95 protein-coding genes and 8 pseudogenes (1 of these 103 cut by a window edge) are annotated in these 115343 nt (G+C 68.2%); 58 read left to right on the top strand and 45 right to left on the bottom strand.

Features of this window, described 5'->3' with window-relative positions:
- The 14 genes from ACQEXA_RS04640 to ACQEXA_RS04575 form a co-directional block, all read left to right on the top strand.
- A protein-coding gene (locus ACQEXA_RS04640; RefSeq protein ID WP_433128782.1) for a glycoside hydrolase family 27 protein crosses the window boundary here: on the top strand, positions 1 to 328 show its 3' portion. The gene continues 1784 nt to the left of window position 1, outside the view; 328 of the gene's 2112 nt are visible here — the last part of the coding sequence; the start codon falls outside the window, past its left edge; it ends in the stop codon at positions 326 to 328.
- A 259-nt stretch (positions 329 to 587) separates the two neighbouring features.
- Positions 588 to 1880, top strand: a complete 1293-nt coding sequence (locus ACQEXA_RS04635) for an ABC transporter substrate-binding protein (protein ID WP_433128780.1) — start codon at positions 588 to 590, stop codon at positions 1878 to 1880.
- Positions 1881 to 1882: 2 nt separating this feature from the next.
- On the top strand, positions 1883 to 2779 hold the full coding sequence (locus ACQEXA_RS04630) for a carbohydrate ABC transporter permease (protein WP_359393678.1): 897 nt from the start codon (positions 1883 to 1885) through the stop codon (positions 2777 to 2779).
- Positions 2779 to 3693, top strand: coding sequence for a carbohydrate ABC transporter permease (locus ACQEXA_RS04625; RefSeq protein WP_432936989.1), 915 nt, complete (start codon positions 2779 to 2781; stop codon positions 3691 to 3693). Before ACQEXA_RS04630 ends, ACQEXA_RS04625 begins: the two co-directional genes overlap by 1 nt.
- Positions 3690 to 5801, top strand: a complete 2112-nt coding sequence (locus tag ACQEXA_RS04620; protein WP_433128778.1) for an alpha-galactosidase — start codon at positions 3690 to 3692, stop codon at positions 5799 to 5801. Before ACQEXA_RS04625 ends, ACQEXA_RS04620 begins: the two co-directional genes overlap by 4 nt.
- Positions 5802 to 5857: 56 nt before the next feature.
- A complete protein-coding gene (locus tag ACQEXA_RS04615; protein WP_433128776.1) occupies positions 5858 to 6616 on the top strand; it encodes an SDR family NAD(P)-dependent oxidoreductase in 759 nt (252 codons plus the stop codon).
- Between the two features lie 49 nt (positions 6617 to 6665).
- Positions 6666 to 7427 (top strand): FadR/GntR family transcriptional regulator, encoded by a 762-nt coding sequence (locus ACQEXA_RS04610; RefSeq protein ID WP_432936997.1) that lies wholly within the window; start codon positions 6666 to 6668, stop codon positions 7425 to 7427.
- Positions 7424 to 8569, top strand: a complete 1146-nt coding sequence (gene dgoD, locus ACQEXA_RS04605; RefSeq protein ID WP_360998465.1) for a galactonate dehydratase — start codon at positions 7424 to 7426, stop codon at positions 8567 to 8569. The genes ACQEXA_RS04610 and dgoD overlap by 4 nt, the downstream gene beginning before the upstream one ends.
- Positions 8570 to 8574: 5 nt before the next feature.
- Positions 8575 to 9390 (top strand): hypothetical protein, encoded by an 816-nt coding sequence (locus tag ACQEXA_RS04600; RefSeq protein WP_432936999.1) that lies wholly within the window; start codon positions 8575 to 8577, stop codon positions 9388 to 9390.
- Positions 9387 to 10022 carry a bifunctional 4-hydroxy-2-oxoglutarate aldolase/2-dehydro-3-deoxy-phosphogluconate aldolase gene (locus ACQEXA_RS04595; protein WP_432937002.1) on the top strand — a complete coding sequence of 212 codons (636 nt, stop codon included), beginning with the start codon at positions 9387 to 9389 and terminating at the stop codon, positions 10020 to 10022. The genes ACQEXA_RS04600 and ACQEXA_RS04595 overlap by 4 nt, the downstream gene beginning before the upstream one ends.
- On the top strand, positions 10019 to 10924 hold the full coding sequence (locus ACQEXA_RS04590) for an SMP-30/gluconolactonase/LRE family protein (protein ID WP_432937004.1): 906 nt from the start codon (positions 10019 to 10021) through the stop codon (positions 10922 to 10924). The genes ACQEXA_RS04595 and ACQEXA_RS04590 overlap by 4 nt, the downstream gene beginning before the upstream one ends.
- 10 nt (positions 10925 to 10934) lie before the next feature.
- Entirely contained in the window at positions 10935 to 11912 is a 978-nt protein-coding gene (locus tag ACQEXA_RS04585; protein WP_433128774.1) for a sugar kinase, read from the top strand.
- Positions 11913 to 12332: 420 nt separating this feature from the next.
- Positions 12333 to 13688, top strand: a complete 1356-nt coding sequence (locus ACQEXA_RS04580; protein WP_432937010.1) for an NAD(P)/FAD-dependent oxidoreductase — start codon at positions 12333 to 12335, stop codon at positions 13686 to 13688.
- A gap of 262 nt (positions 13689 to 13950) precedes the next feature.
- On the top strand, positions 13951 to 14295 hold the full coding sequence (locus ACQEXA_RS04575; protein ID WP_432937012.1) for a hypothetical protein: 345 nt from the start codon (positions 13951 to 13953) through the stop codon (positions 14293 to 14295).
- A 143-nt stretch (positions 14296 to 14438) separates the two neighbouring features.
- Here ACQEXA_RS04575 and ACQEXA_RS04570 read toward each other — a convergent pair whose 3' ends face one another.
- The 4 genes from ACQEXA_RS04570 to ACQEXA_RS04555 form a co-directional block, all read right to left on the bottom strand.
- Complete coding sequence (locus ACQEXA_RS04570) at positions 14439 to 15032, bottom strand: hypothetical protein (protein WP_432937015.1); 594 nt, start codon at positions 15030 to 15032, stop codon at positions 14439 to 14441.
- 257 nt (positions 15033 to 15289) lie between these two features.
- Positions 15290 to 15544 (bottom strand): hypothetical protein, encoded by a 255-nt coding sequence (locus tag ACQEXA_RS04565; RefSeq protein ID WP_432937017.1) that lies wholly within the window; start codon positions 15542 to 15544, stop codon positions 15290 to 15292.
- A gap of 549 nt (positions 15545 to 16093) precedes the next feature.
- The gene (locus ACQEXA_RS04560; RefSeq protein ID WP_432939913.1) at positions 16094 to 17035 is read right to left on the bottom strand and encodes an RNA polymerase sigma-70 factor; all 942 of its coding nucleotides are present in this window, start codon (positions 17033 to 17035) and stop codon (positions 16094 to 16096) included.
- A gap of 552 nt (positions 17036 to 17587) precedes the next feature.
- A complete protein-coding gene (locus ACQEXA_RS04555; RefSeq protein WP_432937020.1) occupies positions 17588 to 18472 on the bottom strand; it encodes a sigma factor-like helix-turn-helix DNA-binding protein in 885 nt (294 codons plus the stop codon).
- A gap of 481 nt (positions 18473 to 18953) precedes the next feature.
- On the opposite strand from ACQEXA_RS04555, the gene ACQEXA_RS04550 reads away from it, so the two are divergent.
- The 5 genes from ACQEXA_RS04550 (at position 18954) to ACQEXA_RS04530 (ending at position 23206) form a co-directional block, all read left to right on the top strand.
- The gene (locus ACQEXA_RS04550) at positions 18954 to 19244 is read left to right on the top strand and encodes a WhiB family transcriptional regulator (RefSeq protein WP_432937023.1); all 291 of its coding nucleotides are present in this window, start codon (positions 18954 to 18956) and stop codon (positions 19242 to 19244) included.
- A 79-nt stretch (positions 19245 to 19323) separates the two neighbouring features.
- Positions 19324 to 19605 carry a hypothetical protein gene (locus tag ACQEXA_RS04545; protein ID WP_433128772.1) on the top strand — a complete coding sequence of 94 codons (282 nt, stop codon included), beginning with the start codon at positions 19324 to 19326 and terminating at the stop codon, positions 19603 to 19605.
- Between the two features lie 56 nt (positions 19606 to 19661).
- Positions 19662 to 21281: a cytochrome bc1 complex cytochrome b subunit gene (gene qcrB, locus ACQEXA_RS04540; protein ID WP_432937027.1), complete on the top strand. Its 1620-nt coding sequence runs from the start codon at positions 19662 to 19664 to the stop codon at positions 21279 to 21281.
- 241 nt (positions 21282 to 21522) lie between these two features.
- A complete protein-coding gene (locus ACQEXA_RS04535) occupies positions 21523 to 22473 on the top strand; it encodes an alpha/beta hydrolase (protein WP_432937029.1) in 951 nt (316 codons plus the stop codon).
- Positions 22474 to 22678: 205 nt separating this feature from the next.
- Positions 22679 to 23206, top strand: a complete 528-nt coding sequence (locus ACQEXA_RS04530; RefSeq protein WP_432937032.1) for a hypothetical protein — start codon at positions 22679 to 22681, stop codon at positions 23204 to 23206.
- 232 nt (positions 23207 to 23438) lie between these two features.
- Here the strand turns inward: ACQEXA_RS04530 and ACQEXA_RS04525 are convergent, their stop codons facing one another.
- The 4 genes from ACQEXA_RS04525 to ACQEXA_RS04510 form a co-directional block, all read right to left on the bottom strand.
- The gene (locus ACQEXA_RS04525) at positions 23439 to 23609 is read right to left on the bottom strand and encodes a hypothetical protein (RefSeq protein ID WP_432937034.1); all 171 of its coding nucleotides are present in this window, start codon (positions 23607 to 23609) and stop codon (positions 23439 to 23441) included.
- A gap of 95 nt (positions 23610 to 23704) precedes the next feature.
- Entirely contained in the window at positions 23705 to 24292 is a 588-nt protein-coding gene (locus ACQEXA_RS04520) for a YceI family protein (protein WP_432937036.1), read from the bottom strand.
- Between the two features lie 333 nt (positions 24293 to 24625).
- Positions 24626 to 26326 carry an L-aspartate oxidase gene (locus tag ACQEXA_RS04515; protein WP_432939916.1) on the bottom strand — a complete coding sequence of 567 codons (1701 nt, stop codon included), beginning with the start codon at positions 26324 to 26326 and terminating at the stop codon, positions 24626 to 24628.
- Between the two features lie 189 nt (positions 26327 to 26515).
- On the bottom strand, positions 26516 to 27739 hold the full coding sequence (locus ACQEXA_RS04510; RefSeq protein ID WP_432937039.1) for an NAD(P)/FAD-dependent oxidoreductase: 1224 nt from the start codon (positions 27737 to 27739) through the stop codon (positions 26516 to 26518).
- Positions 27740 to 28137: 398 nt separating this feature from the next.
- On the opposite strand from ACQEXA_RS04510, the pseudogene fdxA reads away from it, so the two are divergent.
- Positions 28138 to 28446 (top strand): annotated as a pseudogene (fdxA, locus tag ACQEXA_RS04505) (ferredoxin); the annotation flags it as partial.
- A 112-nt stretch (positions 28447 to 28558) separates the two neighbouring features.
- Here fdxA and ACQEXA_RS04500 read toward each other — a convergent pair.
- Both ACQEXA_RS04500 and ACQEXA_RS04495 read right to left on the bottom strand, forming a co-directional pair.
- Positions 28559 to 28981 (bottom strand): OsmC family protein, encoded by a 423-nt coding sequence (locus tag ACQEXA_RS04500; RefSeq protein WP_432937042.1) that lies wholly within the window; start codon positions 28979 to 28981, stop codon positions 28559 to 28561.
- Positions 28982 to 29578: 597 nt separating this feature from the next.
- Complete coding sequence (locus tag ACQEXA_RS04495) at positions 29579 to 30076, bottom strand: Ohr family peroxiredoxin (RefSeq protein ID WP_432937044.1); 498 nt, start codon at positions 30074 to 30076, stop codon at positions 29579 to 29581.
- A gap of 909 nt (positions 30077 to 30985) precedes the next feature.
- Here ACQEXA_RS04495 and ACQEXA_RS04490 point away from each other — a divergent pair.
- From ACQEXA_RS04490 to ACQEXA_RS04470, 5 genes and pseudogenes are all read left to right on the top strand, one after another.
- Positions 30986 to 31417 (top strand): annotated as a pseudogene (locus ACQEXA_RS04490) (sigma-70 family RNA polymerase sigma factor); the annotation flags it as partial.
- Between the two features lie 159 nt (positions 31418 to 31576).
- Positions 31577 to 32926, top strand: a complete 1350-nt coding sequence (locus tag ACQEXA_RS04485; protein WP_433128732.1) for an ISL3 family transposase — start codon at positions 31577 to 31579, stop codon at positions 32924 to 32926.
- Positions 32927 to 33471: 545 nt separating this feature from the next.
- Entirely contained in the window at positions 33472 to 33945 is a 474-nt protein-coding gene (locus ACQEXA_RS04480) for a carboxymuconolactone decarboxylase family protein (RefSeq protein WP_432937049.1), read from the top strand.
- A 634-nt stretch (positions 33946 to 34579) separates the two neighbouring features.
- On the top strand, positions 34580 to 34984 hold the full coding sequence (locus ACQEXA_RS04475; RefSeq protein ID WP_432937052.1) for a cupin domain-containing protein: 405 nt from the start codon (positions 34580 to 34582) through the stop codon (positions 34982 to 34984).
- Positions 34985 to 35080: 96 nt separating this feature from the next.
- A complete protein-coding gene (locus tag ACQEXA_RS04470; protein WP_432937054.1) occupies positions 35081 to 35677 on the top strand; it encodes a DUF5134 domain-containing protein in 597 nt (198 codons plus the stop codon).
- Between the two features lie 88 nt (positions 35678 to 35765).
- On the opposite strand, the pseudogene ACQEXA_RS04465 reads toward ACQEXA_RS04470, so the two are convergent.
- Together ACQEXA_RS04465 and ACQEXA_RS04460 are read right to left on the bottom strand one after the other, a co-directional pair.
- Positions 35766 to 36116 (bottom strand): annotated as a pseudogene (locus ACQEXA_RS04465) (3-oxoadipyl-CoA thiolase); the annotation flags it as partial.
- 1 nt (position 36117) lies between these two features.
- Positions 36118 to 36219 (bottom strand): annotated as a pseudogene (locus tag ACQEXA_RS04460) (succinyl-CoA--3-ketoacid-CoA transferase); the annotation flags it as partial.
- 467 nt (positions 36220 to 36686) lie between these two features.
- On the opposite strand from ACQEXA_RS04460, the gene ACQEXA_RS04455 reads away from it, so the two are divergent.
- The 5 genes from ACQEXA_RS04455 (at position 36687) to ACQEXA_RS04435 (ending at position 44716) form a co-directional block, all read left to right on the top strand.
- Positions 36687 to 37820 (top strand): maleylacetate reductase, encoded by a 1134-nt coding sequence (locus ACQEXA_RS04455; protein WP_432937057.1) that lies wholly within the window; start codon positions 36687 to 36689, stop codon positions 37818 to 37820.
- Complete coding sequence (locus tag ACQEXA_RS04450; protein ID WP_432937059.1) at positions 37813 to 38682, top strand: dioxygenase; 870 nt, start codon at positions 37813 to 37815, stop codon at positions 38680 to 38682. Before ACQEXA_RS04455 ends, ACQEXA_RS04450 begins: the two co-directional genes overlap by 8 nt.
- 137 nt (positions 38683 to 38819) lie before the next feature.
- Positions 38820 to 41744, top strand: a complete 2925-nt coding sequence (locus ACQEXA_RS04445; protein ID WP_432937061.1) for an AfsR/SARP family transcriptional regulator — start codon at positions 38820 to 38822, stop codon at positions 41742 to 41744.
- A 144-nt stretch (positions 41745 to 41888) separates the two neighbouring features.
- The gene (locus ACQEXA_RS04440) at positions 41889 to 42359 is read left to right on the top strand and encodes a flavin reductase family protein (protein ID WP_433128770.1); all 471 of its coding nucleotides are present in this window, start codon (positions 41889 to 41891) and stop codon (positions 42357 to 42359) included.
- A 137-nt stretch (positions 42360 to 42496) separates the two neighbouring features.
- Positions 42497 to 44716 (top strand): LuxR C-terminal-related transcriptional regulator, encoded by a 2220-nt coding sequence (locus ACQEXA_RS04435; RefSeq protein ID WP_433128768.1) that lies wholly within the window; start codon positions 42497 to 42499, stop codon positions 44714 to 44716.
- Between the two features lie 19 nt (positions 44717 to 44735).
- Here the strand turns inward: ACQEXA_RS04435 and ACQEXA_RS04430 are convergent, their stop codons facing one another.
- Positions 44736 to 46253 (bottom strand): 4-hydroxyphenylacetate 3-hydroxylase family protein, encoded by a 1518-nt coding sequence (locus tag ACQEXA_RS04430; RefSeq protein ID WP_360998492.1) that lies wholly within the window; start codon positions 46251 to 46253, stop codon positions 44736 to 44738.
- Between the two features lie 158 nt (positions 46254 to 46411).
- Here ACQEXA_RS04430 and ACQEXA_RS04425 point away from each other — a divergent pair, with 158 nt between their 5' ends.
- From ACQEXA_RS04425 to ACQEXA_RS04410, 4 genes are all read left to right on the top strand, one after another.
- Positions 46412 to 49264 (top strand): helix-turn-helix transcriptional regulator, encoded by a 2853-nt coding sequence (locus tag ACQEXA_RS04425; protein WP_432937066.1) that lies wholly within the window; start codon positions 46412 to 46414, stop codon positions 49262 to 49264.
- 164 nt (positions 49265 to 49428) lie between these two features.
- Positions 49429 to 49740 (top strand): hypothetical protein, encoded by a 312-nt coding sequence (locus ACQEXA_RS04420; RefSeq protein WP_432937068.1) that lies wholly within the window; start codon positions 49429 to 49431, stop codon positions 49738 to 49740.
- Entirely contained in the window at positions 49724 to 50200 is a 477-nt protein-coding gene (locus ACQEXA_RS04415) for a hypothetical protein (protein ID WP_432937070.1), read from the top strand. Before ACQEXA_RS04420 ends, ACQEXA_RS04415 begins: the two co-directional genes overlap by 17 nt.
- 33 nt (positions 50201 to 50233) lie before the next feature.
- Positions 50234 to 50824 carry a malonic semialdehyde reductase gene (locus ACQEXA_RS04410; RefSeq protein WP_359393482.1) on the top strand — a complete coding sequence of 197 codons (591 nt, stop codon included), beginning with the start codon at positions 50234 to 50236 and terminating at the stop codon, positions 50822 to 50824.
- A 285-nt stretch (positions 50825 to 51109) separates the two neighbouring features.
- On the opposite strand, the pseudogene ACQEXA_RS04405 reads toward ACQEXA_RS04410, so the two are convergent.
- From ACQEXA_RS04405 to ACQEXA_RS04395, 3 genes and pseudogenes are all read right to left on the bottom strand, one after another.
- Positions 51110 to 51454, bottom strand: a pseudogene (locus ACQEXA_RS04405) (TetR family transcriptional regulator); the annotation flags it as partial.
- A gap of 554 nt (positions 51455 to 52008) precedes the next feature.
- Positions 52009 to 52320, bottom strand: a complete 312-nt coding sequence (locus tag ACQEXA_RS04400) for a hypothetical protein (protein ID WP_432937076.1) — start codon at positions 52318 to 52320, stop codon at positions 52009 to 52011.
- A gap of 199 nt (positions 52321 to 52519) precedes the next feature.
- The gene (locus ACQEXA_RS04395) at positions 52520 to 53086 is read right to left on the bottom strand and encodes an AAA family ATPase (protein WP_432937078.1); all 567 of its coding nucleotides are present in this window, start codon (positions 53084 to 53086) and stop codon (positions 52520 to 52522) included.
- A 91-nt stretch (positions 53087 to 53177) separates the two neighbouring features.
- Between ACQEXA_RS04395 and ACQEXA_RS04390 the strand changes: the two are divergent.
- Positions 53178 to 53340, top strand: a pseudogene (locus ACQEXA_RS04390) (alpha-ketoglutarate-dependent dioxygenase AlkB); the annotation flags it as partial.
- Between the two features lie 66 nt (positions 53341 to 53406).
- On the opposite strand, the gene ACQEXA_RS04385 reads toward ACQEXA_RS04390, so the two are convergent.
- From ACQEXA_RS04385 to ACQEXA_RS04370, 4 genes are all read right to left on the bottom strand, one after another.
- Positions 53407 to 55284, bottom strand: coding sequence for a Kelch repeat-containing protein (locus tag ACQEXA_RS04385; RefSeq protein WP_433128766.1), 1878 nt, complete (start codon positions 55282 to 55284; stop codon positions 53407 to 53409).
- A 15-nt stretch (positions 55285 to 55299) separates the two neighbouring features.
- The gene (locus tag ACQEXA_RS04380; RefSeq protein WP_433128764.1) at positions 55300 to 56994 is read right to left on the bottom strand and encodes a carboxypeptidase regulatory-like domain-containing protein; all 1695 of its coding nucleotides are present in this window, start codon (positions 56992 to 56994) and stop codon (positions 55300 to 55302) included.
- Positions 56995 to 57066: 72 nt separating this feature from the next.
- A complete protein-coding gene (locus ACQEXA_RS04375; protein WP_432937085.1) occupies positions 57067 to 57561 on the bottom strand; it encodes a hypothetical protein in 495 nt (164 codons plus the stop codon).
- 367 nt (positions 57562 to 57928) lie between these two features.
- Positions 57929 to 58447 (bottom strand): adenylate kinase, encoded by a 519-nt coding sequence (locus ACQEXA_RS04370; protein WP_432937087.1) that lies wholly within the window; start codon positions 58445 to 58447, stop codon positions 57929 to 57931.
- A 323-nt stretch (positions 58448 to 58770) separates the two neighbouring features.
- On the opposite strand from ACQEXA_RS04370, the gene ACQEXA_RS04365 reads away from it, so the two are divergent.
- Complete coding sequence (locus tag ACQEXA_RS04365) at positions 58771 to 59142, top strand: hypothetical protein (protein WP_432937088.1); 372 nt, start codon at positions 58771 to 58773, stop codon at positions 59140 to 59142.
- Between the two features lie 219 nt (positions 59143 to 59361).
- On the opposite strand, the gene ACQEXA_RS04360 is transcribed toward ACQEXA_RS04365, so the two are convergent.
- The 3 genes from ACQEXA_RS04360 to ACQEXA_RS04350 all read right to left on the bottom strand — a co-directional run bounded on the left by ACQEXA_RS04360 (position 59362) and on the right by ACQEXA_RS04350 (position 62001).
- On the bottom strand, positions 59362 to 60363 hold the full coding sequence (locus ACQEXA_RS04360; protein WP_432937089.1) for an acyl-CoA desaturase: 1002 nt from the start codon (positions 60361 to 60363) through the stop codon (positions 59362 to 59364).
- A 335-nt stretch (positions 60364 to 60698) separates the two neighbouring features.
- On the bottom strand, positions 60699 to 61343 hold the full coding sequence (locus ACQEXA_RS04355) for a hypothetical protein (protein ID WP_433128762.1): 645 nt from the start codon (positions 61341 to 61343) through the stop codon (positions 60699 to 60701).
- 304 nt (positions 61344 to 61647) lie between these two features.
- Positions 61648 to 62001, bottom strand: a complete 354-nt coding sequence (locus ACQEXA_RS04350; RefSeq protein WP_432937093.1) for a carboxymuconolactone decarboxylase family protein — start codon at positions 61999 to 62001, stop codon at positions 61648 to 61650.
- 354 nt (positions 62002 to 62355) lie between these two features.
- On the opposite strand from ACQEXA_RS04350, the gene ACQEXA_RS04345 reads away from it, so the two are divergent.
- A complete protein-coding gene (locus ACQEXA_RS04345) occupies positions 62356 to 62757 on the top strand; it encodes a RidA family protein (RefSeq protein WP_433128760.1) in 402 nt (133 codons plus the stop codon).
- A 20-nt stretch (positions 62758 to 62777) separates the two neighbouring features.
- Here ACQEXA_RS04345 and ACQEXA_RS04340 read toward each other — a convergent pair whose 3' ends face one another.
- Positions 62778 to 63983, bottom strand: coding sequence for an ISAs1 family transposase (locus ACQEXA_RS04340; RefSeq protein ID WP_432920353.1), 1206 nt, complete (start codon positions 63981 to 63983; stop codon positions 62778 to 62780).
- A 379-nt stretch (positions 63984 to 64362) separates the two neighbouring features.
- On the opposite strand from ACQEXA_RS04340, the gene ACQEXA_RS04335 reads away from it, so the two are divergent.
- A complete protein-coding gene (locus ACQEXA_RS04335; RefSeq protein ID WP_432937097.1) occupies positions 64363 to 67104 on the top strand; it encodes an ATP-binding protein in 2742 nt (913 codons plus the stop codon).
- Between the two features lie 39 nt (positions 67105 to 67143).
- On the opposite strand, the gene ACQEXA_RS04330 is transcribed toward ACQEXA_RS04335, so the two are convergent.
- On the bottom strand, positions 67144 to 67665 hold the full coding sequence (locus ACQEXA_RS04330; protein WP_433128758.1) for a sigma factor-like helix-turn-helix DNA-binding protein: 522 nt from the start codon (positions 67663 to 67665) through the stop codon (positions 67144 to 67146).
- A 659-nt stretch (positions 67666 to 68324) separates the two neighbouring features.
- Here ACQEXA_RS04330 and ACQEXA_RS04325 point away from each other — a divergent pair.
- Positions 68325 to 69713, top strand: coding sequence for an IS1380 family transposase (locus tag ACQEXA_RS04325; RefSeq protein ID WP_433128756.1), 1389 nt, complete (start codon positions 68325 to 68327; stop codon positions 69711 to 69713).
- Between the two features lie 161 nt (positions 69714 to 69874).
- Here the strand turns inward: ACQEXA_RS04325 and ACQEXA_RS04320 are convergent, their stop codons facing one another.
- Together ACQEXA_RS04320 and ACQEXA_RS04315 are read right to left on the bottom strand one after the other, a co-directional pair.
- Positions 69875 to 72355 carry a SpoIIE family protein phosphatase gene (locus ACQEXA_RS04320; RefSeq protein WP_432937102.1) on the bottom strand — a complete coding sequence of 827 codons (2481 nt, stop codon included), beginning with the start codon at positions 72353 to 72355 and terminating at the stop codon, positions 69875 to 69877.
- Between the two features lie 708 nt (positions 72356 to 73063).
- The gene (locus tag ACQEXA_RS04315; protein ID WP_433128754.1) at positions 73064 to 73948 is read right to left on the bottom strand and encodes an alpha/beta hydrolase; all 885 of its coding nucleotides are present in this window, start codon (positions 73946 to 73948) and stop codon (positions 73064 to 73066) included.
- A 17-nt stretch (positions 73949 to 73965) separates the two neighbouring features.
- Here ACQEXA_RS04315 and ACQEXA_RS04310 point away from each other — a divergent pair, with 17 nt between their 5' ends.
- The 6 genes from ACQEXA_RS04310 (at position 73966) to ACQEXA_RS04285 (ending at position 81229) form a co-directional block, all read left to right on the top strand.
- Entirely contained in the window at positions 73966 to 75315 is a 1350-nt protein-coding gene (locus ACQEXA_RS04310; protein WP_433128752.1) for an IS701 family transposase, read from the top strand.
- A 200-nt stretch (positions 75316 to 75515) separates the two neighbouring features.
- A complete protein-coding gene (locus tag ACQEXA_RS04305) occupies positions 75516 to 76721 on the top strand; it encodes an IS256 family transposase (protein ID WP_433134448.1) in 1206 nt (401 codons plus the stop codon).
- A gap of 93 nt (positions 76722 to 76814) precedes the next feature.
- The gene (locus ACQEXA_RS04300) at positions 76815 to 78089 is read left to right on the top strand and encodes an IS701 family transposase (RefSeq protein ID WP_433128751.1); all 1275 of its coding nucleotides are present in this window, start codon (positions 76815 to 76817) and stop codon (positions 78087 to 78089) included.
- 392 nt (positions 78090 to 78481) lie between these two features.
- Positions 78482 to 79309, top strand: a complete 828-nt coding sequence (locus tag ACQEXA_RS04295; protein ID WP_433128749.1) for an HARBI1 family protein — start codon at positions 78482 to 78484, stop codon at positions 79307 to 79309.
- A 343-nt stretch (positions 79310 to 79652) separates the two neighbouring features.
- On the top strand, positions 79653 to 80984 hold the full coding sequence (locus tag ACQEXA_RS04290; protein WP_433128747.1) for a S8 family peptidase: 1332 nt from the start codon (positions 79653 to 79655) through the stop codon (positions 80982 to 80984).
- Positions 80981 to 81229: a hypothetical protein gene (locus ACQEXA_RS04285; protein ID WP_433128745.1), complete on the top strand. Its 249-nt coding sequence runs from the start codon at positions 80981 to 80983 to the stop codon at positions 81227 to 81229. The genes ACQEXA_RS04290 and ACQEXA_RS04285 overlap by 4 nt, the downstream gene beginning before the upstream one ends.
- Positions 81230 to 81267: 38 nt before the next feature.
- Here ACQEXA_RS04285 and ACQEXA_RS04280 read toward each other — a convergent pair whose 3' ends face one another.
- The 3 genes and pseudogenes from ACQEXA_RS04280 to ACQEXA_RS04270 all read right to left on the bottom strand — a co-directional run.
- Positions 81268 to 82095 carry an HARBI1 family protein gene (locus tag ACQEXA_RS04280; RefSeq protein WP_433128742.1) on the bottom strand — a complete coding sequence of 276 codons (828 nt, stop codon included), beginning with the start codon at positions 82093 to 82095 and terminating at the stop codon, positions 81268 to 81270.
- A 383-nt stretch (positions 82096 to 82478) separates the two neighbouring features.
- The gene (locus ACQEXA_RS04275) at positions 82479 to 83306 is read right to left on the bottom strand and encodes an HARBI1 family protein (protein WP_433128740.1); all 828 of its coding nucleotides are present in this window, start codon (positions 83304 to 83306) and stop codon (positions 82479 to 82481) included.
- 165 nt (positions 83307 to 83471) lie between these two features.
- Positions 83472 to 83700, bottom strand: a pseudogene (locus tag ACQEXA_RS04270) (IS5/IS1182 family transposase); the annotation flags it as partial.
- Between the two features lie 100 nt (positions 83701 to 83800).
- On the opposite strand from ACQEXA_RS04270, the gene ACQEXA_RS04265 reads away from it, so the two are divergent.
- Positions 83801 to 84340 carry a MarR family winged helix-turn-helix transcriptional regulator gene (locus ACQEXA_RS04265; RefSeq protein ID WP_433128738.1) on the top strand — a complete coding sequence of 180 codons (540 nt, stop codon included), beginning with the start codon at positions 83801 to 83803 and terminating at the stop codon, positions 84338 to 84340.
- A gap of 18 nt (positions 84341 to 84358) precedes the next feature.
- Here the strand turns inward: ACQEXA_RS04265 and ACQEXA_RS04260 are convergent, their stop codons facing one another.
- The 4 genes from ACQEXA_RS04260 to ACQEXA_RS04245 form a co-directional block, all read right to left on the bottom strand.
- Positions 84359 to 84712, bottom strand: a complete 354-nt coding sequence (locus ACQEXA_RS04260; protein WP_433128736.1) for a hypothetical protein — start codon at positions 84710 to 84712, stop codon at positions 84359 to 84361.
- Positions 84713 to 84751: 39 nt separating this feature from the next.
- The gene (gene ctaD, locus ACQEXA_RS04255) at positions 84752 to 86440 is read right to left on the bottom strand and encodes an aa3-type cytochrome oxidase subunit I (RefSeq protein ID WP_433134446.1); all 1689 of its coding nucleotides are present in this window, start codon (positions 86438 to 86440) and stop codon (positions 84752 to 84754) included.
- 669 nt (positions 86441 to 87109) lie between these two features.
- Positions 87110 to 87961, bottom strand: coding sequence for a trypsin-like peptidase domain-containing protein (locus ACQEXA_RS04250; RefSeq protein ID WP_433128734.1), 852 nt, complete (start codon positions 87959 to 87961; stop codon positions 87110 to 87112).
- Positions 87962 to 88099: 138 nt separating this feature from the next.
- Entirely contained in the window at positions 88100 to 89449 is a 1350-nt protein-coding gene (locus tag ACQEXA_RS04245) for an ISL3 family transposase (protein ID WP_433128732.1), read from the bottom strand.
- A gap of 437 nt (positions 89450 to 89886) precedes the next feature.
- Between ACQEXA_RS04245 and ACQEXA_RS04240 the strand changes: the two genes are divergently transcribed.
- Positions 89887 to 90327: a hypothetical protein gene (locus tag ACQEXA_RS04240; protein ID WP_432937112.1), complete on the top strand. Its 441-nt coding sequence runs from the start codon at positions 89887 to 89889 to the stop codon at positions 90325 to 90327.
- A gap of 517 nt (positions 90328 to 90844) precedes the next feature.
- Here the strand turns inward: ACQEXA_RS04240 and ACQEXA_RS04235 are convergent.
- On the bottom strand, positions 90845 to 92050 hold the full coding sequence (locus ACQEXA_RS04235) for an ISAs1 family transposase (RefSeq protein ID WP_432920353.1): 1206 nt from the start codon (positions 92048 to 92050) through the stop codon (positions 90845 to 90847).
- 329 nt (positions 92051 to 92379) lie between these two features.
- Here ACQEXA_RS04235 and ACQEXA_RS04230 point away from each other — a divergent pair.
- The 3 genes and pseudogenes from ACQEXA_RS04230 to ACQEXA_RS04220 form a co-directional block, all read left to right on the top strand.
- Positions 92380 to 92528, top strand: a pseudogene (locus tag ACQEXA_RS04230) (IS630 family transposase); the annotation flags it as partial.
- Positions 92529 to 92782: 254 nt separating this feature from the next.
- A complete protein-coding gene (locus ACQEXA_RS04225; RefSeq protein WP_433128730.1) occupies positions 92783 to 93142 on the top strand; it encodes a hypothetical protein in 360 nt (119 codons plus the stop codon).
- Positions 93139 to 96165: a S8 family serine peptidase gene (locus tag ACQEXA_RS04220; protein ID WP_433128729.1), complete on the top strand. Its 3027-nt coding sequence runs from the start codon at positions 93139 to 93141 to the stop codon at positions 96163 to 96165. Before ACQEXA_RS04225 ends, ACQEXA_RS04220 begins: the two co-directional genes overlap by 4 nt.
- Before the next feature lie 328 nt (positions 96166 to 96493).
- Here ACQEXA_RS04220 and ACQEXA_RS04215 read toward each other — a convergent pair whose 3' ends face one another.
- Positions 96494 to 97852 (bottom strand): DUF2254 domain-containing protein, encoded by a 1359-nt coding sequence (locus ACQEXA_RS04215; protein WP_433128727.1) that lies wholly within the window; start codon positions 97850 to 97852, stop codon positions 96494 to 96496.
- Positions 97853 to 98512: 660 nt separating this feature from the next.
- On the opposite strand from ACQEXA_RS04215, the gene ACQEXA_RS04210 reads away from it, so the two are divergent.
- The 3 genes from ACQEXA_RS04210 (at position 98513) to ACQEXA_RS04200 (ending at position 100093) form a co-directional block, all read left to right on the top strand.
- The gene (locus ACQEXA_RS04210) at positions 98513 to 98680 is read left to right on the top strand and encodes a hypothetical protein (protein ID WP_432937122.1); all 168 of its coding nucleotides are present in this window, start codon (positions 98513 to 98515) and stop codon (positions 98678 to 98680) included.
- The gene (locus ACQEXA_RS04205; RefSeq protein ID WP_432937124.1) at positions 98677 to 99114 is read left to right on the top strand and encodes an acyl-CoA thioesterase; all 438 of its coding nucleotides are present in this window, start codon (positions 98677 to 98679) and stop codon (positions 99112 to 99114) included. Before ACQEXA_RS04210 ends, ACQEXA_RS04205 begins: the two co-directional genes overlap by 4 nt.
- 178 nt (positions 99115 to 99292) lie before the next feature.
- Positions 99293 to 100093 (top strand): crotonase/enoyl-CoA hydratase family protein, encoded by an 801-nt coding sequence (locus ACQEXA_RS04200; protein WP_432937127.1) that lies wholly within the window; start codon positions 99293 to 99295, stop codon positions 100091 to 100093.
- Between the two features lie 162 nt (positions 100094 to 100255).
- Here ACQEXA_RS04200 and ACQEXA_RS04195 read toward each other — a convergent pair whose 3' ends face one another.
- Positions 100256 to 100519 carry a hypothetical protein gene (locus ACQEXA_RS04195; protein ID WP_432937129.1) on the bottom strand — a complete coding sequence of 88 codons (264 nt, stop codon included), beginning with the start codon at positions 100517 to 100519 and terminating at the stop codon, positions 100256 to 100258.
- Positions 100520 to 101102: 583 nt separating this feature from the next.
- On the opposite strand from ACQEXA_RS04195, the gene ACQEXA_RS04190 reads away from it, so the two are divergent.
- Both ACQEXA_RS04190 and ACQEXA_RS04185 read left to right on the top strand, forming a co-directional pair.
- Complete coding sequence (locus ACQEXA_RS04190; RefSeq protein WP_432937132.1) at positions 101103 to 102305, top strand: peptidase S8; 1203 nt, start codon at positions 101103 to 101105, stop codon at positions 102303 to 102305.
- A 71-nt stretch (positions 102306 to 102376) separates the two neighbouring features.
- The gene (locus ACQEXA_RS04185; RefSeq protein WP_432937135.1) at positions 102377 to 102952 is read left to right on the top strand and encodes a hypothetical protein; all 576 of its coding nucleotides are present in this window, start codon (positions 102377 to 102379) and stop codon (positions 102950 to 102952) included.
- 169 nt (positions 102953 to 103121) lie between these two features.
- Here ACQEXA_RS04185 and ACQEXA_RS04180 read toward each other — a convergent pair whose 3' ends face one another.
- From ACQEXA_RS04180 to ACQEXA_RS04170, 3 genes are all read right to left on the bottom strand, one after another.
- Positions 103122 to 103868: an SDR family oxidoreductase gene (locus ACQEXA_RS04180; RefSeq protein ID WP_432937138.1), complete on the bottom strand. Its 747-nt coding sequence runs from the start codon at positions 103866 to 103868 to the stop codon at positions 103122 to 103124.
- Between the two features lie 114 nt (positions 103869 to 103982).
- A complete protein-coding gene (gene aceE, locus ACQEXA_RS04175; RefSeq protein ID WP_432937140.1) occupies positions 103983 to 106634 on the bottom strand; it encodes a pyruvate dehydrogenase (acetyl-transferring), homodimeric type in 2652 nt (883 codons plus the stop codon).
- 120 nt (positions 106635 to 106754) lie between these two features.
- Entirely contained in the window at positions 106755 to 107495 is a 741-nt protein-coding gene (locus ACQEXA_RS04170) for an SDR family oxidoreductase (protein WP_433128725.1), read from the bottom strand.
- Between the two features lie 295 nt (positions 107496 to 107790).
- On the opposite strand from ACQEXA_RS04170, the gene ACQEXA_RS04165 reads away from it, so the two are divergent.
- Both ACQEXA_RS04165 and ACQEXA_RS04160 read left to right on the top strand, forming a co-directional pair.
- Positions 107791 to 108177, top strand: coding sequence for a cupin domain-containing protein (locus ACQEXA_RS04165; protein ID WP_432939919.1), 387 nt, complete (start codon positions 107791 to 107793; stop codon positions 108175 to 108177).
- Positions 108178 to 108856: 679 nt separating this feature from the next.
- Positions 108857 to 109786, top strand: coding sequence for a UTP--glucose-1-phosphate uridylyltransferase (locus ACQEXA_RS04160; RefSeq protein ID WP_432937145.1), 930 nt, complete (start codon positions 108857 to 108859; stop codon positions 109784 to 109786).
- A 144-nt stretch (positions 109787 to 109930) separates the two neighbouring features.
- On the opposite strand, the gene ACQEXA_RS04155 is transcribed toward ACQEXA_RS04160, so the two are convergent.
- Genes ACQEXA_RS04155 through ACQEXA_RS04140 form a run of 4 tightly spaced genes read right to left on the bottom strand, consistent with a single transcriptional unit; the run spans position 109931 to position 113312 of the window.
- A complete protein-coding gene (locus ACQEXA_RS04155; RefSeq protein WP_432937148.1) occupies positions 109931 to 110878 on the bottom strand; it encodes a hypothetical protein in 948 nt (315 codons plus the stop codon).
- Positions 110875 to 111363, bottom strand: coding sequence for a hypothetical protein (locus ACQEXA_RS04150; protein ID WP_432937151.1), 489 nt, complete (start codon positions 111361 to 111363; stop codon positions 110875 to 110877). The genes ACQEXA_RS04155 and ACQEXA_RS04150 overlap by 4 nt, the downstream gene beginning before the upstream one ends.
- A 3-nt stretch (positions 111364 to 111366) precedes the next feature.
- Entirely contained in the window at positions 111367 to 112587 is a 1221-nt protein-coding gene (locus ACQEXA_RS04145) for a macrolide family glycosyltransferase (RefSeq protein WP_432937153.1), read from the bottom strand.
- On the bottom strand, positions 112584 to 113312 hold the full coding sequence (locus tag ACQEXA_RS04140; RefSeq protein WP_433128723.1) for a patatin-like phospholipase family protein: 729 nt from the start codon (positions 113310 to 113312) through the stop codon (positions 112584 to 112586). The genes ACQEXA_RS04145 and ACQEXA_RS04140 overlap by 4 nt, the downstream gene beginning before the upstream one ends.
- A gap of 689 nt (positions 113313 to 114001) precedes the next feature.
- On the opposite strand from ACQEXA_RS04140, the gene ACQEXA_RS04135 reads away from it, so the two are divergent.
- Positions 114002 to 114322: a DUF5133 domain-containing protein gene (locus tag ACQEXA_RS04135; protein WP_432937157.1), complete on the top strand. Its 321-nt coding sequence runs from the start codon at positions 114002 to 114004 to the stop codon at positions 114320 to 114322.
- 92 nt (positions 114323 to 114414) lie between these two features.
- Here ACQEXA_RS04135 and ACQEXA_RS04130 read toward each other — a convergent pair whose 3' ends face one another.
- Positions 114415 to 115014 carry a hypothetical protein gene (locus ACQEXA_RS04130; protein ID WP_432937159.1) on the bottom strand — a complete coding sequence of 200 codons (600 nt, stop codon included), beginning with the start codon at positions 115012 to 115014 and terminating at the stop codon, positions 114415 to 114417.
- Positions 115015 to 115343 lie beyond the last annotated feature (329 nt).

Genomic DNA, 115343 nt, shown 5'->3' with positions numbered 1-115343 from the left:
CGTTCGCACCCCGGACGACTCGGTCTGGACGCGGACCCGCGACGCCTCCGGCGCCTGGTCCGACTGGACGGCTCTCGGCGGCACGATCAGTGGCAGCCCGACGCTGGTGGCGTCCGGCGACACGGTGCACCTGTATGCCCGTGCCGGTGACTACACGCTGTGGATGCGCAGCTGGACCGCGTCCGGCGACTGGGCCGGCTGGAGCAAGGACAACGACTTCGTCAGCGGTGCCTTCGACGGCGCGCTCGGGGCCGTGGCCGGGCCGGAAGGTGGCGTGCTGGCCGCCTTCCGCGGAGTGGACGGCCGCGTCCACCAGACCGAACTCTGAGCTTCGCGCGCCGACCCCGCTCCACCTGGTTCGACCCGCGTCGATCCGCACCACCGCACCACCGCGTCACCCGGCATCACCCAGCAGCAACAGGTGTGCCTCAGGGTCTTCCCGGCCCTGAGGCTCACCTCCGGAAAATAAATTACTAATTAATCTTGACGGCGCCCTGACCCCTGCGACAGGCTGTGCCTGCCGCGCCCGGAGCCGGGCCGTCAGGGGGCCTCAAGCTCCGTCCCGTGGGCACCTAGGGAGTAGACAGATGACCGACTTCACCGCCACCCGCCGCCGATTCCTCATAGGAACGGGCGCAGTCGGCGCCGGCGCGCTGCTCAGCAGCTGCGTCACCAACAGCTCGTCCTCCTCCGGAGGCAAGTCCGGCGGTCCCGTGACCCTGCAGTCCAACCTCTCCTCCCCGCAGGCCAAGACCGCGATGCAGCAGATCGTCGCCGCCTTCGACAAGCGCGGCGACACCAAGGCGCAGCTCAACACCGTCGCGTCGGAGACCTTCCGCACACAGCTGCCGACCTACCTCACGTCGGCCAACCCGCCGGACGTCTACACCTGGTACCCCGGTTCCGTCGCCGAGTCGTACGCCAAGAAGGACCTGCTCCTCAACCTCGACGACATCTGGACGAAGCCCGAGCTCTCCGGCTACTCCGACGCGTTGAAGAAGCTGTGCACCTCGGCCTCCAGCGGCAAGAAGGTCTTCGTGCCCACCAGCTACTACTGGTGGGGCATGTTCTACCGGAAGTCCAACTTCGCCAAGTGGGGCGTCCAGGAGCCCAAGACCTGGGACGAGTTCCTCGGCCTGTGCGACAAGCTCAAGAGCAAGGGCGTCGCCCCGATCGGCCTCGGCGCCGGCGGCGACACCCCGTGGGTCGCCTCGGCATGGTTCGACTACCTCAACATCCGCGTCAACGGTGCCACGTTCCACCGCGAACTCCTCGCGGGGAAGCACCGTTTCGACGGCCCCGAGGTCCGCAAGGTCTTCGACAAGTGGGACGAGGCCCGCCCGTACTTCGACCCCAACGGCACGGCGATCCCCTTCCAGGACGCCACCACCGCCCTCCTCCAAGGCCGCACCGGCATGATGCTCATCGGCACCTTCTTCGCCGACGCCGCGCCCAAGGACGCCCTGGGCGACCTGGACTTCTTCCAGTTCCCCTTCATCGACCCGAAGGTGCCGGTCGCCGAAGAGGCGCCCACCGACGGCTACTTCGCCAGCGCTCGCAGCAAGCGCGCCGACGGCGTCAAGGAGTTGCTGCGCTACCTGGCCACCGCTGAGTCGCAGGAGCTGTACATCAAGAGCTCCTCGGGCACCGTGCTGCCCACCCACCCCGACGCCAAGGACGCCGGCACCCCGCTGGTCGCCAAGGGCCGCAAGCTCGTCGAGAGCGCCGCGGAGATCACCCAGTTCTTCAACCGCGACTCCAGCGACGCCCTCCAGCCGACCGCCGACACGGCGCTGGTGCACTACCTGGCGAAGCCCAAGGAGATCGGCTCCATCCTCACCACGTGGCAGCGCAGCGCACAGAAGATCTGGAGCCAGTGACAATGGCGCTGATCGGCTCCACACGACGGTCCAGGGCCACTCGGGTGCCCCCGGTGGTCCTGGCCTTCGTCCTCATCCCGCTGCTCGCCGAGGCGTTCTGGGTCTTCTGGCCGGCCCTCCAGGGCTTCTACCTCTCCCTGACGTCCTGGGACGGCCTGGGGTCCGCGAAGTTCGTCGGCCTCGGCAACTACAGCGAGATGGTGCACGACTCGGTCTTCCGCACCGCCGCGATCAACACGGTGCTATGGCTGCTGCTCTTCGGCGGGCTCTCCGCCGCCCTCGGGCTCGGTGCCGCGATGCTGCTCCAGAAGGAGCGGCGCGGCATCGGGTTCTACCGGGCGGCGCTCTTCCTGCCAGTGGTCTTCTCGCTGGTGGCGACCGCGCTGGTGTGGCAGGCCATGTACCAGCCGGACGGCATGATCAACAACATGCTGGAGGCCATCGGTCTCGGCGGCTGGAAGCACGCCTGGCTCGCCGACCAGGACACCGCCTTCTACGCGGTGATCGTGCCCGCACTGTGGCGCCAGGTCGGCTATGTGATGGTGCTGTACCTGGCCGGCCTCAAGGGCATCGACCCCGTCCTCTACGAGGCGGCCAAGGTCGACGGCGCCACTCGCTGGCAGCAGTTCCGGTACGTCACACTGCCGCAGCTTCGCAGCGTCAACGCGGTGGTCCTGTCGGTCATCATCATCGACTCGCTGCGCTCGTTCGATGTGGTGTGGGCGCTCACCCGCGGCGGCCCCTACCACTCCTCCGAACTGCTGAGCACCTATATGTACTCCACCGCGTTCCAGTCCCTGCGCCTGGGATACGGCTCCGCGCTCGCCGTCGTCATCTTCGTGCTGGCCTTCGGCGTCATCGTGAGCTACCTCGTGCGCGCCTTCCGGGAGGCCGACTGATGACCGCCACCCACGCCACCAGGCACACCGAGGACATCGAGGGGCAGGCCGGCCCCGCCGAACTCGCGTCGCCCCGCCGCCCCGTCCTGGACGGCCGCAAGCTGCGCACCGCCGGCTTCCACCTCACCGCGAGCCTGCTGTCCGCGCTGTGGCTGCTGCCGATCGCCCTCGTACTGGTCACCAGCACCCGGACCTTCGACGACATCGCCGCGCATGGCGTCGGCAGCTGGCCGCACTCGTTCACCTTCGACAGCTTCCGCCAGGCGTGGGTGGACGGCGGCCAGCAGCGCGCCCTCATCAACAGCCTGGTGGTCACCATCCCCACCGTGCTGCTCTCGCTCGGCCTCGCCTCCATGGCCGCCTTCGCGCTCAGCCGCTACGAGCTGCCCTTCCGGCGCGGCCTGCTGCTGCTCATGCTCGGCGGCAACCTGCTGCCCCCGCAGATCCTGCTGATCCCGGTCGCCAAAGTCAGCGAAGCGCTCGGCATCTACGACCATTTGTACGCCCTGATCGGCGTGCAGGTCGGCTTCGGCGTCGGCTTCTACGTCTTCGTCCTGCACGGCTTCATGCGGGCGATCCCCAACGAGATCCAGCAGGCCGCCGTCATCGACGGGGCGGGCCCGTGGCAGATCTACTGGCGGATCATCCTGCCGCTGGCCCGCCCGGCACTGGCCGCGCTGACCGCGCTGTCGTTCACCTGGATCTTCAACGACCTGCTGTGGGCCATCACGGTGCTGCGCACCGACAGCCAGATGCCCATCACCGCCTCGCTGATCGGACTGCAGGGCCAGTACGTGTCCATGTGGAACGTGATCGCGGCCGGCTCGGTGATCGCCGCCGCCCCGACGGTGGCCGTCTTCCTCCGCTTCCAGCGCCACTTCGTGGCCGGACTGAACCTCGGAGCCGTGAAGTGACCGCGCACGACCGGTGGCTGCTGCGTACCGACACCACCACCTATGCCGTCACCCGCGGCGGCGACGGACGCTGGGCCGAGCTTGCCGCCTGGGGGCCGCACGGCGCCGAGGACGGGCCGTCGCCCTTGGACTGGTCGCGCCGCACCCACTTCATCACCCCCACAGACGCCGCCCCGGCGGAGTACATCCCGTACGGGCTGCGGCCGTTCACCGGCGCCGACCTTGTCGCCTCCCGCCCCGGCGGCGACCGCGGCAGCTGGTGGCGGTTCACCGGCGCCACCCAGGACGGCGAGCACGCGCTGCGCCTGGAGTTCGCCGACGACCTCCTCGGGCTGAGCACCGCGCTCTGCTACGAGACGGTGCCCGGCACCGACGTCGTCCTGCGCTGGACGGAGCTGACCTGCACGGGCGAGGACGAGGTGCGCCTGGAGCGCTTCGACTCCGCGGGCGTCAACGTGCCCGTCCAGGGCGGCGCGCGGCTCACGTACCTGGCCGGCCAGTGGTCGCAGGAGTTCCAGCTCAAGGACGTGGAACTGGAGCGCGGGCGCTTCGAGATGGAGAGCACCCAGGGCTCGGCGGGCCACGCCTACCACCCCTGGCTCGCCGTCCAGGACGCCGCCGCCCCTGCCGAGGGAGCCACCCCCACCTACGGCATCGCCCTGGAGTGGTCCGGCAACTGGCGGATCACCGCCGACGCCGAGCCCGGAGGCGCCGTACGGGTCCGCGCCGGGCGGGTACCGAACGAGGGCGCCGTCCGCCTCGCGCCCGGTACCACCCTCGTCACGCCTCGCCTGGCCTGCGCCTTCAGCCCGGACGGTCTCGACGGCCTGGCCCGCGTCTGGCACCGCTATGAGCGGCACCTGACCGGCGAGCGTATCGACCGGCCCCACAAGGTCCTCTACAACTCCTGGGAGGCCACCGGCTTCGACGTCGACGCCGCAGGCCAGCTGGAGCTCGCCAAGGTCGCCGCCGAGCTGGGCGCGGAACTCTTCGTCGTCGACGACGGCTGGTTCACCGGGCGTCCCGACGACACCGGTGGCCTCGGCGACTGGGACCCGGACCCGGCCGAATTCCCTGGCGGATTCGACCGGTTCATCGAGGACGTGCGCGCCCTCGGCATGGACTTCGGCCTGTGGGTCGAGCCCGAAGGCATCAGCCCGCGCTCGAAGCTCTACGCCGAACACCCCGAGTGGGTCTACCGGATCGACGGCCGCCCCGCCACGCTCGTGCGCAACCAGCTTCTGCTCGACCTCGGCCGCGAGGACGTCCAGGAGTTCGTCATCGGCACCCTCGACCGGCTGCTCGGCTCCCACGCCATCGGCTACCTCAAGTGGGACATGAACCGCCCGCCCACCGAGCGCGGCCGCCCCGGCCACCCGGCGGGCAGCGACCCGGAGCGGCAGGACCTCGATGCCGCGCACGTCGCCGGCTACCTCCGCGTCCTGGACCATCTGCGCACCGCCCACCCCCATGTCACGGTCGAGGGCTGTGCGGGCGGCGGCGCCCGCGTCGAGCACGCCACGATCGCCCGCACCGACGTGGTGTGGCCCAGCGACAACACCGCGCCCATGGACCGGCTGCGCATCCAGTACGGCTACCTCCACGCGCACGCTCCGCACACCATGAGCTCCTGGGTCACCGACGCCCCCGGCGTCTTCGACCCCCGGCCGCGCTCGCTCGCCTTCCGCTTCGTCAACGCCATGGCGGGCGTGCTCGGCATCGGCGCCGACATCCGTCACTGGACGCCGGAACAGCGGGCCGAGGCCGCGCAGTGGGTCGCCCGGTACAAGGAGATCCGGGAGGTCGTCCACCACGGCGAGGTCCATCTGCTGGGCAGCCCCGCCGACCCGACGTGCGGTGTCCAGTACGAGGAACCGGGCGGTGGCCGCGTGGTGGTGACGGCCTGGAACACCGGGCCGCTGGACGGCGCGCCCCTGGTGCCCGGACGGCCCGCCCGGCTGCGGCTGCGCGGCCTCGCGCCGGACGCCGTCTACACCGACAACGCCACCGGCACCCGGTACAGCGGCGTGTATCTGCTCCACTCGGGGCTGCCGTTCGCCTGGACCGCCGAACACGACGCGGAGTTGACCGTTCTGGCCCGTCAGTGACGACAGCGGAAGAATCTGCACCCCACCGGCCTTTCGAACAGGAGAAGATCCACCCCATGAACCCAGCCGCCCGCTTCACCAACCGCGTCGCGGTCGTCACGGGCGCCGCGTCGGGCATCGGCGCGGCCACCGCGGCACGCCTCGCAGGGGAGGGCGCGGCCGTCGTCCTCGTCGACATCGCCGCCGAACGCGGCGAGGAGGCGGCCGAGCGGCTGCGCAAGGACGGGGCCCGGGCCCTCTTCGTCGCCGCCGACGTCGCCAGCGAGGCCGACTGGCAGCGGGTGATCACTGCCGCCCATGGCTTCGGGCCCGTGGGCGTCCTGGTCAGCAACGCGTACACAGTGGCGGTGGCGCCGGCCCACGAGACCAGCCTCGCCTCCTGGGAGCGGCAGCTCTCGGTCAACCTCACCGGTGCCTTCCTCGGCGTCAAGGCCGCCCTGCCGGACCTGCGTGAGCACGGCGGGGCGGTGGTGCTCGTCTCCTCCGTCCACGCGTACCGGGGCATCCCGGGCCATCCGGCGTACGCGGCGAGCAAGGGCGCACTGCTGTCGCTGTGCGGACAGCTCGCCGTCGAGTACGGCCCGGACGTCCGGGTCAACGCGGTGCTGCCGGGGCCGATCCTGACCGCAGCCTGGGACCGGGTGGCGCAGGCCGACCGTGAGCTCAGCGTCGCGGAGACCACGGCCCGCCGCTTCGGCACCCCCGAGGAAGTCGCCGCCGCCGTCGCCTTCCTCGCTGCCGACGAAGCCTCCTACATCACCGGATCGAGCCTGCTCGTGGACGGCGGCTGGAGCGTCGCCAAGGCCTCCGCCTGACGGAACCGACCGCTACGGCCACCGACCGAACAGCAAGAAAGGCATAGACATGACGCCATACGCGCGCCGCGGAGTGCACGGCCAGACCGTGGAGACCCTCGCCCGCCGGGTACTCAGCGGCGAAATCCCCGAGGGTGCGACGCTCGACATGGCGGCCCTGCAGAGCGAGCTGGACGTCAGCCTGACCGCCCTGCGCGAGTCCTTGAAGGTGCTCGCGGCCAAGGGCATGGTCGACGCCCGGCAGAAGCGCGGGACCTTCGTCCGGCCCCGCTCGGACTGGAATCTGCTCGACGCCGATGTGCTGCGCTGGCAGTTCGCCGAGAGCAGCGGCACCGGTGCCGATCCCACACTGCTGCGCAACCTCGGCGAGGTCCGCGGCATCATCGAGCCCGCCGCCGTGCGCCTGGCCGCGGACCGGCGCACCGACTCCGACCTCGAGGCGCTGGAGGCGGCACTGACCGCCATGAGCCAGGAGGGCGGCGCGAGCGACGCCGTCGAGGCCGACCTCGCCTTCCACCGGGCGCTTCTCGCAGCCACTCACAACGAACTGCTGGAACGCATGGAGATGGTCATCGAGTCGGGCCTGGCCCAGCGGGACCAGCTCGTGCACAGCGCCCCGCACAGCGAGGACCCGGTGCCCAGCCACCGCGCCGTCCTCGACGCCGTGCGCGACCGGGACCCGGACGCCGCGGAACACGCCATGCGCGCCCTGCTCGACCAGGCGACGCGCGATCTGGACAAGGTCAGCGGTCCCTCCGCGCCCGAGGGCGCGGACGGTTCCACCGAGGAGAAGGACGGTCAGGGACAGTGAAGATCGCGCGCGTCGAGACCTTTCTCATCCCGCCCCGCTGGCTGTTCTGCCGGATCGAGACCGACGACGGGGTCGTCGGCTGGGGCGAGCCTGTGGTCGAGGGCAGGGCCGAGGTGGTCCGGTCGGCCGTCGAGGTGTTCTCGGAGTACCTGGTGGGCCAGGACCCGCTGCGTATCCAGGACCACTGGCAGGTGCTGACCAAGGGCGGCTTCTACCGGGGCGGCCCGGTCCTCTCCAGCGCCGTCGCCGGCATCGACCAGGCCCTGTGGGACATCGCGGGACGCGCCCTCGGAGTGCCGGTGCACACCCTGCTCGGCGGTCCGGTCCGCGACATGGTGCGGGTGTACGCCTGGGTCGGCGGTGACGAACCCGAACGACTCAAGGAGGAGGTCACCGCCCAGGTGGAAGCCGGCTTCACCGCCGTCAAGATGAACGCCGCCGGGCGCACCTCGCGGATCGGCAGCCCCGCCGAGACGGCTGCCGTCGTCGAGCGCGTCGCGGTCGCCCGCGAGGCCCTGGGCCCGCACCGCGATGTCGCCGTCGACTTCCACGGCCGCTTCAGCGCCGCCAACGCGCGGCGCGTGCTCCACGAGATAGCCCCGCTGCACCCGCTGTTCGTGGAGGAGCCGGTCCTGCCCGAGCAGGCGCACCTGCTCCCGGGACTGGTCGCCGCCTCGTCGGTGCCGCTCGCCACCGGTGAACGTCTCTACGGGCGGGCCGACTTCCTCCCCGCCCTGACCGCGGGCGTCGCAGTGGCGCAGCCGGACCTGTCGCACGCCGGCGGGATATCGGAGGTCACCCGGATCGCCTCCCTCGCCGAGACCTTCGGGGCCCACCTGGCGCCGCACTGCCCGCTCGGCCCCATCGCGCTGGCCGCCAGCCTCCAAGTCGCCTTCGCCACGCCCAACTTCCTGATCCAGGAGCAGAGCCGGGGCATCCACTACAACAAGGACGCCGACCTGCTGTCCTACCTGATCGACACCGAGCCCTTCCGCTTCGTCGACGGTCAGGCGCACCGCACAGGACTGCCTGGACTCGGCATCACCGTCGATGAGGACGCGGTGCGCGCCGCCGACCGGTCCGGCCACGCCTGGCGCAATCCGGTCTGGCGGCACGCCGACGGCTCCTTCGCGGAATGGTGAGCGTCATGCGGTTGCCCGTCCGCGTCGCCACCGACGCCGACCACGGCGGGCGCTGGACGTCGCTGACCGCGGGGGACCGCGAGTGGCTGTGGCACCGCGACGAACCCCGCCGCCGCGTGGTCCGGCCCGGTGACGCCTTCGCCGACGCCGGGGGGCTGGAGGAGTGCGTGCCCACCGTGCGCGGGCTGCCCGACCACGGGGACGCCTGGTCGCGGCCCTGGCTGAGGGCCGGGGAGGAGGACGTCGTGGAGTGCCCCGACTTCCGTCTGACCCGGCGCATCCGCGAGCGGGAGGACGCGGTCGTCGCCGACTACACGCTCGCCGCCGAACCCGGCTACCGCTTCGTGTGGGCCGCACACGCCCTGCTGGATCTCTCCGAGGCCGCCCGGATCGACATCGGCGGACCAACGGCGACCCGGCTCTACCCGGACGAGGGCGACCGCTGGACAGGCGGCGCCTGGCCCACCGTCGACGGAATACCGCTGGACCGGCTCGGCCCGGACGACGGCAGCGCCGTGGGAGCGGTCGTCCTCGCCTCCCAGGTGTCCGTACACGACGGCACCGACACCCTGCACCTGTCCGTCGAAGCCGACGGCCAGCCGGTCGCGGTCGCCCTCTGGCGCAACCTCGGCGGCTTCCCCCAAGAGGCGCCGTACCGTTCGATCGGCGTCGAGCCGATGCTCGGCCGCGTCTTCGACCGCGCCGCGGCGGACGACGGGGACACCGCCGTCGTACCGCCGACCGGCGAGGTCGCCTGGCGGCTCACTGTCACCGCGACCCGCCACCCCTCAACCCCCGTCACCAGAAGGGATGCCGGATGAACCTGCTCGCCGCGCTGCGCGACCACCGGCTGCTCGCCATCGTCCGCGGCAGTGATCCGGACGCCGCGCTGACCACCGTGCTCACCCTCGCAGAAGAGGGCGTCACCCTCATCGAGGTCTCTCTGTCCGGGCGCGACGCGCTCGATGTGATCGCGCGGGCCCGCGCCGAGCTCGGCCCCGGCGCGACGCTCGGCGCCGGAACCGTGCTCAGTTCCGACGACGCCCGTGCCGCCCAGAAAGCCGGCGCCGCGTTCCTTGTCACGCCGGCGGTCAGCGACGGCATCGCCACCGGGCGGGAGCTCGGACTCCCCGTACTCGCGGGCGTGATGACCCCCACCGACATCCTCCAGGCACGGCGGCTCGGCGCCGACGCCCTCAAACTCTTCCCGGCGGGCAGCGCCGGGGGCCCCGGCTATCTGAAGGACCTGCGCGCCCCCTTCCCGGACCTGCCCTTCGTACCGGTCGGGGGAGTGGACGCAGCCGCGGCCGCGGACTACCTGCGCGAGGGAGCCACGGCCGTCGGCGTCGGATCGCCCCTGGTCGGCGACGCCGCCGCCGGTGGCGACCTCACCGCCCTGCGCGAGCGAGCCCGCGCCTTCCTGGACGTCGTCCGCACGCAGGCCCGCCCGTGACCACTCCCGCGGTCCTCGGGATCGACCGCCTGGAACTGGGCGAGGGCATCCGCTGGACGGACGGCCGCGCCGTGCTGACCGACATCCTCACCGGGCGCCTGCTCGCCCTGCCCGAGGGGCCCGACGCGCCGCTCACCCCGATCATTCAACTGCCCTGCCCCTTGGGCGCCGTGGCACCGGTGGAGGGGTATCCCGGCCACTGGATCGCGGCGGCGGGCACCGGCATCTGCCGCATCGACCCCGAGGGTCGCGTCGACTGGATCGCCCGCCCCGAGGACGACGCACCCGTGGCGATGCGCATGAACGACGGCGTCGCCGATCCGCACGGCCGCTTCTGGGCCGGCAGCATGGCGTACGAGACCACCGAGGACGCGGGCTCCCTCTACCGCCTGGACCGCGACGGCCGCGTCACCCGTGTCCTACGGGACATCACGATCCCCAACGGCCCGGCCTTCAGCACCGACGGCACCGTCATGTACCTCGCCGACAGCGCCCGGGGCGTCATCCGCCGCTACCCCGTCGACCCGGTGAGCGGCGACCCGGGCACCCCCGAGCCCTTCGTCACCGTCGAGTCCGGCAGCCCCGACGGCATGACCACCGACGTCGAGGGCGGCCTGTGGACCGCCGTCTGGGGCACCGGGCAGGTCCACCGCTACCATCCCGACGGCAGCCTCGACCGGATCGTCGACCTGCCCGCCGGGCAGCCCGCGGGACTATGCCTCGGCGGCCCCGACGGCCGTACGCTCCTCGTCACCAGCGCGCACATCGGCCTTTCCGCCCCGGAACCCCTCGACGGTGCCGTTTTCGCGGTCCGGGTGGACGTCCCCGGCGTCCCGGCCGCCCCGTACCGCCCGGCGGCCCTCTCCGGCCCTGCCCCGGCGGACCGCGCCGACACACCCTAGGAATCACACCATGAGCACCCATCGGCCACTGCGTCACGGCCCCGTGGCCTGCGTCGGAGAGACCATGGTCGCCCTCGCCCCCGACCCCCTGGGGCCGCTGGACGGCGCCGACCTGCTGCACGTCGACATCGCGGGCGCCGAGTCGAACGTCGCCCTCTACCTTGCCGACCACGGCATCCCCGCCCGCTGGGTCTCCGCGGTCGGCGACGACCCCTTCGGCCGTCGCGTCCGCGCCCGGATCGCCGCGGGCGGCGTCGATGTGAGCGGTGTCCGCATCGACCAGGAACGCCTCACCGGCCTGCTGCTCAAGGACCCGGGCGCGCACGGCACCCGTGTCCACTACCACCGCACCGGATCCGCCGCCTCGGCCCTCACCCCCGACGTGCTCGACGACCCGGCGCTGGCGGGCGCCGCGCTCGTCCACCTCAGCGGTATCACCCCCGCCCTGTCGCCCGGCTGCCGCTCCCTCGTCGAACGCGCGCTGCGTCCCGACCGTCCCTGGCCCGTCAGCTTCGACGTCAACCACCGCCCCGCCCTGTGGGCCGGCCGGTCCGCCGCCGACGTGCTGCGTCCGCTCGCGGACCTGGCCGACATCGTCCTCGTCGGACTCGACGAGGCCCAGGCTCTGTGGGGGGACGGCATCACCGACGCCGAAGGAGTGCGTGACCTGCTGTCCGGTCCGCACATCCTCGTCGTGAAGGACGGGGACCGCGCCGCCACCGCCTTCGTCGGGGACGCCGTCCACAGTGTGCCCGCGCTGAAGGTGCGTGTCGCCGAACCCGTCGGCGCGGGCGACGCCTTCGCCGCAGGATTTCTCAGCGGCCTGCTGAGGCAACTCCCCGTGGACCGCGCCCTGCGCCTCGGCCACCTGACCGCGGCATCGGCCCTGAGGGTCGTCGCCGACCACGGACCGCTGCCGGACCCCGCGCTTGTGGCGGCGCTGCTGGACGCCGACGAGGGCACCTGGCGGGCCGCGGTGATCGACTGATCCCTCCGGAGGGACCTCGTCGCGGTGTCTCGTGCGCGCACGCCCGACGCCAGGGAACCCTGTCTGATCGTCGGCCACTACATCCGACAGCCGCGCTCGCCGACTCCCGGTTCGCCGAGGACTTCCGTGTGGACGGGAGTCCTCGGACTCCCGTCCACCGGGACCCCCTCTTGTAGTACGACGAGCCAGTCCTCGGCCGGGGTATGCCTCACCCCCGCCCGGCACGCGTCCAGTTCGCCCGTGTCGGGCGTTGTATCGGCCGCATGCTCGTGGTGCTGGGCGGTCGCATGGCCGGCGACCTGTCGTCCGGGTGTGCTCTGGACCTGCGGAGGAGGCGGTGAGACTCTTCACCGCCATGGCGTGTCACACCACCTTGCGCCGCTCTGTCTATGTGGTGTCGAACAACGAACAGAGGACAGCATGCGTGAGATTCTGATCGTCGGTGGTGGCTACGCGGGCTTCTACACTGCATGGCGCCTTGAGAAGAAGCTGCGTGCGGGTGAGGCGAGGGTCACGGTCGTCGATCCGCGTCCGTACATGACCTACCAGCCCTTCCTGCCTGAGGTGACGGCCGGTTCGGTCGAGGCACGTCATGCCGCCGTGTCGCTGCGCCGGCACCTGCGCAGAACCCGGCTGATCGCTGGGAGTGTGACCGAGATCCGTAACGCGGACCGGACGGTCACGGTCCGGCCCGTGAACGGCCCCGACCATCAACTGAGTTACGACACCATCGTGGTGACCGCCGGCGCCGTGACCCGCACTTTCCCCATTGCCGGAATTGTGGAGCAGGCGATAGGCCTGAAGCACGTGGAGGAGGCGGTGGCCATCCGGGACCGGTTGATGACCGCGTTCGACCAGGCCGCTTCACTGCCGCCTGGTGCCGAACGACAGAGACTGCTCACCGTCACGTTCGTGGGCGGCGGGTTCTCCGGCGTCGAAGGCTTCGGTGAACTGCTGGCGCTGGCGACCGCGATGCTCAAGTCCTATCCGGAGCTGAGCATGGCCGACCTCTCCTTCCATCTGGTGGAGGCCCGGGGCCGCATCCTGCCCGAGGTGGGCGACAAGCCCGGGGCCTGGGTGGTGCGCCACTTGGAAGGCCGCGGCGGCCACGTCCACCTGAACACACAGCTGGTCTCCGCCGTGGACGGGCATGTGGTGCTCTCCGACGGAACGGAGTTCGACTCGGCGCTCATCGTCTGGGCCGCCGGCAACGCCTCGAACCCCGTCGTCCACAACCACACGGATCTGCCGGTCGACGAGCGTGGCCTGATCGTGGTCCGGGCCGATCTTCGGGTGGGCACCGACAGCGATCCTGTGCCGAACGTGTGGGCGGCGGGAGACGATGCGGCCGTTCCCGACCTGGCTTCCCCTGTGCCGGGGGCGCACACGGTGCCGAACGCGCAGCACGCCGTGCGGCAGGGCAAGCGCCTTGCCAAGAACATCGTGGCAGACCTGCGCGGGGGAAGGGTCCGTGACTACCGCCACAACAGCCTGGGAGTGGTGGCGACCTTGGGCCTGGGGCGAGGCATCTTCCAGTACAAGGGCCTTGTCATCAAGGGATTTCCCGCCTGGCTGATGCACCGGGGCTACCACGTCCTGGCCGTGCCTTCCTGGGAGCGCAAGGTGCGCGTTCTCGCCGTCTGGCTCACCGCCGCCGCGTTCGGCCGGGATCTCGTCTCCCTCGCCTCTGTACAGCACCCGCGCGACGCGTTCGTCGCGAGTGGCAATCCGCCCCGCTTCGGCCAGGACCGCGAGGGTGACCACACCACCGCCTGAGCACGCGAGGGGGGGCTGTCGCTTCGGCTGACGGGCGGTTCAGACACGCGTGCCGTCAGGCCATGAGCGTGAGTCGTCCGGCCCGATGGCGACCAGCAGCTCGGAGAACACCCTTGCCTCTGTCCGGCGGGGCCGGTGACCTCGCCGGCCCCGCCGGACAGACGCCACACGGCCCGGACCGCCGGCGCTCGCCATCTGTTCTTCCACCTGTCCGAATCCGGCATCGCCGGGACCGAACTTTCCGTACCCCCTGGAGCACACCATGGACGCGAGTGAGGAGGCCGCGCGCGGCCTGAGCGACATCGAGAACTTCCTCTACAGAAAGGCCCATCTGGAGGCAGCACATCAGCGTGTGGCAGCTTTCACCGCACGGATGCCCGAACTGACCGAGGAGCAGACGTGGGACATCGAACGGTGGTACGTCGGAGAGCAGGTGTACATGGCCGAGATGGTGACCCAGCACATCGCCGACAGCATCAGCGCGACGGAGACGCGGTACCGCACCCGTCTGACGCGATGGCGTCGGGGAACACTGGCCGCGATGAGTTTGCTCAGCGCGGCCATGATGAGCCTGTGCATCGCTCTCATCTTGGGCAGGAGCGTTTGACCCGCGAGGTCGGCACCGGCGCGCCCTCCGAGCACAGGGGCGTGTTGTGACGATTACTGATGGTTACCCGATTGCCTTCAGGTACGTGTCGGAGGAGCGCCAATGCCGCCGCCGACAAAGGACTCCCGCACGGCGCTCGCGCGCTAGGAACGCTTGGCCCGGTAGAGGCCTCGGCCGGTCCGCTGAATACGGGATGTACCGACAAGGCGATCGAGGGTGCTGCGGACCGCGTTGATGGTTCCGCTGTCGGAATCACGACCCAGCGCCGCGGCGACATCACGAGCCCGCACGTCGGCGTCGCCGGCTGCGACGAAGTAGTCCATGATCTGCTCGGTGAGCTTGCCGTATTTCTTGTGACCGTCCGTGTCGGTGCCGACGGGAACAGTTCTCTCCTCGTCCTTGCCGCTCTTCGGCTTCTGTACCTGGAGCGCGGACTTCGCGGTGGCGTCCGGCGATCCGGGGGAGGCCACCTTCTTCTCCGGGGCGGCGGGCATCGCAGCCTGGCTCCCCTCGGTAACCCCAGCACCGGTCGTGCCCGCCGAGGTCACCGCGGCAGCCGGGTTGCCCATCACGGCCTGAAGGGCATGGAGGGCCCGTTGCACCGAGCTGAGATGCGCCACGACCGCAGCCAGTTCCCTCTCCAGCGCCTGCTTCTGGATCTGCAGGCGGGCCAGGTCCTCTTGAAGGCTCTCGGCGGTGATCTCGATGTCGTGTGCCGCGCGGGTTACGGAGACCATGTGTTCCTCTCGTCCTCTACCCGTCCTGCCGCGCCTCGGCTCGCCTGTTTGCGCCAGCCGGCCTGGACGCGAGAGTAGCTCCACTCGACATCATATGCAGTGGGCCACGGAGAACGGAGATGCGTCAGAGCGGCCCAACGGTCTCACAAGATGTTCACCCCGCCGCGCTGAGGATGGTTCGGTACGCCCTGAGAGATGTCGCAGCCACGATTGCCACTGTTCGCGGTTGATGTATCGGGTATGAAAACCCATGGTTGTCAGTCGACTGAGGGTTTTGCCCGTCCTGTCGCCGGATGGTCCGCAGTGTCCTCGCTGTCCGCTGCTCCGGCTGGGGTGGCGGACATGGTGTGCAACCGCCCCAGCGCGTCGCCGATTGCCTCGATACGGGCGTCGACGGTGTCGATCGCCTCTTGAATCATGCGCAGGCGGGCCTCGAGGAGAGCCGCCTCGGCTGCCAGAGACGCACTGGCCGCGGCAGGATCGGGGTGCTTGTCAGGTTCTGGTGCCATCATGTGTCTTTCTGCGGCTTCAGCCGGTTTTTGTACCAACCAGTGGGTGTGCGGGGCAGCAGAGCATCGGCAGGCCCGCCCGTACGGTGCCGCAGGCGTCTGCGGCCGGTGCCGCGAACAGGCCGGCACCACCGCATCAGCCCGGTCTGTATCGGGGGTGCCTGGACGTACGCCGGACGGGACACGCAGGTTGCGGTGTACGGACAGTGCGCGGCGACCGCCGGCGCCTGAAAGGACGGATGCCCTGATGCCGGCCCCCCCGCCGGCCGGGGAAAGCGGGGCCCTCCGTCGCGTGGACGCATAGGTGGTCCCTGGCTTCCGAGGCCATACGTGTCCCCTTCCTCGCTGTGAGGGCTTGCGCGAGTGGCCGCACAAGTCACATCCGCATTGACCGAGTAGCTGAGAGAGCTGTGACGGACGCGCGCGACGGACGTTGCCCGGCTTGCGGGCCGGCCGGTCGCGCCTGAGATCGCTGGCAGCCAGAGAGCCGGGGGTTGTGCGCCAGACGGCCGGCCGCTCGTCCCCGGCGGTGCCCCGCCCTGCCTGCTGCGGTCAGCCGCCGCTCTGCACGGCGCCGAGAGCGGCTGTGAAGCGGGAACGCGAATCGAGGAACGCAGCGATCTTGCTCGGGTTCCATACCCACATCACCTTGTGGACGCCTTCCTCCGAGACGGCCATCGTCAGGATGGTGCTCGGCACACCGTGGTGGTAGAGCATCACGCCGGCGCGGCCGTTGACCTCGACGTATCTGAGATCCGCGTTCCCCCAGAACCATGGAGCGGCGATCGACAGTCTGGCCACCCTTGCACGACCCAGAACCGGTTTGCGCGCGGCTCCCCGGATTCCGTTGCCGTCGGACAAACTGACGGCATCCGGGGTGAGAAGGGCTTCCAGCTCGGCCACATTCCCGGTTTGAGCCGCTGAGACGAAGGCATCCAGCAGGCGGCGATGCTCAGTCGCGTCCACGCTCTCCCGCTGCTCGGCCGTCAGATGCTTGCGCGCACGGCTCACTATCTTGCGCACGTTGACGAGGCTGAGCTTCAGGATCTCGGCGATCTCGGGGTAGCTGTAATCGAACGCCTCGCGGAGTATGTAGCAGGCGCGCTCAGTGGGGTTCAGCCTCTCCAGCACCAGCAGCAGGGCCAGTTCCAGAGCCTCCGCGCGCTGCGCCCCCACCTCCGGGTCCGAGCTCGTGTCGACGGGCTCGGGCAACCACGGTCCGATGTACGTCTCCCGGCGCAGACGCGCGGATTGCGCGACGTTGATGGCCAAGCGGGTCGTGGCGCTCGACAGGAAGGCCACCGGGCTCACCACGGCGGAGCGGTCGGTCTTCTGCCATCGAAGCCATACTTCCTGGACCACGTCCTCGGCCTCGACCACGCTGCCGAGTACACGGTAGGCGATTCCGAAGAGACGTGGCCGGTGCTGCACAAAGACGGACGCAGCCTCTGCGAGGGCACTTGCACTTGCCGTGGGGGACGGCTCGAGGTGCATGATCGTGCAGCCTTCGTCCCCGCGGTCGACGTCGTCTGAAAGCGGGGCCATGCCAAGTTCTGCGGTCAAGGGGGTGGTGTCCACGAGCGGTCCTCGGACGCGCTTCTCAAGCCCGGCGCCCTGCAGGGCAGGAGGCCCTGCAGGGCCGGTTTTGGCACTGTAGGAACTGCGGTCACTACGAGTCACGCCTGCTCCAATTGCATATGTTCCAGATGCCGAGATCGGCCCCGTTCATGTGTCAGGACCGGAGCAGAGGGACGTCACCGTCTGCTGTCGGCGGAGGCAGCCTCATTGCAGGCACACCGTGTTTTCACGGGCTCACGACTTGACCGTCCGATCAAGCACACTTCTGAGCAAAAATGCCTCGTCCAGGTAACGATGTCCGCATAGCCCCCAGGTCAGGGCTGTGGAACCGTTCCCAACAGTGTCATTAGAACACTGGCACACTGTTCATCAGCAGGTGGGTCGGCCTACGGTGCCGATGAGACCGGAAGGCGCCCCGTAGCGGCCCTGTCATGGCGGCGAGGCGCTGGCCGGCCCGCGTCGGCACGGCTATGCGGAGGTGGGGCCCGGGAGTGAGGGCTGGTTCCAGGAGTGCAGCTTGTCGGGGTTGAGGACGACCCAGACCTCTGTGACTCGATGGTCGGCGATGCCGAGGGTGATGACGGCGGCAACCTGGTGGTTGTAGCGGGCGACGAGGCCGGTTCGGCCGTTGACGGAATGCGTGGACAAGGTGGTGCGCAGGGGGAGCGCCAGCAGCGTCAGCATGCTGTCGGCGACCTGCCGGCTGCCCCGTACCGCCCTGCTCACTGCCCTGACCTTGCCGCCGCCGTCGAACCAGGCCGTGACGTCCGGTGACAGCAAGCGCGCGAGTATTTCGGGGTCCCCGCTCACGCAGGCCTGGCGGAAGGCGCGGGTGAGGACGTCGTGCTCCTTCGGTGTCGTGGGTCGTGAACGCTGTATCCGAAGGTAGTGGCGTGCCCGATCGAGGAGTTCGGCGTACTCCGGTTCTGTGTGTCCCACGATGTCGGCGACCGTGTCGGAACTCATCCCGAAGACGTCATTGAGCACGAACGCCGCCCGTTCGGCCGGCGGCAGGGCGTCCAGCGCGTCCAGAACGACCGGGCCGACCTCCTCCTCCGTGGCAGGAGGAAGCTCGGTCCCCTGGGGATCAGGGACCGTTGCCGGCAAGCCATCGGCCCAATCAGGCAGGACAAGCCGGTCCAGACAGAGTTCGCCCGCGGTCTTCGCAAGCCAGGACCTGGGATCTGTGATCCGCTTGCGCACCCCGTTCGGCAACCGATACCAGCGGCGGTAGGTCTCATCGACAACACATTCCGCCTCGCTGGGGCTGCCCAGCATCCAGTAGGCGACATCGAGCAGATACCGACGCTCCTCGAGTATCTCCGCGATCGGCGCCACGTCCGTGTGGTCCATACCGCACATTCCCCCTCGCACGACATCACTCGACGGAGCCCCACGTATCGGCCCGGTCGACGTCCAGGAAGGCTTCAGCGACACCGGCAACCCGGCGGTGTGCCACCCACGAACGCCCGGGTGCCCAGGACGGGGGCCGCAGTAGCCGGCGGCTGAATCCTTGAGCACGACGCACCTCATCCATTTTGTCGGCTCAATTCTTTAGACCGAGTACGCACGGAACCTGTGACATGGGGCTCCGCGCACGATCACGAGGACGCGGGCAGCATCCTTACGCCCGGCCCACCGCACTGCGCAGGTGCGAAGGACTCCGACACTCGACGATGCCCGCATGGGCCCGCACACGCCCCCCGAGTGTCACACATGTGCCGGTTGTCCGGTCTCACGTGACGGCCCTGTCACCTCTTCGCAGAGATGAGAAAGCCCGTGATCAAGTTCGGCGTCTCCTGCCGACTTTCGAACCCAGAAAGGTCCCCTCCCCATGGCGATTGCAGAAGGTGACTACGCGACGTATTGGCGCGAACGGGCGGCTTGCCTGCGCATGGATCCTGATCTTTTCTTCCCCGTGGGAAACAGCGGTCTGATGCTCCAACAAATCGAGGAAGCAAAAGCCGTCTGCGGCCGCTGCCCTGTCGTAGAGCAGTGCCTCGCCTGCGCCATGGAGTTGGGCCAGGTGGACGGCATCTGGGGCGGCACCACGGCGAGCGAACGCCGGGCGATGTATCGGCGTGCTGGCCGCCGAGAAAAGAACGCGGTCACCTCAGCGGCGTGACAGACCTTTTTTACCGTCCGGCCGTCCTGAGAACGACACCGCTGAACTGGGCCTGCGCCCGCACACTCAAGGAGGAACCGTGACCGAGAGCGTCCTGGAACACACCCCCGGCAGCGCGAACTCCGCAGCCAGACTCGACGAATTGGACTGCGCCGCAGTCGTGGACGCAAGGGGACGGATCCACGATCACCGCGCGCACATCCTGCCCATGGCCAGCCCCGACTGTGTATTCGCCAACTCTTCGGGCGCGGTCGTCATACCTGCCCGGAACCTGCACCGAGTGCTGGAGGTCGCTCTTGAATTCGAAGGTCAAGACTCCCTTTTCATGAAGGAGATCCAGGCCGAGGAAGTGCCCCTCTGAGGATCTACGGAGTCGAACTCATTCCTTGAGGGTGATCTATGAATGGTGGTTGCGGCATGAGTGGCGGGAATCGGGAAAAGGAAGCGAGCCGAGGTAGAAAGGGGGAAATGATTGCCGAATGGGTCGACGGGCGCCTGGGTGGGTACAGTTCAGTCAGAGAAAAGGCACGAAGAGCCTTCCCTGACCACTGGTCGTTCATGCTGGGGGAGATCTGCCTCTACAGCTTCATCGTCATCGTCGTCACGGGCGTGTATCTGTCACTGTACTTCCATCCGTCGATGAATGGAGTGGAGTACAACGGCCGTTATGTGCCACTGCAGGGCCAGATGGTTTCGGATGCATTCAATTCGACCATGCACATCTCCTTCGATGTGCGTGGCGGGCTGCTGATCCGTCAGGCCCACCACTGGGCAGCGCTGGTCTTCGTCGCAGCGCTGTTCGCCCACATGATGCGTATATTCTTCACCGGAGCCTTCCGTAAGCCCCGTGAGCTCAACTGGGTGTTCGGATTCCTGCTGCTCGTCCTCGGACTGTTCGCAGGACTGACGGGATACGACCTTCCGGATGACCTTCTTTCCGGGACCGGACTCGCAGTCGTGAACGGAACAATTCTCTCCATCCCGATTGTCGGAACCTACTTCTCGATGTTCCTCTTCGGTGGCGAGTTCCCGGGGGGTGATCTGGTGGCACGTTTCAACACGATCCATGTTCTGCTCATCCCTGCCCTCATGGTGGGACTGCTCGCCGCCCATCTGTTCCTGGTCTTCTATCACAAACACACGCAGTATCCAGGCCCGGGACGGACCAACGAGAATGTCGTGGGCCTGCCGCTCAAGGTGCACGCCGTGAAATCCGCAGGATTTTTCTTTCTGGTCGCCGGCGGCATCTTCGTCATCGCAGCGATTGCACAGATCAACCCCATCTGGCTGTACGGCCCCTATCGTGCCGACCAGGTCTCGGCCGGATCGCAGCCCGACTGGTACATGGGCGTAGCGGACGGGCTGCTGCGGGTCATGCCCGGCTGGGAAGTCGACTTCTGGGGCCACACCCTGGCTCTGGACAACCTGATCCCGCTGGTGGTCGGCGTCGGCCTCTTCTTTGTCATGGGCGCATACCCGTTCATCGAGTCCTGGGTGACCGATGACGACCGTGATCAGCACATCCTCGATCGACCACGCAACCGCCCAGTGCGAACGGGGCTTGGTGTCGCTTGGGTCAGTTTCTTTCTCGTGGCCCTGATCGGTGCCGCGAACGACATCATTGCCACTCGCTTCGGTGTCGCGGTCGAATCAGTGTCGTGGGCGGTTCGCATCGGGCTCTTCGTTGTGCCGCCCACTGCTTTTGCCGTGGCCAAGCGCTTTGCTCTCGGTCTCCAGCGCCGAGACCGCGACAAGGTGCTGCACGGCCGCGAAACGGGCATTATCAAGCGGTTGCCGAACGGCGAGTTCATCGAGGTGCACGAACCGCTGAGCCGAGAAAAGCTCCACGCCCTTACCCAGTACGAGCAATACAAACCGATCACATCCGGACCTTCAGGTGACGCGAGCGGCCCGGATACGGGATCTGGTCTTGCTCGGCGCCTGCGCGCCAGGCTGAGCCGACGCTTCTACGGAGAAAACACTCAGATCGCCAAACCGACCGCGGTGGAGTACAAGGAGATCACCGGCAAGCATTGACGCACACCCGTGGTTGCAGCGGTGGCTCCGTGCAGTCTCGGCACGAACACCGTTGTCCATGCGTACGCACCTTGCGCTCTTCCCGACGGTCCTTCCTGACCTCGCCGAAGCTCGCCTGCGGCGCGCTCCGCGAGCGGGAAATGGTGGCGTCTGCTTTTTCTTGACATGTGTCACATCTTCAGTCAATACCCTGTCATACAGGTGAAAGCAGGAAAAGCCTGCCGATCCAAGGAGTGCAGTGATGACCAAGCCCGTGCTCGAACCTGCAGCGCAGGCGTTCGCGGACGCGACGGCCAACCCGCCTTTTCTGTACGAGGTCGGTCCGGAGGGTGCCCGGAAGGTCCTGGACGACCTGCAGGCGGCACCGGTGGAGAAGGCGGAAGTGGAGGAGAAGTGGGTCACGGTGCCTGCCGAGGTGGGAGACGTGCGGGTACGCATCGTCAAACCTGTCGGCATCGACGGCCAGCTGCCGGTCGTCCTGTACATGCACGGTGGCGGCTGGGTCATCGGCAACGCCGGCACCCATGACCGTCTCGTGCGGGAGCTGGCCGTCGGAGCGAATGCCGCCGTCGTGTTCGTCGAGTACGACCGTTCTCCGGAGGCCACATACCCGGTAGCCATCGAGCAGGGATACGCAACTGCTCGGTGGATCACCACGAACGGCGCCGAGGAAGGTCTGGACACCTCCCGCCTGGCTGTTGCCGGCGACTCCGTCGGCGGCAACATGGCCGCTGCGCTGACACTCATGGCCAAGCGACGCGGTGACGTCACCTTCGTCCACCAGTCGCTGTACTACCCCGTCACGGACGCGGCCCAGGACACCGAGAGCTACCGGGAATTCGCGGACGGGCCCTTCCTCACGGCCAAGGCCATGGCCTGGTTCTGGGACTCCTACACCACCGACCCCGCCCAGCGGGCGGAGATCACCGCCTCGCCGCTGCGGGCGAGCCTGGAGGAGTTGGAGGGGCTGCCGCCCGCGCTCGTCATCGTCGACGGTTACGACGTGCTGCGGGACGAGGGCGAGGCGTACGCCCGTAAGCTGACCCAAGCTGGCGTTCCCACCACGAGCATCCGTATCAACGGCACCCTGCACGACTTCATGATGCTCAACCCCCTCCGGTCCACGCAGGCCTCAACCGTCGCGGTCGAGCAGGCGGTTCACACCCTGCTCACCGTTCTCCGAGACAACTGAGAGTTCGACGCAGCCACCTGAGAAATCAGCCACCGAGGCTGCTCCCGGTCGCCGGCGACGGGGCCCGTGAAACTCATCGGCTCCCGGCAAGCCCCGAACACCTTCCCGCTTGCCGACTCCGGCCCATCGCCTAGTACATGCGACAGCGTCCGCCGTGTCCGTGCGTCCGGACACGGCGGAGACGGCTGCCTCGAAAGGGCCCTTCATGAACCGTCGATTGCTCTACCGACGTGCCCGCGCTCCGCTCTCCTTGATGGTCACCGTCACGGTCGCCGCCGGTCTTTTCGCCGCCTCGATCCGTCCGGCCGGCGCCGGCAAGCACGCTGTCGCGCAGCAGCGCAAGCCGACCGTTGTACGCGTCCACGGCGCGTTCGCCGACTCCACCGGCTGCAACGGCGTCGTCAAGAAGCTGAAGCACGGCGGCTATTCGATGCTGGCCGAGGCCGGTCCGCTGCGCGGGCTCAGGATCGACGCCGTTTACCTCAAGGATCTCCTCGCGAGCATCGACGGCCCGGTGATGCTCGCCGTGCATTTCTACGGCGGAGCGGTCATCAGCAATGCCGCCTACGGCGCCGGCAATGTCAAGACGGCCGTCTCCATCGACGCGTTCATCCCGCACAAGGGGGAGAGCGCGCCGATCCTCGCGGACAGGTTCCCGGGAAGCGCCCTCGGCGATGCTCTGCGCCCTGTTCCGATCTCCCTGCCGGACGGTTCCAAGGGGACGAGCTTCTAGAGCGACCAGGACAGGTTCCACCACCAGTTCGCCGAGGATGTCCCCTACGAGGTCGAGGGACGTCCGCTAGAGAACGGGTCAGGGTGCGACGGCCGATGGCATCGCGAACAACCCCCTGGACCTCGATGCGGCCTGGGCCCGGCCCCACCTCGGGCCACTGGGATCCATGGATACGCCGCGGCCTGCCGCTTCGGAGCCCGACCGACGGCCGGGTTGCGCAACTGCCGACCGCTCAACCGCCGGTGGACCGGTGCAGCGCGGAGGAGACGATTCTCATCCGTTCGTTGAGGTTCTCGAGCTCTTGGCGAAGCTCATCGGCCCGGGCCTGAAGCACGGTGGCTTCGGCGGTCAGCGACTCGACTGTGGCCGCGATGTCGAAGTGGCTGTCAGCGGTTTGGGTCATGGTGTGTCCTTCAACGGCAACGATCGTGAGAAACGGTGCTGTGCCCGGTGAGAAGCACTGCCGGTGCACGCGACAGGTTCATGGCGTCCGCCGGTTCAGGCGGCTTCCGCCCGCTGCACCTGCACCGCGGAGATGTCGAGGGTCAGCTTCACCTTGTCGCTGATCAGGGATCCGCCTGGCGCCAGGGCCGGGTTTCCGTCAAGTCCCCAGTGGGAGCGTTGCAGAGTGGCCCTGGCCTTGAAGCCGACCCGATGGCGACCGCGGACGTCCTGGTGAGCTCCGCCGAACTCGAGGTCGATGTGAACAGGCAGCTCGAGGCCCTTGATCCGGAGGTGTCCCACCACGCGAACGGGGTCGTCCCCTGCATCGAGGAGTCCGGTGGAGCGGAAGGTCATGAGGGGGAACGTCGCCGCATCGAGGAAGTCCGGTCCGGCGACATGGGCTTCCCCCTCGGGAGACCCTGTCTGGAAGCTGCCGGTCTGGACACTGAGGTGGACCGCGGATCGGGTGGGACGTGATCCGTCGAGCCTGAGGATCCCCTCGAAGGTGGTGAACTTTCCGCGAAGACAGGTGTGTTGGGCGGAGAGACCGACCGTGCTGTGGACCGGGTCGACGAGGTAGACACCGGACAGGTCGTCATAGGGGCGTGTGCGAAAAAGAGTGGATTTCCCGCGGTTGAACATGATGAGCAGTTCCTCCGTCCGTGGATTTCAGCCAGGCGCGCATTCCGGCACACAACGGCCGTCAGCCGGATCGAGGAGTGCCGGTCGAGCGAAGTGGTGCCGGCCGCACATTCCGAAGGCTGGCCCCGAAGCAGGCGCGCCTGGGCGGCCCCGTCCGTCGGTAGGGGCCACCCAGGCGCACCGCCGCTGCCCGGCCCAGTGGGCGAACCGTCTCTCGGCGCTGCGGGAGACGAGCTACTCACTGGTTGTGAGCACATCGGCTGCACCAGAAATGACAGGGCGGCGGCAGTGCTTGTGACAGAGGTTCGCAGGAATCGGAAAAAGCGCGCGAGGTTATTCGGCGAGTTTTCCGTCCGTGGAGACCTCTTCCATGAGAGTGGAAATCTCCTCCGGGATGGGGGCAATACTTTCGTGGGTGATGCCGGTCGCCGGGGACCACACGAGGTTGACGTGCAGTGCGGGGTCCAGGGCGGGGTAGTCGCTGCGGTTGTGGCAGCCGCGGGTCTCGCGGCGCTCCAGTGCTGCTTCGAGGGTGGCTCGCGCTGCCAGGGCGGCGGATTTGAGATCGAAGGCGTGGGCGAGGTCCTGGTAGCCGGCGATGTCGGGGTGGACGCCGACGTCCTGCATCCTCTTCTCGATCGCGGTGAGCTCGGCCAGTCCGGTGCGCAGGCCCTCTTCGTCGCGTACGACTCCGGCGTGCTCGGTCATGGTGTTGCGGATGGCGCGCTGCAGGGCACGGACGTTTTCCGGTCCGTCGGCGGCGAGAAGGTCGTTGATCTCGGCACGGGCCTGTGCCACCGCCGTGGCCGAGCGCGGCTGGGCGGTCAGCGACTGTGAGTAGGCGGCGGCTGCCTGGCCGGTGATGCGGCCGAAGACGAGCAGTTCGATGAGGCTGTTGCCGCCGAGGCGGTTGGCGCCGTGCAGGCCGCTGGAGGCCTCGCCGATGGCGTACAGGCCGCGCACGTCGGTGCTGTGGTCCTCAGGTCGTACCCACACCCCGCCCATGGAGTAGTGCGCGGTGGGTGCGACCTCGATCGGCTCGCGGGTGATGTCCAGCATCTGCAGGTCCAGCAGGGTCTGGTAGACCCGGGGAAGCCGGTTCATGATCGTCTGCCGGGGCAGGTGGGAGACATCGAGCCACACGCCCCCCTTGGGGGTGCCGCGACCTTCCTTGATCTCGGTGTAGGAGGCCAGGGCCACGCGGTCGCGGGTGGACAGTTCCATCCGCTCGGGGTCGTAGCGACTCATGAAACGTTCCCCGAGCTCGTTGCGCAGGATGCCTCCCTCGCCGCGTGCTGCCTCGCTGACCAAGGTGCCGGCCGCGTTCTCCGGCTCGATGATCCCGGAGGGGTGGAACTGGACCAGTTCGGGGTCGCGCAGGCGCGCTCCGGCCTCCACGGCCAGGCGGAAGGAGTCTCCGGTGTTCTCGTCGCGCCGCGAGGAGGTACGCCGCCAGATCCGGGTGTGGCCGCCCGCGGCGAGAATGACCGCGTCCGCGTGGATCAGGTAGGGGGTGCCATGGGCGAGGTCGAAGCCGTACGCCCCGAACACGGCGCCGTCGTGCACCAGGAGCCGGGTGATGTAGACACCGTCGAGGACGGGGATGTCCAGCTGCTGCGCGCGCCGGATGAGTGTGCGCTGGATCTCCAGACCGGTGTAGTCACCGGCGAAGGCGGTGCGCCGGTACTTGTGCGCGCCGAAGAAGCGCTGGGAGATCCGGCCGTCGGCTTCCCTGGCGAAGTTCATGCCGTAGCGTTCCAGGTCGTCTATGCCACGGGCAGCGCCCTGGGTGACGATCTGCACGGTGCGGGGATCAGCCAGGAGATAGCTCTCCTTGAGGGTGTCGGCCGCGTGCTGCTGCCAGCTGTCCTCGGGATCCATCGTGGCCAGGGCCGCGTTGATGCCTCCCGCGGCCAGTGCCGTGTGGGCGTCGTCCTTAGGGCGCTTGCCGACTGCGAGGACGTCGACACCGGACTCGGCCAGCTCGATCGCGGCGCGCAAACCGGCACCCCCGGTGCCGATCACCAGCACCATGGTGGAAAGACGTCGTTCAGTGATTGCCACGGTCCACTCCGATCGTTGTGATTGTCACTGATTAGGACAAAGCTGTCCCGGCATCTGTGACACCTTTCGCCGTCGGCAGGGCCTGTGACGTGGGGCATCAGCCCTCGACGCGGGCGAGAGACGGTATGCATCCACAACGCTCCCGCCCGGGCCGCGACGTCACGACAGGAGGCTCTCCAGGGGGACGTCCGGGTCGGACAGGCGTGCGTCGTCGACGCCCTTCCCAGAGGTGATGAGGGAGCGGATCGGTTCGACGACGTCCCACACGTTGACGTTCATGCCTGCCAGGACGCGGTTCCCCGCCATCCAGAAGGCGATGAAGCGCCGTGCGGAGGGGTCACCGCGGAAGACGACACGGTCGTAGCCACCGGGTTCCGCGTAGCCGACGTACTCCATTCCGACGTCGTACTGATCCGTGTAGAAGTACGGCAGCCTGTTGTACACGGCTTCCTTGCCGAGCATGCCGAGCGCCGCCACCTCCGGCTGGTTCAGGGCGTTGGCCCAGTGCTCGACCCTGAGGTGGCGGCCGAGCAGCGGGTGGTAGGCGTTGGCGACGTCGCCCGCGGCGTAGATGTCGGCCACCGAGGTCTGCAGGCGCTCGTCGGTGACGATGCCGTTGAGCACGTCCAGGCCGGCTTCCTCGGCGAGTTGGACGTTAGGGGTGATGCCGATGCCCACGACCACGGCGTCCGCCGCCAGGTGCCTGCCGTCGGCGAGCCGTACCCCGTCCACGCGGCCGTCCGTTCCGGTGAGGGACTCCGTCTGCACCCCGGTGAGCAGGTCCACGCCGTGGTCGGCATGCAGCGCCGCGAACACATCGGCCGCCTCACGCCCGAGCACCTTCAGCAGGGGAAGTTCCCCATGCTCGAGCACGGTCACCTCGGCGCCGGCCGTCCGGGCGGCTGCGGCGGTCTCGAGGCCGATCCATCCGCCACCGATCACGACGATCTTCGCCCCCGCCTTGAAGGCGGACTTCAGGCGTTCACTGTCTCCCACACGCCGCAGATACAGCACGTTGTCGAGGTCGGCCCCCGGGAGGGACAGCCGGCGCGGGGACGAACCGGTGGCGAGAAGCAGCTTGTCGTACGGCACCTGACGGCCGTCGTCCAGTTCCACCGTCCGCACTGCCGGGTCGACCGCGCGCGCCCGCGTGCCCAGCAGCAGGCCGACATCGTGCTCCCGGTACCAGTCGTCGGTATGCACGTAGATCGAATCGCGTTCCTCGTTGCCCAGCAGAAAGCCCTTGGAGAGCGGCGGCCGCTCGTACGGCTTCTCATTCTCGTCGCCGATGATGACGAGTGGGCCGCTGTGGCCGTGTTTGCGCAGTGCCTCCGCCGCTTTGCCCGCGGCCAGACCGCCACCGACGATCATGAAAGTATTCATGTGGTTCCTCATCTCGGACGACGCACGTCGCGAGTCATGTTGGGTCGGTCACCCATCAGACCGCTCAGCTCATGATCGTGTGACACCCCCCGGCGAGGGCCGAGGCGGACGGCTTCGTCCACCGCGGCGCGCACATCGAGTGACGGCCGACGCTCGGACTTGCCGCTGACAGAAGACCCTTCGGACTGGCGGGACAAGGTCCGGCTGCCACCTCGTGTGCGGGCGAGGCAACAGATCCGAGCTGCGGCCGGCCGGAACCACGGTTGCCCCAGCGGTACGGAAAGCAGGGAGGAGTCACGGCCGTCACAACATCATGTGCTTCCCGGTCATACCTCAAGCCGATGGCCGCCCGCATGAGGCCGGCCGGTCACCTGGATCATCGGACGGGAGAGAGGGACATGACGTACGTCATCGCACAGCCTTGTGTCGACGTCCAGGACAGGGCCTGTCTCATCGAATGCCCGGTGGACTGCATCTACGAAGGCAATCGGACGCTCTACATCAACCCCTCCGAGTGCGTGGACTGCCGGGCGTGCGAGCCCGTCTGCCCGGTCGAGGCCATCTATTCCGAAGAGGACCTCCCGCGGTACTGGGCGCAGTACACCACCATCAACGCCGAGTACTTCCGTACGACTTCGGCACAGCAGGTCGAGCCGTTCGTCGTCGACGGCGATCATCGCCTGATCGCCGAGTTGCCGCAGCAGACTTCGCACAAGAAGGACATCGCCGCTTTCAGCATCCGCAAGGAGGAGGCCGCGGACGCCGATGTGTGGTTCCCGTTCTGACGTACACGCGTCCCAGCGGGCGGCGCAGGCAAGGTCATTGCGGTAGCGGCCGGCCGCGCGCGGCGTGGGTCTTCGCCGCAACCGTGGGCACGGTGACGACCGGGACCTCCCGGGTCAGCAGACGTTGCACAGGACAGCGAGCGGCCACGGCCAGCAACTGCTTGATCTGCAAGGCGTCCAGATCGCCGGTCAAGCGGATGTTCTTGATGATCTGCTCGTGCGGATCGAACCGCAGTGCCACATCGACCTGGTCGAGCGGCCAACCGTGCCGCTCCGCAGCTGCCCGGACGGCCATGGAGGTGCATGCCCCCAGCGCTGCCAGGAGCAGTTCTTCGGGCCTGGGACCGGTGTCCGTGCCGGCCGGCTCGTGCGCGTCCGCGGCCAGGGTATGAGGACCGACCTGAATCGAGCGGGCGAGACGCCGGCCTTCACTCACCGACACGAGGCGTGCGTTCATCGATCTTCCTCTCGGGCGAGCCACACCGCCGTGTGACCTGTGATCACAAGGGGTGGCGAGCGGTGACGGGATGACGTTGCCCGTCCCTTTACCGCTACGACCACAAGGATCTTCCGTATGTGACATGGAAGCTGTCACACAGCGAAGGACTGCCCGGTCTTATTGACGGATCGCCCCCTCACGCCACTGCTGAAAATGCCAGACCGAATGCGCAGGACGTGCCATGCGCACGGCTGCGGAAACAGAGAGCCACGCGCGACGAATCCCGGACCATCTGTATCGGACCCGAGGAACCTCGAACGCGCCGCGGCCACGCATCGCAGGTCCTCCGTGCACACGCTGTGAAGCCGGTACCACAGGGCGATGCCCTTCGACGAGAAGATCTCCGGGCGCCACGCCGCAGTGTCAGATCCACCGCGTGTCCGAGCAGGGAGTCACCACGGTGTGGGTCGAGACGAACGCACCGCGACCGCCGTGTGGCTGCCGCATCAGAGGGAACGGCATCGGATGCGCGAAGTGCCGGACCCCCGCTCGGCTCCGCACACAGCCGTGGAGTGCCACCGTCCCGCATGCTCCGCATCAAGCATCCGTCGCCGGTCAGGGGGCAAGTGTGATGGTGGCGGGTGCGTCCTTCCCGGGCATCTTCGTGTACGGGGACAGAGAACCGGCCTTCTCCAGCAGCGGCGCGGCGACGGCGGAATCGATGCCCGGCCATGTGACCACGAGGCCGACGGACAAGGCGTAGCCGCCGTCTCCCGGGTCCCGGCCGAACGCCACAGTCGCCTCCACAGAGATCGCGGAGTTGTCCAGCCCGGCCTGTCGCGCCAGCAGGCTCAGCGCCCCGTGGAAGCAGGCCGCACAGCCGGCGGCGTACAGCTGCTCGGGATTCGTCCCCCGGCCGTCTCCTCCCAGTTCGGCGGGCATGCGCAGGTCGAGGTCCAGGACCCCGTTCGTCGAGCGCGCTCTTCCCGAGGCCCGACCGTGATGCGCTGTGCCCCCGCTCACCGTCACCGTCGTGGTGTAGATGGGGGTGAAGGATTCTCCGTCGAAGTCTTTGTCAGTGGACAGATGGGGCAACCGGATCTCCTCGGTCACCGCACGCCTGCCTGAACGCGGGAGTACACGGCTGTGCGCGGAGCCGGCATCGACGCGGGAGGACTGGCATCCGTCGGCCTCTGCGGGCCATGCTGCGATGCGGTGCGCGACGCCGGGCCATGGGCACAGGACACCGGACCGTCCATGCTGAATGCCATATTTATGCACCTTCGCGTCCTTGAGGGGGATCATGTTTTCAGATAGCTGGTTGACCAAGAAGTCACCCCGGTTGTGACAGCCGTCGGTAAATAGGTGCACGGACCAGCCGCCCGATCTGGACTACTGCCGGGCGAAGGTGCTCCGGGAAGACATCCTCACGGCCGCACTGATGCCGTACAGGAAGAGAGCCGGGACGCCTTCAGGTGGTCCGGCTGCGTCATGGGCAAGGCGCTGGGGCCCCTGCGACACGGACCCGCCCCCCCGGGCCGAGCACGTCTACCTCGGCGGAGGCCGAGGTAGTCCCACTCCGTGGCATCGACCGCTCGCTCAGCCCCACCCGCCGGCACATGTGGAGCGCATTCGACGACGTCCCAGTGGACTGCGCCCGTGGGACCGGGGCACCGCCTGGCGAGGCGGTCGCGTTCGTCGCCGGTGTCGGCGATGACTTCACGCTCAGCGCCACACGCGACCGGTGATCCAGCACGGCACACCGTCTCAAGGGCACACCTGGTCGGTCGGGCGAATCGAATCACTCGATTATGCGATGTGGTCCGGTCCCTCCGGTCTCACTCTGGCCAAGTAGCCAAGAAGAACATCCGGCTCAAGGAAATCACACGCGCTCTTTGCAGCGGGTTTTGGACCGAGGGTCGGGCCATGAGCCCACGAGGTGTCCGCCTGAATCCGGGTGTTCCGACAGTAGCCAGCGATATCCCTCCCAGGGGGAGGATGATGCATTCCGAGCCGACCCTCATGACAAGTGACCTTGAAGAGGCTGTTTCCGTCTTTGTGCAGCAGCGGCCGCGCCTCTTCGTAATTGCCCGCCGTGTGCTCGGCAGCGCGGTCGAGGCTGAGGACGTGGTGCAGGAGGTGTGGCTGCGTTGGCAGAAGACCGACCGCTCTGCGGTGGTCAGCCCGGCGGCCTTCCTTTCGTGCACGGCGACCCGCTTGGCCATCAACGTCAGGCAGTCGGCGCGCGTGCGTCGGGAGACCTGCATCGGCCCGTGGCTGCCCGAGCCCGTCGACACGAGTGCGGATCCTGAGACGGATGCGCAGCGCGCGGAGGCTCTGCAGCTGGTGCTGGAGAAACTGAACCCCACTGAGCGCGCCGTGTACGTCCTGCGCGAGGCATTCGACTACGCCTACTCCGAGATTGCAGAGATTCTGCAGCTCAGTCTCGTCAATGTGGGTCTTCGAACTTGATGGGGGTGCGGCGGTGACGGGCGGGCTGGCCGGTCACTCTATGTGAGGTGGTTGGGGTGCGGGTGGCCCAGATGCAAGGAGCCCGCGGGCCTTCGTGATCATGGTTGTTGTCTAGGCAACCGATCATGAAACCCCACGGGCTTGAACATCGACGATACCGGGATCAACGAGGCGGCAACGCGACTTCTGGGGCTGGAGGGGGTGAGTGTGACGCAGGTCAAGGACGATGGGGCGGGCGGTTCGACGGTGTACGTGGTCACGAACGAGGACTCCGCCCGGGCCTGCCCCGCCTGCGGGGTCTTCGCCACCCGGCTGAAGGACTACCGCACCACCCGGCCCAGACACCTGCCCAGCGGTGGGCGCCCGGTGAGCATCCGATGGCGCAAGGCACGCTGGCACTGCACCGACCCCGCGTGCCCACGCGGCTCGTTCACCGAGGCGATACGCGCGGTGCCCGCGGGGATGCGCACCACCACCGCCCTGCGCCAGGCGGCGGGGGCCGCGGTCTGCGACGGCGGCCGCACCGTCGTGCAGGCCGGCCGCGACCTGCACCTGAGCTGGCCGATCGTGCAGCAATGCTTCGAGGACTACGCCGCCCAGGTCCTGCCCGAGACCCCGCCCGCGACCTCGGCGATAGGGATCGACGAGACCCGGCGGGGCAAGCCGGTGTGGAAGCAGAACCCGGCCACGGAGAAGTGGGAACTCGTCGCGGACGCCTGGCACATCGGTTTCGTCGACGCGATCGGCGGACAAGGGCTGTTCGGCCAGGTCGAGGGCCGTAACGCGGCCTCGGTCGCCGACTGGCTCACCGCCCAGCCCGCCTCCTGGCGCGAGCAGGTCCGCTACGTCGCCGTCGACCTGTGCTCCACCTTCCGTGCCGCCGTCCAGCGTGCCCTGCCGCATGCGGCCGTGGTCGTCGACTGCTTCCACATCGTCCAACTCGCCCAGCGCCACCTCGCCGACCTGCGCCGCCGCCTCACCTGGAAGCAGCACGGCCGCCGAGCCCGCAAAGGCGACAGCATCTACACCGTCCGCAAACTCCTGCGCCGAAACAAAGAAGACCTCACCGAGGACCAACACACCCTCTTTAAGGTCGAGTTGGACCACATGGGCACCTACGGCCGACAGATCTACACCGCCTGGCAGGCCAAAGAACTCCTGCGCGACCTCCTGCACCTCGCCGTCAGCCGCGCCCACACCACCCCCGACCACTCCGCGATCTCCGCCGCCCGCCACCGCTTCCTCGCCCACGTCGCCGACCACGCCCACCTGCCCGAACTCGTCACCCTCGCCGAGACCATCGAGCAGTGGTGGGACGGCATCGAGACCTACCTGACCACTGGAATCACCAACGCCGCCTCCGAAGGCAACAACCGCCTCATCAAACTCGAAGCGCGTAACGCCTTCGGCTTCCGGAACCGAGCCAACCAACGACTCCGGTCACGCTGTGCAACCACACGCCGGAGCCGCCGGGAGGCGCACCCCCACTAAATTCGAAGACCCGTCAATGTGCGGAAGATCGTGAGCCGTGCTCGTAAGCGTCTGTCGGAGGACAAGCGAGAGAGCGTGGAGACGACTGAGCATCGTCGTCTTCTGAAGGCTTTTGTCTCAGCGGCTCGAACGGGGGATGTGGCCGTGCTGGAAGCCTTTCTGGCACCGGATGTCGCCAGTCTGTCCGAAGGCAACGCCATTCGGGGAACCACTTGCATACCGACGCTGGGCCGTGCGCGTGTGGCCGATCCGGCGACCGACTGCCCACGACCGCCTGCCGACGGTTCTGGCGGGAGGCGGCCCCTTGACTGGTCGCTGCCGTCGGCCGTACGGGCGTCGTGATCTACCGGGATGCATGCCCAGCGCACTGTTGATGACAGCGGCCTCGGAGGCAGGCGTCCACACAGTCCATGCACAAGCCCGACTGTCCGGGACGGTAGGGCGATGACGTGGCCGTGGAGACCTGCATCACACCGCCTTCGGTGTCACACCTCGCCCGGTTGTCCGGTCAGTTGTGTGTATCCGCATCCGGGCTAGGAGGTCCCATGGAATCGCGTCTCAACTACTTCGGTAATCCCCTCGCGGGCAAGGTGCTGAAGCACATCGCCTCGGCCAGCAAGGTGCTGGCGGACTCGTCGCTGCCGGCCACCATTGCGCATCTGGTGGAGATCCGCGCCAGCCAGATCAACGGCTGCGGCTTCTGCACCGACATGCACACCAAGGAGGCTGCCCACGCCGGGGAGACCTCGGTGCGACTCAACCTGATCGCGGCCTGGCGGGAGGCGACGGTGTTCACCGACGCCGAGCGCGCTGTGCTGGAGCTGACCGAGCAGGGCACCCGGGTCGCGGATGCTGCCGTTGGGGTCACGGACGAGGTCTGGACGAACGCCGCCAAGCACTTCGACGAGGACCAGCTTGTCGCGCTGATCTCCCTCATCGCCATCATCAACAGCTACAACCGCATCAACCTCATCAACCAGCAGCCGGCCGGCAGCTACCAGGTCGGCCAGTTCGGCTGAGCCAGGGGGTTCGGCATGGCCGGAGGGTCCGTCTCCGCGTCGCCCCGACCTTCGGCGGGGAGACGGACTTCCGGCGTCAGCCGACTTCACTGATCGATGCGGCCCGCTGCGTTTGATTCTCAGCGGCGCCGTACTGCGCCTCCTCCGTCGAGTCGCAGTCCTGAAAGTCAGAGACGGGGCGCGGGTTGCCCTGGTACCTCTCCGGATGAGTGACCCGGACGAGTCAGAAACAGGGCGCCCGGCGACGGCCTCAGCACGGGCGCTGTTACCGGCAGACCCTGGCATTGTCCCGGGAATCGGCCCCGGCCCCGGTCGTGGGAGTCGCCGTGGATGCGCGTTCAGCGCAGCGATTGCCGCGGTGCGATGCGTTCTCGATACCGCGGGATCCGGAATGTGCATGCCGCCGACCGGGAGCAGAGTGGTCTTGGGTCCCTCTGCGTGAGGCATAAGACGCACGGCGTGTCACAGATACGGGCCGTGTTTTGTCGTCACTTTTAAGCAAGTTGGGAGAGTCCGGAGTCGACGAACCCGGGCGCCGCCGAATGGGAGGCCGGTACACCGGCGCCGAAGGCGGTGGCCGACGGGGGCTCGTTCGTTCCGGGCAGGCTGATGGAGGTGTAGCGCAGTGCACGAGATGGATTCAGTGGACGGTACAGGACCCAAGATGCTGGCGGACGTCAAGCCGCCGTTCATTCCCGAGGGCGCTTCGGGGATGACCGTCTTCGTCGAGTGGCCTCCCGGTCATCCCGGGACTCCACCGCACCGCCACTCGGGGCCGTGCTTCGGCTACGTCACCGAAGGGGAGGTCCGGTGGGAGCTCGAGGGTGAGCCGGAGCGCGTACTCAAGGCCGGTGACACCTTCTGGGAGCCGGGCGGTGACGTGATCCACTACCAGAACGGCAACGCCAAGTCGGATGCGCCGGCCAAGTACATCGTGTTCATGCTGTGCGCGCCGGGCCAGCCGATGCTCACGCTAGTCGAGGAGGAGGAGCTGGAGAAGCGGGCCCACCTGCGCGCCCCGCGTCCCGCCGCAGTCTGACCCGCCGCCTGCTCGTATAGGCCGGTTCCGAACGGAGTTCGTCCGCTCCGTGAAAGGGCGCGATGAGGCATGAGTGCCACTGATGTTGTGCGTGGCATGCTGACAGCGCTGTTCGCGGCGGCGGCCGTCCGCGCGCTGCGGCACGGCGTCCTGTCACGAGGTTCCGGGTGGCGCGGCCGAGTCGACCAATTCCTGCACACCGCCATGGCCCTGGCCATGGCGGTGATGCCGTGGCGCTGGGGCGGCATGCTGTCGGAGGTCTCCCTGACGGCCTTCTTCGCAGCCGCCGCCTTGTGGTTTCCGCTGACTGCTGTCAGCTCCCGCCAGAAACCGAGACTGACCGCAACCGCGCGGAGGTTGCCGTACGCGGCCGGCATGGCCGCGATGGCATGGATGACGCACTCCATGGCGGCCCTGTCGCACGAGACCCTGGCCGACGGTCTCTCGGCGGCGAACCACGCCGCGCATCTCGGTCACATCGCAGGGGAATCGAAGGCCGGCAACGCGGTCACGGGCGTGCTGGCGCTCTACCTCCTTGTGTGCGCTCTTCGGTCGCTCATGCGTGGCATGCCCACGCTGCGCTGGGCGTCGGACACCGTGGCCGCCTCAACCAGCATCAGGGAGTCTTGCGGGCACTTCTGGGACGGATCGATGCCGCTGGGAACGGTCATCATGCTGCTCATGCACCACTGAGCGCCGCATCAGGCTGGTTGGAAGCCTGCAGGGCGCCTGCTCGCCAAGGGTCGATCGCGGGACGCAGGCCCCACTGCCGTGCGATCCGTCGTGCATTCGACTCCACGCCGCCCGCGCCGACGATGGAGGCATCGCCGACGGCGATGGCACAGGCGGCCTGAACAACGGCCTCCAGACCGGTAGCGCATGGCTGATTGACCGTCATACCCGGTGCGGAGGTGGGCAGGCCGACCGGCAGTGCCGCCATGTGGCCGACGTTGCGGTTCTCCTCGCCGGCGCCGTTGGCGTTGCCGAAGTACACGTCAGCAATGCGCGCGGGGTCCAACACGGGGCTGCGGGTGAGGAGTTCGCGGATGGTGTGTGCGGCCAGGTCGTCGCGGCGTACCGAGGCCAGGGCTCCGTTGTGACGCCTGATCGGCGTGCGCACGGCATAGATGATGCACTTCCACGCCCCCGGGCAGATGCTTGGGAATCAGCGTCGGCAACCCGGTGCCGAGATTGACGTACTGACCGTCCCTCGGTTCGCGCCCCCGTGCGGCCATCTCCTACCCGACGCCGCCCACCGCCACTGACGCACCGTCCGGCGCGTCCGCCACCGCTTCCAGGGCCGAGGCGACCAATTTATCCATCTTTTCGCCCCGCCTCTCTGAAATGCCGACCCCGCCGGACGCTCTTTCCGGAAGGCAATGTCACCTACCGGGCCCGGCCTCCATGCATTTGTGCAGGGTCGGTGGAAATCGTGGAGGTCGTTTCCGCCGCGGCATGTCCGTAGGATTCGCATCCCGCCCGACTCGGACATGCTTCCACGGTCCACACCGTGACGTCCCTCCGCATCCCGCAGATGAGTGATGTCGGCCGAGCATCCGGGGCCACGGTGCCGGTGCCCGTCGCTTGAACAGGGTATTTCCACGCCGGTTCACCTCATCGCCTGCAGATTCCGTTGACGTGCGCCATTCGACTGCCGAAGCTTTTTTCATAAACAGACGAGCGGCGGACTGAGGAAATTCTCATGAAGACATTCGTGCATCGGGGGCAGATCACCAAGGTGGTCTTCGGCAGCGGGACGCGCAGCCGTCTCCCCGAAGAGGCCGATGCTCTCGGATGCCGCCGGGTGCTCATCCTGTGCACACCTGGTCAAGTGGACCAGGCAGCGAAGGTGCGCGACCTGCTGGGCGCCGCAGCCGTGGGGATTTTCGCCGAAGCGGCCCCGCATACCCCGGTCGAGGTCACGGAGAAGGCCCTCGCGTACGCCGGAACTGTGGGAGCGGACTCCGTGCTCGCCATCGGCGGCGGATCGACCGTCGGCCTCGGCAAGGCCATCGCAGCGCGGACCGGACTTCCACAGCTGGCGCTGCCCACCACCTATGCCGGCTCGGAGATGACGCCGATCCTCGGCGAGACCGAAGGCCGCAGGAAGACGACCCGGCGGCTGCCGGAAGTGCTGCTCAAGACAGTGGTGTACGACGTCGACCTGACGCTCACGCTTCCCGCGGCGATTTCGGTGGTCAGCGGCATCAACGCGATGGCCCACGCCGTGGAGGCCCTCTATGCCCAGGACCGGGACCCGGTCGCCTTCCTGATGGCCGGTGAAGCACTCGACTCCCTCACCCGATCCCTTCCGGTCATCGTTCAGCGTCCGGACGACGGCGAGGCGCGCGCCGATGCGTTGTACGGGGCGTGGCTGGCGGGCACGTGCCTGGGCACGGTGGGCATGGCACTGCATCACAAGGTCTGCCACGTCCTGGGCGGCACATTCGGGCTTCCGCACGCCGAAACCCATGCAGTGGTCCTGCCGCACGTGGTCGCCTACAACGGGCCGGCGGCCCCCGAGGCCATAACACGCATCGCGCAGGCGCTTCCGGGGGACGACGCCGCGAGCGCTCTCTTCGACTTCGCCGGGCGACTCGGCGCCCCCAGGGCACTGCGTGATCTCGGTATGCCGGAATCGGGGATCGAGCAGGCGGCCGAACTCATCGTGCGGGACGCCTACTGGAATCCGCGACCAGTGGACCGGACGGCCGTTCGCGGCTTCCTGACCCGCGCTTGGGCCGGGGAGACGCCGTGGACGTCACCCGGCGACGAACCTCCCCAGTCCGACTCCGTCAACGAACACTCAACCACCACGGGAGCGCGACATGCGTGATCTGACCAGCGACACCATCACCGAGGCTGTGATCGCGACCATGCGGGACACCAAGGACTCCCGCGTCGCGGAGATCCTGGAATCACTGGTGCGGCATCTCCACTCCTTCGTCCGCGAGGTCGGACTGACGGAGGAGGAGTGGGCCCAGGGAGTGGACTTCCTGACCCGTACCGGGCAGAAATGCACCCCGACGCGCCAGGAGTTCATCCTGCTGTCCGACGTCCTGGGCGTCACCATGCTGGTCGACGCCCTGAGCAATCGACGCCCCGCCGAAGCCACGCAGAACAGCGTCCTGGGCCCCTTCTTCAGGGAGGACAGGCCGCGGTCCGCCGACGCCGCCGACATCTCCGGAGGTCTGCCCGGCACCCCGTTGTTCTTCGAGGGACGGGTCGTGGACCGTGAGGGAGCGCCGGTGGCCGGCGCCGCGGTGGATGTATGGCACAGCGACGCGGAGGGCCATTACGACGTGGATGTGCCCGGCCAGGTCGACCCGGCGATGCGCGCGCTTTTCCGGACCGACGAGACGGGACACTTCAGTTTCCGTTCCATTCGCCCGTCCAGCTACCCGATACCCGGTGACGGCCCGGTCGGCGAACTCATGAGCGCGACCAGCCGGTCGCTCATGCGTCCCGCCCATGTGCACCTGCTGATGGAGGCTGCGGGATTCCAGCGCCTGACCACCATGCTGTTTCCGTCGGACGACCCGTACCTGGACATGGATCCGGTCTTCGGTGTCAAGGAGTCGCTGGTCGAGTCCTTTGACACGTACGGGGCCGGGGCCGGGCCCTACGGCGAGCAGACCGACGTGCCGTACACCCTGCTGCGCCACACCTTTGTCCTCGAACCCCTCCCCGCGGACTGAGCATCACTGCCGCCGCGCACGCAGCCGAGAGGCAGTCATCGATGAGAAGCAGCGATCCCGGTGAAACGGGAGGTGTCCTGCCTCGGCTGCCCCGTCATGTCATACCCCGGCCGAGACTGGTCCGCAGAATCCATGAGGTGCTGGACCAGCACTCGGTACTCGTCATGGCGGCTTCGGCGGGGTCGGGGAAGACGACCGCCGCGGTCCAGGCGGCGCAAGAGCTGTCCAGCCCTGTCGCCTGGGTGTCGCTCACCGGGATGCCCGGCAACGTCGGTACGGGTGCGGGTGATTCCGGCGCCGACGGGCTGACGCTGACGCGCCTTCTCGAGGCAGCCGTCGTGCCCCATGTGCCGGCCGCGGCGACCGCGCTGACCGGCGCACTGGCGGGAGGGCTGGCGGCGTCGGAGGTGGGTGCCCTGCTCGCCAGGATGCTGGCGGGCACCGATCTGGTGCTGGTGCTGGACCGGGTGGAGACGATCGGTGGGGGCGCCGGTGCGGCAGGGCTGCTCGCCGCACTGGCCGGGAGTCTGCCGGAAGGGCCGCGGCTGGTACTGATCTCCCGAGTGAATCTGCCCCAAGGACTCGGAGGTCTAGGCGATGTCCATCGCGTCGCCTTCCTCGAGGACGGGGACCTGGCCTTCGACGTGCCTGAGGCCGCCGAAGCCCTGCACGCCATCGGCCGAAGCGACGACGCCTGCCAACTGGTCGATGCGATGGGCGGCTGGGTCACCGGCGTCCTGTACGACTGGTGGGGTGTCGATCCCGCAGCCTCCGCCGTGCAGCACGATCGCCTCGCGGCCGAACTGCTCACCCAGCTCATGCCCGCGGAGGTGTCGCTGCTCGTCCGGACGAGCCTGCTCGACGACGGCGTGACGGCCGAGCAGGCGAACGCCCTCGGACTGGCATCGCCGGACCGTACGCTGGCCGCCCTCCGCAGCCGACGGCTGCCGCTCACCTGGTCCTCCGACGGCAACCGTATGGTCGCCCTGCCGCGGTTCCGCCACTATCTCCAACGCGAGATCGGACGCCTGGACGACACCAGCATGCGTGCGCTGCGACGGGGGTACGCCACGCTGCTCCAGGGCAGGGGGCGCCACGAGGATGCCGTGGACGAGCTGCTCATGAGCGGCGACACCGACTCCGCCCGACGAGCCGCAGAACGCGCCCTGCCGGATGTGCTCGGCCGGCTCGACCTGGCGACCGCCGAGAGCTGGCTCGACCGCATGCGCCCGGCGCCCACGCCGAGCTTGGCCTCAGCCGTGCTCCGTGTCGCGTTCGGGCTCGAACAGTGCTGGCGGGGCGTGCAGTTGGCGGACCACCACGGTCGTGCGTGGTGGAGCGGGCTCGCTCAAGAGCCGGGTGGGGCCGAGGACTTGGCCCTGCTGGTGTGGTGCTTCTGGCACGTGGGGCGGATCGACGAGGCGCGCGAGGTCCTGCACGTCATGCCTCCGGGGCCCCCGCGCGACATCGCGGCGGCCGTGCTGGCTCTGGCGGACAACAGCACAGCCCAGCTTGCCCCGGACCTTGTCGACCGTGTCGCGGGGCCCCTTGAGGCCATGGTGATGCGCGTCGCCTACATGGCCGGGCAACTGCGTGAACTGCAGGACGGCTCGTCCGGCGCTTGGCGGAGAGTTGGCGGGACGCCATGGGCGGTCGCCGCCCTGCGCGCCGAGGGACGTATCTCCCAGGCCAAAGCGGCATACATGGCGGTCGGCGACGGACCGTGCCCGGTCTGGCTGGGCGCGATCGAGGCCGCGGAGCTGATGGCGGATCTCGGGTGCCGGGACGAGGCCTGGACCGCACTGCTGGTCGGGCGGGAACAGATCGCCTCGACCGGGTCCCGCGTGTACGAGATCCTCAGCCTGCTCCTTGAGGCAAAACTGGCCCTGCGCCTGGATCACGACCTGCCGCGAGCGGCGCGAGCGCTCGCCGAGGCGGAGCGCAGGGGGTGCGCGCGCTACGCGCTCACCGCGGAACTGGCGGGTATCTGGCGAGGTTTGGAGCTGCTGCTGGCCGGTCGCAACGACGACGCTGTACCCCACCTCACCACCGCGGTCTCCGCAATGCGCACGAGTGGCAGGCGCCTGGAACTTCCGACGGCCGCCGTCTACTTGAGCGAGGCACTGTGGCGTACCGGCGATGAGGACGGTGCGGATGCCGCTGCCGACCTGGCTCTGGAGGTCGCGACGGCCCAGGGCCCCCGCAATCTGCTGTTGCAGGCTCTGGAGGACGTGCCCTCCGTCGCCGCGCGTCGGGCCGACGCGGAACCCACGCACTCCTCACGCTGGCACGAGCTCGTGTCCGCGCTCTCCACCGCCAGACCGGTGACCGGATACGCCGCACCTCGACTGGCACTTGAGGATTACGGCCCGGTGCGGTTGGTCGCCAACGGGCGGGAGGTCCACCCGCGTCTCGCCAAGAGCGTCGAGTTGCTCGCCTACCTGCTGTCCCGGCCCGCGGCGAGCGCCCGACGTCAGGCTCTCTTGGAGGCGCTGTTCCCTGGGCGGAGCGACGCCACGGGGCGCAGCTACCTTCGGCAGGCCGTCTACCGGCTGCGCGAGGTGCTGCCCGACGGCCTTTCGCTCCTTCAGGACGGCGACGTGTACGAGCTGACACCGGCGTCCGCGGTAGTGAGCGCCTCAGGGAACTTCCAGCGACTGCTGGCGGAAGCCGCACGGCAGGACGGCGCGCACCGGTGGGACACGCTTCAGTGCGCCCTGGCCATCGCCGAGCGCGGCTCCTACTTCGACTCCCTTTCGACGCACTGGCTCGACACCAGGCGCGCCGAACTCGACGCCGCGCTCCTGCAGGCCCGCGTGGACGCGGGGACCGTGGCGCTGCACCTCGGCCGAGTGCGGGACGCCCGTCGGCTCGCGCATGCCGTGCTGGACAGCGACCCCTACCGGGAGCAGGCCTGGCGGCTCGCCCTGTACGCCGCGGAGGCGGCCGGCTCCGACGATGAACTGCTCGACCTGTACCGAGGCTACCTGCGCGTCATGAAGGACCTCGGAGTGCCGCCCTCCGCTGACCTGAGACGGCTGGTCGACCGACTGCGCAGATGAGCCGACGGGCCGTGTGAATGCCCGGTGTCGTCCGCGTAGGACGCGATTTCCCCGGCATTAACAGCCGCCGTTGCACGCTTCATCACACGCAGCAGGGCCCAGCCCTACTATCACGGAGGTCCTCCGATGATTGAAACCCGCGACATGACAGTCGATTTCCGAGCCACGATGAGCCGGCTCGCCACCGGTGTCAGCGTGATCACCACGTGCTCCGGCAGCACGCCGATCGGCATGACGGCCAGCGCCGTGTCCGCCTTGTCCCTCGAGCCGCTCCAGTTGCTCGTGTGCATCGCCAACCACCTGTACACGCGGACCGCGATAGCGGAGCACGGCCGCTTCGCCGTCAACATCCTCGGCGAGGACAGCGAGTCCCTGGCGCGGAACTTCGCCGCTTCCAAGCCGGACAAGTTCGCGGGCGTCGAGACTGTCGACGACCACGGTGTGCCGGTGTTGAAGGACGCCATCGCGGCTGTTGTGTGCGACGTGGCCGCGGCGCTCCCCGGTGGCGATCACACCATCTTCGTGGGTGACGTCCGCTATTGCGGGCACAGGGGCGATGGCAGGCCTCTGCTCCACTTTGCGGGAGGTTTCGGCGCGATCAGGGCTCCGCACTAGTCCTGCCGGCAGCGGTCCGAAGGGCGCCGCTGCGGGGTCCGTGACCGGCCCACTACGGCCCCCGATGTCCGGCTCTTCCGAGGTGAGCCAGGGACGTCGGGGGCTACGCCCGTTCCGACGAGTCCACGGAAGGCGCCATGACCAACTCCGTGCCGACCTTCAAGCTGCATCCTCCGGCCCAGCCCCCGCATCTCCTGACACGCCCCCGTCTGCTGCGCCGGCTTGACGCGGCGACCGAGCCCGTGGTCGTGGTCTCCGCGCCGGCCGGTGCCGGGAAAACGGTGCTCCTGACCGAGTGGTCGCGAGGCCTGGCGGCTCACGGAGAGTGCGCCTGGCTCACCCTCGACGCGTACGACAACGTCCCCGGCCGGCTCTGGGCCGGCATTGTGCGGGCCTTGCACGAGGCACGACCGACACTGCCCGCCCGCCCCGACAGCGATGAATGGACGCTCGACGCATGGCTCGAGGAGATCCTGCCGAGCCTTGTGGCCGGCCCGGGCGAAGCAGGCCCGCTCACGCTGATCCTCGACGGACTGGAATCCATCACGGACGCCGACGCGGTCCGCGGACTGGGAGACTTCCTGACGAGGCTGCCCCAGGGCTTCCGCATCGTTCTGTCGACCCGGCACCTTCCCGGAAGGCCCCTTCCGGCCCTGCGCGCCCGGGGCCTGACCGTCGAACTGGACCAGCACGACCTGGCCTTCACCCTCGAGGAAGCAGAGGCAGTGCTCACCGATCTGCTCGGCTCCGCTCCGAGCCCGGACACGGCGACCGCACTGCACGAGGCCACCGAAGGCTGGGCGGCAGGGCTGAGCATCATGGGGCGCACCCTGGCCCGCTCGGCGAACAAGGCCGACGTGGAAGGGAACTTGGCCCGCGGCAGGCATGCGGTCACCGAGTATCTGGCGACCGAGGTGCTCTACCGGCTCACCACCGAACAGCGCCGGTTCCTGCTGCGTACCAGTGTGCTCGACGAGCTGAGCGCCGGGCCGTGCCAGGCGCTCGCTGGTGACCGGGCGGGCGTTCTGTTGCACGAGCTCGCCCGGACCGTACAACTGCTCGTGCCCGTCGCCGCTGTTCCGTCGGCGTACCGGCATCACCGGGCATTGTCTACGCTCCTGTCCGACGTCCTGACGTCCAAAGGGCCGGATACCGTCGGGTCCCTGCACCGGTCGGCGGGTCAGTGGTACTCCCGGCAGGGAGAGACGACCGCGGCCGTACGGCACTGGGTGCTGGGCGGCGACGAGTCAGCGGCCGTCGCGTCGATCCTCGGCGCCTGGGAGAAGGCGATCTCGGCAGGCCGTCGTGCCGAGGTCTCGCATTGGCTGGACCTCTTGCCGCCCCGCACGGTGGCCGCCGACGCAAGATTGTGCGTCGTGGCGGCGATGGCGGCCCTCTCGGGGGGCGCCCCGGAAAAGGCGCGGCGCTGGCTCGAGGTGGCCCGGCTCAGGCAGACGGGACCTGAGACGGTCGGCGACGGCAGTACGGTGTCCGATGCGGCAGCCGTCGCTCAGGCTGTCGCCTGCTGTCTGGAGGGGGAGATCCTGACCGCCGAGCATCTCGGCGAATCCGCCGTGGCCGGTACCATGCCGTTGACTTCCTGGCGGGCTCTGGCCAGTACGGCCCGCGGTGCTGCGATGCTGTGGACCTCCCGGTACGAGGAAGCGGAGGCGCTGCTCGGCGAGGCGACCCGTGATGCGCATGCGGCCGGGCACAGCTTGGCGCTCGTCCGCGCGCTGGGCTTTCGGGCGATGTCCGCGCTGCTGGCCGGCCGCCACGAGCCCGCGCGCGTGCTGAGCGACGAGGCCCTCGAGGCGGCCGCGACGGCCGGCCTGAGCAGGCACTTCGTCGCTGTGTCCGCCTACATCGGCCGGGCCGGCGTACTCGTGGAGGAAGGACAGGTCGAGGAGGCAGAGCGCGTTCTGGCCGACGGCGAAGCGGCGCTGGCGGGCGCGCCCCGCGCCGGAGGCGAACCCCACGTACGCGCCTTGTGCCACTTCACGCGGGCACGACTTGAGAGTGCGCGGCACAATGCCGACGCGGCGCGGGTCGCCCGCGAGGCGGCCGAGCGGGCAGCGGACCGGTGCGAGTCACCAGGGGTACTGACGGATCTGCTCGGGCGGCTCGGCAAGGAATCGATGGTGGCGCCCGCCGTGCCCGGCCCCCAGGACCTGTCGCTGGGGGAGCGCCGAGTGCTCCGCGCCCTGTGCGGTCCGTTGACGCTGCGTGAGATCGCCTCGGAACTCTATGTGTCCCACAACACCGTAAAGACACAGGTACGGGCGATCTTCCGCAAACTCGGCGCGCACGACAGGAGCGGAGCGGTCGCAAGGGCCCGGGAGTGCGGCGTGCTCTGATCCGGGCCCGTGCATCCCGCTACGAAGCGTCCTGGCGGCGGGCGTAGTCCGCCTGAGACGTGTATGCGGTCTCCTTCTGTTCGGCGCTCGCGCTCTCGATGCCGCAGACCTTGCGCGCGAGGTCAGCCATACTGCCGTTCGGGGACATCTCGGCACGCTTCATGGTGAGCGTGCGGATGGCCAGCAGGGGAGTGCCGTTGAAGTTCTCGAAGGTGCTGATGCGGTCGCCCCAGTCGGACAGGAACAGATCGCGGATCACGCGGCTGATCTTCAGCCGGTCGTGCGGCCTCCCGACCGGTCCGGTCTGCAACGCCTCCAGCCACGGCCGGAGTTCGGACTGCTGCCACTGCCCCTCGGTCGGGAAGATGAGCGAGGCACGTCCGGCCAGGTCGACGACCTCGTGGACCATGCCGGCGATGTTCTCGAGGTAATACGCCCGCCCGAAGTCGAACATCAGGACGTTCGGCTTGTAGAGGCCACCCGGCGTGGTGAACCCCTCGTCCTCCGAAGCGATCACATGCGCCTTGAGCGTCTGGTGGAAGCCGGCGAACCGGGCGATCCGGGTCTGGACCGGGGGCAGTTGATAGGTACCGATGTGCTCGGTGATCAGCAGGACCAGACCGAGCATCAGCTCGGCGCGCACCATCTGGCGTACCAGGGCCTGGTAGTGCAGCCAGTCGAAGACGCGCTGCGGGTACAGCGACGCGTGCTTGGGATTACCGATGTGGAACACCCGATTCCAGGGGATGAGCACATCCTCGAACACGATGACCGCGTCCAACTCGTCGCCCTGCGAGGCGAGCGGGTGCTCGACCTCCTCGCCGTCCCGGACGTTGCTCTCCCGGCAGATGATGGTGACCCCCGGGGTGTTGGGCTTGACCGCCCCGAAGATGATCTGTTCCGGCAGAATGCCGGGGCGGTAGAAGACGCCGATGTGGATCCAGTCACCGAAGGCAGCGCCGGTGCTGATCGCCTTCACGCCCCGCACGGTGATGCCCTCGTCCGAGGTGCCGACCACCTGCAGGGCAGGGGACTCGGCCTGCGCGGAATCGCGCGAGCGGTCCGTCTGCGGGTCGACGAACGCCGGCGTCGTGTTGAGGTCGCTCTCTCGCACCTCGTTCCAGAAGTCGATGATCCCCTTGGCCAGATCCCGCCCATCGGTGCCGACGGACTGGCTGCTCCAGGGCTCCGGGTCGTCGACGTAGGTGATCAGTACGTAGTTGTTGACGTCCGGAGTGCGCGGGGTCGCCCCGCCGCCGAGCTCCCGCAGCACCGTCTCCATGTAGCGCCGCTTGCGCTTCAGGTCCTCCTTGGTGCGGTGCTGGAACCACGTCATGGACCGCCTGACGCCGTCCTCGTCCACGAACGTCATGACGTCCTGGAGGTCCGGACGGTGGTGCAGGTCGTAGAAGTCCGCGAGCCTGCGGGCATACGCCCGGGTCTTGGGGTGCGTGGCCACGTTCTCGACGAGCTCGTCGCCCACCCACACCTTGCGGCCGTCGTTCAGTGCCGCCAGGTATTCCTTGCCTGTACGCACGTCGTGCTCCTCTCCAGGGGCAAGAGATCTGGACGGCACGGAGCATGCGTCGCGGCGGGGTGAGAGGACGGCGCGGAACCGCGAATCACCCGGGTGAAAGCGCCGAGCCCAGGGGAAGCGACGTTGAGGGCACATGTGCCGTGCGGCATGCTTGATCCATGCGCAGCTCAGACCCCGCGGGCGACCGGGCCCGTGGGCCCGGCAACCGGGCCATGCCCGGGCTGCGCCTCAGGGGACGGGACCGCGAGATCGTGGCTGTCCGTGAGGCCCTGGAAGCGGTGCGTGGTGGACAGGGTGCCTGCGTCGTCGTGGAAGGCGCACCTGGCGTCGGCAAGAGCCGGCTGCTCGCGGAGCTGGACGAGCTGGCGCGGCAGTTCGGGTTCGATGTGGTGTCAGTACAGGCCGACGAGCTCGACCAGTACGCGGCAGGAGCCGCCCTGCAGTCCGCCTTGCAGTCCTCCGCCGATCGTGACCGAGCCGCCGCGGCCACCGACGACCAGCGGCTGTGGCTGCTGGACGGCATCACGGACGCTCTCGAGGAGCGAGCTCAGCGCGCCCCGGTGGCCGTGCTTGTGGACGACGCCCAGTGGGCGGATCCGGCAACCCTCTTCGTGCTCCGCACCCTGCCCGGACGACTGGCCGCCTCCCGGATCCTGTGGGTTCTGGCGGTACGGTCGGAGACCGAGCGGCCGACCGTGGCCAAGGTGCGAGAGGACCTCGAACGTCTCGGAGCCCGGTGGTTGACCCTCGGCCCCCTGCCGCAGCAGGAGCTGCAGCACATCGCTGCCGATGTCCTCGGGGCGAAGCCGTCACCCGGTCTGGCCAAGCTCCTGCGAGGCGTCGCGGGCAATCCGTTCCTGGCGATCGAACTGGTGCGCGCTCTTACCGACACGGATGCCCTCAAAGTGGAGGGGGGCGTGGCGAACCTCCTGCACGACTCGATCCCCGGCGGTTTCCGGCGGAGTGTCGCCGCGCGTCTGGACCGGCTCCCGGAGGATGCCGTGCGCCTACTCCAGATCGGGTCCGTCCTCGGCCGCGAATTCGACCTGGGCACGGCCGCCCGAATGCTCGGCAGGCAGGTCGGCAGCCTGCTGCCGGGTGTCGAGGCCACCCTGAACGCCGGGCTGCTCTCGGCCGACGGCCCACGACTGGCCTTCCGCCACGACCTCATACGGCAGGCTGTCCACGAGAACCTGCCGCTGGCCGTACGGACCGCTCTGCATCGGGAGGCTGCCGACACCCTGCGTGGCGTCGGAGCACGATCGGCGGAGCTGGCCTGGCACGTCGTCATGTCGGGCGGCCCGGTCGACGACGCCGCCGTGACCACGCTGACCACTGCCGTACGGGAACTGTCATTGACGGCCCCCGACGCGGCTGCGGACTTCGCTCTGCGGATCGCCGGCCTGCTGCCCCCACACGACCGGCGTCGAATCACCCTGCTGACCGACGCCGCCGAGTACCTCGGCCGTACCCGCCGGGTGCACGAGGCCCTCGACCTGATCGACGCCGCCCTGTCGGACGGTCTTGAGCCGTCGCAGGAGGCATGCCTGCGCCTGGTGGCTGCCGAGATCTATCAGGCGGCGGGCGAGGACGCCGCCGCGATGACCCACCTCGAGCGGGCCCTGGACCTTCCCGGGCTTTCGCCTGACGTGCGCATCCGCCTGCTGAAGACCAAGGCGACGGGCCACGTGTACCTCGGAGACGTCGCCGCTGCGGAACAGATCGACACCGGACTGGTCGAGGCTGCCTACCGCAGCCACGATCCGGCTCTCGTCGTCAGCGCAATGGTGTTCCAGTCACAGACGTGCTTCTACCGCGGGCGCCTTGCCCGCGCCCTCGAGCTTGCCGAGCAGGCCACACGGCGCGCCGGCACGGAGTCCGCCGTGCTCCACCTGCGGCCCCTGCGGATTCCGGCGCTATGGCTGGCCACGGTACTGACCAGCAGCGACCGGCTCGCAGACACCGAGGGGATTCTGCGGGAGGGACAGCGCGAAGCGGAGGCCCTGGGCCTCGGCTGGTCGCTTCCCCTCTGGCATGCCGCTCGTGCCTGCGCACTCCTCGAACAGGGAGCACTGGACGACGCGGCAGTGGAGGCCGAAGCGAGTCTGACGGTGGCGGACGAACTCGAGATCATGCAACCGAATCCGCGGGCCCGCTCCGTGCTCGCGTTGGTGGAGACCAGACGCGGTGACCTCGCCAAGGCCAGGGACCATCTCGGCGCCGCCGAAGCCGGTTCCGGCACAGCCACGCAGCGGTACGGCCTGTGGGTGTCGCTCGCGCGCGCCTGCCTGGCGCACGCGGAGGGCCGGGATGCCGCGGCGGCAGGGATATTCAAGGACAGCTTCGGACAGCTCGAGCCGACGCGGCTGCTTGCGGTACCTCCGTCCCACTGGCCCGCGATGGTGCGCATCGCGCTCCGAGCCGAGGACCCGTCGCTCGCGCAGACCGTGTCCGACTCCCTGCGCAGCCTGACCGCACAGGACGACAGCCGGCTGACCATCGGCGCGGTCCGCGCCCATGTGGACGGCCTGCTCCACAGCGACCCCCGCGCCCTGGAGTCCGCCATCACCGGTTACCGGAGCACCGGCAGGCCGCTGGCACTGGCTGCGGCCTGTGAGGACCTCGGCGAGCTCATGGCCGCATCGCCCGATCCAACGCCGGCGATCCCGTATTTCGAGGAAGCGGCTGAGCTGGCGGCGGCCTCCGGAGCCCTGCGCGATCACGAACGGATCAGGCGGCGCCTTCGGCAGCTCGGCGTGCGCACCGGCGCTCCACGGCACCACACGATCGGCTCCCCGGAGTGGGGGGACCTGACCGAATCCGAGCGGAAGCTGATTCCGCTGGTCGTGGACGGCCTCACCAACCGGGCCATCGCCGACCGGCTCTATGTGTCCGTGCACACCGTCAACACCCACATGAAGCACATCTTCACCAAGCTGGGTATCAACACGCGAGTCGAACTGACTCGTCTGGCGGTCGAACGGGGTGGTCTCGCCGACGGGGCGGACTGAGCGGTGGGGGACTGAGCGGCGGGGGAGTGAGCGGCCCCGAAGGGCAGGGCGCGAGCGCCAGGATCCCTTGAATGGGCGATGCCTGCTGCGGCGGTACTGCTGATGCTGGTGGCGACGGCGTGCAATGCGCACGGCGCCGCCTTTCATCAGGAAGTGACCGCCTCATGAACACGATGCGCGAAGTAGGCGCACACCGACGCGGAGGCCCCGACCGGCTGATCCGCAAGACCGCACCGCGTGCCGAGCCAAGGCGCGGCGACATGGTCCGGGCGGGCCGGGACCATGTCGCACACGGATTGTGCTTCGTCGTCGAGCCGGCCGCAGACGGGCTCGACTCCATCAGCAAGTGGATCAGGAGCCGGCTGAGCCCGGACACCGACCGGGTAGTTTCCGTCGCGCGGACCCGCGTCGCATACGAGGCGCTCGAGAAGGAGTACCGACCCGGCAAGGCTTTCACTCATGTCGCGCGCGGATAGCGAGCCGCAGCGCAGGGCGGTCGGTCGCAGTGCCGACGCAGGCCGGGAACGCGGATACCGCGGCCAACTCCGCGCTGTCGTGGCCGCGAGCGCGGCCCCGCACGGATACACCCTGGCGCTGTGGACCGCCACCGCGGTGACGTCGTCCGATCGGGGCGCCCCCGGGGCGGCCGAGGTCCTGGCGGGCCTCACTGGTGCGACGTTCGCCTTCGTCGCGTTGGGTACTGTCGCGTACGGCGGTGCCCTCATGACGCCGGACAAGTCCGTCCCGGCGGGCACCTGGATATGGGCCGCCTTCCATTTGCCCATGGCCGCTTTCGCCGCGCTGGTCAGCCTGTTGCTCGCGCGGTGTTGTTCAGGGCCCCTCCTGTGGGGGCTCGTCGGGGCGACCACGACCGCCGTGTACCTGCTGGGTGTCAGCGCCCAATACCTCTGCTGTGCAGTTCGCCGAATCACCTAGAAGTCACATTCGCTCACCCGTAAGAGGTTCACCATGCCCCTCGCTCTCGACCCCGCTGCCCAGGACCTTCTGTTCCGGGAGGCACGGACCGCCAACACCTTCACCGACGAGCCGGTGACGGACGAACAGATCGAGGCCATCTACGACTTGGTCAAGTACGGGCCCACCTCCATGAACCAGCAGCCGCTGCGTATCGTGCTGGTCCGTTCCGCCGAGGCGCGCGAGCGTCTCGCCAAGCACATGTCCGAGGGCAACCGCAAAAAGACCGCGGCTGCCCCGCTCGTCGCCATCCTTGCCGCGGACAATGAGTTCCACGAGGAACTGCCCAGTCAGTTCCCGCACTTCCCGCAAGCCAAGGATCTCTTCGCCGAGCGTGAAGTGCGTGAGCGATCAGCGAAGCTCAACGCGCTCCTCCAGATCGGCTATTTCATCGTCGGCATTCGCGCCGCCGGTCTGGCTGCAGGACCGATGACCGGCTTCGACGCCGAGGGCATCGACAAGGAGTTCTTCGGCGATGGCGAGCACTCGGTTCTTGTCGTCGTCAACATCGGCAAGCCGGGCGAGAACGCGTGGTTCACACGCTCCCCGCGTCTGACGTACGGCCAAGTGGTCTCCACCGTCTGATCGAGGGGCAACGGTCACCTGGCAGCGTGCTTGCGCGAGCGCCGAAGCGTGATCCCGCCAGTGCGCTGCCCGGTGATCTACCTCGTCACCACGGTGCCCAGACCGAAGGCCGTCGACGCTGACAGCGGCGGGGGCATCCGTGGCTCGGCTGCTGCCGATCGCCATGATTGACACCGCGTGGCCTTTCCAAGGGAGGCGTGGCGGGCTGCGGCTTGCCGACCGCACAGCGGCAGGCAGCGATGTTGGCGTGGCGCGCCGTTGTGCCGGTGGGACGCCGGGCACTCGTCAGGGGTTCGTGAGATGCCGCTGCACGACCGGTGCCACCCGTGCCACGAGCTGTTCCAAGTCCGCGGAGGCCAGCGGCTCCACTTTGATCACGTATCGCAGTACCGCCACCCAGACCAGCTGGGCGGCTGCCGGCTCGGCGCGCAGCTCGGGCTCCTGGATGTCCAGCTGGCCCGCGGCGCGTCGCAGCAGCTGCATGGCGACCAAGCGGCGGAAGACAGCGGCAGCGGACTCGTTGGTCAGGGCGGACCGGAGAATCGCCGGCAGCGGCGTACGGTCGTGGACGTTCTCCCAGACGCTGAGGACGAACCGGGTCAGGCGCTCGCCGACGCCCTCGTGGGGTCCTGGGTGATCGCATCCGGCAGTCTCATGACGGGGGTGCTGCGCCGGACAGGACCCGCTTCGGTCGCCCTGGTCATGGGCACGGCACCTCACTCACCTGCGGGACACCTTCACGGCCGACGCGAGGTCCAGGTACGTGAACGCGAGGGCTTTGGCGAGGACGGTCCGGTCGGGGGCGTACGCGAGTAGTCACTGCTGACGCCCTCTTCCGAATTCGCCGGGAAGTAGGGCCTGATCACGTCGACGGCGGAGCCACCGGTCACATGGAGGGGGAGGGCGGTGCTGGAGCCTGGGCGCGGTGGTGCGCTCGCGCGTGTACCGCCTGGCGTTGTCCGGGCCCAGCGCTGCCCGGCCCCGCCGACTACTCGGCGAGCAGAAGGTCGTCCTCCTCGAACAACGCGGGGTTGTCCGAGCGGAGGAGGACGGCAACGCCGAGTACGACGCCGCGTGCGCGCATTGATACGACCATGGGCGAGTGCATCCCGGGCTCGCGGATCTTCTTGGCCCGTGCCGGGTCCAGCTCTACCTATGCCGGGCTCGCACGAGAGGGTGGCCCGTCAGCGAGCGTCGGAGCTTTCGTTCGCGGAGTGCTGGGGACCGGGGTAGGGGTCGTATCCGAACGTCTTGAGCTGTTCCCAGATCCAGGGGTAGAAGCGGTCGTACCGGCTGTACCCGACGCTGCTGTCTCCGTTTCCGCTGTCGTTTTCTCCGGTGGTCGCCGTGTCCGCAACCACACCTGCCCGGGCGGGGACGGGCGCGTCGGCCGGAAGTGGAGCCGCGGTTGCGGACGTACTGACAGCGAGGAGCGCACCTCCGGCCACTGCGAGAGAAGCAGTCGCGGTGGCAATACGCCGCATGAACTTGTTCATGGTCATTCCTCCTTGCATTACTCAACTACTGATGTCCCCGGTGCAGCCACACAGCTCCACGACCGCCGTCGCGGTCCACCCGGGCACCGTCGGAGCATGGGGCTCATCGAGCAAATGCAGTCCGTCCGCAATTCCCGGAGAGCAATAACTACCGACGCGACAAGTGTCGATTGGAAAAGCCGACAGCGCATCGCTCGACCTAGTGATTGGGCGTACGCAAATAGGCCCGTCCTTTCGGCGCCCATTCGGTGGCGGCCACCACCTCGCGCGCGATGTCCACGACAGCCCGCCCATCCGTCACCACGCGCACGGTCTCCGCAGGGGCCCGCTGGTCCAGCAGCCGCGCCTTGCGGGCACTTCCCTTTAGCTCCTGCTCCAGTTCCGAGCCGAGTTCCCGGCGCACCAGCCGCTCGCGGGCGGTGGCATCGGAGGCGGTGAGCAGGACCCGTACGATCCGCACTCCCGACCCCATGGCACGCTCGAACATTCCAGCCGCCTCAGGTAGCACACTCAGAGTGTTCGTATAGATCAGCCGGCGGTAGCCGCGCCGGGCGAAGTTCGCCCACACAGCAGTCAGATTGCTCTCCGTGATCTCCGAACGGTGAGGATCGCCCTCCGGGGCCGGATGTACCTGACCCATGAAGTCTCCATCGATGACCGCATGCGAGACCGCCGCCGCCCGCAGCAACGCCGAAACCTCCCACCCCACCGTCGTCTTGCCGACTCCGGCCCGCCCTCCGATGAGCAGTACTTCTGCGTGATCCATAGAGGCAGCGTGCCAGCTCGCATCCTTTTCACGCGATCCGATATCGATCGGCCCCCGGCTACAGGTGTCGTACCGCTTCCGGACGGCTTGACGCCGAAAGCCTCACACCGACCTGGAGTTGGCGTCCGGCGACCTGTTCGTGTTCGGGGGGCCTTCCCGCTACGCCTACGGGCGGTCAAGTGCTGTCGGGGACGAGTGAGCCGGCCACCGGACTGACCGGCGGCCGGCTCACCCTCAGGGTGCGCGAGACCGGACCAGGGCGACTGGGCCGTTGCCGGACCGGAGGCGGCACGCCGGCCGCATCCGGTCCAGGGCGCCGGTCAGTCCTTGAGCAGTGTGAAGTTCTGCGTCGTGGTCGCTCCTTTCGAGATCCTCACCGTGGCGACGGCCGGCTGGAAGCCGTCCTTGGCCGCGACCACCTGGAGCGGGTTGCTGTGGACGTTGAGCCACAGCTCGTAGGTGCCGTCCTTGCCGGTCTTGAGCGTGTAGTGCGCCGCCGAGGTGTTGATCTGCACGGTCGCCGCGACGATCGGCGCCCCGCCGGGGGCGGTCACCGCGCCGGCGATCTTGCCCCACGTGGCAGGGGGCTTGATCGTCATGGAGACGCTGCTCGGGGCGAGCCGGTACGGCGTGTCGGTGCCAAGGGTCAGCAGGGCGCTGTACACGCCGGGCTGGGTGACCTCGGGCGCCGACGCGTCGACGGTGACCGTCACGGTCGCACTGGCTCCCGGCTGCACGGTGACCGTGCCGGTGCTCTCGGACAGCCAGGTGACATCGGTGGTCTCGGGCTGGTCGTAGCCCGGCAGCACCTCGGCCACCTTGGTGGGCGTGCCGGCCCCGGCCATGCCGCCGACTGCGTAGAAGCCGACGCTGCCGCCGCCGCGGTACAGCGAGGCGTTGGCATTGGGAAGCGCCGTCCAGGTGTTGTCGCTCGGCTGGTACGCCCAGACCTGGTTGGACAGCACACGGCCGCTCTGTGTGGCACCGCCCTCGACCAGCAGCATCCCGTTGGCGACGGTGTACGCCGCACCCCAGGCGTCGGTCGGCTGGTCCGCGATGGCCGACCAGGAATCCGTTGCGGGGTCGTAGACGTAGGCGTGGGTCGTGCTGCCCGCAGTCCGGGTGCCGCCGGAGCAGTACAGCTTGCCGCCGATGCCGCCGCAAGAGGACCAGGACACCGGCTCGGGGTAGGGCGCGACGCTCGCCCATGTGTCGGTCTGCGGGTCGTACACGGTGACGTCCGTGAAACCGCACCCGCTGGCGGTGCAGCCGCCGACCGAGTACAGCTTGCCGTTGACCACCGCACTGCCCACACCGCCGTACGGCTTGGGCGAGTTTGCACCGGTGGACCAGGTGTCGGTCGCGATGTCGTAGATCTCTGTCTTGGGGTCGGGCTGAACGCCCACACCCCAACCGCCGGTGACGTAGATCTTGCCGTCGATGAGGCCGTGAACCGGGGCCTCGCGAAGGTCCCGGGCCGAGGCGAGCTTGGTCCAGGCGCCGCTGTTCGTACTGTATGCGTACATGTCGTTGAGGGTGCCGCGGCCGTCGTAGCCGAACGCCGAGTAGACGGTGCCCTGGTAGGTCTCGACGGCGTTGTCACCGAGGGTGACAGGCAGGTCGGCAATCGGCTGCCAGGCGTCACCCGACGCGCTCTGGACCGAGTCGGCCGGTTTCGCCGCGGACTTGGCAGCCGCGCCACCGGACGCGGCGGCCTTCCCGGCGAGCGGCAGCGGTGAGTAACTGCCCTGGACGAGATCGAGCGGGGCACCGGCCTGCTGGACGACGACGCCGCCCGAGCGCTCGCCCAGCTTCAACGTGGCTGGCGCGGTGCCGGTGTTGGTGACCGTCACCGTCTGCGCGGCGCTCTTGCCCCACGCGACGGTCTTGGCGATGGAGGCCGGAGTGACCTTCAGCTGGCCGGCCTTGAGGGACAGGTTGACGCTCGTGGTGCTGTCCGGCGCGATGTCCGCGGTGGCCGTCGCGGTGGTGTAGTGCGTGGCTGCGGCGGACACCGTGTGGTTCCCGGTGGCGTGCGAGAACGTCCAGTAGAAGCCGTCCCCGACCTTCGGGTCGTCCGGGGTGGCCACGGTGGTGGTGTCGTCGGCGGGTGCGTCGGTACTGGTGACCGTCGCGCCGTCGACGCCCGCCTGGGTGTTGGCGTCGGTGACCTTGCCGACTATCAGGCCGCCGGGCACCGGGTCGTAACTGCGCTACCCGGCGAAGACGTTGTCCACCTCCCACCAGTACGCCGCGGTGCCGGTGTAGTGGAACCGCAACCGGACGTCGCTCTTGCCCGCGTAGTCGGTCAGCGGAAGAGAGACGTGCTTCGGGCCGAGCACCGAGAGGGTGGTCTGGTGCCACAGCGTTGTCCAGGTGGTGCCGCCGTCGGTCGAGACATCCACGTCCGCCGTGGAGCCGGTCTTCGCCCGGTACTCGGTGTCGAACGACACGATCGGCGTGCTGGCGCTGCTCAGGTCGTAGGAGGGCGACAGCAGCGCACTGTCCTGGTGCTGGCCGCTTCCGATGTGGTTGCTGTCGACGACGGCGAAGCCGCCGCTGCCACCGGTGCGGTTGCCGCGCTCGCCCGGGTCGTCGAACTCCCAACCACCCGTCGTGCCATCGGCGTTGCTCACCTTCCAGTCGGCCGGTGCGGCCATGGTGTCCGTGAAGTCCGCGGTGGGGCCGGTGAGATGGACCGCGTAGCCGGGTGCCCGCGCGGCCTCGGAGTCGACCGCAACCGCGATGTTCAGCGTGCCTGCGCTCACCCCGACGTCCACGGACTTGGTGACGGGCTTGTAGCCCGGGTAGTCGGACGTGATGTGCAGGGTGTAGGAGGCATTCTGCGGCAGCGTCAGCGAGTAGGCCCCGGTGACCGGGTCGGTGAAGACCGGTCCGCCGGGCACGCCGTCCGCGGTGATCTTGGCGTAGAGCGGCCAGCCGTGCCCGGAGCCGTCCGTGACCTTGCCGGACACCGTCTGGCTGGGCGCCGAGTCCAACGCGAAGGACTCGCTGACGGTCGCGCCCTCGGCCAGGGAGACTCCCTTGTCCGTGGCACTGGTGTAGCCGTAGGCACTCGCCGTGACGTCGTAGCTGCCCGGCGGGATGTTCAGCGTGAAGGCACCGGCGGCGTCGGCCTTGGTCGTGTAGTCGCCGGCCTTGACGGTCGCGCCGGCGATGGGCGAGCCCGTGGCGTGGTCGGTGACCGTACCCTTGATCACGCCGTGCGGCCCGCTGCTGAACGCGGTCAGGCCGTTGGGCGTGCCCAGGCCGGTGGGGCCGTCGTAGCCAGCTCCCGCGGTACACAGCGCGGTCGGCGTGCACGAGCCGTTGTCACCCGTGGTCACGTCGTTGAGCGAAGAACTGTGCGCGTACGGATAGGCGTTGGGGTAGGTGCCGGCGACCGGGGCGCCGGCCGAGGCGTACACGCCCGCGATGATCGGCGAGGCGGCGCTGGTGCCGCCGTACACCGACCAGCCGCCGTCGCCGTAGGTCTGGTAGACGGAGACGCCGGTGACCGGGTCGGCGACCGCCGAGACGTCCGCCACCGTCCGCTTGGCGCACGCGGTGTCGGTCTGGAACGCCGGCTTGGGCTCGTACAGCGAGCACCCGGAACCGGGCCCGCCGAAGTCGTCGTTCCACACCGACTCGGTCCAGCCGCGGCTGGTGCCGGAGTCGCGGGTCAGTGCGGTGCCGCCGACGGATGTCACATACTGGGACGCGGCCGGATAGCTCACGCCGTATTCGTCGTCGCCGGAAGACGCGACCATCGCGACGCCCGGGTGGTTGTAGTACGGGTCCATGGCGGTGAGTTCTGACGGATCCTCGCCGCTGCCTGGCGTGCTGGTGTAGCCCGTGCCGTAGGAGTTGGACACGAACTTCGCGCCCAGGCTGACGGCTTCGTCCACCGCAGCGCCCAGGTCCTGGAAGCTGGAGGAGTCGGCCTCGACCAGCAGGATGCGGGCGTTGGGTGCGATCGCCTACACCATGTCGACGTCGAGTGAGATCTCACCGGCCCAGCCGGCGTTCGGGGCGGGGTAGTCGGTGCCGCCGCGCTGGCTGACCTTGGAGAAGCAGCCGTTGGCGGTGGTGCACGCCGGTAGCCCGAACTGCTGCCGGTACACGGCGAGGTCGGCCTCGGCGTTCGGGTCGTCGTACGCGTCGACGATGGCGACGGTCTGGCCGGCGCCGCCGCCCGCGGGTATGGAGTACGCGCTCTGCAGGTCGCCGGGTCCGTAGCCGCTGGGGGTGGCGGCCAACGGCTGGACTCCGTGTCGGACGGGGACATCGGTGCGCCGCAGCGCGAAGCAGGAGAACGTGCCCGGCTTGGGATCAGCGCACTGCCGTGCCACGTCGGACTGCGCGACCTGGGTCTTCGCCGCGGCGTGTGCCGCGACGGCCATGGGCAGTTGAAGGGCGATCACAGCGAGGGCGGCCGCGGTGGCGGCACGCCGTCTGAAGATGGGTATGCGCAAGGTGGGTCTCTCCTTGGGCGACGTGCGCGGTTCGGTCGAACCGCTGGCGTATACCTGCGCACCGCATACACCATCGGAATCTCCGATGCCCTGGCGAGATTCCGCCGCATGTCGCCATTCCGCCACCTGTGGTGTCGGCGGGCTCGTTGACCACATTGAGAGGCTGCCAGGCCACTACCAACACCGGCCGCACACGATCAGCGGGCGGTCCCTTGAAGATCGCCCCGGCCGAGACGCTCGCCCATTACACGCGCACCTCATAGCCTTTGAGCAGGGCCGACTCGCCGGGTGACGACCGAGATCAGCGCCCCTCTGGCAGGATGCCGGCCCGTCGACGAAGCGGGGCCCAGCTGCCTGGCCCGCCGGGTCAGAGGGACGCCAGCCAGGCCGCCATGTCATTGGGGTGGCCGAAGCGGAGGGTGTCCAGAGGGGCGAAGCGGGGATTGCGGACACGGCGCTCGACTTCGCGGTGGCGGGCGCCGTGTTGGGACCAGGCCCACCAGGCCGGGTGTTCCCGGCTCAGCCAGTCCGTCCAAGTTTCCCTGTTGCCGCCGAAGAGGACTTCGCGTGTGACGGTGCGTCGGATGGACCGGCGCAGTACGCGGGGCATGATGACCCGTTTGGGATAGTCCAGCCAAATCACGGTGTCGGCCCGGTCACACAGCAGGTCACGGACTTCCGGATAGCCGAGAGAGTCGATGATCCAGCGAGGCTCGGCGGTGAGCCGTGCTACGTCTTCGACCAACTTGTTGTTGGTGGCCCAGTTGTGGCCGTTGAAGTACAGCGCGTCCATCTCGTGGTAGGGCACGCCCAGACGACTGCTCAAGGTCTGGGCAAGCGTGGATTTGCCCGCACCGGTGACACCCACCACCAAGATCCGCTCCACGGGTGCACCCTATCCCGGCGTCCTGGGAGGAACGCTCCTGCGCTCCTCGCCTACCACGACCGACCCACCCAATGCAACGGCGTCCTACGGGGGTTCGAGTGGGTCTATCCGTCCCGACGGCCTCATGCGGGCATCGAGATCGCCTGACCGCTGCGCTCCTCGCCTGGGACGATCACCGAATTGGAGCAGATCGCCCGCCTCGACATATCTAGCCGTGAACGTTTGGCGACACCCACCACGAGTACGAATATGTGGCGTGACTCCGGCGGACGTGGTTTCCGGCAAGGGCACCCTCAGCCACAGCAGTCGACCGAGGAGAACGAATGAGAACCAGCGTCTGGCCATGGTTCTGCGGCTGGCTCGCCGTCGGCGCAGTGGGGTCGCTCAGCCTTCTGACCCTGCTCACCATCGGCCTGTACCTGTTGCTCGTCACCATCGTGGCGGCCGGCCTGCTGGCGTCCCGACGGGGCTCCTCGGCAGGGCTTCCGGGTGTGATCTCCGGGCTCGGAGTACCGCTCTTGTACGTGGCCTTCCTCAACCGGGGAGGCCCAGGAACCGTGTGTACCACCACAGCCACCGGTCAGTCGTGCGTGGACGAGTACAACCCTTGGTTCTGGCTGGCTGCGGGGGTGGCCCTCCTGATCGCGGGGATCGTGGTCGGCGCTGTCCGGCAGCACGGGACGACGGCTCGCTGAGGACGTACTCGGCCGGATGACCCGTGCACCGCGCGGGCAGCATGACCGGTACACCGCTCACGCACAGCAGCCGCACACAGCGCGGCTCGCCGCCGAAACGACACCCCGGCTCAACTGCTCGGCTGAGCCGGGGAGTGCGGACCAGCGCGCGAACGTCCCGCGCCGGCTGCTGTGTCCCATGGGCACGGGACGCCGCGGGGACGCGCGCTGCCCGGGACGTCAGGCCGCGGACTCGGGCGAACCGATCGGCTCGGGCAGCAGTCGAGCGCTGAGACGGCTGGGGCTCGGCCAGCGAACGTCGTGGACCCAGCCCAGCTTCTCGAATATCCAGATGAGGCGTGCCGAGGGGTCGAGCTGGCCCGGCAGCACGCCGTGGCGCGCGCCCGTGGGGTCGGCGTGATGTGAGTTGTGCCAGCTCTCCCCGAAGGACAGCAGTGCGAGCGGCCAGAAGTTGGTGGCCTTGTCCCGACTGGCGAACGGGCGCTTGCCCGCGACGTGGCAGACCGAGTTCACCGACCACGTGACGTGGTGCAGCAGCGCCATCCGGATCACGCCGGCCCAGAAGAACCCGGTCAGAGCGCCGGTCCAGCTGCCGGTGACGAGCCCGCCGACCAGCGCCGGGAGCAGGAGCGAGACGGCGGTCAGCGGCCCGAAGAGCCGGCCGATGAGCCGCATATCGGGATCGGCGGCGATGTCGGGCGCGAACCTGGCCCGGTTGCTCAGCTCACGCTTCAGCATCCATCCGATGTGCGCGTGCAGAAGGCCCTTGAGCAGCGCGCGTGTGTCGCTGCCGTAGCGCCAGGGCGAGTGCGGGTCGCCCTCTCGGTCGGCGAAGGCGTGGTGACGGCGGTGGTTTGCCACCCACTGGACCGGCGAGCCCTCGACCCCCAGCGAACCCGCGACGGCGAGGGCGATCCGCAGGCCCCGCCGTGCCTTGAACGAGCGGTGCGTGAAGAGGCGGTGATAACCGACCGTGAGGCCGAAGCCGGACACGAGGTAGGCGACCACCGCCATGCCGACGTCCAGCGCGGACAGGCCCCATCCCCACACGAACGGCACCACGGCGATCAGGCTGATCGGCGGGCCGACGACGAAGATCCACATAGCCATCCCCGCCGCGGCCGTCTGCGGGGCGTCGAGCAGCGGCTTGGCCCCCGCCACAGGTTCGGCGTCGTGTTCGGCGACGGCCAGTTCAGAACGGTCAGCGTCGCTCGGGTTCATCGGTTCCTCGCCGTCGCTCAAGCTTGTGCGGACATGGTGCTGGACCGGCCGGGATCACGCGCGGTCTCGGGCGCGCCCGGCGGCCGCAGGGCACACGATCCCACCGGACGGCATCCGCGCAGGTCGTCGCCGATGTCCAGGGTGTGAACGGCGCGGGACCAAAGCTCCTTCGCCTCCCGGCGGGAGGTTCAGTCCTCAACGGGCCGCTCCTGTCCGATGACCGTTGGTGATTCCAGCCGGGGTTGCGCGTCCGACTACGGCAAGGTCATTACGAGCCCACCTGGGCGAACTGACGGCATACCAGGGCAAGTGGCGCCACGATCCGGCTCGCTCGTTCAGTCCCGAAGCCCCGGAGGCAGCGTTCCACCGCTCCGACGTCCCCACCACCGCCGGCCCGCGGGGGACACTCGTCCAGGCGGATACCCCGTATGGATCAGAAACGCCTCGATCACCTTCTGTGCGGGCCGGTGCGGTGGCACCGCCATCAGCACCGCGTCGTCTCCGTTCGGCAGCGGCGGTGCCACCAGGGCGACTTCGTCCCCGGACCGCAGACGCAGCACCAGTGCCCGCAGTCGGTGCTGGTCCTCGGGCACGGTGCGCAGGCGCGCGTGCATCTGGTCCTGCGCTGGGGAGTAGAGCTGCACGTGGGCCAGCGGCGTCCCGTGCTTGAACTCCTGCCAGCGGCTGAGCCCAAGGCTGCGGAAGGGCGGCTCCTGCCATGGCCGCAGCGCGTCCAGACGTTCCAGTAGACGCCGCAGGAAGTTGCGGACTGACGGTTCGTCATGCGGCTGCCAGGACAGGTCCTTCTCCCAGGCGTCCACCGCGACTGCCGCCTCGATCCCTGCGTACTGCTCTTCCGTGGTGAGGTCGGAGAACGGCTGCTCCAGGATCATGCGACTGATGCGCTCGACTTCCTCATCGCCCAACTCGCGGCTGAACTGCAGGCAGTAAAGGATCGCTTCAAGCATCCCGGAATTCATGCACACAGTATGACCACCCAGCCCTCCGCCCAGGGGCTGGTCCGAACCGGCGGGCAGGGCGGTGGCGGTCTCGGGGCATCGCGACCGCCCGACCGCTGCATCCCTTGCCTGGGGCGAGTGCGGGGCACTCTCCGAGGATCGTCCACGCCATCGCCGACCCCGCGCCCTGGCACCGCGACGCGACAAGGCGTCGGTCACGGCTCCGCCCTGTCCGCCGGTTGCGGCCCGGACCAGGAGGGTCTCATCAACCATCGAACGGCGTCCTCGTTTTGACCAGATGGCAATGGACCGTCAACGGTGACATCTACCCGTCAGAGGGGTCGCTTCCCTCGGCTTGGTCGAAGAATTTCATCGCCATGAAGCCGTGGGCGTAACCGCCTCCTGCACGCAGCGCTGCGGCGATCATGATTGTCTCGGCCAGTTCCTGATGGGTTGCGCCCGTGGAATGGGCGGCCTTGGTGTGCGCCTCGATGCAGTACGGGCACTGCGTGGTCAGTGCTACGGCTACGGCCATGAGTTCGGCGTACTTGGGCGGGATGGCGTTGTCCCTGCCACGCATGACCTGCGTATCCCAGGCGGTGAATGCCCTGAAGGCTGCCGGGGCGCCATCGCGGATGTGTCTGGCGTACTGGTGGTCGGTGTGCTCGTGGTAAGGCATAGGGCGCTCCTGTCCTTTCAGCTCAGGGCTGCGGAACGTCCTTGCGTCCCGCAGTCGGCTGGGCGTGAGGGAGTAAAGTGCGGTCGGTCAGCGATGCGGCTGAGTCCGGAAAGCCGGGCCCCCGAGCCCCACTTTGATACGCAGTCTGAATACGCCCTCAAGTTTTGACGTGTTCACGGCTGCTCTCGGGTACCGCAAAGTGCTGTCTCCTCTATGACCTGCCACCCCGTGAAGGTGTGACATCTCTGCGCGCCCACGTCAGCAAGACGCTGTCACACCATGGGGGCCGTTCTGGTCTCAGTTGTCGTTCCCCCCGTACCCACGGAGGGCCCAGTCGACGACGAGGAGACGATCGTGACCGTCCAGTCCAGGGAATTCACCTTCGGCATGCCGTGGGAGTCGCTCTATGGGTACAGCCAGGCCGTGCAGGCCGGCGACACTCTCTACATCTCGGGACAGTTGTCGCACGACAGCACTGGAGCGTTCATCGGGGCGGGCGACTTCGAACTCCAGATGAGGACGACCCTCGACAACCTCGACCGGGTGCTGGAGCACTTCGGTGCCGACCGCGACCAGATAGTCGAGACCACTGTCCTCGTCAGGGGCCTGCGGGACCACTTCGACGCTGCTGCTCGCCTGCACGTCGAGTACTGCGGCGGCCACCGCCCCACCAGCACCGTCATGGGCGTGTCCGACCTCGCTCTGCCCGACCAACTGGTCGAAATCGGTGCGGTCGTCCGCAGGGTCATTGCATGATCGAGATCTGTCTGGGTTCGTCACGTGAGACCGAGGGCTCGTAGCGGCCGCTGGTAGTCGCGGCCGGTGTGGCGGAGGGCAGCGGCGATGTTGGTCTGACCGTCCTGGCGGAAGACGCTGATGGCGAGGTTGCGCAGGGAGGCCATGGCGCGGGGCAGGTTGCCGGCGCGGACCTTGGAGTCGTCCTCGCGGAACGTGCGGTCCCGCACGTGGTGCAGGAGGTTTTCGATGCCCCAGTGGCCTCTGATCCAGGTGGCGAGTTCGGTGCAGGTGGCGTCGAAGACGCTCAGGCTGGTGATCAGGTAGGCGCGCTCGATGGACAGTTTCCCGGTGCTCAAGTCGCGTCGCCACCGTACGACTTGGATTGCCTGGCGGGCGCCGGGGTAGTCGAGGTGGCTGAACGCGGCGACTTTGAGCCGGCGGATCTCGTCGCGGTGGTGGGCGTGGTCGCGAGTGCGGTGCCCGAGCGGGATGTCCCGCCAGGGCAGCTTCCTGACCTGGGCATACAGGCCCGGATGGTTCTTCTTCACGACGGCCACGTAGTGCGCGCCGCGACTGGTCAGATAGGCCCCGTGGTCGTGCTGGGTGTGCAGGGCGTCGGCGGTCACCACCGTGTTCTCCAGCTCGAGACCGTCCAGCAACGGCGCGAAGAAGGGGATCTCGTTGCTCTTGGAAGCGACCTCCCGCTGGGCCAGGACCACACCGTGGTGGTCCATCGCCGCCAGCAGCTGAATCGCTGCGGCCGTTGCGGTTCGCGATCCGCGGACCACCTTGCCGTCGACTGCGATCACCCGTCGCACCGGCCCTTTCTCCGCCTCCGGCTCGACCGGGGGCGGCGTTCTGGCTTGCAGATACGCGCTGATCGCCGCGTCCAGCGCGTCACCGTCCACACGCTGTAGCAGGCGGCGCACGGTTGCGGCGTGCGGCACCGGCCGCAGACCGGTAAGTGGATCGGCAGCGAAGCCGAGGACGCCCAGCACATGCTGCGGGGCATCCCTGATCCACTCGCTGATCGCGATGAGTGAGCGAGCCCCGGTCAGCACCGCCGAGACGGCTGCGCACAGCAACGCGAGGGCGGGATACCGCAGTCCTCGCGCATCGCGGGGATCGGCGACCAGGATCAGGAAACGCCGCAGGTCAGCGACATCGCTTGAGGTGAGGGGATCAGTCGGGGAGCCCAGTTGCTCCAGTGCGGAAGGGATGGGCGATGATGTTCGGGCAGGCACGGTCTCGCTCGGTTCTCATGGGTCTCGACAACCACATGATCACCAGCACCGTGCCTGCTCTGCTCTCCCGGGTCCCTTACCGCACAACAGATATGACGCCACGTCACTCATGAGACAGGCGAACAGGACCAATCCCAATCATGCAATGCCCCTGCGGTCGTCCGCCTGGACATGACGCGATAGGCCGAAGCGGATCGGAGTTCCCCACTCGACTTGGTGGCTATTGCGGCCTCCTGCTCGTTCCATGCTCTATTGACCCGTATTGGAGAAATCTGCACGTGCTCAGTGAGTTCAATGGCTGGTGTGCTGCCGGCCGGTCTTCCGGCTCCGCCGAGCGCGCTGGGAGATCACGCGGGAAGCAGAATCAGCACGCGCCGAAATGATCGGCCGGGATGAGGAACTCCGCGACCTGCGTCGGATGTTGTCGGAAGCGGCGACGGGCAACGGTGGTGCCGTTCTGGTCCAGGGCACCGTCGGCGTCGGGAAGTCGACTCTGCTGCGTACGGTTGGTGCCGACGCCGCCGAGGGTGGTTTCAGGGTGCTGCGCACGTCCGGGGTGGAGGCTGAGCAGTGCCTGCCTTTTGCTGCGCTGCACCTGCTGTTGCAACCCGTCGCCCGGGATGTCCAGACCCTGCCGGCCACGCACCGGCTGGCGTTGAGCGCTGCCTTCGGCGTCGGGGAGACCGAGCCCGAGCTCTTCCGTGTCGGACTTGCCGTACTCGAACTGCTTGCCGACGTGGCCGAGCGGCAGCCGGTCCTGCTGCTTGTCGACGACCTGCAGTGGATCGATTCGTGCAGTCGGGACGTGATCAGGTTCGTCACCAGGCGCACCAGCGACTTCGCCACACTGGCCGTCGTCGCCGAACGGACGCCCTCCTCCGCCTCGAACTGTCCGGGCCTGAACCTGGACCTCCATCTGGGACCGCTTGGCCCGACAGCCGCCGCCGAGCTGCTCGACGCCGGCGCGCCCGGCCTGCCTGCACCGCTGAGGAAACGCATCCTGGAACAGGCCGCTGGTCATCCACTGGCCCTGATCGAGCTGCCCAAGGCGGTGCAGGGCACGCGCGCGGCGATGGACGACCTGCCGCTGACGCGGCGGCTGGAGGACGCGTTCGCCGCACGTACCGACTCGGCGAGTCGGGCGTGCCGCACGCTGCTGCTGGCCCTGGCCGCCGAGCCGACCGCACCACTGAGCGGGCTGCTGGACGTCGCAAGTCGCCTGTGCGAAGCCGAGGTCGGCGCCGAGGCACTGCAGGAGGCGGTGGACGGCGGCTTGGTCACTGTGGTCGACCGCACTCCCGAGTTCCGGCATCCGCTGATGCGCTCGGCTGTCTACGCCCGCGCCAAGGTGGCCGATCGGCTGGCCGCCCACCGCGCCTTGGCAGGGTTGATGCATGACATACCCGAGCGCCGGCTCGCCCACCTCGCGGCGGCAACGCTAGGCCCGGACGAGGAACTTGCAAACCGGCTCGTGTGCCTCGCCGACGCGGCACAGGCAGGCGGCAAGGTGGCGGCGGCGGTCCCGGCACTGCGCCAGGCAGCCGACCTCGTCGTGGACGCACAGCGCAGGGCGGGCATCCTGGTACGCGCGGCCGAGCTGTCCAGCGAGATCAGCGACCACGTGACCACCCAGGTGCTGTTGGACCGTATCGACATGAGCATGCTGGGCCCGGTAGAACGAGCTCGTCTCCTGTTCGTGGCCGGCAGGACCGCCTTCGAACCGGACGCGCCACACCGGCGCATCCTGGACATGGTCTCCGCGGCAGCCGATGCGTTCGACGCGAACGCCACCGACGTCGCCGAGAACGTGCTGTGGCGTGCCGCGGCACGATGCCTTTTCCAGGACGGCGACGCCCAGGTGCGCGCCCGGACCGCAGCCGAACTCAATCGGTGGGGGCCCGATCCGGACGCTCCCCACGTGCTGATGGTGCGGGCGTACACCGCGCCATACCAGCAGGGAGCCGACGTGATCGCGCGGTTCGATGCCCTCAGCCCGAGCCACGAAGACGCCCGAAGCCTGTACTTCCTTGGCAGCGGCGCCATGGCCGTGGGCGAGCTGAACCGCGCTATCCAATATCTGGCGCCGATCGCCACTGCGTGGCAGTCGCAAGGCCGACTCGGGCCTCTCGCCCGTTGCTTGGCCATCAGCTGGCCGCGCGCCTACCTGGGTCAGCTCGACCAAGCACGCACGGAGTCCGCCGAAGGGCTCGCCCTGGCCGAGGAGACCGGGGACCGGATCGCATGGCTGAACCTCAAAGCCACGGCCGGCCTGGTGGCGGCGCTACGCGGAGAGACCGAGGCCGCGGCACGGGCAGTCCGCGAGCTGCGCGCTCACGACCTGTTTTCCGGCATGCCGTTCGCCGGGGTGGCCTCGCTGCAGACGGACGGCCTGCTTGCTCTCCTCGACGGCCGCCCCACGGAAGCCTACGACCTTCTCGCGCGCGCCTTCGACCCAGCCGATCCTCACCACCATTCGGTGCGCTGCTGGCTGGTCGCTCCGGATCTGGCCGACGCCGCGGTGGCCGGCGGTACCACCGCGCAGGCCCGGGAAGTGCTGGCCGCACTCCCTCTGCTGGCCCGCAGGCTGCCCTCGGAAATGATGGTCGTCGCGCACGCCTACACCGACGCGGTGCTGGCTACGGACGATGCGGCAGAGGAGCGTTACGCCGCCGCGCTCGCCGCACTGCCGAGCCACTCGGCATTGGTGCGCGCCCGGCTGCACCTGCACCACGGCCGCTGGCTACGTCGGCAACGCCGCAACGTCGATGCCCGCAACCCGCTGCGACTGGCCAGGGACGAGTTCGACCGGATCGGCGCGCAGCCCTGGGCCGACATCGCACGCGAGCAGTTGCGTGCCGCCGGCGAGTTCGGCGGCCGGCGGTCGGCGAACGGCAGCGAGCACCTGTCTGCCCAGGAGATGCAGATAGCCGAGATGGCGGCACAGGGGCTGACCAACCGGGAGATCGGCCAACGTCTGTTCATCTCCCACCGCACCGTAGGAGCGCACCTGTATCGGATCTATCCCCGTCTGGGAGTGACCGGCCGGGGCAAGCTCGCCGCCGCGCTGGCCGCCCTCGACGAGGTACGTTCCGCGGCCGACGTGCCTGACGGCCTGGATTGAACCGTCGGCGCCCGGCCGGGCTGCCCCGACACTGTTGCGTCAGTCGCCCGAAGTGTGGGGGCCGTGCTCCGCATTGAGGTACTTCCGGGCTCGTACGGCCAACTGCCGAGCGTCTTCTTCGTTGGTCTGCAGGGCGGCCGCTACATGTGCGTAGGGGTAGTGCAGTACTTCCCGAAGGATGAAGGCGGCCCTTTCCTTCGGGCTCAATCTCTCCATGAGGACGAGAACCGCGAAGCTGAGCGTATCGTCCTGCTGAGTGCCCGCTTGTAGATTCAGGCTCGTGTCGACGGGGTCAGGCAGCCAGGGCCCGATGTAAGTTTGCTGCCGAAATGGAGCCAACTGAAGACAACTGAACGCCAGGCGCACGGTCACCGTCATCAGGAATTCTGTTGAGAAGGGTATCCCCGACCGGTTGGCACCTTGCCACCGAAACCAGACCTCCTGAACGATGTCTTCTGCTTCAGCAACGCTCCCGATCATCCGGTAGGCGACTTCGACGAGCTTTGGGCGCACCTCGTCGAACTGGCGCGTGGCTTCGCCAAGCATGACGGCATCAGACATTCCGAGGGCCTGCATCATCGTCCTTTCAGATCTGCACCCGCATACCGCACATCATCCGGCAAGAGGACGCATCGCGAGGAAGAAGGCCGCGTCTTCGTGGAACCCAGAGCGACGGGCTTTTGAGAGCGGGGGCGGTTTATTAACCGTCTGGAGTTGGGTCATGGCTCGCGGTCGGCACGGATACCGTCGCCCTGGGGCTGCCATCTCTTTTGATTCGGGGAAGACTTTTCGATAATTCGATGTGAACAAGCGTGCTGTCTCAGAATTGGTCGGTCGAGGTACTGGTGATGTTTGCCGCCGTGGTGTCATTCTGCGATGTGCCTTCGTGGGTCCACTGTTACCCGAACAGATGTGGGACCAGTCTCGACTCGTGCCACGAGCCCAAGCATCAGTCGTTTGACTGCGCGCCGTACGCGCGGCCATGCCCAAGGAGGTAGGACATACGACGAACGGCACGAAGCCGCGCGCGACCCCGTGGCAGGGTGTGTCGGACGCCCCTGCGCAGCCCGCTTCGCGAGGTCGGTGGGTTCGCCTCAGCCCGGATCCACCGGCTTGATGCCTGTGGACGGTTTCTCGGGGAACGAAGAAGTGCCTTGTGACCTGCGATGATGGGGTTTCTCTAGGACCACATCAGGCACGATCAGCAAGGCACTTCCGAGATGCAATCTTCCCATGCCGCGGCGGCGGTCTCATCCGCGTTCGACGACCCGAACCTGATCGCGTACGGCGGCCTGGAGCCGGTGGTGCGGTTGGCCGAGCGGTGCGGTCTGCCCGCACTGGTCGGGGAGTACATCCGTCTGCCGGCCTCGAAGGACGGCACCGGTGCCTTCCCCGCGGCGAAGGTGATGTCGCTGGTGGGTGGCATGGTCGCGGGCGCCGACAGCATCGATGACATGCACCGGGTGCGGCACGGCGCGATGGGCCGCCTGTTCTCCGGTGTGCGGGCCCCGTCCACGCTGGGGTCGTTCCTGCGTTCCTTCACCCACGGGCATGTGAAGCAACTGCACGCTGTGGCCCGCCGGTTCCTTCCCGAACTGGCCCGTCACGCCCCGCTGCTGCCCGGCGCGGACCAGGTCGCCTACGTGGACATCGATGACACCATCCGCCGCACCTACGGCTACGCCAAGCAGGGCGCCGGTTACGGATACAGCAAGGTCAAGGGCCTGAACGCGCTGCTCGGCATCGTCTCCACACCCCTGGCCGCCCCGGTCATCGCCGCCACCAGGCTACGCAAGGGACCCTCGAACTCCGCGCGCGGAGCGGCGGCGTTCGTCGCCGAGACCATCCGCACCGCCCGCGCCTGCGGCGCCAGCGGCCTGCTGGTGATGCGCGCGGACTCGGCGTTCTACGGCGCCGATGTCGTCAACTCCTGCCGGGCGCTGGGCGCGCGGTTCTCCATCACCGTGCGGATGAACGCTTCCGTCAAGACCGCCATCGCCCGCATCGATGAGGACGCCTGGACGCCGATCAAGTACCCCGAGGCGGTCTGGGACGAGGAGGGCCAGTGCTGGATCTCCGACGCCGAGATAGCCGAGACCACCTACACCGCCTTCACTTCCAAGCCGAAGAAGCAGCAGGTCACCGCCCGTCTGATCGTGCGCCGCGTCAAACGCCTGAGCGCGCAAGCCGTCCCCGCCGGACAGGGCACGCTGTTTGACACCTGGCGCTACCACGCCGCGTTCACCGACTCCCCGCTCTCCGTGAACGATGCCGAGCGTGACCATCGACGGCACGCCGTCGTCGAGCAGGTGATCGCGGATGTCAAGAACAGCGCCTTCGCCCACGCGCCCTCCGGGCATTTCCAGGCCAATGCCGCCTGGCTCGCCCTGGCAGCCCTGGCACACAACCTGACCCGCGCCGCCGGCGCACTGGCCGGCACGTTCCATGCCAGAGCGACCACCGCCACCATCCGGGACCACCTGATCAACGTGCCCGCCCGCCTGGCCCGCTCGGCCCGCCGCCTCACCCTGCACCTGCCCGAACGCTGGCCCTGGAGCACCAACTTCACCCAGCTCTTCAACATCGTGCACGCGCCACCAGCCCCCTGACACTCCCTGACCGACCTGCCCGAAAGAGCCCGAGACCTGCGGAAAAGTGGAAGAGCTGGACAGACCAGCGGCCACCCCACGCCCGAATCCGCAACTCAACCCCGACACGGCCTGCACGACCCCGAAACGATCACACCGAAATCAAGCCGGTGGATCCGGGCTCAGGCAGCCGCCGATCGGGGGCCGGATGTGTGGGGGAGGTCTTGTTCGGCCCAGACGACCTTGCCGCCCGTTATCGAGCGGGAGCCCCACCTGCGGGACAGGTTGGTGACGAGGAAGAGGCCGCGCCCGTTCTCGTCCGTGGCGCGTGCGCGACGCGGACGCGGAGGGCAGGGGCCGGCGTCGGACACTTCGCAGGTCAGGACCTGGTGCCGGATGAGCCGCAGCTCGATCTGTCCGGTGCCGTGGCCGATGGCGTTGGTGACGAGTTCGCTGACGATCAGTTTCGTGTCGTCCTCGAGACCTTCCAGGCCCCATTCCGCCAGCTGACGTGTGGCCAGGTTGCGGGCGCGACAGACGGCGGACCGGTCACCGGGCAGCTCCCAGGAGACCACACGGCTCGGGCTGAGAGAACGGGTCCGGACAAGGAGGAGTGTGACGTCGTCGCACGGAGCCTGGTCGGGGACGGTCTTCGTTGCGATGTCGCAGAGGTCTTCCAGGGATCGGCCCGGTTCTGCGAGCGCGTTGCCCAGCCGGTGCATGCCCTTTTCGATGTCGTGGTCGCCGGTGTCGATCAGACCGTCGGTGTACAGGGCGAGGACGCTTCCCTCGGCCAGCTCCAGTTCCACGGATTCGAAGGGGTCCCCCAGGCCGACGCCCAGGGGGGCTCCGGTGGGGAGGTCCGGGTAGGAGACCCGCCCCTGCGGGTCGATGATCGCGGGCGGGGGGTGGCCGGCCGATGCCATGGTGCACCGGCCGGAGGCGGGGTCGTAGACGGCGTACAGGCAGGTGGCGCCCGCCACCACATGGGCCTGGTCCGGGGTGTCGGCGTCTTCCTCGCCCAGCCGCTGGACCGTGTCGTCGAGGTGGCCCAGCAGTTCGTCGGGGGGCAGGTCCATGTCGGCGAGGGTGTGGACGGCCGTGCGGAGCCTGCCCATGGTCGCCGCGGCGTGGAGGCCGTGTCCGACCACGTCTCCGACGACGAGCGCCACCCGCGCGCCGGACAGCGGGATCACGTCGAACCAGTCGCCGCCGACACCGTGGTCCACGTCCGCGGGCAGGTACCGAGACGCCACCTCGACCGCCGTGCCGCCCCTCAACTGGCGAGGGAGTAGATGGCGTTGCAGTGTGAGGGCGGCGGTGTGTTTGCGCGCGTACTGACGGGCGTTGTCCAACGCGCGCGCGGCGCGGCCGACGAGTTCTTCGGCCAGGAGCAGATCGGCCTCATGGAAGGGCTCGGGATCCGTTGTGCGGACGAACAGCGCCACGCCCAGCAGGGCGCGCCGTGCACGGATGGGTACGACCATGATCGAGTGCATGCCGAATTCGCGGACCCTGTGCGCCAGTTCCGGTACCTCGTCGACCCATGTGCCCGGAGCGGTGTCGAGGACCGGTTGCAGGCGGGACTTCCCGTCGCGCAGCACGGAGGCGAAGGGTGAGGCGGGAGGCACGTTGACCGGCTCGCCGCGCATCCATGGGGATTCCGGCACGCCTTGGTGAATCGAGGCCAGACCCGCCCGCCGGAAAGTGGGGAGGCGATTGCCCGTCGTCGCGCTGATGCCGACCGGGGGCCCCTCCCCGATCGAGATCGATTGCTCCAGGTCCACGGCGACGTAGTCGGCGAGCAGAGGCACGGCAAGGTCGGCCAGTTCCTGGCTGGCCTGCATCACATCCAGGGTGCTGCCAAGGCGCGTACCGGCCTGGCTGAGGACGGCGAGGCGCTCACGCGCCTGCCAACTCGCGGTGATGTCGGCGCTGATGACGCACACCCCCAGCGATTCGCCGTCGGCACCCTGGAGGCACTGGAACGAGACCGCGAACTGATGCTCAGGGCCCTGGTTCGTCGGCAGCCACGTCCGGTACTCGAGGATCTTGGTCGCACCGTTTTGGGCGACCTGCCGCATGACCGCCTCAATTGTTTCGGCATTGGCACCGGGCAGTGCCTCGGTGAATCGACGTCCGAGGCGTCGGTCACGAGGAATGCCGTCGTGGCTCTCAGCAACGTCGTTTACGTAGGTGGACCGCAGCTGCCGGTCACGAATGCCCACACCGATCCCCGCGCGGGCCAGAAGCGGCCCCCGCACCGATCGGTCTATCGGGTCCCCGGACTGCGGGACGGTGTCGGTCACGGACGCGAGCCATCGCGCGGTCCCGTCCTGACCGCGCAGCATCGTGATCCGCACGCTGACGTCGAGCACACGGCAATCCCGATGGCGCACCGCTGTCGCCCCTGACCAGCCGTTTTCGGCATGACACTGCTCGACGAACGCTGACGTCGGCGTCGCTTCCTTGAAGGAGGGCAGCACGAGTGCGGCGGACCGGCCCACAGCGTCCCTGGCGGAGTATCCGACGAGCCGTTCGGCGGTGTGTGTCCATGCGACGACCGTCCCCTGCTCGTCGAGCAGCGCGATTGCCGTGTCGGATATATCAGACGCGTTCAACTGCTTACCGAGTGTCACTGCGTCGAGGCTGGTCGTGGTCATCAAGTGCTGTCCTAGGGAAGTCTGGGAAAGCCGGCGGTATGGGACTCGATTGATGTGCCCCTTTTTCATGGAATGACCGGATAGCGGGCGGTTTTGTGACAGTGCTGCGGCCGTGACTGGTAACGGCTCCCGTCAGGCCAGGTGAGGCTGTGGTCGGGTTGCCGGCCGGGTGAAGCTCCACGTCGCAGGCTGATCCGCCCGGCCTGTGGGTGACCTTCTCGCCCACCTCGAGCTGCGGCTCGTCGCAAGTAGGGGACGCTCTGCATCCCGCACTTAACGCCTTGTGGTTCAGATCAGACCGGAAGTCGCCTCCGACCCCGTACCTATCGAGTCGTCGGCTTTGCCGACGTGCTGCGGGACCTGTGGGTGTTGCAGCCGTCTGTGACCGCGCAGCCGGCCAGTCGGACACAGGTGGGACAGCGGAGGTACACAAAAGGGCCCGCACATTCCGATGCGGGCCCTCTCATAGGTCCAAGTCGATTACTTCGGGGTGAATGGGTTGATCAACTCTGGATGGGGATGAATCCGTGCAGGGGCATGGCGAAACCTTCCCTTCCGGTCCGGTATGTCGACCGTAGGAGCGGAGGGCTTTCCAGTGTTATTCGGCTTGGCGCTTGCGGGACCGGATCAGCAGCTCGCTCCCTTGCCATCAGGTGGGGCGAGCGGTCACAGTGCCAGGCGTCAGAAGGTGCGGCCTTGGATGCCGAATCAGGAGTGGGCGAGCGCCCAGTCCAGGGCGTAGTCGGCGATCTCCTGCCACCCGTCCTGGACGGCCATCAGGTGGGAGCGGCCGGGAAACACCTTGACCTCGGTGGTGGTGCCCTCCGCCTTGTAGTGCCTGGCGTTGGACATCTGGACCTTCGGTGGCATGACATGGTCGTCTTCGCCGGAGAGGAACAGCAGGGGCGCCCGCTCGGCGTTGTGGAAGTTCACGTACGTGTCGGTGTGGCCGGGGTGAAGGTTGGCCAGCGAGCCGCTCCACACCATGCTGCCTGGTGCGGGGATGTGGTAGCGCTCATACGTGGTGCGGACCTGGCCCTCGGGAAACGTGTTCGCGAAGGCGTAGCGCCATTGGTCGAAGTCCAGTCCGACGGCGCGGTGCCGGTTGGCCGGGTTCTTCAGGACAGGGAAGAGGGACCGGATCTGGGACAGGGGTACGACCGGCACGCCCTCAGCGGGCGCGGAGTTGATCACCACTCCGGCGGTACCGAGGCCGCGGTCCAGGAGGATCTGCGTGAAAAGGCCGCCGGCGGAGTGACCCATCACTATGGGTGGCCGGTCCAGCCCCGTGATCAGCTTCTCCAAGCTGGAGATGATCGCTGGAACAGTCACAGTCTCGATCGGGGCCGGGTCGGCGTTGAGGGCCTCGACCTCCACCTCGAATCCAGGGTACGGCGGCGCGATGACACGGAAGCCCTTGTTCTCGTAGTGGGCGATCCAGTTCTCCCAAGCCCGGGGCGTCACCCAAAAGCCGTGGACGAGGACGATGGTGTCGGGTTGCATCAGTCCCGGCAGCTGTAGTTCTTGATCGTTGACGCGTTCGTGCTGGTCAGCCGTTTCGGGTGGGGTGGTTGCGGAGACGGGAACGGCCACCGCGACGATGATCGTTTGTGACGACGAGCCATGACGCGGTGGCCGGGGAGGCCACGATAGCCGGGGAGACGTGGCGGGACTGCTTCGGGGCGGTGATGGCGGCGGTGGCCGACTGCTTCCCCCGCCGGGAGTCCCGGCTACTGGCCCGGGAGATGGCCCAGGCCATGCTGATGGGTCTGGAAAGCCGTAACTGCTGGACGCTCGCGGAGGCGATGGGCCATGGCAGCCCGTCGCGTCTGCAGCACTTCCTGTCGCGGGGCGTGTGGGACCACAACGGGGTGCGTGACCGGATGGCCGCCTGGACGGCTGGCGAACTCGCGGACAGTGACGCGGTGCTGATCGTGGACGAGACCGGGGATGAGAAGTCCTCCACCGACGCGGTCGGCGCCGCCCACCAGTACTCCGGAGCGCTGGGCGGGGTCGGGCTGTGCCAGGTCGCCGTCCACCTCACCTACGCCTCCCCGCGCGGCCACGCGCTGATCGACCGCGCCCTGTACCTGGGCACCGACTGGGCCAGGGACGAGGAACGCCGCCTGCTCACCCACGTGCCCGACGCGATCGAGTTCTCCACCAAGCCCCAGCTCGCCGCCGGGATGCTCCGCCGGGCCCGCACCCTGGGTGTCGAAGCCCGATGGCTGGCCGGCGACGAGGTCTACGGCGGTCGCGACCTGCGCCGATGCGCCCGCGAGCTCGCCTTCGACTACGCGGTTGCCGTGCGGGCCGACCACACCGTGGCCACCCCCGCCGGCGGCTTCACCGCCAACGCCCTGGCCAGGCGGCTGCCCCGGCAGGCGTGGATGCGCATGCGTACCGGGCACGGCCTCAAGGGCGACCGTCACTACGACTGGGCGTGGATCGGTGTTCTGGCCGACGACGCCCCGGAGTCCGGCAACCGCGTCGAAGACGGACACTCCGTTCTCGTCGTACGCCGCCACCGCTTCACCGGGGAACTCTCCTTCTACCGCTGCCACTCAGCCATCCCCGTCACACTCGCCGACCTGGTCCACGTGATCTGCACCAGGTGGCGGGTCGAGGAAGACTTCCAGCTCGCCAAGGGCGCGACCGGACTCGACCAGGGCCAGGTGACCTGCTGGAACTCCTGGATGCGCTGGAGTCTACTCAGCCTGCTGGCCGCTGCCGTCCTGACTGTCACCCTCGCCCGCACCACCCCCACCACAGGCAGCAGCGACCTCATCCCCGTCAGCGCACGCGAGCTGCTGACCCTGCTCCGCATCACCGCCTTGCCCCTGCCGAACCGCGACACGGACCACGCCCTGCACTGGTCGGCCTGGCGCCGCCGCCATCAAGCCGTCGCCCAGGCATGTCACCAGCGCTGGAACAACATCACCGCAGCTGCAGCGACCTGACTCCCCCACACCGATCATCAAGAACTACAGCTGCCGGGTCAGTCCCTTGAGCTGTAGATCATGGTGGGAGTGTCTAATCAACGGCGGATCTGATGATCAAGGAGACGCGTCTGATGACGGAGACCGCCGTGGAGAACGAGCAGGCCGAGAAGGTGGTTCAGGCACCGTCGAGTGCGGTGTCGGACGAGCAGCTCGTTGCGATGCTGGTTGACCGTGCCCGGAACGAGGGGCTGCAGCTGACTGGCGAGGGTGGGCTGTTGCAGCTGCTGACCAAGCGGGTGCTGGAGTCCGCCCTGGAAGGCGAGATCACCGACCACGTCGGCTATGAGAAGCACGACCCGGCCGGGAAGAACAACGGCAACAGCCGCAACGGCACCCGGGCGAAGACCGTGCTGACCGATGTCGGCCCGGTGGAGGTGAGGGTGCCCCGCGACACCGCCGGCAGCTTCGAGCCGCAGATCGTCAAGAAGCGGCAGCGCCGCCTGACCGGTGTCGACGAGATGGTGCTCTCCTTGTCCGCGAAGGGTCTCACCCACGGGGAGATATCGGCTCATCTCGCCGAGGTGTACGGCGCCGAGGTGTCCAAGCAGACCATCTCCACCATCACTGACAAGGTGATGGACGGCATGGCCGAATGGCAGAACCGGCCGCTCGACCGCGTCTATCCGGTCCTGTTCGTGGACGCTATCAATGTCAAAATCCGCGACGGTCAGGTCGCGAACCGCCCCATCTACGTCGTGATGGCCGTGACCGTGGACGGCACCCGCGACATCCTCGGCATCTGGGCCGGTGACGGCGGCGAGGGCGCGAAGTACTGGCTGCACGTGTTCACCGAGTTGAAGAACCGCGGCCTGGACGACGTGCTGATGCTGGTCTGCGACGGACTCAAGGGCCTCCCCGAGGCCGTGGAGACCGTCTGGCCTCGCACGATTGTCCAAACGTGTGTGGTTCACCTGCTGCGGAATTCGTTCCGTTACGCCGCCCGCCAGGACTGGGACAAGGTTGCCAAGGCCCTCAAGCCCGTCTACACCGCTCCCAGCGAGGACGCGGCGACGGAGCGGTTCCTGGAGTTCCAGGAGTCCTGGGGCCAGAAGTATCCAGCGATCGTGAAGCTGTGGTCGGACGCCTGGGCCGAGTTCGTGCCCTTCCTCTCCTTCGACGTCGAGATACGCAAGGTCATCTGCAGCACGAACGCGATCGAGAGCGTCAACGCCCGCATACGCAAGGCCGTTCGCGCCCGCGGACACTTCCCCAACGAGGCCGCCGCCCTCAAGTGCATCTACATGGCGCTGATGAGCCTGGACCCGACCGGGAAGGGCCGCAAGCGGTGGACCATGCGCTGGAAGGCACCCCTGAACGCGTTCCAGATCGCCTTCGAGGGCCGCCTGACCCCGAGCAACAACTGACACCTCAACAACCAAGATCAGCCGTTAATTTGACACACCCATCATGGTCGGGGTCGTAGTTCGTCGATCTCGTAGGGCGGGTAACTGGCGTGTATGCAGGTCGAGTTGCTGGACGTTGTGGGCGCGGTGTCGGACCGGGAGTGGGCGGAGGAGTGGGCCGGGCAGTTGGATGACCTGCTGTTGGAGGTCGGCCGGTTCTTCCCCCGGGTGGACGTGCGGTGTCGGGTTGCGGCGTGTGTGCGGGGCTTGTTGGGGCCGGTCTCGCGGAAGAACGGCTGGCAGTTGGCGGAGTACGCCGGCGACGGTGCGCCGTGGAACCAGCAGCATCTGCTGGACCGTGCGCGTTGGGACGTGGAGGGGATGCGGGACTTCACGCGGCGTCACGTGGTCGCGGCGCTGGCGGATGATGGGGAGGGCGCGGGGCCGGGCGGGGCGGGAGTGCTGGTGGTGGACGAGACCGGGTTCGCCAAGCGCGGCACGGCTTCGGCGGGGGTGGCCAGGCAGTATTCCGGGGCGCTGGGGGGTGTCTTCCCCTGTCAGGTCGGGGTGATGGCCGCGTGGGCGACCGGGGCCGGTCAGGCGTTGATCGACCGGGAGTTGTACCTGCCGAAGGAGTGGACAGGCGACCCGGCGCGCTGCCGGGCCGCGCACGTGCCCGAGGACCGCGCTTTCATGACCAAGCCGCGGCTGGCCGAGGCGATGATCGAGCGGGCGCTGCCCGACCTGCCCCAGGGCGAAGGAGCGGTGTGGGTAGCGGCGGACGAGGTCTACGGGCGGGAGAAGGCCTTCCGCTCCTTCCTCGAGGAACATCACTTGCCCTACGTGGTAGCGGTCCAGGCGAACACGCCGGTACTGGCACGCCCGGGATGGCGGCATGCGGGACGGCTGGTGGAGCGCGTCGCCCAGGAGGAGGACTGGGTGGAGCTACCGGCCGGGCCCTCCCAGCTGGACACCCGCGTCTGGCAGTGGTGGGCGCGCCGGATCATCGACCTGGGCGAGCCGGTCGGGGACGAGGCCTGGGCACGATGGATCATCGCGCGCCGCCGCCCCGAGGAACCAGCCAAGCGCGACTACTACCTGGGCTGGGGGCCACCCGGGACAGCGATGGAAGACCTGGTGCTGGTCCCGGGAGCGCGCTGGCGGGTGGAAGAAGCGATCAAGCTGGCGAAATCCGCCTGCGGGCTGGCCGACTACGAGGTCCGCTCCTACCACGGCTGGTACCGGCACATCACCCTCGCCCAGCTCGCCGCCGCCTTCCTGGCCGGCTGCGACGCCCAAGCCGCCCGGGAACAGGGCCCCCTGGCCTCCACCCGCTTCGGCCAAGACCAGCCCGAACCGGCCGGCGACCAGAGAGGGGGACCACGATGACCCCACCCACACCCCGGCCCCCGTCCGCTTCACCGCCTTCGAGATCCAACGCCTGATCATCCTGCTCGCCCCGCAACCCGACCGGGCCGAGCGTATCCGGCACGGCCTGGCCTGGTCCGCCTACCGCCGCCTGCACCAGACCATCGCCCGCGCCTGCCACCGCCGCACCCGCGCACGACGACACATGGACCGGTCCGCATCTCACGCGACGTCAGAAGTACCACAAGGACCATGATCTACAACTGAAGGGTCAGTGAGCCTTTCCCGGTAACCGACGGTCGCTGAGGGTGATCGCCTCCGGGAGTTTCGTGGTGCACTCCCAACTCCGGGCAGGCGTAAGGCCCCTGGTAGGAACGATCTTGCGACAGAAAGATCCGACCGAGGGGCCTCACGTGCCGACCAGTGTCACATACACCGCCGTGCTCGATGTCCGGCGCTCCACCGCCGAGCACCTGGCCCGGCTCCTGCGAAGCCATCGAACCGAGGTCGGCACCCGCCGCGGGCGCCGCGCCCTGGGCTGCTTCAAGCAGGCCGTGCTGATCCTGAGCTGGTTCATCGACGGCACCCATCTGTCCCAACTCGCCCGCGACAACGCCCTGTCCACGTCCACCGCCTACCGATACCTGCACGAAGGACTGACGGTCCTGGCGGCCGGGGCACCGGACCTGGCCACCGCGCTGGAACGGGCGAAGGCGGCCGGCCTGACCCATCTCAATCTGGACGGCACGGTCATCCGCACCGACCGCGTCGCCGCCCCGGGGCCCAACGGGGCAGACCTCTGGTGGTCGGGCAAGCACAAGCATCACGGCGGCAACGTGCAGGTCATCTCCGCCCCGGACGGCTGGCCGATCTGGGTCTCGCCGGTGCGGCCCGGCCGCGAGCACGACACTACCTGCGCCCGCCACCACGGGCTCGTCGATGCTCTGAACCGGCTCGCCGACCAACTGGGCACACTGACCCTGGTCGACCTCGGCTACGAGAACGCCGGAGACGGCTTCCGTCACCCGGTCAAGAAGCCCGCGGGCGGTGAACTCACCGAAGCCCAGCAGACCTTCAACAAGGCCATCCGAGGCATCCACGGGATGTGCGAACGCGCGAATGCCCTGCTTAAGACCACTTTCAAGGCCCTGCGGCGGGTCAGCCTCGATCCCAGCCGCATCACCCAGATCGCCGCCGCGGCCCTCGTCCTGCTCCAGCTCGAATACGACCGCACCATCTGAACGATCACACACAGACATGAGGGCTTACCGGGAAACGCTCAGTGAGTGACCATCGCCGCAAGACAGTCGACGCTTACTGGCTGACGGATCTCTTGCGGTCTTCTCTCCCGGCGGGGGCAGAGCTTCACCGCGGGCGGCGGCGCTGTGTTGCGGGCCTCCGTGTCCAGTGCGACGGTGAACGAGGGGGAATGTCGACGGCCTGGCAATGGACAGAACCTTGCAGGTGACGGCACCACGCGTCGATACGCGGCAGAGCCGCGCCCCACCACCCTTGGCGCCTGACAGCCCATGAATCGGCGCGCGTCCACGAACCGGCGGAAGCGCATAGAAAGCGGGAAATTCAATGGCGAACGGACCCATGGACAGGCGCGCCTTCGGGCAGCCCGGCCGACCCAATGGCCCCGTCACGGGCCAGAGCACGGAGTACACCGGCCGATACGTGGTCCTGCTCGACCCAAGCAACCAGGAGAACGGATTGAACGCACTGCGTTCCTCCGCCGACATCGCGCCCGTCGAACGTGTCCGAGGAACCGAGACCGCGAACGTCGCCGAACTCCTTGAGCGCCCCGACGTCTCGGTGCACTTCGAGGAACTCGGCGCCGCCGTCGTCGAGGTGCGTCCCGAGCAGCGCCACACACTCGTGACCACGGCCGAGTCAGAATCCTCGATCATCGCTGCGGAGCCGGAGCGGATGGTCTACGCCTCGCCGATCACCGCCCCGCAGCAGGCACCGACCGAGTTCTACCCGGCCTACCGCAGCGACGAAGATGTGGTCACCCGCCACACCACGGCCGAAATAGCCGCTGCCCACGGCCCGGCCTGGGACGAGCAGAACTACACCTGGGGCCTACAGGCGATCCGGGCCCACCTGTCCAGCCTGACCGGACGCGATGTGAAGATCGCCGTCCTCGACACCGGTGTGGACACCGGCCACCCGGACCTGGCAGGGCGTATCGAGGCCACGGCCTCCTTTGTGCCCAACCAGGCCGTCCAGGACGGGAACGGCCACGGAACCCACTGCATAGGCACTGCCGCAGGCCCCGCCCACCCTCAGCAGGGCCCCCGATACGGCGTAGCCTGCGAGGCCCGGATCCTAGCGGCGAAGGTGCTCAGCAACGCCGGCAGCGGCACCGACGGCCAGATCCTGGCCGGCCTGGCCTGGGCCGTCGCCCAGGGCGCACGCGTGATCTCCATGTCCCTCGGCGCCCCGGTCCAACCGGGTGAACTCTTCCCCCAGACGTACGAAATTCTCGCCCAGCGTGCACTCCAGCGCGGGACGGTGATCGTCGCCGCCGCGGGCAACGACAGCAACCGACCCCCGAGCATCCAGCCCGTCAGTCGGCCTGCCAACTGCCCGTCCATCCTCGCGGTCGCCTCGCTCGACAAAGCACTCACAACGTCGTTCTTCTCCAACGGCGGCGTCAATGGCCAGGGCGGCGAAATCAACATCGCCGCGCCTGGGAGGGACGTACGCTCGGCAGCCCCGGGCGGCGGTTACCAGAACCTGAGCGGCACCAGCATGGCCACACCGCACGCTGCGGGTGTCCTCGCATTGCTCGTCCAGGCGAACCCCAATTCCTCCGCGGCCGAGCTCACGGCCATTCTGCAGTCCGGCGTGTTCCCGCTGATGCAGCCTGTCAGGGACGTCGGCTCGGGCCTGCTCCAGGCGCCATGAGCGACTCGTCCCCTGTCGAGCAGGTCGGGGTCATTCTCGCGGTCGACCCCGACCGGTTCGCGGACGTGGTCGAAGCCCTGCGGCAGGCCGGGCTGACGGTCACGGGCGAGCAGCCGGCCCTCGGCACACTCTCCGGCATCATCGCGGAGGATCGGATACCGTCACTGGAGGCGATCGACGGCGTCGAATCCGTTGACCGGGAGCGCACCGTCCAACTCCCCCCGCCCGATTCCCCGATCCAGTGAGCGTTTCCCGGTAAGCCCTCATGTCTGTGTGTGATCGTTCAGATGGTGCGGTCGTATTCGAGCTGGAGCAGGACGAGGGCTGCGGCGGCGATCTGGGTGATGCGGCTGGGATCGAGGCTGACCCGCCGCAGGGCCTTGAAGGTGGTCTTGAGCAGGGCATTCGCGCGTTCGCACATCCCGTGGATGCCTCGGATGGCCTTGTTGAAGGTCTGCTGGGCTTCGGTGAGTTCACCGCCCGCGGGCTTCTTGACCGGGTGACGGAAGCCGTCTCCGGCGTTCTCGTAGCCGAGGTCGACCAGGGTCAGTGTGCCCAGTTGGTCGGCGAGCCGGTTCAGAGCATCGACGAGCCCGTGGTGGCGGGCGCAGGTAGTGTCGTGCTCGCGGCCGGGCCGCACCGGCGAGACCCAGATCGGCCAGCCGTCCGGGGCGGAGATGACCTGCACGTTGCCGCCGTGATGCTTGTGCTTGCCCGACCACCAGAGGTCTGCCCCGTTGGGCCCCGGGGCGGCGACGCGGTCGGTGCGGATGACCGTGCCGTCCAGATTGAGATGGGTCAGGCCGGCCGCCTTCGCCCGTTCCAGCGCGGTGGCCAGGTCCGGTGCCCCGGCCGCCAGGACCGTCAGTCCTTCGTGCAGGTATCGGTAGGCGGTGGACGTGGACAGGGCGTTGTCGCGGGCGAGTTGGGACAGATGGGTGCCGTCGATGAACCAGCGCAGGATCAGCACGGCCTGCTTGAAGCAGCCCAGGGCGCGGCGCCCGCGGCGGGTGCCGACCTCGGTTCGATGGCTTCGCAGGAGCCGGGCCAGGTGCTCGGCGGTGGAGCGCAGGACATCGAGCACGGCGGTGTATGTGACACTGGTCGGCACGTGAGGCCCCTCGGTCGGATCTTTCTGTCGCAAGATCGTTCCTACCAGGGGCCTTACGCCTGCCCGGAGTTGGGAGTGCACCACGAAACTCCCGGAGGCGATCACCCTCAGCGACCGTCGGTTACCGGGAAAGGCTCAATGTGCTCCTTGGTCGGTGGACCGATGGCCGATCGAACTTAGGACCGATGGGGTCCCGGCAATGTGACACCAGGGCAGAAAAATTGCCTTTGTGGCACAGAGGATGCTGATGCCTACCGCCTCCGCTTGTTGTTTTGAAGTCATCTCAATTGGCGAGACGGCGGTGACAGATGCGAGTGCGGGCGATGCTGGTGAATGCATTGAGCCCTTCTCGGTAACGTCTCGCAACTCTTGGTGATCTTCGCTCAGGTGGTGCGGTCGTGTTCGAGCTGGAGCAGGACGAGGGCGGCTCGGGCGATTCGGGTGATGGCTGCGGGGTCGAGGCTGACCCGGCGCAGGGCCTTGAAGGTGACCTTCAGTAGGGCGTTGGCGCGTTCGGCGACGGCGTGGACGCCTCGGATCATGGCGTTGAACGCTTGGTCGCAGTCGGTGAGTTCACCGCCCTTGGGCTTCTTGACCGGGTGGCGGAAGCCGTCGCCGGCGTTCTCGTAGCCGAGGTCGGTCAGGGTGGGGATGCCGAGGGTGGTGGCGAGCCGGTTGAGGGCGTCGACGAGGCCGTGGGCGCGGGCGCAGGTGGTGTCGTGCTCGCGGCCCGGACGGACCGGGGAGACCCACAGCGGCCAGCCGTCCGGGGCCGAGATGACCTGCACGTTCCCGCCGTGGTGCTTGTGTTTGCCGGACCACCACAGGTCCGCGCCGTTGGGGCCGGCGGCGGCCACGCGGTCGGTGCGGATCACGGTGCCGTCCAGGTTGAGGTGGGTGTACCCGGCCGCTGCCGCGCGCTCCAGCGCGGTGGACAGGTCGGGTGCGTGGTCGGCCAGCACGGTCAGTCCCTCGTGCAGGTAGCGGTAGGCGGTCGGGGCCGAGATGCCGTTGTCCCGGGCGAGTTGGGCCATGCGGGTGCCGTCGACGAACCAGCGCAGCACGAGCACCGCCTGCCTGAAGACGCCCAATGCGCGGGTGCCCTTGCGGGTCCCGAGTCGCTCGCGGTGTCCGCGCAGCAGCTTCGCGAGGTGCTCGGCGGTCGACCTGCGGACATCGAGCACGGCGGTGTAGGTGATACTGGACGACACGTGAAGCCCCTGGTTGTACCGAACGTGATCTTGGCAGACCCGTTCCTATCAGGGGCTTCACCTCTGCCTGACGCGACGTCACCGTCCTGCCGCCCGCCACGACATCACGCTCTGTAACCATCACGTTGCTGAGAAGACTTCATTGAGGTTGCTGAATTTGCCTCAATAGCGGCGGTGCAGGCGTCGGCAGCCGGCGAGCCAGACCATGGTGCGTTCCATGGACCAGCGGTACCGACCGGTCCGTTGGCTGGAGTCGACGCCCTTGCGTGCGACCCGGGGCTCAGTCCCGCGAGCACCTAACCCGCAGCAGGCGGTTGTTGTCGTAGCCCTTGTCGCCGTGGAGCTTGCCCGGCTTGCGCCGCCGTCGTCCCCGTGGGGAGCGGATCGGCGGGACGATGCCCACACGGGCACGCCCCCAGGAACTGGGCCGCAGAGAGAACTACGGCCGCGGTGAGGGCGGTCCTCGGTGGTGCTGCCGATAGGCTGGATCCGCGATGGGTGAGGACGACGATAGCGAAGCCTTCGGCACCGGTGACAGCGTGGACGCGATGCTGTCCGAGTGGCACAGCGAGTGGCCAGAACTGGACGTCTCGTCCAGCGAGGTCATCGCTCGCCTTCTGCGTGCGGCTCGGCTGCTGGAAGAAGTGTTGGCTGTCGGGTTGCGCCGCCCGGGCGGCCTGGCTATTGCCAATGTAGGGGACTTCGATCTGCTGCAGGCGCTGCGCCGCGGCGGCCGTCCCTATGCGCTGACGCCCGGGCAGCTGCGGCAGGCGCTGATTGTCTCCTCCGCCGGCCTTTCGGGGAGGCTCAACCGGCTGGAGCGGGAAGGGTGGATCGAGCGCGGCCCTTCCCCCGTCGACGGGAGAAGCACTCTGGTCCGTCTGTCGGAGGAGGGCCGGGCGAGTTTCGACCGCCTGGTGGAACGGCACTTCGCGCTGGAACGGGATGTGCTCTCTGTTCTGGAGCCGGCGGAACGGGCAGGGATTGCGGACGCCCTGCGCAAGATCCTGGTGTCCCTGGAGGGCGACGCCTGAGGGAGCGGCTGCGTGATGTCAGGCCCTTCCGGCCGCCGTTCCGAGGATCACCGCGATGCAGAGCCCGATCAGCCCCATGGTGACAACGGCCATGGCTATGGCCGCCTCCCGCGTGAAGCGGCGGTGGCGTGCCTCATGGCGAGCCTCGACCTGCCGTATGCGTTCCGCGATGTGGCGGGTGACCTGGCGGGCGTTCTCCACCTGGTCGCGGGCGTACGCCTCCTCGATCATGAGGCGTTGGTCCGTGGTGAGGCCGGGCAGTTCCCAGGCGAATTCCCGCGCCTTGCGGTGCGCCTCCCGCCGGTTGGCCTCCTGGTAGAGGAAGCCCTCGATCTGGTGCAGGCCGAGGGCGGCTTCATGACTGGCGTCCATGGACAGCTCCTGAATGTTCGAAAAAGGGGACCGACTTGCTCAAGGCCGACCGGTGGCCGTCGGCCGCTTCTCCTCGGTGTCGTCGCTGACGGCGATCTCGGGGTGGGAGAGGTCGAAGGCGGGTGACTCGCTCCGTATGCGCGGCAGCTTTTCGAAGTTGTGCCGAGGTGGGGGACACGAGGTCGCCCACTCCAGTGAACGGCCCCAGCCCCACGGGTCGTCGACGCCGACCGGATTGCCGTACTTGGCGGTCTTCCAGACGTTGTAGAGGAACGGCAGGATCGACAGGCCGAGCAGGAAGGAGAAGATCGTCGATACCGTGTTGAGGGCGGTGAAGCCGTCGGCCGCGAGGTAGTCGGCGTACCGGCGCGGCATGCCCTCGGCGCCCAGCCAGTGCTGCACCAGGAAGGTGCCGTGGAAGCCGACGAACAGCGTCCAGAACGTGATCTTGCCGAGCCGTTCGTCGAGCATCTTGCCCGTGAACTTCGGCCACCAGAAGTGGAAGCCGGCGAACATCGCGAAGACGACGGTGCCGAAGACCACGTAGTGGAAATGGGCCACCACGAAGTACGAGTCCGTGACATGGAAGTCCAGCGGCGGCGCGGCCAGGATCACGCCGGTCAGACCACCGAACACAAAGGTGACCATGAAGCCCAAGGACCACAGCATCGGCGTCTCGAAACTCAAGGATCCCTTCCACATGGTACCGATCCAGTTGAAGAACTTCACACCGGTCGGGACCGCGATCAGGAAGGTCATGAGGGAGAAAAACGGCAGCAGCACACCACCCGTCGCATACATGTGGTGTGCCCACACCGTGACCGACAGACCAGCGATCGCGATGGTCGCGCCGATCAGCCCCATGTAGCCGAAGATCGGCTTACGGGAGAAGACGGGGACCACCTCGGACACGATGCCGAAGAAGGGCAGCGCCAGGATGTACACCTCCGGGTGACCGAAGAACCAGAAGAGGTGCTGCCACAGCAACGCCCCGCCGTTGGTGGGGGCGAAGATGTGGGCGCCGAACTTCCGGTCGACCTCAAGCGCGAAGAGTGCGGCGGCAAGTACGGGGAAGGCCAGCAGGACCAGCACGCCGGTGAGCAGCACGTTCCAGGTGAAGATCGGCATGCGGAACATGGTCATGCCGGGCGCGCGCATCGCGACAATGGTCGTGATGAAGTTGACCGCGCCCAGGATGGTGCCGAAGCCCTGTATGGCCAGGCCCATGATCCACATGTCAGTGCCGGCACCCGGCGAGTGGATCGCGTCGGACAGCGGGCTGTAGGCGAACCAGCCGAAGTCGGCGGCGCCCTGCGGGGTGAGGAAGCCGCCGACCGCGATCGCCGAACCGAACAGGTAGAGCCAGTAGGCGAACATGTTCAGCCGCGGGAACGCCACGTCGGGCGCGCCGATCTGGAGTGGCATGATCCAGTTCGCGAAGCCGGAGAAGAGCGGCGTCGCGAACATGAACAGCATCACGGTGCCGTGCATCGTGAACGCCTGGTTGAACTGCTCGTTCGAGATCAGCTGCATACCGGGACGGGCCAGCTCGGCACGCATGAGCAGTGCCATGAGTCCACCGAAGCAGAAGAACGTGAACGAGGTGACCAGGTAGAGCGTGCCGATCCTCTTGTGGTCGGTAGTGGTAAGCCACTCGACGACGGCTCGGCTTGGTCGGCGGTGTCCCGCCGGTGGACTGGCCTGCGGCGACGAGGCGGGCGGTGACAGAGCGGGCAGGGCCACGGCAATCCTCCAAGCGTGCGAGATCTCCGGGCGTGCGGTGCGTGCGCACCGAGCAGCCCGGCCTCCGCACCAAGGTATCTCGCTCGCGAGAGAAATAAATGTCGGGGGGTCTGCTCCCGGACCTTCCAGTGCGTAGCTGGACGCCGCGCGACGTCACAACGGCCTGAGCGCGCGAAGGCGCGAGGCCAACGAGGTTGTGAGCGACTTCAGGCTGAGGTGTCCTGGCCGAGGCCTTGGACCGTGTCCTATGTGGTCAGGGGGAGGAGGGGCTTGTAGCAGCAGAGAGTTGCCGTGAGTCCGAGAAGGGTCACGTAGCTCCGCCGCTGCGGCCCCGCCCGACTCACCGCCCGGCTCGCCCCGCCACGGCGTGGGTCACCCCGACGCCGTGGCCGACACCGCTCTGCGCGCCCGCGCCCGGCGGCGCGTTACGTGCTGCGGGCGAAGAGGAAAACCCTCTGTGGCTGGGGTGGTCGGCTCCACGGCTTTGGGCAGCCACTTTGGCGCGAGCCTCGAAGATCATGGCTTCAACGTCGTGCTTTAACGGGCGGGTCCACAGGCTGCCCGACTCGCCGGAAGCTTAAGGGGTCATGATTACTCGCCCCGGAGCAGCTCCGTTCTAAAGCCGCTCCGCCGACTAGGACTCCAGCGACATCACTACTCGCTGACAGCGGTCTCTTCGGCGATCTGGGCAGCACTTTCCGGTGCCTCATCAAGCCGAGTTCTCGTAAGGCCATACTTTGCACACATCTGATCGACAGCCTCTTCAATCGCAGTCCATTTATACACGATGCCCAAGTTGATCAGATCGTTGTACTGAACCTGAGGACGGTTCGCCGCCGTGATGATTTCGCCGGTCGCTTGTCGCTGATAAACGGCCGCAACAATCCCGAGGAGGTAAGGTGTGTTTGCGCCCAGCTGAATGGAATTCCCCGAAAAATACGAGGTGCGAAGCGTGGTGAATACAGGACTGCCGCTACTCCCGGGAAAAACTGACGCATCGATCAAAAACTGCAGTCTTCCGTTCCAATTCAACTGAATCGGCGTAGCGGTAGCACCTTGGCGCAGGATGGGCGTGTTATGGGCAGCGTCGTACAGGTTATTTGGATAACCAACAAAAGTAACTGGTTCCGCCACATCCAAATTGTCCAACGCCTCCTTCGGAGGGCACGCTGATGGCGGGATGGTGCGAAAGAACGGCCTCCTGTCGTCGCTGGTGAGCTCAGCCAAGGCGGGGCCCAGAGGCATGACTGCGACGTCGATATCTTTATTCGAATGACCAACCCAGGGGCCGGGATTGCAGGGGATATCGTAACCAATGGCGGGCGTGTCGAGATCAGGCTCCTCTCCGTCTCCCTGAATAAAGAAGATCGTGCAACGCTCAAATCCCGCAAGGACATGCTTGTTCGTAACCAGCACAAACGTAAACGCATTACCCTCTTGAGAGGCGGTGTAAATGAAACCTGTGCCGCTTCCCCTGCCGCGAACCCCTCTCGTTTCGATCCGCACCGTACAAAAGAGAAGCTGCCTATTGAAGCTGTTTACGGCAAAGGAGGTTCCCATTTTTGCCCCACTCGAATGCGCGTTGGACCTTTACGGTAGCAGCAACTGCCGTAAAGGATCCCGCGCATTGCGGGGTCTTCGAATTTAGTGGGGGTGCGCCTCCCGGCGGCTCCGGCGTGTGGTTGCACAGCGTGACCGGAGTCGTTGGTTGGCTCGGTTCCGGAAGCCGAAGGCGTTACGCGCTTCGAGTTTGATGAGGCGGTTGTTGCCTTCGGAGGCGGCGTTGGTGATTCCAGTGGTCAGGTAGGTCTCGATGCCGTCCCACCACTGCTCGATGGTCTCGGCGAGGGTGACGAGTTCGGGCAGGTGGGCGTGGTCGGCGACGTGGGCGAGGAAGCGGTGGCGGGCGGCGGAGATCGCGGAGTGGTCGGGGGTGGTGTGGGCGCGGCTGACGGCGAGGTGCAGGAGGTCGCGCAGGAGTTCTTTGGCCTGCCAGGCGGTGTAGATCTGTCGGCCGTAGGTGCCCATGTGGTCCAACTCGACCTTAAAGAGGGTGTGTTGGTCCTCGGTGAGGTCTTCTTTGTTTCGGCGCAGGAGTTTGCGGACGGTGTAGATGCTGTCGCCTTTGCGGGCTCGGCGGCCGTGCTGCTTCCAGGTGAGGCGGCGGCGCAGGTCGGCGAGGTGGCGCTGGGCGAGTTGGACGATGTGGAAGCAGTCGACGACCACGGCCGCATGCGGCAGGGCACGCTGGACGGCGGCACGGAAGGTGGAGCACAGGTCGACGGCGACGTAGCGGACCTGCTCGCGCCAGGAGGCGGGCTGGGCGGTGAGCCAGTCGGCGACCGAGGCCGCGTTACGGCCCTCGACCTGGCCGAACAGCCCTTGTCCGCCGATCGCGTCGACGAAACCGATGTGCCAGGCGTCCGCGACGAGTTCCCACTTCTCCGTGGCCGGGTTCTGCTTCCACACCGGCTTGCCCCGCCGGGTCTCGTCGATCCCTATCGCCGAGGTCGCGGGCGGGGTCTCGGGCAGGACCTGGGCGGCGTAGTCCTCGAAGCATTGCTGCACGATCGGCCAGCTCAGGTGCAGGTCGCGGCCGGCCTGCACGACGGTGCGGCCGCCGTCGCAGACCGCGGCCCCCGCCGCCTGGCGCAGGGCGGTGGTGGTGCGCATCCCCGCGGGCACCGCGCGTATCGCCTCGGTGAACGAGCCGCGTGGGCACGCGGGGTCGGTGCAGTGCCAGCGTGCCTTGCGCCATCGGATGCTCACCGGGCGCCCACCGCTGGGCAGGTGTCTGGGCCGGGTGGTGCGGTAGTCCTTCAGCCGGGTGGCGAAGACCCCGCAGGCGGGGCAGGCCCGGGCGGAGTCCTCGTTCGTGACCACGTACACCGTCGAACCGCCCGCCCCATCGTCCTTGACCTGCGTCACACTCACCCCCTCCAGCCCCAGAAGTCGCGTTGCCGCCTCGTTGATCCCGGTATCGTCGATGTTCAAGCCCGTGGGGTTTCATGATCGGTTGCCTAGACAACAACCATGATCACGAAGGCCCGCGGGCTCCTTGCATCTGGGCCACCCGCACCCCAACCACCTCACACAGAGTGACCGGCCAGCCCGCCCGTCACCGCCGCACCCCCATCAAGTTCGAAGACCCGCATTGCGGGTACAAGTCGACCGACGAAAACACCAGTACGGGGCTCGGACGCACGAGCGCCCTCCCTGGGCGAGCGCTCTCAGGCTGCCTCTGGGCCGCCCGAGAGCCCCCAACGACGACAGACGACGACGGCCTTCCCCCTGCCAGAGATGGCGCATTGGGCTCCACAGCAGCCGGGGCCCCCGCGCCCGCCGCTGCCGCGCCGGCTCCAGCCGCCCCGGCCCCCGCCCCAGGAAGAACTGACCTCGCAGCGGTACACGTCCAGTCGTAAGGTCGGCGCGTGACACACGAGGGTGCAGACACAGGTTCCCCTGACTGGGCCTACAACTGGGCGGACGGTACAGGCCTGCTCGGGATGGACCAGCCAGAGGAAATCGACGCGGCCTTCGAACGCGGCGAGCCGCACGTCGGAGTGGCCGTGATCGGCCTTGCCCTCAATCACTCCGATCCCGTGGCCATCCTTCCCCGGATCGCCCGCGCTCTCCGCACGGACTCGGAAGAACTGCGTCGCCAGGGCACGGTCGCGCTGGCGCACGTTGCACGTCTTCACCACACGGTCGATACCGAGTGCCTGGCCCTCTTGCGAACCCGCCCTAGGGGCAACGAAGCCGACGACGACCTCTGGACGTTTGTCCGGCACCGGCGTTTGCCCCTCTGGCTCTGGCGTCATCACCTGCCCCGGCACACGAAGTGGCTGCTCTGGGACCGCTGGCGCGCTTGAGACCACCGACGCACCCCAACCATTACCGGTGCACGCGAGTGCCGGCCGTGCCTCTTGCGTGCCCGATCCGGCGGGATCTCCCGGGGGCTCACGGGGAACCGCAGTGCCAGTCGCGCTCCAGCCCGGGTCAGGGACTTCCCGGGTCAACCACCATCTGCATACGCCGTCTTCCAAACTGGTGCTCCAGGACCGGGCAGCGGCGCTTGGCAGGGCCATTGGGACTCCACTGCCCGCGCGATAGTGTTCCCGCGTGTCTGCCTCGTTGATGTTGGTCCCCGGCTTTTGTTTCGTACTCCTGGGCGTGTTGACCTTGAACGGCCGAGGAAACGCGGCGTATGCGGGATTGCCTATGGTCGGCTGGGGTTGGGTGGCGATGGGTAGTGGCTTCGTCTTGGACGGCGGGCCGACGCTCCTTGGGTTCTCTTTCGGAACGAGGGCAAATCTTGCCGGCGTGGGCCTGGTAGTCACCGTGCTCGGTGGGCAGGGTCATTGCATGATCGAGATCTGTCTGGGTTCGTCACGTGAGACCGAGGGCTCGTAGCGGCCGCTGGTAGTCGCGGCCGGTGTGGCGGAGGGCAGCGGCGATGTTGGTCTGACCGTCCTGGCGGAAGACGCTGATGGCGAGGTTGCGCAGGGAGGCCATGGCGCGGGGCAGGTTGCCGGCGCGGACCTTGGAGTCGTCCTCGCGGAACGTGCGGTCCCGCACGTGGTGCAGGAGGTTTTCGATGCCCCAGTGGCCTCTGATCCAGGTGGCGAGTTCGGTGCAGGTGGCGTCGAAGACGCTCAGGCTGGTGATCAGGTAGGCGCGCTCGATGGACAGTTTCCCGGTGCTCAAGTCGCGTCGCCACCGTACGACTTGGATTGCCTGGCGGGCGCCGGGGTAGTCGAGGTGGCTGAACGCGGCGACTTTGAGCCGGCGGATCTCGTCGCGGTGGTGGGCGTGGTCGCGAGTGCGGTGCCCGAGCGGGATGTCCCGCCAGGGCAGCTTCCTGACCTGGGCATACAGGCCCGGATGGTTCTTCTTCACGACGGCCACGTAGTGCGCGCCGCGACTGGTCAGATAGGCCCCGTGGTCGTGCTGGGTGTGCAGGGCGTCGGCGGTCACCACCGTGTTCTCCAGCTCGAGACCGTCCAGCAACGGCGCGAAGAAGGGGATCTCGTTGCTCTTGGAAGCGACCTCCCGCTGGGCCAGGACCACACCGTGGTGGTCCATCGCCGCCAGCAGCTGAATCGCTGCGGCCGTTGCGGTTCGCGATCCGCGGACCACCTTGCCGTCGACTGCGATCACCCGTCGCACCGGCCCTTTCTCCGCCTCCGGCTCGACCGGGGGCGGCGTTCTGGCTTGCAGATACGCGCTGATCGCCGCGTCCAGCGCGTCACCGTCCACACGCTGTAGCAGGCGGCGCACGGTTGCGGCGTGCGGCACCGGCCGCAGACCGGTAAGTGGATCGGCAGCGAAGCCGAGGACGCCCAGCACATGCTGCGGGGCATCCCTGATCCACTCGCTGATCGCGATGAGTGAGCGAGCCCCGGTCAGCACCGCCGAGACGGCTGCGCACAGCAACGCGAGGGCGGGATACCGCAGTCCTCGCGCATCGCGGGGATCGGCGACCAGGATCAGGAAACGCCGCAGGTCAGCGACATCGCTTGAGGTGAGGGGATCAGTCGGGGAGCCCAGTTGCTCCAGTGCGGAAGGGATGGGCGATGATGTTCGGGCAGGCACGGTCTCGCTCGGTTCTCATGGGTCTCGACAACCACATGATCACCAGCACCGTGCCTGCTCTGCTCTCCCGGGTCCCTTACCGCACAACAGATATGACGCCACGTCACTCATGAGACAGGCGAACAGGACCAATCCCAATCATGCAATGCCCCTGGCTCGGTGGGGTGCTTGTGCTCTGGGGCAGAGCGAGGGCTCGTCGCGTCGAGCAAGGCGACTGACGTAGGCATCACCAAGAGCTGAGCCGTTTCTGGGCCGTGCGAGGCGGTCCAAGGACGGCCAAGACCGACAGACAACAGTCGCTGCACCGCAGGTGGGAACTTGTGGACGTTCGGGGCCGTCTGTGGGCCGTGCGAGGCGAACCGGCGTTGACAGGGCGCCTGTCGGTGGCCCGACTGCTGTGCTACCGGCCCGGCCCGCCCGACTGTGCTACCGGCTGCGCCGGCACACCGGCCGCCGCAGGGGCGAGCGCCGCTCGCTCGGATGGTGGATCACCAGCAATCCGCCGATGCGATCCACTCAAGAACAGGCTTGCACGATGCAACCGTTCGCCGCCCCGGAGAGTCACGATTCCCGTGACCGAAAATCCGGTTGCGGAACCCTGCGCTGCGCGGACCACAAGTGCCGTCGCGGCGGGAGGAGTCCACACCGTGTCTCAGGGGTTCGGCGACCGCCGGGCACCTCACCGTTCGCCGTCCGCGTCACCGGTCTCCCGGACGGTACAGAGGTACGTACATGCGCATAAGAGCCGGCTGGGCCCTGCTCCCAGCGTTGGCCAGCCTGATCATCAGCGCCATACCCGGTGCCGCACAGGCGTCTGAAGTCTCGCTCGCCGCAACCCCTGCCACGAGTACGGCATCGGCAGGGGCCCAGCCGATCCGCACCGTCACGCTGATCACCGGCGACAAGGTGACCGTCACCCAGGGCGTCGGCGGTGTTCCCTCCGTCAGCGTGCAACAAGGTCCGAAACGCAGTGACGTCCGGTTCCAGATCTCCCACTACTGGAACGGCACCGACCACCACATCTCCGTCGTGCCGTCCGACGCACAGGCTCTCCTGGCCGCGGGCCGACTCGACTCACGCTCTTCGATGTGACCGAGCTGCTCAAGGACGGTTACGACGACGCGTCGAGCGACTCCCTCTCGCTCATCTACGCCGGCCGCAACGGTAAGACCGCTGCCGCCCGCGCCGCGGTCCAGCAGTTCGGCGCGCCCGTCACCCGCACGCTGTCCGTGCTGCACGGCGGCACCATCGCCCCGCACAAGCGCGACGCCGCCACGTTCTGGCGCTTCGTCACCGGCTCGCAGGGTCTGCGCGGCCCGCTGAACAAGCTCTGGCTCAACGGCCGCAGCCGGGTCAGCCTGGACCAGAGCACCGCGATCGTCGGAGCTCCCGAGGTGTGGAACACCCTCGGCTACACCGGCAAGGGTGTCACCGTCGCTGACCTCGACACCGGCTACGACACCGCTCACCCGGACTTCAAGGACAAGGTCGCCGACGGCGCGGCCGTGGATTTCACGGGTTTCGGCACGGTGGTGGACGGCAACGGGCACGGCACCCACACCGCCTCCATCATGACCGGCACCGGCGCGGCCTCCGGCGGTAAGTACAAGGGCATGGCCCCCGATGCCTTGCTGTTGGTCGGCAAGGTCTGCGACGACTACGGCGCCTGTTACGACGATGCGGTCATCAGTGGCATGACCTGGGCCGCGCAGCAGGGCGCGAAGGCGGTCAACCTCAGCCTCGGCGGACCCGCGGACTCCAAGACGACTCCGCTCACCGAAGCGGTCGACTCGCTGACCGACCAGTACGGCACCCTGTTCGTGGTGGCCGCCGGCAACCTGGGCGCCCCCGAGGTCGACTACTACGGCGGCACCGTGGCCAGCCCGGGCATCGCCGACTCCGCTCTCACCGTGGGCAGCACCACCAAGCAGGACACGCTCAGCGACTTCTCCAGCCGCGGCCCGCGGATCGACGACTTCGCCGTCAAGCCCGACATCGTGGCGCCGGGTGAGGACATCACCGCGGCACGGGCGGCAGGCACGGCCCTGGGCACCCCGGTGGACTCCTGGTACACCACGCTGTCCGGCACGTCGATGGCCACTCCGCATGTCACCGGCGCCGTCGCGCTGCTGGCGCAGGAGCACCCGACCTGGAGGGCGGCCGACTTCAAGGCAGCTCTCACCAGCGCCGCCCACGGCCTGCCCGGTCTGACCGCCCACGAGCAGGGCAGCGGCCGCCTGGACGTCGCCCGCGCCGCCAAGCAGAGCGTGCGCGCCACCTCCGGCAGCATCAGCTTCGGCAAGGCCGACTGGCCGCACGACGGCATCAGCCGGACCGGCACCGTCACGTACACCAACGACGGCGCCACCGACGTCACCCTGCACCTGGCGGTCGACGCAAACGGCCCCCAGGGCAAGACCGTCCCCGCCGGTGCTTTCACGCTGTCCACCGACACCCTGACCGTTCCGGCCGGCGGCACTGCCTCCGCCACCCTCACGGCCACGGTCGACAGCAGCGTGGCCGGTGCCTACGGCGGTTCCGTCGTCGCCACGGCGGACGACGGCATCGCTGTCCGGGACGCCTTCGGAATCTACGCCGAGCCCCGCATGCACAACCTCTCGCTCCGCGTTCTCGGCCGTGACGGCAAGCCGGTCCCGGAAGCGTATGTGCCCGTCTTCGACGTCCGGAACGGTCAGTTCTTCAGCGCCACGACCGACGCCGACGGCAAGGCCACTCTGCGGCTGCCCGACAGCGAGTACGACTTGGCCACGACCAACATCTCCTTTACCACGCACACAGCGGTCCTGTACTCCAAGCCCGGGGTGAAGCTCAGCGCCGACACCTCGGTCACCCTCGACGGCCGCGAGGCCAAGCCGGTCAACCTCACCGTCGACAAGGCGAACGCGACCAGCGGCGGGATGTTCGTCGGCGTCACGTCCATCACCGCCGACGGCCGATACGGCAACCAGAAGGGCGTACAGCTCCTTCCGGGCGACCATGTCTACGCGACGCCGACCGCCAAGGTCACCAGCCACCAGTTCTGGTACCTCGCTGCCCAGCAGTGGAGCGGTGCGGTTCCCGCAGCCGCAGGCAAGCCCGCGTCGAGCTATGCCTACAACCTCGCTGTCAACACCAAGGGCAGCATCCCCGCCACCCTCACCCGCAGAATCCACGACAGTGAGCTCGGCCGGGTGTCCGAGACCTATGCCGGTGAGCCCGGGAAGCCGTACGGCGTGCGGATCGACACCCCGGTACCGTTCTACGGGGGTCTGGCCGGGGAGTTCTCCAACGAGGTCCCGATCCCCGGCAAGCAGACCCGGTACTACACCACCGACGACACGATCCAGTGGGATCGGAAGTTCGCGGTACGCGTTCCGGACGCCTTCGGTTTTGTGGACAGCCAGTTCGCCCCCGTCACCCGCTTCCAGGTGGATCGGGCGTACACCCGGGTGTGGAACCAGGCGCCGCTGCGCGCCCGGACGCTGGATGCTCTGCGGAGCCAGGACCTGCTCTTCCTCACCCCCGGCCTGTTCTCCACCGCCGCAGCGAACACCGGCAGCCTGTCTACTGCGGTCGGTGGCACCGAGGGCTCCTCGGTCCTCTACCGCAACGGCGTGAAGATCGCGTCGCTGGACAGCCTTGACCAGCTCATGGTCCCTGTTTCGGACGAGAAGGCCGTCTATGAACTGAAGTCGACTGGCACCCGCAATGTCGATTGGACGCTCCTGGGCACCGAGGCCTCGGCAACCTGGACCTTCACCTCGGCCAGGCCGGACACCGACGCGCTGACCGACGTGCCCCTGCTCAACGCCCGACTCAACGGCCCGCTGAACACCGCCAACTCCATCGTCGGCGGCCGGACGTACACCTTCACGGTGGCAGCCGAACGCGGCGGCCGGGCCGCCACCACCGCTCTGGGCCTCCAGGTCTCCTTCGATGACGGCAAGACCTGGAGGACCGTCAAGGTCAACCGTGTCGGCGACCACGGCACCGTGGCGCTGGCACTGCCCAAGTCCGGTGGCTTTGCCTCGATCCGGCTTGCCGCCGAGGATGCGGCGGGGAACGCGGTGAGCCAGACCGTCATCCGTTCGTTCCGAGTGACGCCCCGGAGCTAGACATCCCGCACGGCAGTGGCCCCCGTCGACGGCTCTCGGGCCGTGGGCGGGGGCCCGCCTCGTGATGCCGGCGGGTAGCTCACTCTCCGGGCCGCTGATCACGCAGGAGATCTCAAAGCCGCAGGAGGCTTCCCAGCCACCGACTACTGATTGTCCGTCCTGCTCGGCGGGATCGCGCGGCGCCGGGCAGGGCCCCGGCGGTGCCGTCCGGCGCTCGCGACTCCGGATCCCACTGGTGATGTACGAACTGTTCGGAGTGCGAGCCGGATGCGGCAGGGACGGCCGACCGTTGCCGGGATGTCACGACCGTGGTCGGCCGCGACCTCGGTCACCGGCGGGGACCGGCCTTCATCTGCGCCTGCAAGGCCTCGTAGCGGACCCGCACATCGCGGCGGTCGCTTTCCTCTCGTACGGTGTCGTCGCACGACCGCTGGATCAGGTCCGCCTGGTCCATCAGCACTTGGCGGCGCTCCGCTTCCAGGGTCTGCTCCATGATCTTGGACAGGGCGTCGAGCTGCCGGATCATGACCGCTGGCATGCCCACTCCAGCCTGCCGGATCTTCTCGAAGGACCGCGCGATGAGTCGGTCGTAGTCCGCCTGGTAGGCGATCAGCCGCACCCAGCCATTCGGGTCCCGCCTCACCCGCCGCGGGTGCCAGCCCGTGGTGATGCGGCACAAGCAGTCGCCGAGCCAGTCGATGCAGGTCATGGCGGTGAAGGTGTCGTTGACCGCCGGGGACAGCGCGCGGATGGCGATCTCGACGAGCTGGTCCACGCCGAACGAGACGTCCTGGGTCAGGGTCCGGTAAGGGCCTGTGACCTGCCCTCGGGCGAGCTGCTGTTCCACCTGGGCCGCGGCCTCGGCCGGCCACACGGCGGCCAGTGGATGCCCCTCGACCAGGAAGTGCCCCGGCCGGTAGGGCAGGTGGATGACGGCATCGGCGTCGGCGGCGATCCTGACCAGTCGCTCATGGCGAATGAACTGCAGATATCCGCTGTGCGGCGTGCGGATCACCGCGCCGGACTCCTCGACCTTGACCAGGAGTTCCTCCCAGGAGGGCCCGCACTCCCGGTCGGCGGGCGCAGCAGGGTCCTCGCCGCCCTGGGCCTCGATCGCCCCGGATAGGTCGCGCGCGATGCCGGCGATCACGTGCGGCAACTGGATGCTCGTGGCGATGTGGTTGATGAAGTAGATCAGGACGGCGAGGTCGACCAGGGTCAGTCCGAGCGCGACGGTGACGGACAGATGGGGCACGAAGTCACCGTGCGGACCCGGGCTGATCACGACCAGCACGACCACGGTGTAGAAGAACGTGGCCACGAACGTGCCCAGGGTCAGCTGCGTCCCCAGGTCCCGGATGAAGTTGCGCAGCATGCGCGGTCCGAACTGGGTGGAGGCCAGCGTCAGCGCCACGATCGTGATGGAGAAGACCAGACCGGCGACAGTGATGATCGCCGCGGCCATCGTCGACAGGATCTGGCGTGCCTCGTCGGCATGGCCGGAGAGCACCCAGGAGGGAAGCGTGGCATGCCCGCTGTAGACGGCGCGGTCGAAGCTGTAGGTGGCCGCGAAGAGTCCCGCAGCGGCCAGCACCACGGCCGCGGGCACGAACCACAGATTCGTTCGCAGCGTCTCACGCCGCCAGTCGGCCTCCAGATACGCGCCGCCGCGCATCAGAACCCGCACCCGAGTAGTTTGCTGCGTTCGGTGGAGTAGCACGACGGGGAAGATTGCACCAATGCCTCCGGGACCGACGGACAACAGTGCCGACCAGACTTCCCGGCTCACCTGCCTCGATCGTACGACGGCAGCCTGAGGCCCGGGCACCCGGAGGGGGCCGTGAACGGCGGGGCAGTGCCGGGCGGAGTGCGGCGACGCGAGGATGCGCGGCTCGAATGATCAGTGCGGCTGGTCAAGCGGGATAGCTGTACTCCCTGATCAGGCCGCCGCGGAAGCGGGTGCGCAGGACTCTGCGGCTCGCCGCTGCAGGAACAAGGGCCTCGCGGGGGCGCGGATCACCTTGTGCCCAGTGGACAGGGGTCGGCGGTGACGCGGGTGAGGTCGAATCTGCGGGTGCCGTGCTCAAGGAAGACCAGCGCTTACAGGCAGCTGTCAACACTGCCGTGATCCACTTCAAAACATGTCGGAGCCACTCTTGCCGGCAGGGGTCAAGCGTGGTCGGCCACTGGTTCACAGCAGGCGGAAGTCGACCGACAGATGTTGGTGTGATCAGGGCGGTCACACCGACATGAGCGACTCGATAATTCCGTTCCCCGCCCGAAGCAAACATGCTTGATCTCAAGGTCCGACCTGGACACGAGGCCGGCACGACCCCAAGGAGCGCACATGCACGAGAGCGGCGCGGAGTGGCCAGTGCAGTGGACGGCGGGCCGGCGCAAGCCGCCGGCCTTCCGCACGGGCAAGATCCCGCCGCGGCTGTCGCTGGTGTGTGAGGGAGCCCCCGGCAATGTGCACCTGCGGTGGACGCTGCGTCCTGACACGGTGCCCGCATGACCACCTGGCTCAAGCATCAGAACCCGCTCGGAGTCCACCGGACGCGAATCGAGTGGATCGACACGGATGCAGGGGGCATTTACCACAACAGTACGATTGTCCGTTTCGTGGAGGCCGCGGAGGCCTCGCTCATGGCCGAGAGGGGCCTCCACGGCTACTTCCCGGTCGCACCCCGCGTCCACTACGAGGTGGACTTCGAGTCACCGCTCTACTTCGGCCAGGACGTCCGCACGGTCGTGGAACTGATACGTATCGGCACCACCTCGATGACCTTCGCCTTCGAGGTCTGGGGCGAGGAGTTCCGGGGGCGGCCGCGTCGCCGGGCCGCGCGTGGCCGCTACGTGACCGCCCACATCGACCGGGACCATCTCAACGGTGCCACGAGCACGCTCTGGCCCGAGGAGTGGATCGCTGCACTGAGAAGGCCGATGTGATCGCGGAGGTGCGTCCGCCGTACTGACTCCGGCTGCCGCGTGGACCACGAGGGGGATGCAGATCGCCTCGCCACGGCCGGACGTGGGACTTCATCGTCCGCACCCGCAAAATGAGCGACCCATCGGCGTGCATGAGTCCCAGCATTCAACTGAGTCCCAATGTTCAACTGGAGGAGTCATGAGTTCCACGTCGGCGAACGCGGCCACGATCACCGTCGAACGGGACGGACACGTGTTGCTGATGGGCCTGAACCGCCCCGCCAAGCGCAACGCCTTCACCAGGCAGATGATCAGCGAGCTGTCGATGGCCTATGGGCTGCTGGAGTCCGACGAGGAGCTGTGGTGCGGGGTGCTGTTCGGCCACGGCGACCACTTCACCGGCGGGCTGGACATGATCGATGTCGGCGCCGAACTGGCCTCGGGTGACTTCGACGTCCCGGAGGGCGGCCGTGACCCGTGGCGGCGGGACGGCACGTGGTCCAAGCCCCTCGTCGCAGCCGCTCAGGGCTGGGTGATGACCGCGGGCATCGAACTGCTGCTGGCCGCCGACATCCGCGTGGCCGCTCAGGACGCCCGGTTCAGCCAGCTCGAGGTCCGCCGTGGGATCTATCCCTTCGGCGGAGCCACGTTCCGTTTCCCCCGCGAAGCGGGATGGGGCAACGCCATGCGCTGGATCCTGACCGGCGAAGAGTTCGACGCCGCCGAGGCCCACCGCATCGGTCTGATCCAGGAAGTCCTCCCCGATGGCGCCACGGCGATCGAGCGAGCCAAGGAGATCGGGCGCGTCATCAGCGAGCGATCCGCACCGCTGGCCGTGCGTGCCGCTCTCGCCTCCGCCCAACGGGCCCGCGAGCTGGGTGATGCCGAGGCCATCGCCCAACTGCGCCCCGACATCGCCCGGCTCTTCAGCACCGCTGATGCCGCTGAGGGCGTAAGGTCCTTCGTCGAACGCCGCGACGCCGTCTTCACCGGCCGCTGACGACCCGCACCGCCATCCGCGGGGCATCGCCGTGCCCACCGCGGAGGCGCTCCCTGCCCTGCTGACCTGCCGCTCGAGATCGCGAGGCGTACGTGGGTACACGGCTTCGTCGAGGAGTGCGTGCGTCCCTGACTGCCGCCTAGCGATCGAACTCCTGATGCCCTAGTCGGCCGCGGCCTCGTCGCTTCTCATGGCGGCACGGTGCTCCCGGGCGAGTCCGTGATCGCTCCAAAGATGCTGCTCCTGGACGAGGCGAGGTTCGAAGGCGGCAGACGCGTCGAGCTCGAGCGTCCCCTGTTGCTCTGCCGGGTCGGCCGTCACCCACGAGCGCCGTCCTCCGATACGCGGCCCGTACCGTGCGTGCCGGACTTGCCACCTGCGCGAGCGGAGCTTGAGATCGGCGTTCTCCGCCCGCAGCTCAGCCATCTCGCCCAGCGCGACCGCCGACTCCGCACGGACCTGAGACGCGAGGCAGCTCAGTGCCTAGCCGCGAAGAACTCTCAGCCGCCCACATCGGCGCGACACATAACGGCGGCCCATAAGACCCGAGTTCTCGACTGTCGGCTACAAGTCCTTGCTCACCAGGGCACCTTGAACGCTGCATCCTGGCCATGAGCACAGTGGGTAACCGTGCTCCTGCACAGAGCCATAACGGTCTCAACCCGCCCTCATTTCGTCAGAGTTTGTCCGTTTCTCGCGTGATCAAGGCCACCCAACCGATCCGGGGATCGCATCATCGAACGTTTCGCCAAGGGCTCTTCGTGTCGTGGGGCCGACAGCGGCAAACCCCCGAGTGGATTGAGGGCACGTGAGACACAGAGGACGGATACGGATGTTGCAGTCGTCAACGCGGTGGGTGGGAGGTGCGTTCGGGCTCGTCGCTCTGGTGGCGGGCTCCCTGGTGGCAACCGGTATCGGTTCATCGTCTGCGGTTGCCGACACACCTGGGCCCGCGACACCTGGGCCCGGCATCACGCGGCTGGCCGGGACGGCGAACTCCGGAGAGAGCGTGGCCCGCGTGCACGAGGAGGTGATCGACGGAACGCTGCTTGAGCATCACGCCACACGGACTGTCTGTCCCCAGTGCCACGCCAGGGTCGTCACGGAGGGCACGAGCGGAAGTACTCCATTGCGCTCGGCCGCGCCCGCCGGTTATGGCCCCGCCGAGTTGCAGAAGGCCTACGGGCTGCCTGCCGCCTCCAACAGCACCCGGACCATCGCCATCATCGACGCGGGCGTCTATCCGACTCTGGAAAAGGACCTGGCCGTATATCGCAAGACGTTCGGGCTGCCCGCCTGCACCACGGCGTCCGGCTGCCTCAAGTTGGAGAACTACACCGGGGGGAAACAGCCTGCTCCGCAAACGGGAGCGCAGGGCAAGCTCGTGGAGGAGGTGGCCCTCGAGACCGCGCTCGACCTCGACATGGCCTCCGCGGCCTGCCCCACCTGCCACCTCTTGGAGGTTTCCGTCCCCTGGCAGGATGCTCAGGACAACAACGATGTCTCGACCGATGACTTCGCCAAAGCGGTGAACACCGCGGTGGCCGCTGGCGCTTCGGCAGTCAGCGTGAGTTACGGCTACAGTGCGGATGTCCAGAACACCCATGGCTCACGCCTTTCCGCCTTTGACCACAAGGGCGTGGCCATCACCGCGTCGACCGGCGACGAGGGTTTCAACGGCGGCATTCACCAGGCCTGGCCGTCCAACCTGCCCTCGGTGATCAGCGTGGGCGGGGTCACCTTGCCCACCGTCGGCAAGGCCAGCGCGTGGTACGCCGCAGGTAGCGGCTGCGAGTCCGTCTTCCCCGCTGCCACCGGCCAGCCGGCCAGGATCACGGCTTCCTGCGGCGGTCACCGCGCCGCGGCCGACATCTCCGCGGATGCGGACCCCGCCACCGGTGTGGCGGTTCGCGACACATACGCTCCCAGCAGCGGCGAGCCGAACAACTGGGTGGTGGCCGGCGGCACCAGCGCGTCAGCGCCCTACGTGGCCGGACTGTTCGCCCGTGCCGGACACCTTTCCGCCGTGAACGGGCCCAAGAGCCTCTACAGCGCACCGGCTGCCGACTTCACGGACATTACGAGCGGCAACAACGAGGCCTACCACCAGTGCGCCTCCTACCCCGGCGTCAGTGCCGCCCTGTGCAACGCGGGTCCGGGTTGGGACGGACCGACCGGTCTCGGAGTTCCGCACGGTCTGGGCGCGTTCTGACCACCCCGCCCTGCGACAGAGCCGGTTCCGGCAGCCCACAGACCACCTTCGTTCCATAAGAGAGGCACCTCATGCGTCTGAGAACTCGCGCGGCGGCCATCAGCGCGACAGCCATCGCGATCCTGCTGAGTGCTGCGGCGGTGGCAAGCGCCACCATCGGCAGCTGGACGTCTGCCGACAAGAGCACTGCCCAACGGCCGGCCACCGCCGCGGCGACCATCCGTCCCTGCACCATCGATGACGTTTCGTTCTACTTCGGCGGCTACACCGCGGGCACCAGTCGACGCAGCTTCGACCTGACCGTGCTCGCCCACGACGGCATCACCTGCACCCTCAAAGACACCCCGCTGATATCCCTCACCGGACCGGCGGACCAGACCAAGCCGATCCCGGTCTCCGTCAACGGGCGCGGCGGCACCCTTGTGCTCAGGCCTGACTCCCCGCTGCACACCACCGCGATCTACAACATCCCCGACGCACCCGAACACACCCTCAAGGTCAGCTCCATGACGCTGGCCATGCCCGATCACACCAGCCGCAGCACGTACTTCTTCGTGCCAGGCGTCAGCGACGTCTACCAGACGGGCGTCTCGTTCACCTCTTGGACCACCGGACTCGGCCTCGGGCAGGGCGAGGAAGCCTTCTGATGATGTGAGTCGCAGACCCGGTTGCACGGCAACCGGCGCTGTGCCCCGGGGACTTGTCACCGATGCGAAGTCGGCGTGGGACAGGAGGTCGTGGCCGCTCAATCGGTGTGACGAACCTGTGGTCGGAGCACCGTGGGGTCCCTGCCGTCGGCAGGGACCCCGGCAGGACTTACTGCTGCTGCGCGCGCCAGTCGGCGAACTTGGTCTCGGCGATGTGCGCGTCCGGACCCGGCAGGAGCGTGGCCTCCTGCAGCTTGGCACCCCAGTAGGGGGCGTGCTCGTCCGCGACCACCGTGCGGGGGTCGTCCTTGGCGGCGAGTGCCGCACGGATGAGCTCGTCGAGCTGGAACGCGTCGGGGCCCGCGACCTCCACCACCCCGTTGACCGGGGCATCGACCGCGGCGCGGCCGACGGCTGCGGCCACGTCGTCGGAGCCGATGGGCTGGATCTTGACGGGGGCCAGGCGCACGGTGTCGCCTTCGGTGGCCGCGTCGGCGATCGCCTTCATGAACTCGAAGAACTGGGTGGCGTGGACGATGGAGTAGGGGATTCCGGACGCCTTGATCAGCTCTTCCTGAGCCTGCTTGGCGCGGAAGTACCCGCTCTCCTGCAGGCGCTCGGTGCCGACCACCGACAGTGCCACATGGTGCGCCACGCCGGCCTCGGCCTCCGCCTCGAGGACGTTGGTCGTGGAGGTGCGGAAGAAGTCCATGACGGCATCGTCAGCGAACGAGGGGGAGTTGGACACGTCCACCACGACCGACGCGCCCTTCAGGGCCTCGGCCAGGCCCTCACCCGTCAGAGTGTTGACGCCAGTGGTGGGTGCGGCCACGACCGCCTCGTGCCCATGCTCGTTGAGCTTTCCGACCAGCTTGGAGCCGATGAGCCCCGTTCCACCGATCACTACTACCTTCATAACGGGTTCCTCTCAAAGATTTTCGGCCTGTACCAGGAGTGACAGGAGAGCGGTTCTCCTTGTGACGCGGTTTTCATGATTCGCTTTTGGCGCGTCATGCCGTCGGCAAGGTGGTCACCCTTGCCGGTCGTAGCGATCGCGCGCTTGGGTAACCGTGTCCGGATCGACCGCGCCGGTCCGCGCCAGCTGGTCCAGGGCGGCCACTACGACGGACTCGGCGTCGACTCCGAAGTAACGGCGCACGGCGTCGCGGGTGTCCGACAGTCCGAAGCCGTCCGTTCCCAGTGACGAGTAGTCCTGATCGACCCACTGGCTGATCTGATCGGGCACCTGTCGCATCCAGTCGCTGACCGCCAGGACGGGCCCTTGCGTACCCGACAGCGCCTCCGTCACATACGGGACGCGCTCCTCGCCCCGCCGCCGCGCCGCGTCGGCGTTCAGCGCGTCGCGGCGCAGCTCCGTCCAGGATGTCACTGACCAGACGTCAGCGTGGACATTCCACTGGGATATGAGCAGCTCCTGGGCCTTGAGCGCCCAGTGGATGGCCGTTCCGGAGGCCAGCAGCTGGATCCGCGGTCCGGCGTCGTGGGGCTCCGCCTGCCGGAACCGGTACATGCCCCGCACGATCCCCTCCTCTATCGCTGACCCGGTGGGCATGGCGGGCTGGAGCTTGGGCTCGTTGTAGACCGTCAGGTAGTAGAAGATGTCTTCGGGCTGGTCGCCGTACATCCGCCGCAGCCCTTCCTTCACGATCACCGCGATCTCGTACGCGAAGGCGGGGTCGTAGCTGACGGCGGCCGGATTCGTGGATGCCAGCAGGTGGGAGTGCCCATCGGCGTGCTGCAGTCCCTCGCCGGTCATCGTCGTACGGCCGGCTGTCGCTCCGACGACGAAGCCGCGGCCCATCTGGTCCCCCAGGGCCCAGAACTGGTCGCCGGTTCGCTGGAACCCGAACATGGCGTAGAAGATGTAGAAGGGGATCATGGGTTCGCCATGCGTGGCGTACGATGTCGCCGCGGCGGTGAACTCGGCCATGGAACCGGCCTCGGTGATGCCTTCGTCGATGAGCTGGCCGTCCTTGGCCTCCTTGTATCGAAGCAGCTGGTCGGCGTCGACCGGCTCGTAGTTCTGACCCAGCGGCGAGTAGATCCCGGCCGTCGGGAACAGGGACTCCATGCCGAACGTCCGCGCCTCGTCGGGGATGATGGGCACCCAGCGTCGCCCCGTCTCCTCGTCGCGCATCAGGTCCTTGACCAGCCGGACCAGAGCCATCGTGGTGGCCACTTCCTGCTTGCCGAAGCCCTTCCGGAGGGCTTCGAACGGGCCGGACGGTGGCTGCTTCAGGGGCTTGGCCACCACCCTGCGCACCGGGACAGGGCCTGCCAGAGCAGCACGTCGCTCACGCAGGTACTGGACCTCTTCCGAGTCCTCACCAGGGTGCCAGAACGGCACCAGATCCCCGCTCAACGCGCTGTCCGGAATGGGCAGTTCCAAGGCGTCGCGCATCTGACGGAACTGGGACATCGTCAGCTTCTTCATCTGGTGGTTGGCGTTGCGTGACTCGAAGCTCGCACCCAGCGTGTGTCCCTTCACCGTCTGGGCGAGGACGACGGTGGGTTCGCCCCGGTGCTCGACCGCGGCCCGGTAGGCGGCGTAGACCTTGAGAGGTTCGTGCCCGCCCCGGGAGTTCGCGAACAGGTCGGTGAGCTGCGCGTCACTCAGTCCGGCGGCGATGCCGGAGAGCGTATCGCCGCGGAAGAAGTGCTCGCGGATGTAGGCGGCGTCCCGGGCGGCGTAGGTCTGGAACTGGGCATCGGGTATCTCGCCCAGGCGGCGTACGAGGGAGCCGTCGGTGTCCCGCTGGAGCAAGGGGTCCCAGGCCTCGCCCCACAGGGTCTTGACCACGTTCCAGCCCGCACCGTGGAACCGGGCCTCGAGCTCCTGCACGATCTTGGAATTCGACCGCACGGGACCGTCCAGCCGCTGAAGATTGCAGTTGATGACGAAGGTGAGGTTGTCGAGACCCTCGCGGGCGGCGAGCGCCAGTGCGGCCGTCGACTCGGGTTCGTCCATCTCCCCGTCTCCCAGGAAGGCCCATACACGCGACCCGGAAGTGTCCTTGATTCCCCTGTCGTGCAGATACCGGTTGAACCTGGCCTGGTATATGGCGGAGAGGGGGCCGAGGCCCATGGAGACGGTCGGAAACTCCCACAGCCACGGCAGGCGCCTCGGGTGGGGGTACGACGGCAGGCCGTGACCGTCGGCCTCCCGGCGGAAACCGTCCAACTGCTCCTCGCGCAGCCGCCCCTCCAGGAACACCCGCGCATAGATGCCGGGCGAGGCATGCCCCTGGAAGTACAGCTGATCCCCGGAGCCGTCCCCGTCCTTGCCCTTGAAGAAGTGATTGAACCCGATCTCATAGAGCCAGGCCGCAGACGCGTAGGTCGCGATGTGGCCTCCGAGACCCAGACGGGAACCGCGGGTGACCATCGCGGCCGCGTTCCACCGGTTCAGCGCGGTGATGCGCGACTCCATGGCGAGATCGCCCGGAAAGGCCGGCTGGGACGACGCCGGGATCGTGTTGATGTAGTCCGAGGCCAGCAGTCGCGGGAGGGCCACTCCGGACCTGGCCGCGTACTCGTGCACGCGCCGCAGCAGGTACACGGCGCGCTCGGGCCCGGCATGCCTGATGACGGCCTCGAGGGAGGCCTGCCATTCCCTCGTCTCCTCGGCGTCACGGTCGGGTATCTGGTCGAGCTCACTCATCGAGGCTTTCCTGTCAAGGCGTGGGGAGGTGAAGGCGGACGGCGGCTGCGGCCAAGAGTGCGCAGGGGCGGCCGCCCGTAAGAGATGTGCCTGGTGAGGCCGCCGCCGCGTCCGCGCGCGTCAGCGCTGCGCGAGCCACGTGCTGAAGGTCGTGGGACCGATGTGGACGCCCGGTTCGGGCAGAAGCGCGCCCTTGCCCACCAGGGCGGCGAAGAGTCTGGCGCGCACATCGGTGACCACACTTCTGTCGACACCATCGGCCGCGAGGAGCTTCGCCATGAGGTCGTCGAGGTGGTACTCCTCGGGGCCGGCCACCTCGTGTGTGCCGAGCAGCGGCACCCCCACGGCGACATGCGCGACCGCGGCAGCGACGTCGTTCGTCGCCACCGGACGGACCAGTGCGGGCGCCACGTGGACCCCGTCCGGGCTGGTGTCCGCGACAGCGATGGCCTGGAGGGTCTCGAAGGTCAGCGCGGCACGCACGATCGAATGGGGGATCGGAGACTTTCGTACCTGGTACTCCTGGAGCTCTTTCGCGAGGAAGTAGCCCGACCGCAGCCGCTGGGCCCCCACCACCGACAGGGCCACGTGATGCTCCACGCCGGCCGAGGCCGCCGCAGCCAGGAGATTGGCCGTCGCAGTGCGGAAGAAATGCAGACCGGCTTCCTCGGTACGCGCTGGCGCATCGGTGACGTCCACCACCACCTCGGCCCCACGCAAGGCCTCGTCGAGACCGTTACCCGTGATCAGGTCGACGCCATGGCGACGTGAGACGGGCACGACCTGCACTCCATGGTCACGGAGCCTGGCAACCGTTCTGGAGCCGATCAATCCGGTGGCTCCTGCGACAACGACTCTCATGTGAATCCCTCCCAGAGGGCTCATCGACCCTGTGTGCGTCTGGTGACACCGAAGTCAGCCACGTGCACTACATGACAGGACTCGCACCACTGTTGTGACATCGGTGGGAGCAGTCTGAAAGCGGCGGCCTCTGTCACATATGCCGCCTGTCCTCGGTCGTCCATAAGGAACAGCCGTGCGGGGAGCCAGAAATGAAGAACGCTGTCCCCGCCAGGGCAACGATCAACGGAGGTGCACAGTGTCAACCAAGGACTCAGCGGCCGTGAGCGACGACAAGGCGCGTTCCGGGACGTGGATGACCGCGGCGAAGATGCTGCAGGACGCCAAGCCGCCCCATATCCCCGAGGGCGCCTCAGGCATGACCGTTCTGATCGAGTGGCCGCCCGGTGACCCCGGCACGCCTCCGCACCGTCACACGGGGCCGGCCTTCGGATACGTGATCGAGGGCGAGGTGCGCTTCGAACTGGAGGGAGAGCCGGAACGCATCGTCAAGGCCGGTGAGACCTTCTGGGAGCCGGGCGGAGACGTGATCCATTACCAGGACGGCAACGCCCGGGCCGATGTGCCGTGCCGGTTCGTCGTCACGATGCTCTGTGCGCCGGGCGGGCCGATGCTCACGCTGGTCGACGAGAAGGAACTGGCCGAGCGGGCCCACCTGCGTGCTCCGCGCCCCGCGAACTGACCCGTGGCTTTCTCCCGGCGAGGTCGGCGCAGCCCGAAGCAACAACGCTCCGTGGCAGGGCACAACACGCAGGAGTGCCATAACCGTCGTTTACCCTGCTGACAGTGCTGTTGGTGGCCGCAGCCCTTCACGACCTGCGCACCACGTTCTTCCGCGCAGCTGCGTGTGACGCGTGCGGACAGACGGTCTCCTGCACATCGTCATGGCCACGGCCATGTCCGCCCCGGCGCGGTGCTGGGGCGCGTGGATGCCAGCCGGCGGTCTTCCTCGCGGCCGTGGCGCTGTGGTGTCCCTTGTCGGCGATCAGTCGGCGTCACGGGCCGCGACGTGCCGCGCCGGCACGGAGTCCGGTGTCCGCCGCGGGCATGGCCGCGATGGCCTGGACGGCCCGCCCGTCGGCGAGTTCGGGACGTGAGAGCCTGGCCGGGGTCCACGCCGGTCTCTCCTTGCACACCCCAGGATCCGAACGCGTCGAACACGACCACCCGGTACGGGCAGCCCCATGGACCGGGAGCCAAACAGCCGGGCTGAAGGGGCGTCCGGCCGCCTACCGGCGGTGGGCGTTCCGGTGCCGTTCCGGGTACCGTGGCGGGCGACCACGGCGCCGGCCGCAGGCGCGGACCTGGGCGTCAACACGTGCCGTGCCGGCCGGTACGGTGCCGATCGACCGAGAGTTGTGATGTCCCCGACGATTCGCAGGGCTGTGATCCCCGCCGCTGGACTCGGATCCCGTCTGCTGCCCCTGACGAAGGCGACACCCAAGGAGATGCTGCCGGTCGGCGACAAGCCGGTCATCGAGCACACCGTGCGCGAGTTGGTGGACTCCGGCATCACCGACATCACCATCGTGGTCTCCGGCGGCAAGAGTCTCATCCAGGACCACTTCCGCCCCAACCCCGCCCTCGTCCAACAACTCCGCGCAGACGGCAAGACGGCCTACGCGGACGCGGTGGAGGAGGTCGCGGAACTGGCCGGCCAGGGCCACATCACCTACCTCGACCAGCACGGCCCGTACGGCAACGGCACCCCCGTGCTGAACGCTGCCCGTGCCTTCGGCGACGAGCCCGTGCTGGTGCTGTGGCCCGACGACGTCTTCGTGGCCGAGGTCCCCCGCGCCCAGCAGTTGATGCGCGCGTATGAGCAGACCGGCTGCCCGGTGTTGGCCCTCATACCGATGGACCCCTCCGACTCCCAGCGCTATGGCGTACCGATCGTGAAGGAAGACCTCGGGGACGGCCAACTGCGCATCACCGGCCTGGTCGAAAAGCCCGAGCCTGCTGCCGCCCCGTCGTCGTACGCGGCCATCGGCGGCTATGTCGTCACCCCCGGCATCATCGACGAACTGCGCGAGCAGACCCGCCGCTGGTACGAGCACCGGACCGGCGAGATCTACCTGACCGACGCCATCAACGCCTATGCCTCCACCCGCGCGGTGTACGGACAGGTCATCAACGGCCGCTGGTACGACACCGGCAACCCGGCCGACTACCTTGTCGCCCAGATGGCGTTCGCCCTCGCCCACCCCGAGTACGGCCCCCGTCTGCGAGGCCTGCTTGCCGGACTCGACGGCGACCGTAGTGCCGCCCTCCGGGCGGTGACCAACCCCTGACCCGCCGCTGTCGCTGTCCGTCTCGGCCGCCCGCGCCCAGCGAGCAGCCGAGAGAAGCACTCACCTCGTGGTACCTCAACGCGTTCTCGCACAGTCAGGTCCGAGGCGACCTCGGCGGCGAGCCGTGCCCGCTGCGCGCTCGGGTCAGGTCCTTCCCGGCACCGGGGTGTCTGTAGCCGCGGTCGCGCTGTGGTGGGCGCGGATGAGTGCTATCACTGTGTCGGTCGTACGGTCGAGGTAGCTGCGGCCATCGGGCAGCCGTCCCTCCGGGCTGATGTAACTACGCGGCCCGAGGTGGGTGGCAGGATCGAGCCGATGCACGGTGATCTTGCCGGCACGTCGCGCGCGGTTCCATCCGCTACGGCGGAACAACCGCCAGCGCTGCGGGAAGATCCAGGTGCCGACGCGCTCGATCCGGTCGCTCGCACTGGTGAGCCGATGCAGGTGTTCGGCACGGGTGAGGTCGTTGGCGCCGTTGTGGAACCCACCGAGTGTGATCAGTACGAGCGGGGAGCGCAGCTGGGTGTGCAGTTCGTCGACGGCGCCGGTGGCGACCTGGGCGCCGCCGCTGTAGCTGAGCAGCACCACGGGGATACCGCTGTCGGGCTGGTAGCCGGCGAGCCGGAGCTGAGTGGCGATCTGGCAGCCGACGGCCCGGTTGTAGAGGGGGCGGTACCGGTGGTCGGCGGCCACGAAGACCTGCATGACGTTGTGCAGGAACAGCAGCAGCCCGACGTGGCGGCGCAGCCACGCCCACACCGGCCGCTCGGCAAGCGGGTCGGCCAGCGGCGAGTAGGGCTGCACCTGACCCAGCACCCGCAGCTCCGGCGCCCCCGCGATCACGGCCTTGACCAGTTGGCCGCCGTCCCGAGTGTCCCGTACGCGACGTTTCCCGATGCCGTCCAGGTAGACCAGGTAGGCGGCCGGGGGACTGTCAGCGGCCGCACCGCGGGCGTAGGGCATGCCACTCGGCAGCTCGGTGGTAGGTGCCCGCCAGCCGGCGCTGTAGGCCAGCACCTCGTAGCGGGCGAGCAGGCCTTCGGCGAGCAGAGCCGGCCCGAGCACACAGGCCCAGAGCAGGAAGTCGTTCATGTGATGGACTCCGATGCTCGGGGTGCGCTGATCCTCACGACCAGTCGCCGAACGGTCTCCACAGCGAAACCAAGGCCGACCCCGGCGATGGCCACGTAGCCCGCGGCGCTCCACCAGCCGAGGCCGGTCGCCGCTGCGAGCGGGCCGGCCAGGCCGGCTCCGACCCCCACGAAGAGCAACAGGTGGAGCAGGGGTCCCAGCAACGGGAACGCAAGGACGGCAGCGAGCAGCAGTGGGGCGACCAGGCCCGCTGTCCACACCAAGTGCGCTCCGGGCGGTGGAGAGGACAGCACCACCTCGGCCAGGTTCCAGGCGGTCGCCGGCCACAGGGCGAACACGGCACCCTCGACGAGGCCGGCGGGCAGCAGCAACCCGGCCAGGAAGTTCCGCGACATGCCGGGCCGGCGAACCGCCAGAGGCAGGATGCGCCCGGCAGCCTCCGACACCCCGGCGAACAGCAGCAGGACGACAACGATGTGTGACATCGGTCAGCCTCGCTGTGACGTATCGACGAGGGCCGGCCGACCGGCCGAGCCGGCCGCCTGCAGGTACCACTCGAGTTCGTCGGCTGCGCGCCGATATCCACCCGCCTCGTGCTGGGCAGCCTGCAGGGTTGCCGCCGCTGCCCGGAACCGGGGGCCGTGGAGCAGGCGCTCGGCGAGGAAACGCACGGAAGCCGTGGAGACGTCCTGGGTACGGATCGTCAGGCCCGCGCCGAGTTCGACGACGCGACGGGCCACCATCGGCTGGTCGGCGCCCTGGGGGACCACCAACATCGGAACCGCGGCGTACATGGCTTCATTGACGCTGTTCATCCCGCCATGGGTGACGAACAGCGCCGCGCGTGCCAGCACCTCCGGTTGAGGCACGAAACGGCAGGTGAGCACGTTGGGCGGCAAGGGCCCCAGCGCGGCGGGGTCGGTCTGCCCGGTGGAGACGATCACGGTGCCGCCCAGCGGGGCGAGCGCGGTGGCGAAAGTACGCAGCAGCTGCGGGTCGCTGAACACCGTGCCCAGCGAGGCGTACAGCACCGGGTCACGCAGCCGATCGGCCGGGAACGACGGGTCGACGGGGCGGGCGCCGATGCTCGGGCCGACGAAACGGTAGGACTCGTCGAAATCCTCGACGGCAGGCTGGAACGCCCGCGAGGTGTAGACCAGATTGAGCCGCTGGCGGATGTTCACCACATCGACCAGTGGCAACTGACGCGCGTGGTAGCGGCGGTGCAATTCCCAGCGCGACCGCAGGTAGCCCTGGAGGCTGCGCGGTCGAGCCGCCGCCGCGGCCAACAATTCCCACGAGCCGCGGGTGGGACTGGGCACGTGCCGGTTGTACGCGAACATGGTGGTCGACGCTGCCGCCGGCACCTTGAGTTCGCGGGCGGCGACCGCGCCCCACAGACAGGAGCTGTCGTGGACGATCAAGTCGGGCCGGACGCGGCGCAGGTCGGTGAGGACCGCGGGTAGCAGGCGGACGGCGGTGCGTGCGAGCGCCTCGATCAACGTGACGGGCGTCGGTGGATCGGGGAGCGGCTGGTCACCTCCGGGGTAGAGGCACACCGTCGCGCCGGCGGACTCGATCTCCTCTCGGAACGCGGGCGTGGTGTGGTAGGTGACGGCGTGGCCGCGCCGAACGAGTTCGGCCACTACCGGCAGCGTCGGGTTGACGTGCCCGTGCATGGCGATGTTGAGGAACGCGATGGTACTCACAGACCGACCCCCCGTAGAGAAGAAGTGGATGCTTTGCCCGGACTGGCGGATGCCGCCGAAGGGCCATCGGCGCGGTACCGGCCCGGCCCGGTGATACGCCGCCCGTAGTCCGGTCCTGGCGGCGTCGCACCGGCACGTCGGCGCGGTTCGACGGGGCGCAATGGTGAGCTCCCCGGGCCGAGTACCACCACGCCTGCCGCCCTTTCGACGAGCGTTCGGCCGCCACGATCCACCGGGGGTGGCATCCCGGGGATGGCTGCGCCGGCCGGCGGCGCGGGCTCGAGGTCTCCGTGGTCGAGCAGCACCGGAGAGCCGGTGACCAGGTCCATGGCCACCGCGGCGAACGGGACCGACAGCTCAACTCGAGCGATCAGTCGGCGCGGACCGCGGTCGGTGAAGTTACTTACCCGTGACGACAGGTAACCGAGCGGATGCACCTCACGGCGACGCGACTGGGTCCGCACGTGGTCCAGCCGCGGCGCGGCCCTGTCGGGGTGGGCGGCCGCGATGGCCCCGTTGAGGGCACCCACCGAGGTATCGATGATCATGTCTGGCACGACACCGCGCCGCTCCAGCGCGTATCCAACCCCGACATGAGCCGCTCCGAGCGCGTCACCCGCGCCCACCACGACGGCGACGGGGCGGGGGAGTGCGCACAAGCCCGCCGACGGGCCTCCGGTCGACCAGGTCGGCGGAAGGAGACGCGTCCCCGCATCTGTCCTCATGTCCGACGCCCCGCATGGCCACGCCACTCGCCGAGTCGCCCCTGCCGAAGCCGGAACCTGCCGAAGAGGCTGGTCTCCGGCGACACGTGACCCCCATGATCCACCTCACTCATCACCCATCGGGCTCGCACCCAACCAGGACCGGACTGCGACCCAATGTGTGACACTGTTCATCAGTATGATGTGTGACATCGTCATTGAGATCGGTCAAACGCACCGCGTTCGCCGGCCGGCAGGCGCCATGGTGCCTCGCGAAATCCTTGGGCGTGGGTGGGTCGGCACCGTCCAGCTCTTCCCGGCGCCGACACCCGGCCATCTGCGGGAACGTGTGCGGAAGCCTCGACGCGGGAGCCTCAGGAACGGCAAGCATCAACTCCGCGCCGACACGCTGGTCTGCGCCGGCCGCCTTGGGCAACGTGGCCTGCGCTGCGGGTCTGTAGAAGCGTTGTCCGTCACAGACGTTGGGCCCTTCTGGTCATTCACTGCGAGGCAAGGAGCCTCGAATGCACGGACGCTGCAGCCGCCGAGCGTGACATGTCGGGACAACAACCGACCGCCGGGCAAACGGACATCCACCCATGCAGGCAAGAACTATGGAGGTACAAAAGGTGTCAGGCACCGACGCGGCGCACCCGACTCCCGCCCGTGACGGGGCACTCGACCCGAAGTTGGAAAGAAGGGGCCTGTCTGTGCCGCTCGTTCCGGATCCGAGGGTCGTCAGGGAGTTGCTCACCCGGTACGCGTCCCTGCAGATCGCGCTCGCCGAGAGCGAGAAGCCGGAATGGGCACGTGAGCTCGAGGACGTCAGCTACACGCTGTGCGTCATGACGGGAACGAGGCGTGTGCACGACGCCATAGAGGTTGCCGACGCGCTGCTCGTGGCTGGGACCGAGCGGGAGAGCGTCAGGGTGCCGGACGGCAAGCACGGTCTGCGATGGCAGTCGCCTCTGTCTGAGGAGGCCGCAACACAACGTGCGGCCTTCCCTGGACAGGGAGCAGCGGAATTTTGATGCGGTCGGCATGACGGATTGGGGCCTGGGCACGGTGCAGGTGCGTGCGGAGCTTCAGCAGCGAGTGGTGACCGAAGTCGCCTTTGGCGACGTCAGACGTCCTCGGCCCCGTTCGTGGCAGCCTCATTGCTCCGCGATGGTGTCACGGCGCTCCGCGATGGTGCCACGGCGACGAGCAACGGCATTTTGTGCAGCGGCGGAGGATCTCCCGCCAGGCCGAGCCGCTGCCAGGCCAGCCTCATCGATATCTTCAGCACCCGTCGCGCCCGCAAGATGAGCAGGACGGCGAGAGGCAGCTCAACCAGCACGGCCGAGGCGACGCTCGCCCACACGTCATCCTTTCCCCAGCTCAGGGAAATGTCGAACCAGGCATCGCAGAGGAGGAGCGTGGCTGCCACGAACGACAACGGGACCAGGACCTGGCGTCTCAACCACACCGCCACTCCCGCACCGGCCAGTGTCACGAGCAGCATCACGTCGAAGCCCACCCACACCCAGGGCCAGTGCCGGGCCTCAAAGCGATCCGGCAGCGACACCGCCAGGTAGATGGTCCACGGCACGAGCACGAGCACGCACAAGCCGAGCTGCCGTAGAACACGCCGTCGGCGGCGGAGCAGCGTGGAGCCGTCGAGTGAGAGTTCGCGGGCCGTCGTACCGGTGGGGGCGCTGGGGTTGTTCTGCTCGCTCATCATTGCCTGTTTCTGCTGACAGCTGCCGGTCCAGCAAACCGCCGGCCATGGTGAATCACCCTGCTGTCTGCACGGCACGGGGGCAACGCCTCGACGTACGGCTGCGCCGCGAAGACTGTTGACAGTCATTTGATAGTACGACGAGGTCACATCCGGTCTGGCGGACGGTGCCGCGCTGACGTAGTCCAGCAATGCAGCGGCAAGACCCAAAAGAGGAGGTTCTCTCATTGCAGTGGGCGGGCTTCGGCGCGGCCCTGGTGCAGGTTGAGTCGGCTTGGAGGGCTCTCACCTGCAGCGATTACGTGCCCCACACGGTCGCCGTGGTCGTCACC

This window comes from Streptomyces sp. CA-106110, from assembly GCF_050936285.1.
In the GTDB taxonomy this organism is placed as follows: Bacteria; Actinomycetota; Actinomycetes; order Streptomycetales; family Streptomycetaceae; genus Streptomyces.
This window is presented reverse-complemented; position numbering and strand designations above follow the sequence as displayed.

Bases quoted from the DNA above. Each gene is read 5' to 3' on its own strand.
- ACQEXA_RS04130 (WP_432937159.1), bottom strand. From the start codon at position 115,014: ATGATGAGCGAGCAGAACAACCCCAGCGCCCCCACCGGTACGACGGCC.
- ACQEXA_RS04205 (WP_432937124.1), top strand. From the start codon at position 98,677: ATGACCACCTGGCTCAAGCATCAGAACCCGCTCGGAGTCCACCGGACG.
- ACQEXA_RS04480 (WP_432937049.1), top strand. From the start codon at position 33,472: ATGGAATCGCGTCTCAACTACTTCGGTAATCCCCTCGCGGGCAAGGTG.
- ACQEXA_RS04180 (WP_432937138.1), bottom strand. From the start codon at position 103,868: ATGAAGGTAGTAGTGATCGGTGGAACGGGGCTCATCGGCTCCAAGCTG.
- ACQEXA_RS04305 (WP_433134448.1), top strand. From the start codon at position 75,516: ATGCTGGTTGACCGTGCCCGGAACGAGGGGCTGCAGCTGACTGGCGAG.
- ACQEXA_RS04335 (WP_432937097.1), top strand. From the start codon at position 64,363: ATGATCGGCCGGGATGAGGAACTCCGCGACCTGCGTCGGATGTTGTCG.
- ACQEXA_RS04325 (WP_433128756.1), top strand. From the start codon at position 68,325: ATGCAATCTTCCCATGCCGCGGCGGCGGTCTCATCCGCGTTCGACGAC.
- ACQEXA_RS04565 (WP_432937017.1), bottom strand. From the start codon at position 15,544: ATGATGGCACCAGAACCTGACAAGCACCCCGATCCTGCCGCGGCCAGT.
- ACQEXA_RS04355 (WP_433128762.1), bottom strand. From the start codon at position 61,343: ATGAATTCCGGGATGCTTGAAGCGATCCTTTACTGCCTGCAGTTCAGC.
- ACQEXA_RS04475 (WP_432937052.1), top strand. From the start codon at position 34,580: ATGGATTCAGTGGACGGTACAGGACCCAAGATGCTGGCGGACGTCAAG.
- ACQEXA_RS04155 (WP_432937148.1), bottom strand. From the start codon at position 110,878: ATGAACGACTTCCTGCTCTGGGCCTGTGTGCTCGGGCCGGCTCTGCTC.
- ACQEXA_RS04560 (WP_432939913.1), bottom strand. From the start codon at position 17,035: ATGCACCTCGAGCCGTCCCCCACGGCAAGTGCAAGTGCCCTCGCAGAG.
- ACQEXA_RS04635 (WP_433128780.1), top strand. From the start codon at position 588: ATGACCGACTTCACCGCCACCCGCCGCCGATTCCTCATAGGAACGGGC.
- ACQEXA_RS04170 (WP_433128725.1), bottom strand. From the start codon at position 107,495: ATGAGAGTCGTTGTCGCAGGAGCCACCGGATTGATCGGCTCCAGAACG.
- ACQEXA_RS04470 (WP_432937054.1), top strand. From the start codon at position 35,081: ATGCTGACAGCGCTGTTCGCGGCGGCGGCCGTCCGCGCGCTGCGGCAC.
- ACQEXA_RS04630 (WP_359393678.1), top strand. From the start codon at position 1,883: ATGGCGCTGATCGGCTCCACACGACGGTCCAGGGCCACTCGGGTGCCC.
- ACQEXA_RS04165 (WP_432939919.1), top strand. From the start codon at position 107,791: ATGACCGCGGCGAAGATGCTGCAGGACGCCAAGCCGCCCCATATCCCC.
- ACQEXA_RS04585 (WP_433128774.1), top strand. From the start codon at position 10,935: ATGAGCACCCATCGGCCACTGCGTCACGGCCCCGTGGCCTGCGTCGGA.
- ACQEXA_RS04300 (WP_433128751.1), top strand. From the start codon at position 76,815: ATGCAGGTCGAGTTGCTGGACGTTGTGGGCGCGGTGTCGGACCGGGAG.
- ACQEXA_RS04285 (WP_433128745.1), top strand. From the start codon at position 80,981: ATGAGCGACTCGTCCCCTGTCGAGCAGGTCGGGGTCATTCTCGCGGTC.
- ACQEXA_RS04510 (WP_432937039.1), bottom strand. From the start codon at position 27,739: ATGAATACTTTCATGATCGTCGGTGGCGGTCTGGCCGCGGGCAAAGCG.
- ACQEXA_RS04225 (WP_433128730.1), top strand. From the start codon at position 92,783: ATGCGCATAAGAGCCGGCTGGGCCCTGCTCCCAGCGTTGGCCAGCCTG.
- ACQEXA_RS04330 (WP_433128758.1), bottom strand. From the start codon at position 67,665: ATGTCTGATGCCGTCATGCTTGGCGAAGCCACGCGCCAGTTCGACGAG.
- ACQEXA_RS04450 (WP_432937059.1), top strand. From the start codon at position 37,813: ATGCGTGATCTGACCAGCGACACCATCACCGAGGCTGTGATCGCGACC.
- ACQEXA_RS04455 (WP_432937057.1), top strand. From the start codon at position 36,687: ATGAAGACATTCGTGCATCGGGGGCAGATCACCAAGGTGGTCTTCGGC.
- ACQEXA_RS04160 (WP_432937145.1), top strand. From the start codon at position 108,857: ATGTCCCCGACGATTCGCAGGGCTGTGATCCCCGCCGCTGGACTCGGA.
- ACQEXA_RS04150 (WP_432937151.1), bottom strand. From the start codon at position 111,363: ATGTCACACATCGTTGTCGTCCTGCTGCTGTTCGCCGGGGTGTCGGAG.
- ACQEXA_RS04420 (WP_432937068.1), top strand. From the start codon at position 49,429: ATGAACACGATGCGCGAAGTAGGCGCACACCGACGCGGAGGCCCCGAC.
- ACQEXA_RS04290 (WP_433128747.1), top strand. From the start codon at position 79,653: ATGGCGAACGGACCCATGGACAGGCGCGCCTTCGGGCAGCCCGGCCGA.
- ACQEXA_RS04625 (WP_432936989.1), top strand. From the start codon at position 2,779: ATGACCGCCACCCACGCCACCAGGCACACCGAGGACATCGAGGGGCAG.
- ACQEXA_RS04200 (WP_432937127.1), top strand. From the start codon at position 99,293: ATGAGTTCCACGTCGGCGAACGCGGCCACGATCACCGTCGAACGGGAC.
- ACQEXA_RS04395 (WP_432937078.1), bottom strand. From the start codon at position 53,086: ATGGATCACGCAGAAGTACTGCTCATCGGAGGGCGGGCCGGAGTCGGC.
- ACQEXA_RS04260 (WP_433128736.1), bottom strand. From the start codon at position 84,712: ATGGACGCCAGTCATGAAGCCGCCCTCGGCCTGCACCAGATCGAGGGC.
- ACQEXA_RS04575 (WP_432937012.1), top strand. From the start codon at position 13,951: ATGGACGCGAGTGAGGAGGCCGCGCGCGGCCTGAGCGACATCGAGAAC.
- ACQEXA_RS04140 (WP_433128723.1), bottom strand. From the start codon at position 113,312: ATGAGGACAGATGCGGGGACGCGTCTCCTTCCGCCGACCTGGTCGACC.
- ACQEXA_RS04535 (WP_432937029.1), top strand. From the start codon at position 21,523: ATGACCAAGCCCGTGCTCGAACCTGCAGCGCAGGCGTTCGCGGACGCG.
- ACQEXA_RS04595 (WP_432937002.1), top strand. From the start codon at position 9,387: ATGAACCTGCTCGCCGCGCTGCGCGACCACCGGCTGCTCGCCATCGTC.
- ACQEXA_RS04400 (WP_432937076.1), bottom strand. From the start codon at position 52,320: ATGAACAAGTTCATGCGGCGTATTGCCACCGCGACTGCTTCTCTCGCA.
- aceE (WP_432937140.1), bottom strand. From the start codon at position 106,634: ATGAGTGAGCTCGACCAGATACCCGACCGTGACGCCGAGGAGACGAGG.
- ACQEXA_RS04365 (WP_432937088.1), top strand. From the start codon at position 58,771: ATGAGAACCAGCGTCTGGCCATGGTTCTGCGGCTGGCTCGCCGTCGGC.
- ACQEXA_RS04515 (WP_432939916.1), bottom strand. From the start codon at position 26,326: ATGGTGCTGGTGATCGGCACCGGGGGTGCCGGTTTGCGCGCCGCGATC.
- ACQEXA_RS04530 (WP_432937032.1), top strand. From the start codon at position 22,679: ATGAACCGTCGATTGCTCTACCGACGTGCCCGCGCTCCGCTCTCCTTG.
- ACQEXA_RS04600 (WP_432936999.1), top strand. From the start codon at position 8,575: ATGCGGTTGCCCGTCCGCGTCGCCACCGACGCCGACCACGGCGGGCGC.
- ACQEXA_RS04520 (WP_432937036.1), bottom strand. From the start codon at position 24,292: ATGTTCAACCGCGGGAAATCCACTCTTTTTCGCACACGCCCCTATGAC.
- ACQEXA_RS04320 (WP_432937102.1), bottom strand. From the start codon at position 72,355: ATGACCACGACCAGCCTCGACGCAGTGACACTCGGTAAGCAGTTGAAC.
- ACQEXA_RS04410 (WP_359393482.1), top strand. From the start codon at position 50,234: ATGCCCCTCGCTCTCGACCCCGCTGCCCAGGACCTTCTGTTCCGGGAG.
- ACQEXA_RS04210 (WP_432937122.1), top strand. From the start codon at position 98,513: ATGCACGAGAGCGGCGCGGAGTGGCCAGTGCAGTGGACGGCGGGCCGG.
- ACQEXA_RS04265 (WP_433128738.1), top strand. From the start codon at position 83,801: ATGGGTGAGGACGACGATAGCGAAGCCTTCGGCACCGGTGACAGCGTG.
- ACQEXA_RS04550 (WP_432937023.1), top strand. From the start codon at position 18,954: ATGGCGATTGCAGAAGGTGACTACGCGACGTATTGGCGCGAACGGGCG.
- ACQEXA_RS04415 (WP_432937070.1), top strand. From the start codon at position 49,724: ATGTCGCGCGCGGATAGCGAGCCGCAGCGCAGGGCGGTCGGTCGCAGT.
- ACQEXA_RS04350 (WP_432937093.1), bottom strand. From the start codon at position 62,001: ATGCCTTACCACGAGCACACCGACCACCAGTACGCCAGACACATCCGC.
- ACQEXA_RS04570 (WP_432937015.1), bottom strand. From the start codon at position 15,032: ATGGTCTCCGTAACCCGCGCGGCACACGACATCGAGATCACCGCCGAG.
- ACQEXA_RS04555 (WP_432937020.1), bottom strand. From the start codon at position 18,472: ATGGACCACACGGACGTGGCGCCGATCGCGGAGATACTCGAGGAGCGT.
- ACQEXA_RS04500 (WP_432937042.1), bottom strand. From the start codon at position 28,981: ATGAACGCACGCCTCGTGTCGGTGAGTGAAGGCCGGCGTCTCGCCCGC.
- ACQEXA_RS04425 (WP_432937066.1), top strand. From the start codon at position 46,412: ATGCGCAGCTCAGACCCCGCGGGCGACCGGGCCCGTGGGCCCGGCAAC.
- ACQEXA_RS04615 (WP_433128776.1), top strand. From the start codon at position 5,858: ATGAACCCAGCCGCCCGCTTCACCAACCGCGTCGCGGTCGTCACGGGC.
- ACQEXA_RS04525 (WP_432937034.1), bottom strand. From the start codon at position 23,609: ATGACCCAAACCGCTGACAGCCACTTCGACATCGCGGCCACAGTCGAG.
- ACQEXA_RS04195 (WP_432937129.1), bottom strand. From the start codon at position 100,519: ATGGCTGAGCTGCGGGCGGAGAACGCCGATCTCAAGCTCCGCTCGCGC.
- ACQEXA_RS04610 (WP_432936997.1), top strand. From the start codon at position 6,666: ATGACGCCATACGCGCGCCGCGGAGTGCACGGCCAGACCGTGGAGACC.
- ACQEXA_RS04435 (WP_433128768.1), top strand. From the start codon at position 42,497: ATGACCAACTCCGTGCCGACCTTCAAGCTGCATCCTCCGGCCCAGCCC.
- ACQEXA_RS04580 (WP_432937010.1), top strand. From the start codon at position 12,333: ATGCGTGAGATTCTGATCGTCGGTGGTGGCTACGCGGGCTTCTACACT.
- qcrB (WP_432937027.1), top strand. From the start codon at position 19,662: ATGAGTGGCGGGAATCGGGAAAAGGAAGCGAGCCGAGGTAGAAAGGGG.
- ACQEXA_RS04185 (WP_432937135.1), top strand. From the start codon at position 102,377: ATGCGTCTGAGAACTCGCGCGGCGGCCATCAGCGCGACAGCCATCGCG.
- ACQEXA_RS04440 (WP_433128770.1), top strand. From the start codon at position 41,889: ATGACAGTCGATTTCCGAGCCACGATGAGCCGGCTCGCCACCGGTGTC.
- ACQEXA_RS04360 (WP_432937089.1), bottom strand. From the start codon at position 60,363: ATGAACCCGAGCGACGCTGACCGTTCTGAACTGGCCGTCGCCGAACAC.